Genomic DNA, 115343 nt, shown 5'->3' with positions numbered 1-115343 from the left:
CCGTTGAACCACCGCCTATATCAACTACCAGCTGTTGACCGTCTGCGTGATTAGTATGGGCAACGCCGGAGTAAATAAGACGCGCTTCTTCTACGCCAGAAATAACTTCAATAGGGTAGGGAAGGATGTCTCTTGCTGCGCTAATAAAGTCTCGGGCGTTACGGGCCTTGCGCAGCGTGTGTGTAGCCACAATTCTGACCGAGTCAGGCTCAAAGCCTTTAAGGCTTTCTGCTACCACTTTAAGCATAGCTAGCCCGCGCTCCATTGCCTCATCAGACAAAATATCGTCTTCGTTGAGCCCTTCGGCCAAGCGAACCTTTTGTTTCACTCTATGCAGAATTTGCACAGACCCAGCAACAATACGTGCTACCACTAAGTGGAAACTATTGGAGCCAATATCGAGCGCTGCGACTTTACTGACTTCGCGGGTTTCCACGTCATTAAAAATTGATTCGTGCTGGGTCATGTACTAATTTTCTATCCTACAAAGTGTCTTCTAGCTTCTTCAAATAGTCGTAAATTTCTATTTGCGAGCGAAGTTTTTTACGATTACCCCTCGCAACGTACTTGTTGCTCTGATCCTTGTCAATCACTCGAGCCTTCAGGGTATCTTTAAATTGTAGTTCCATTATATCGACAATGCGCTGTTGAAGACCTTTATCGTAAACCGGGCAGCCTACTTCTATACGGTTATCCATGTTTCGTGTCATCCAGTCAGCAGATGAGATATACACTTTTCTTTCGCCACCGCCTTCAAAAATCATCACGCGAGGATGTTCAAGGAACCTATCAACGATAGAGATGATCTCTATGTTTTCGCTTGTCCCTTTTATTCCAGGATTAAGTGAGCACATACCGCGTACAATACCGCGGATCTTAACGCCGGCCTGGCTTGCGCGATATAAATCATCAATAAGTTCTTTATCAACAAGGTTGTTAATCTTAAAGGTGATTTGGGCTTCTTGGCCCTGATTCAGATGCTGAATCTCTTGGCGAATTAACGATTGAATTTTAGTTCTGGCGTTTAACGGCGATATTTGCAGGTGCTGGAACTTGTAGCGCCTGTAAGGGTATTGAATAAGGTCAAATACCCCCACGCCTTCGTTAGCAAGCTCTTGATTGCGGGTGAATAAGCTGTAGTCAGTATATATCTTTGCCGTTTTTTCATTGAAGTTACCCGTACCGAAATGCGCATAGTTCACCAAACTGCCCCGTTCTTCCCGGGTCACAATACATAGTTTAGAGTGTATTTTCAGGGTGGGCACACCAAGTACTACGCGTATGCCTGCATCGGTCATGCGCTTAGACCATTCGATGTTTGCTTCTTCGTCAAAGCGCGCGCGAAGCTCTACGACTACGGTTACTTTTTTACCGTTGTCTACCGCATCAATTAACGAGTTTATTATGCGCGAATTACTCGCCACCCGATAAATATTAATGCGTATGGTTTTAACGTTAGGGTCGAATGCAGCCTGACGAACGAACTCAGTAAAGTGGAGGAAGCGGTGGTACGGGTAATACAACAGAATGTCCCGTGCAGTGATAGCATCGAATACTGTGTTGTGTTTTGAAAATGCCTTGCTGTCGATAGCAGGAAGCGGTGCATGTTCTAGGTAGTCTCGCCCGACATTTGGGAAACCAATAAAATCTTTAAAGTTGCGATAGTGCCCAGCAGCGTGCATGGTATCAAGCTTGGTAATTTTAAGACGCTTGCGAAGATCTGTCTGCATATCTTCTGGCATATCAGTATCGTAGATAACACGTACCGGCTCAGCAATAAGGCGCTGCTTCATACTTTCTGACATTTTCTCAACGAAACTTTCGTCAATTTCTTCGTTAATCGAGTACTCCGCGTCGCGGGTCATTTTGAATGAGAAAGCTTCAATTTCGTCAAATTTTACAAAACCGCGGAAGATATCTTCAATGCACAGCTGAATCATGTCATCAAGCATTACGATGCTCTTTTTCTTACGGCTCTTTTGCGGTGGGATCAGCATAAAGCGCGACATTTCAGTAGTGGGAACTTGAATAACGGCGAACTTGGGGTTGCGCTCTTTTCTACGTAGCGCCACATACAAATAGACAGAGTTACCGTTTAAGCGGCTTAGCAGATCTGTTTTCTTATCAATGAGGATAGGCGCAATATGGCGCAGTGCTTTGTTGATAAAATAATTGCGAACCCATTGTTTCTGGTAGTCGTCTAAATCATCTTTGCGCAGGATATGAATATTGTAGCGAGCAAGGGTTTTGACAACATCCTTGTGGATTTGGTCAAACTTCTCAGAAAGCTGTACCACTTTTTTTTGTATCTGCGCCATGAGTTCGGTAAGGCGCTCTGCTTCTTCTTCGTTACCATCGTTTTGCGCAATAGTAATAAGGCGTTTAACGTCTGCCGCGCGTACCCGATAAAATTCATCAAGGTTATTAGAGTAAATACCAAGAAAGCGAATGCGTTCTATCGCAGGGTTGTTTTTATCCGCGGCTTCTTGCAATACACGTTCGTTAAACGATAGCCAGCTTAGCTCTTTGGGATAATATAAAACGTCGTTATCCATAATGTCTCAATTCACGTTCATAAAAATGGTCAAAGACTGCCACCAGTCAGTGACACTACTGTGACAACACGTATTCTGGCACCAGTGCCAATCTAATACGTTGCGGTGATTCCGTTACCTTTCAATATGTGGGCTATGATTTTGAGACACTGCGATAGTCCCTCTCGCGCACTCACGCCCCTGTTGTTTATCGTGTTGCGGTAATATCTACGACTAAGTCGTTTGCTAACGACTCTAGCGCATCTTGCAATGCGCCATCGTCGAAGTCTTCCGTTACCGCAATTTCAGCTTTTGCTTTGAAAATAAGGCTGCCCCAGTTAGGTGCGCTTTCACAATGGGAAGCAAAAGTGAGAATATTCAAATTGAACTGATTAAGAACAGACGTTAGTTCCTGCACAATACCTGCTTTGTCATTACCCATAACATCAACGGTTAGCTTAGTTGTGTTGTTGTTCTTATTGCTCGCAACAGCAACAGATTGAACAGACAAGTCTTTAATAGCATCTAGCGAATCTATTAATTCTTGCTTATTTTCATCGGCAACATGTACTTCTACGAATCCGGTGAACATACCCGCCATATGCGCAAAACTCGACCCTTGCCAGTTGCCTTCATGCTTGTAAACACACTTAGCGAGTGCGTCTACCAAACCAGGCTTATCTTTACCCATGATGCTGATAACCAATGATTGCATACGGTGCTCCTTATTGGGCGTATAGAGAAAAACTTTGATCGTCTTCCTGTTGGGTAATACCATAGGCGCAGAGTAGGTTGCGCGAAGGTAATGCTATAAACTTTCACTTGCTATTAGCATAACAAAACTTACACTGCTCACCAGTGCAATTTAGGGTTATTCTTCTTTAAAAAGAAGAATTTCGAAAATAAGAATGACTAAACAGCCCCATGACTTTCGACAGCAACAGCACAAACAAAAAACGCCAGCGCAGAGATAGTTGGTCACGCTATGTAGTGACGGCCTTTGGCGGCCTTGTTTTGTTGACCCTGGTTATTCTTATTACCCATCTCATTAGCCAAGCGCTTCCCTTAGCTTACACACCCAGCTTACACCATCTATTAAGCGTTAAAACACCATCCAACGAAAAGGTTATCAGCGCAGGTGATATCATTAACAGTCAGCCATTGCTGGTTAGAAAGTCAGACTGTCGATTAGGCCTAAAATTTCTCAAAGGCAACGACCTGATAAGTAATCATGATTATATTCGTCCATGTGAGCATAGGTTGTCGGCTCACAGCGTGATGGGGGAGAACTACATTGTCGACGTTTCTCCTAATGCACAAGTACGGGTTTTACCCGTAAGGTCATTTGATATGGCGGGCGATAAAGCAATGGATATCGCCACCAACGTTTCGCAAGCAGCGTTGTCGAAGAGTATTACGTTTGCACTTCCCAAAGATGAGTGGGAGAAACGCAGCAATTGGAGTATGGCACTTTCTTCTAAGTGGGCTGTAGCGTCTATCGCTCAAGGCGACAGCTTTTTCGTTCGTTGGGTAAATCGGCACCGTCCTACGCAGGTGGTGGATAAGCGCTTTCACAATATTGATAGGCTAGTATTGTTACCTGGCAGCGAGAGTGTGTTGCTTCAGGTAGGTGACGCCCTTTACCTGAACAAAGTCAAAGATAAAGGGGCTTCACTATTGCCTGTGGCAGGAAATATTACAGCGTCATTAGATGAGAAGATTGTGTTTCCTCTTGCTAAAGACCGCACTTTCTTCTTGATGAACAACGGAACACAGACGCTTACTCGCTGGGTGCTTAGTAAAAGCGAAAAAGGCCTTACCTTTGAGCAAACTTATCAAATTGCGCTGCCAGGTGGGCAAGTAAAGGCGGTGACAGAACACGCCAGTATGAATTTAGTAGCCGTACTGACTGACAGCGCGCGTATATTGTTAGTAAACCGCGTGTCTGGCGATGTGGTGGCTTCACAACAAATAGAACGCACCGCTGAGAATATTATTTGGTATGGAAATAAGCTTTACAGTTACTCTGACAACAATTTGTCGGTGTGGGAAGGCAAATACCTAAGCGGTATTACTACGTGGGCATCGCTTTTTGAACCTCAGCACTACGAGGGGTATGAAACGGAAGAAACCGTATGGCAAACTACCAGCGCCTCTGACTTTCAAGAGGCAAAATTCAGCTTAACCCCGCTTTTAATAGGCAGTATAAAAGCTTCCCTTTTGGCGCTGCTTATTGCGATACCTGTTGCTATCGGCGCTGCAATTTACACCGCGTTTTTCGCAAAAAGCCGATTGCGCAATATTGTTAAACCCGCCATTGAACTGCTTGAAGCAATCCCCAGTGTACTCATCGGTTTTATAGCGGCCATTTGGCTATCGCCAAAAGCCGAGCAATTTTTGTTTTCCTTTGCCTTTTTTCTTATTGTTATTCCCTTTGTACTTATCGCCGTTGCTTTGGTACAGCGCCCCGTCGCGGAGTATTTACCAAAGAACTTAAGGCATGGCGCAGAGCTATTCTTTGCCGTTGGTGGCGTGTTCCTTTTAGGCTTTATTAGTGTGGAATATGCGCCTTCGCTTATCTTCTCGCTGATGGGGGTTGATGGATTTACGTTGCTAGCGGCAGAATCCGACAGCCCTATTGGAAAAACAACCATAGTAGTCGCGCTAGCGTTAGGAGTAGCCATTTCACCCAGTATCTACTCGTTGGCTGAAGATGCCATCAATGGCGTACCTAACGACTTAAAGCACGCCTCTTTCGCACTGGGGGCGACCCGATTACAAACTTTGCTGCATGTAGTGCTTCACGTTGCCCTACCAGGAATTGTGGCCGCGATAATGTTAGGCTTCGGGCGCGCGTTTGGCGAAACTATGATAGTGCTTATGGTGACGGGAAATACGCCAATCTCCAGCTGGGGGCTGATAGAAGGTTTGCGAGCACTTACTGCTAACTTGGCAATTGAGCTTCCTGAGGCTGATGTGTCGTCAGCGCATTACCAAATTTTATTCTTCACGGCGTGCATTCTGTTTGTGTTTACCTTCATAGTTAACACCATAGCAGAGCTACTGCGACAACGTATAAGAAGTAGGGCGTACTATGGCTAAGCAAGCATCTTTTGGATTAAATCCGGTCCAACGCCAATCGTTAGTCATTAGCTTAACCGCTTTTTTCACTAGTCTATTGCTGATTGCCCTTGTGAGTGTACTTATACTGATTAGTTATCGTGGTACCGCTTACTTTTGGCCAGAACCTATCTACACCGTAAGTGGAAAATATCAAGACGGCACCACTTTTTCAGTGCTTGCGAACATATTTGATGAACCGTCAAATAATGACATTACCCTTAAGTATTCGGATGCTCTAAATCCTTATGGATTTCAAATTCAGTTATCCCGCAGTCAGCTGGATGGTACGCGACTTGCGAAAAAAAGCGCAGAAATTAAGTTGATAGATGGTAGGCGTGTTTTAGCGGTACCTGAATATATTGTCGTACCGTCACAGCCGCCTCAAAGCCTAGATAATATTGATACTGTTATAGAAGAAGTTGCACAGATAAGTTCACAAATTGAAGCGCTCAATACCCAACATCTTGCGCCTATTCACGAAGCGCTGTCTCAGTTTGATAAACGAAACGTGGTGGCCGATGCCCCGGCAAGAGAACGCTTAGTTGCTTCATTTAACGAATACCAAAAACGAGTAGAGGCACTGGAAGATACACGCGCTGGATATACCTTGCTGGTGAGTTTTGCAGACGGTGCGCCGTTTGTTATCCCCATCTCAAGCATTCAGGATGTAGATTTCGTAAGCCGTTTAAGTACGTTCGAAAAATGGCAGGTAGTGTTTTCAGAAATTGGCGTGTTTCTTACCGATTCCCCCAAGCAAGCAAATACTTCTGGCGGCGTATTCCCAGCCTTGTTTGGCACTGTTTTCATGGTCTTTTTAATGACCATAATTGTAACGCCTTTTGGAGTACTAGCGGCTATTTACCTAAGCGAATATGCTCCCAATACCGCGCTAACCACCATTATTCGTGTAAGCGTAAGTAATATGGCTGGGGTACCTTCAATTGTGTACGGTGTATTCGGGCTTGGTTTCTTCGTTTATACCCTGGGCGGCAGTATTGATGAGCTATTGTTTAGTGAAACATTGCCCGCGCCAACGATGGGTAGTCCTGGTGTATTTTGGGCGGCATTGACCATGGCTATTTTAACTTTACCTGTGGTTATTGTTGCTACTGAAGAAGGCTTGCGTCGCGTGCCAGAAGGGTTAAAAGCGGGCAGTTACGCATTAGGCGCAACCAAAATTGAAACCATAGTGCGTACCGTTTTACCTATAGCGTCTCCTGGCATTATGACTGGTGTAATTCTAGCCATTGCAAGGGCGGCAGGAGAAGTTGCACCACTAATGCTTGTTGGGGCGGTTAAGTTTGCGCCAACGTTGCCTATAGATGGTGAGTTTCCTTATCTCCATCTTGATAGACAGTTTATGCATTTGGGCGTGCTTATTTATGACGGAGCGTTTCACAGCCAAACCGATGGAAAAAGTGCAAGTATGATGTTTGCTTCTTGCTTACTTTTACTTGCCGTGGTCTTTGTATTAAACATACTGGCAGTGGTACTTAGAGCGCGGCTGCGCAAACGCTATATCAAAGGATAATACAGGTTTTATAACATGTTGAAGTTGTTTGAACACAATACGCTAAACGTTAATGATATTAGTGAAGCACAAACCGCAGTGGAGGTGAAAAATCTTAACCTATGGTTTGGTAGTAAGCATGTGTTAAATGACATCAGCATGCGTATACCCAAAAACAAAATTACAGCGCTAATTGGTCAAAGTGGTTGCGGTAAATCAACGCTAATCAGTTGTTTTAATCGCCTTAACGACTTATATGACGGGTGTAAGTACAAGGGTGAAATTATAATTGATGGTCGAAATATCAATAGCCGTAAAGTCAACGTATCACGCCTAAGAACAAAGGTGGGTATGGTATTTCAGCGCCCAAATCCATTTCCTATGAGCATCTATGAAAACGTGTGTTACGGGCTTAAGCTTCAAGGTGTAAGGGTTCGCCGACATTTAGACGATGCTGTTGAAGGTGCATTAAAACAAGCTGCACTGTGGGATGAGGTAAAAGATCGCCTGTTTGAATCAGCCCACGTTTTATCTGGCGGACAGCAGCAGCGTTTAGTGATTGCCAGAGCGCTGGCGTTGAAACCCGACATACTGCTGTTAGATGAACCCACGTCAGCGCTTGACCCGCTAACCACGCTTTTTATCGAAGAGTTGATGGAAGCACTAAAGAAGCAGTGCACCATTATTATTGTGACACACAACATGCAACAAGCAGCACGGGTAAGCGACTACACCGCCTTTTTCCACCAAGGGAGGCTGATAGAGTATGCAGACAGTGACACGCTGTTTACCATGCCAGATAAAAAGCAAACCGAAGATTACATTACGGGTCGATATGGTTAATGTAGAAGTGAGTGTCCGTTCAAATACAGAATTTGGTAACGTTACTGTGTTTCATCACAGCCCTACTGATTGCCATGAGGGCAAAGCGGGCTGTCATAACAGTCATACACGAAACACAAGCACTTTAATCAAATACTACTTACCAAGCTTAAGCCGCTAGGAGAAAATGCTATGCGTCAGGTAGCCCTAAATACGCACATCTCTGGTACGTTTAATATTGAGTTAGAAAACTTGCGTAACTCGGTATTGACCATGGGAGGTGAAGTTGAACAGCAGCTGGTGGATACCTTAAAAGCGGTAAAGCACAATCACGCCGCACTGGCTGAAAAAGTGGTGTTAAACGACTTGAAAATTAACTCTATGGAAATTCAAATAGACGAAGAATGCTTGCGTATTATTGCGAAGCGTCATCCAACTGCCAGTGACTTGCGTTTAATCATGACCATTTCAAAAGCCATTACCGACATTGAGCGAATGGGCGATGAAATAGAGCGTATTGCAAAACTGGTGACACGCAATAAGCTGCCAAGCTCTAATACCATTAAGAGTAGCATGTTGCTTATTGGAGAGCGGGTAGCGGCGATGATGCGCGGCACATTCGATGCCTTTGCCCGTCAAGATGAAGCCGCGGCATTAGAAGTGTACGACCAAGACAACCGCATTGACAGTGAGTACAAGCGGTTGTTGTCCTACACCACGTCAGAAATGCAAAAAAGCACAGACGATATGCAGGATTGGCTTGATGTTTTATGGGCCATGCGCTCGTTAGAACGAATTGGTGATAGATGTAAAAACGTGTGCGAATATGTGGTTTATCTTACTCGCGGTACAGATGTAAGGCATACGCCACTGGAAAATATGCAGCAAAAACTGGAAGATTTGACGTAATCCTGTCCAAATGGTCAGTGTTATTTTGCGTATCGATGTATAAAACTGAATGTTTGCGAAATTTATTTGTCATAAAACTGCAATATTTGGTGAATTTATCATCGCATTCAAATAATTCCGTATACTTTTATCGTTTTTCAGTGATTTTCGCTATGGCTTCTATGACGATTACGTTATCATGCGCCGCAGCCAAGAACAGATCGTGCAAAATTTAATCGAACCTTATGATAAAACACAATTTGTCTTTAACTTCTTTCTCTAACCCTTGGGGTGAAGAGATCATGCTACTTACTCAAGTAGCGTCCAGCCTAAATCGCGTTTAGATCGGGAGCGATTATCCGTGGAATTTTTTGAAAGTTATGGCCTAATTCTTATAATCCTTGCCGCCGGCGTTGGTTTCGTCATGGCATGGGGTATCGGAGCGAATGACGTTGCCAACGCAATGGGTACGTCAGTGGGTTCTAAAGCTTTAACCATAAAACAAGCCATTATCATTGCAATGATATTTGAGTTTGCTGGCGCCTACCTAGCAGGTGGCGAAGTAACATCTACCATTCGAAAAGGGATTATCGACTCAACCTTTTTTATAGACATACCTGAATACCTAGTATTAGGCATGATCTCGTCACTACTTGCGGCTGGTATATGGCTAGCGGTAGCGTCATGGTTGGGGTGGCCTGTATCTACAACGCACTCAATTATAGGTGCCATCATCGGCTTTACGGCAACTGGCGTCAGCATGGACGCAGTAGCGTGGGATAAAGTGGGTGGTATCGTAGGTAGTTGGGTAGTAACACCTGCTATATCGGGCATCATTGCTTACCTTATCTTTATGAGCGCCCACAAGCTCATCTTCCAAACCGCTTCTCCGTTTGCCAATGCCAAGCGTTATGTGCCGTTTTATATGGCATTAGCGGGCTTTGTTATGTCCCTTGTCACTATTAAGAAAGGGCTTAAGCACGTCGGCTTAGAACTAAGCGCTATTAACGGTTATTTGTTAGCAATCGGCATAGCAATAGCATTGGGTTTCCTGGGGAAATGGTTCATCGGCCGTATGAAATTCAGTGGTTCTGAAGATGCAGATTTACAAGCAGCAAACGTTGAAAAAGTATTTGCACTGCTTATGGTAGTAACTGCTTGTTGTATGGCATTTGCCCACGGCTCTAACGATGTGGCTAATGCGATTGGTCCTCTTGCGGCTGTAGTTAGCGTTGTTACCAGTGGCGGTGAGATTAACTCAAGTGCCACACTGGCTTGGTGGATTTTACCACTAGGCGGTTTAGGAATTGTTGCAGGTCTTGCTTTATTTGGTCATCGCGTTATTAAAACCATTGGCCAAGGTATTACACATTTAACGCCAAGCCGTGGTTTTGCCGCTGAACTTGCAGCAGCGTGTACGGTAGTTATTGCATCAGGTACTGGTTTGCCTATATCAACCACGCAAACCTTAGTAGGGGCGGTCTTAGGTGTAGGTTTAGCTCGTGGTGTTTCAGCGCTTAATTTAGGTATTGTTAGAAATATCGTTGTGTCTTGGATTGTAACCTTGCCGGCAGGTGCACTGCTTTCAATTATTTTCTTCTTTATATTGAAAGCGGCATTTGGTGTAGTTTAGTAATCTTACCTTATTGTTATATGCAAAAAGGCCGCGCTTCAATGAAGCGCGGCCTTCTTAGTTTAAGTCGATAGTTAATTTACCATATCAATCTCGTGAGATTGGCGATTCAAATCCTCTAGGTTTAACACCTACCACCGCACAGTTTAACTGGTGAATGGTTTCTTCGGCAGTATCACCCATAATGTAGCCAGGTACGCCTAAACGAGATACAGTGCCCATAACGATGACATCGGTATCTAGCGATGTGGTTGTAGCTGCAATTTCCCGACGTGGGTAACCGTGCACTATGTGATTTTTAGGCTGTAGGTATTCCCAGACATTGTCGTCGAGTTCATCAGAAAGTTCAGAAAGTAGCTTGTCTAATTCCTTTTGACGTTCAGCGTGAATTTTCGCCAGATCGGTTTCCATTCTGTCGTTATCGACGGTAATAAATCCATCTCTGGCTATATTTTCCGGTACCGCATCAAACACGTGAACAATATGCAGCTGGGCAAATTCTAATAAGGCTATTTGGCTAGCGTGTCGCAATATATCGCGGTTAAGGTCGCGTCTTATTGAAACCTCGTGGTTCGGGTAATGATAGTTAAGATCTAGTGCGGCTACTACATTTTTGTATTGACTGCGAGGCTTGTGGTTTATCACCCACAAAGGGCAGGGGCATTTGCGAAACAGCTGCATATCCAAACTACCAAACAGTTTATCTAAAAAGCTTTCTTCTGCTCGCTTAATGACTAAGTCGATATTGTTATTCATCACATAGCGTACGATATCAATTAACGGGTGCCCCACCGTTACTGCTGTTGATACTTCGTATTGTTCACTCCAGCTCTCAGCCTGCTGCTTTAACCAAAGCTGAGCCTGAGTTTCCATGGTTTGCTGAGAGTCCACATAAGAGAATGACTCCATGACCATACTTGCATTAGGCGGCAGTGATTCAAGAGAAAGCATAATAGTAAGCGAGGCCTGGTGAGCTTTGGCGATATGCAGTGCTTGGGCAACTGTGTCATCTTGACGATGTGAGTCGCTCAACACACATAAAATGTTTTTATAATGTCCTTTCATACTGCCCTCAATAGTTGTTCGCTTAATTGATTGAATGATACAAGAGCGGGTCTTACTTCGCTGTAAAAATATGTGGTAATTAATGCACTTCTTTAATCCTAACGTTACTTATAGGGGCTTTCCAGTTGGTAATAACAAATTCTTAAAAGCTTCTTATAGAAGAAAGCAGCCACGTTAATATACAAACACGGTCTTAAGTAATAGGTAGTAATGCTAGGTAAGCATAAGTAACAGCCCTAGGCTGTATTTAATCTTTATGTTAGATTAAACCAATATTTTTTAATCCCTTTTTGAATCATTGTGAGATATCCATGAAATGGCCTAATCTTAAGCATCTACATTATTTGGTGACGCTACATCAAGAGCAACATTTTCATCGTGCTGCCCAACGCTGTAATGTGAGCCAGTCTACATTGAGTACGGCCATTCAGAATCTAGAGGAACACTTTGGAAGCCAGCTTCTTGAACGTGAACACAAAACGTTTGTGTTTACTTCTTTGGGGTTGGACATTGTTGAGCGTAGTAAGATGTTACTCCAAGAAGCGGGTGAGCTTGTGGAGTACGCACAAAACGCGGGTAACTGGCAGCGCGGCACGTTAAAGTTAGGCGTTATACCAACCATCGCACCGTTTTTATTTGAAGGTATGTTGGGGGCGTTTTCCACTTTTCTGCCTGAGATCAATCTAGAAATGCAGGAAGACACCACTGAGAAGTTACTACAGCAATTGACCGACGGTAGGTTAGACTTACTGATCCTCGCGCTGCCAATGGACACCCCTGGGTGTAAACAGATGGTTTTGGGGCACGATCCGTTTCACCTTATCGCCCATGAAGATATGGCTGAGCAACTGCCTAACCCTGTTGATATTTCAACCTTGCCCAAAAAGAGTATCTTCTTACTTCAGCAAGAGCATTGTATGACAGGCCACGCCGTAAGCGCGTGTAACCTTCAGCATAGCGACCAGATTAGCAGCGTGGCAGCGAGTAGCCTGTACACCTTAGTGCAATTGGCGAACAGCAAAATGGGCTACACCTTTTTACCAGAACTCGCGATAAATCAATCTATCCTTGAGCACACTGGCCTTAAAAGCTTCCCAGCTGAAGAGCAGGGCTTCAGAGAGATTGGGTTAGTATGGCGTTCAGGCACAACACGTATGCAGCTGTTTCGTCGTATTGGTGAAATCATCTCGCCTCTACTGCCAAAGCCAACGTTGAAATAGTTTTTGCATAACAGCATGCGCGGCTTATTATTTTTATTGCCGCGCGTTTTTTAAGACCTACATTTTAGGTGCGATATGACCTAATTCCGCAGCCCATGTTAGTTCGGATCTTTTGAGGTTATTTGCCGCACTAGCGCCAAAGCTGTGCAGCGCATTGTAAGCACTGTTAGATGGAATTCGGCAATAGTGGCACAGTGCATAGAACAATAGACTACAGCGATGCTGTGAACCGTCGCAGTGTAAATATATCTTAGCCCCCTCAGTCAGCATCTGAGACAATTCATGAAGGTATTGGTGAAGGTGTACATCTTCGGTGGGGGAGTCAGAAGACGGGTGTAAAAAGGGAACCCATAGCCACTCTAACCCGGCCGCTGTTGATCGGTCGCGAATAATCGGCGCCTTCTCTTCACTGGTTTGGACTGTAGCAATGTGAGTCACACCCAGTGATTTAAGTCTTTCAAAATCACTTTCAACCGGTTTTTTACCAAGGCATATATGACCAGCGCGCAGAGAAAACCACGCGATATTCGGTTTTGCTGTTGTGCTGTCTTCTTTTTTCTCAGCTTCTTGCATGGCTGCGTTATCTAAAACCTACTGTTAAACGACGAAATAATAAATAGAAAAGTAATGGCAACTGCATCCGCCGATGACGAATAAGTGCCAAATTGCATGGGTGTACTTTACCTTTTTTGCCACATAAAAGCACACGCCTACGCTGAAACATAGCCCACCTGCTACCAATAACCAGAGTCCAGCGCCTGGCAGGGCGACATACAGCGGGTAAATAAGGCCAAGGGCAATCCAGCCCATTAATAAATAGGTCATTACTGACACTTTTGGAAACCTGTGCTGAGCGATAAGTTTAAACGCGACACCACCTAGCGCTAAGCTCCAAATAATAGCCGTCATAGTAATTCCTAATACGCCACCAATTGAAACCAATAGTAAAGGTGTGTAAGTACCCGCTATCAATAAGTATATTGCACTATGGTCGAATAACTTAAGCCATCCCTTAGCTTGTTGGTGAGATATAGCATGGTAAAGCGTGGAACTTAAAAATACGAGAATGAGGGTAGAGCCGTAAATGGAGGCTGTGACTAACGCTAATGTATTTTCAGCGCGGTACAGCATAAATATTAAACCTACGATGGCTGCTATAAAACCAATGCCGTGAGTAATACTATTCAACCATTCTTCTAAAACGGAGTAAGCTTTGGCAGAAATAGCTTTTGTTTGTTCCTTTACGTCTGTCATTACGTCTCCTGTTTTGTAATCAGTAGAAATATGCACACCTCTTAATTAACTATTGGCATATCTTTGACAATTATAGCGCACACTTGTTCGCTGAATATGAAAATATTAACAGAAAACGCCAATAGTCTGATGACGATAAGATTACAAAAAAACTTATAAATCGGTGTTTTCGAAGCAGCCGCTTAATTTATCCAGAAGGTGCATTAATGTACGACTTTCTTCTGTACTCATACCATTGAATTTACAAAGCATTTGTGCGGGTACTTTTTCTGCTATGGCTTTCTTTTCTTTTCCCATTTTTGTGAGCTGTACGCGCTTAACGCGTTTGTCGAGCTCATCTTTAGTCACGACTAAAAAGCCTTTTTCTTCTAATTTTTTAAGAATGAGAGACATGGCCCCCCCGTCAATCACTGTTTTTTCAAGAAGCTTAGCAATAGTAATGTCATCGGTTTCCCACAGGGCCATTAATGTTACGTATTGAGGGTAGGTAATATCTAACGCTTTAAGAAGGGGTCGGTAAGCGCGAGTGAATGCATTCGACAGCGTATAAAAACGATGACAAAGCTGATTTTCCAACTTTAATAATTCTGACATGACACTTAACCCTTATTGTTACTAATCTCTGAATGCTGTTTATATTTTGCATACAAAGTACTTGATCTGCAACTGGGTTCGGTGCTAATTTATTTTGCATGCAAAATAAATTAACGGTTCATTATAGAGGAGAGCAACTATGCATATGCTTCAACAAGTGGTTTACACCGGAACCGCAACAGCAACCGGCGGTCGCGAAGGTACAGCAAAATCCAGCGATGGTAATTTAAACCTTAAATTGTCTACGCCTAAAGCGCTGGGCGGTGCTGGCGGTGAAGGTACTAACCCTGAGCAAATGTTTGCGGCAGGCTATTCAGCATGCTTCATTGGTGCGTTAAAGCACGTGGCTACATCGCAAGAGATAAAGCTAGCTGATGACATTAGTGTAACGGGCGACGTTTCGATTGGCCCTATCGAGCAAGGTTTTGCTATTGCGGTTAAACTGACAGTTGATTTGGGCGATATAGACAAAGCACAAGCACAAAGCTTAGTCGATACTGCCCATCAGGTATGTCCATATTCAAATGCGACCCGCGGCAACATTGAAGTAAATATTAGCCTTGTCTAATTAATCGGTAACGCGTAAAGAAGCTAGTGCAGATAGCTACGCCCTCATTAAAGGGAGGTAGTGGTCTGCATTTATTCAGCCAACCGCGATTGTTTCTCGACAAACAGTGACGTTTCAATGCACTTCTTCGAATTAGAGTCGCCAGCCATATAACAGATTGATACACTGAGATCGTATCAATCATCCTTTAGGAAGTTATATGAAAAAATACGGATTACTGGCTACGTTCGTATGTGCGCCTGTATTGTTTGCGTGCAGCGACAACAGCAATGTAGACGCAGCCAAGACAGACAATGATCAAGCCGTCAGCGTAGGCTCAGATTTAAACACTGAAGCACTAAAAACTTCGGTAGAAAATCAACACGATGCAGCCATTGCTTCTGGCGTAGACTACCACTCTTTTGCAAACCCCAATGAAGTTAGAGTTACTCATCTGAGCCTAAATCTAACGGCTAACTTTGAGACCAAGCAGCTTATTGGTGACGTAACCCTTGATGTAAAACGCACAAAGCCTGAAAACAATACATTAGTACTAGATACCCGCGCTCTAGAGATAAAAAATGTGACCGTAGACGGGGAAGGTGTTCCCTTTGAAATGGGTGAAACTGACGCTGATTTAGGTACGCCTCTTACAATAACACTGCCTAGCGAGGCAGACTCAGTGTCGGTAGCGTATTCAACCTCGCCTGACGCGTCTGGCGTACAATGGCTAACGCCAGCGCAAACTGCGGGTAAAAAGCACCCGTTCCTATTCACTCAAGCACAAGCGGTTCATGCTCGAAGCTTTATTCCGCTTCAGGATTCTCCGCAAGTACGGGTAACTTATGACGCAACCATTAAAACACCTGAAGACCTGTTGGCGGTGATGAGTGCGTCGAACGACCCTACTACTGCGCGCGATGGAGAATATGAGTTCACTATGCCACAGCCTATTCCTTCATATCTTATCGCGTTGGCCATAGGTGATTTGGAATTTAAAGCGATGGGAGAGCGTACCGGTGTGTATGCTGAACCTGCGCTACTTGAAGGTGCCGCAAAAGAATTCGAAGACACTGAAGCCATGTTAGAAGTAACAGAAAAAACGTATGGTCCTTACCAATGGGATCGTTACGACCTTCTCATTCTACCGCCGTCGTTCCCGTTTGGAGGTATGGAAAACCCACGTTTGTCGTTTATCACGCCAACGGTTATCGCAGGTGATAAAAGCTTGGTGTCGTTAATAGCTCACGAATTGGCCCACAGCTGGTCTGGTAACACAGTGACAAACGCTACATGGCGCGACCTTTGGTTGAACGAAGGCTTCACAACTTATCTCACCTACCGCATTATGGAGATGATCTACGGACATGATCGCTTCAAGAAAGAAGCCGTGCTGGGTTATCAAGATTTAGAGAACGATATTGCAGCCCTAGATGAGAATGATGAGATTCTTGCCATTGACCTTCGTGGCCGTAATCCAGACGATGTTTTCTCCAACATCCCTTACGAAAAAGGCGCACTTTTCCTACGAGAAATCGAACAGAAGATAGGTCGTGAAAACTTTGATGCGTTTTTAATGCAATACTTCAAAGACTTTGCCTTTAAGAGTATTACCACCGACACCTTTATCGCCTACTTAGACGATACCTTGTTAAAGCAGTATCCAGATAAGCTAGATGCAGAGCGAATTCATACATGGATTTTTGAACCCGGCATTCCAAAAGGCGCACCGCAGCCAGAATCTGATGCCTTCACTAAAATAGATGATACACGAAGCGCATGGCTATCAGGCGATGTGAAAGCGACAGATATTGAAACAGCACAATGGACAGTACATGAGTGGCTGTATTTCTTAAACAACATGCCTGAAACATTAAGCAAAGCACAACTTGCTGAGCTTGATTCAGCGTTTTCATTAACCTCGACCAAAAACAACGAAATCGCGCATAGCTGGTTGATGATCGCGGTAGAAAATAACTATCAGCCTGCGTTTGAACGTTTGTATAGTTACCTGGTTTCGATTGGTCGAAATAAACTGGTTAAGCCACTTTATCGCGAGCTATCAAAAACGCCAGAAGGCAAAGCGTTTGCAAAGCGCGCTTTTGAAGAAGCTAAATCGGGCTATCACCCACTTACGGTAAAAGCGAATGAAGGCTACGTGAATTAATCATCAGTCGTTCTGTTAAGTTAGTAACAAGTAAAGCAGCGCATTAGGCGCTGCTTTTTTATTTATACTAAGAGTAATACTTATACATAAAAATTGAACGATTGTTCAAAAAGGCGATCTTAAAGTTAGGGCACGCGTATCAACGTTTACCTAGTGTCGTTTACCTAGTGTAGTTCAAGTGCAGCTGAGCAGCTTATTTGCTAGCCGCACGCTGAAGGATTTGAATTAATCGTTAAGGAGTTTTTATGTATACACAAAAGATGCACCCAGCTACTACTTTTCCTGAAGTAAAGGCAACGCTATCAACTGGCGAAACTATATCGCTAGCTGACAAGGGCGATGGATGTGACTGGAAGATGGTGGTTGTCTATCGTGGCAAACACTGCCCGATTTGTACCAAATACTTAAACAAACTTGAAGATTTTACGGGTCGACTACGCGAGCTTAATATTGATGTTGTTGCGGTAAGCGGCGACAGTAAAGAGCAGCTTGAAGCGCATTTAGATGACTTGTCCATCAACTTTCCTATTGCATACGGATTGTCGCAAAGTGATATGGAAAAGCTAGGTCTGTATATTTCTGAGCCACGTTCAGAAAAAGAAACGGATCATAACTTCGCCGAACCCGCGTTGTTTGTGCTGAACAGTGACAACAAAATTCACATTGCTGAAATCGCGAATGCGCCTTTTGTTCGCCCTGATTTAGAACAGCTTGTATCTGGCCTAGAGTTTATTCGCAATCCAGAGAATAACTATCCTATTCGAGGCACGTTTAAAGGGTAATTATTGGAAATTTTGGCTTCAGAAAAGAAGTTTTAATGTTGTTATAAAGTGCCTCCCTATAGTTGGACTATCCAATCACTGGGGGCACTTCACTTACTGAGCCTATCTAATTTGCATGCGAAAACAGCCCAAAGCTACTTTTGATGTCACTACCAGCATCTTATTTTTATAAGGTTTACTTGTCCTTTACTGCCACTGAAAACGCAATAGGCGCCATCTGCTTTTTAAAGTCATCTAGTGCATCTATTGGCAACTCAACTTCAACAACTACGCTACTACCGTAGTCGCAGTTTGCAATTTTTCCATTCGCTTGCTCCACTAAGTGTCGTACGAACTGCTCATGCTTAAAATCGATGTTCACGCTTAGTGGTTCTAGCTTAATCTCTTGTCGTACTTCAAGAGCGTCAATGGCTTGCTGAGCTGCTGCCGAATAAGCCCTTACCAACCCACCTGCACCTAATTTAATGCCGCCAAAATATCGCGTAACAATAACCATAATATCGCCGATATCTTTATGCTGAAGCACATTTAATATGGGTTTTCCTGCGGTACCGCTAGGTTCGCCGTCATCGGCCATAGCTGCACTAGTGGGCGAGTTCGGGTTCCCAAAGACATAGGCCCAGCAGTGGTGTCTGGCGTCGGGATATTGTTGCTTAACGCTGTCTAAAAGCGCCATTGCACTTTCACGAGAGTTGGCAAAGCCAGCACAAGCGATGAATTTACTTTTTTTAATTTCGTACAGGGTTTCAACCTGTTTAGCGGGAACGGGATAAGTCATCGTTATATTGTAAGCGAAGATAATTTTTTATTTAAGACAAATGGGCTAGGTTATGCACTTTATCGGTAAACAAAGAGACTTATGGCCTTAAAAAACATATGGAAACGAAGTGGTCAAAAATGCTACTAATTAGTTAAATTTGTCGAAAGGTGGCACTAGTGCTCGACAATTAGTCTGCAAATACTTCTTTTGTTAAGGTTAAGGTGTTGAAGATAAAAGATTTTTTAAAGTTGGCGCAATGATTGTAACAGTAATTGTAATTGTGAATGTGGCTAAGACGTATTGCCACTACAAGGTAACTTCGTCCCAATAAGGAAATCATGCTATGAAATCACGTACTACTGCCCTTACCATTATTGCTCTTACATCTCTTTTCACTGGAAGCGCTTTAGCTTCTGTTGAGTTCACTCCTTCTGACGATTCGGTAACGTCTAACCTCTGCGTAACGGCCGCTTCCGGAAATAAATGGAAGTTTCACAATCAAATTAAAGCATCAGCGTTAGATAAAAAATACGTTGCAGAAGAAATGACCTGTAATGGCTTAACGGTTTCGGCCTTTGTCGACCAGTATGGTAAAAATGGCGACAGCATTAAGAAGTATCTGAATATTCAACAGCAGCACATTGCTAATGTTGCGCATACTAACTAGTGCAAAAGTGTCAGGTAAAAAAACGCTCTCAGTGTTTACGGACTTAAAATATTTACCAGAGTAAAACACAATCTCTAATGAAAAAGGGGCCGTTGATAATCAACAGCCCCTTCTTAGTAATTTTCAATGTTTGTTAACGAAGAATACCAGAAACGGTTTCCGATACATTCAACGCACCTTTTTGAATTTCATCAATTATGCTTTGAACTTGCGCAATTTGCTGACTGTTTTGGTCCACGCTATCTTTTACTCCGGCCATCTTCTTCGTGGACTTGTCTGCAAGCTTTCTGTTTTCTGCAACCACGCTTTCTATTTCAACAGTGGAGTCGCTAGTGCGTTGTGCAAGCTGTCTTACTTCATCTGCAACTACGGCGAAACCTCTGCCTTGATCGCCAGCTCGGGCCGCTTCAATCGCAGCGTTTAGGGCTAGTAAGTTAGTTTGCTCAGCAATACCACTAATGGTTGTAACGATGGTTTCAATCTTAAGCGACTGTTCACTAAGCTCGTGCATGAGTAGATTGGTTTCTTCAACTTCTGAAAGAGCTGCGTCGAACGTTTCTACGCTACGCTGTAAGGAAGAGGCGCCATCAGCAGCAATCTGTGAGGTTTCTTCTGCCGTTGACACTGCTAATTCTGCAGCCTGCGCAATGGTATTCTTCTCGTTTACAGCGTCGGTGATATTAGATGCAAATTTGATCACTTTGATAACGCGGCCTGAGGCATCAAAAACAGGGTTGTACGTTGCTTCTAACCACAACGTATTACCGTTAGCATCGACTCGTTCGAATTGACCTGAAGAGAAATTTCCACGCGCAAGATTATCCCAGAAATTGGGATTATCCTGATAAAATTTATCATTACAAAACATGCGGTGGTGTTTGCCCTGAATGTCGGACAAATTGTGTTTTACTGTGGCAGTGAAATTTTCGTTTGCCGTAATAATTGTTCCGTCTGGTTCAAACTCGATAACCGCCATTGATTTGTTTAGCGCATCAGTGACTGCTTTACCTTCAAAATATGCTTTTTCGTGCTCAGTAATATCATGATAAATAGCATGAATTTCCAAACTACCGTTTCTATTCACAGTAACATAGCTTGCTTTAAGCCATTTAGTTTCACCAAGTGCTGACTTTCTAGCGACCGTGTCGCTAAAACTACCGCCATTGATAAGCTGTTGCCAAAACGTTTTGTATTGAGAGTCGGTTTCAATGCCTTCCACTCGCATCGCAGCATGGGAAAACGATGCTACTGTGGAGTTTGGATAATTCAAAATGGAAAGTAATGCTTGAGAGGCATAGATACACTGCCCATCGGTACTGTAGATGGCATAAGCCATATTGTTTTTGAACGCATCCAGCGTACCAAGCAAACCTTGACTCTCGTCCCTAAGAGCCGATATGTCATTATTGTATCGAGAGCTTGATACGAACATAACGTCTCCTGAAGTTATATGCATTGTATTGAATAAGTGTAGTATAGATTATCTTTGTTGAAGAAATATTTCGTTTAGACATTAGGCGGATTTTACGCTTTAGGTATTATCCATTGGGCTTAATTCCGCCAAGAATGGTTGTGTTTTTATTACAGTGAAGTAACTATCCGCATTGAGCAAGAATTAATAAAACTGATAAGACCACCTGATGCCATTAGAACGATTTATTCCTTTTCGTAAACACGATGTTGCTAAACTATGTGAGGGGTTACTCTCTTACGATTCTGCAGGTTTCCGCACTTTCTCTACGTTGTTAGTCAGCCGTATACACTACCAGTATCATGAGCAACTAGAGGCGTTGAAAAATAGCTACAGCCATTTCGATCCAAATAAAGACACACGTGAATTGCAATCTTCGAATGAAAGGGTACGCAAGCAGAACCAAAAAGCCTTTGCCAAGGGTTTTGCCAACCTCTTAAACGCGGCAAATTTTGAGAAAGTCACAGATGATGATTTGGAAGCTGCGCTGAATGAAGAATCCTTGTTCAAAGTGCGTCTCGCGGTAAGCTTCGATGACTTTGAGGATGTTGTGTTCTATCGCCGGGGGGAGTCTATAAAAACGGAAACTGTACGCACCTTTTTCGGGCTACGCAAAAAGCAGGTGTCGTTTACCAACTATGACAAAGTAGCTGTTTATATTACTTTTAAAGATGAGACTTACTTTAAAGATAAGGGCCAAACACCAGTAACCTTCAAACCTGGCTCAACCATAGTAAAGCTTTTTCAAAACGTACCTAAAGCAGACTTAGAAATGCTGTTTCCCAATAGCGAAGTCAAAATGCGCCCGCTCGATAAGTTAATTATAAGTGCATCGGCTGCAATAGGCGGCACCGTCGTCTTGGTGACTAAGTTAGGCGCGTCGCTGCTTCTTATGGCGTCCTTTTTGGCGTTCTGGCTGGGCTTTAAAAACGAAGAAGTGGAATTAACTAAGCAGAGCTTAATCACCTTTGGTATTGGAATGGGCGTATTTGGTAGCTTTATCTTTAAGGAATGGACAAAGTTTAAAAACCGAAAAATTCGATTTATGAAAGCACTGTCCGACAATTTGTACTTTAAAAATTTAGACAATAACGCAGGTGTATTTCATACGTTAATTGATGCCGCAGAGGAAGAAGACTGCAAAGAAGCCTTATTGGCCTATACGTTTTTGCTTAAATGTAGTGAAGTGTCTGTAGAGGGCGGTGCTGCATTCTGCGAGGTGCGTACAGAGCGGGAGATTGCCGCTGGTGGAATGGTATTGACAACCCTTGATAGCGCAATAGAAACCTACTTTTTAGAAGAGCTCAACTGTGCTCTCGATTTCGATGTTTCCGATGCTATAGACAAACTTTTAACTATGGAACTAGTCGAACGAAATGGCGATGTTTACGTTGCTCGGTCGCTTCATGATGCTGTCAAGATACTCGATGATTACTGGGACAACATTTACCAGCCTGTTTAAATTATTCTTGTGCAGACTAAAAGATTGCACGTGCTGGGTTATTCCACCTGCATTCTTTGCGAAGCGAACATTTAGACACGCGTGGCATAAGAGAATTAAGGCCAGTAACCGAGTTATCAAACCATTGTCATAAAACCACAAAATCTCTATAGTTGCTGAACGGTGTGTTGAACTAGATCTTCAGACCGCAGCGCCCAAAGCGTTTCTCTATCTCCAATGCAACAAGCCTGGTTCACTTCTACATGAAAATATTGCATACATCTGACTGGCACTTAGGTCAGAGTTTTTTTACGAAAAGCCGCAAAAACGAACATGCCACCTTCCTCAAATGGCTTCTTCAACAAGTAGAAACGCATCAAATAGATGCGATTATTGTCGCGGGTGATGTGTTTGATACGGGCACGCCGCCTAGCTATGCCAGAGAACTTTACCACGGGTTCATCGGTGAACTACAAGGCATGAGTTGTACACTGGTAGTGTTAGGTGGAAACCACGATTCAGTGTCGGTGTTAAACGAAAGTAAGGCGCTGCTGAAATATTTAAATAGCCACGTTATAGCTAGTACGTATGGCGAAATAAGTGAACAAGTCATCACGCTTAATGATCGCAAGGGGCTACCTAGTGCCGTACTGTGTGCTGTTCCCTTTATTCGCCCACGTGATGTACTAGTCAGTGAGGCAGGGCAAAGCGCCACTGACAAGCGCCAAGCGCTGGGCGATGCGATAAAGCAGCATTACGTGGCGCTTTATAATGAAGCGCTGTCATTGCGCGCCTTAATGGAAGAAAAGAGAATAAAAGAGGGCAGCAAAAATAGCGCTGCCATTCCTATTATTGCTACAGGGCACTTAACTGCTTTAGGCGTGAGTCAGTCAGAAAGTGTGCGTGATATTTACATTGGCACCCTTGAAGGCTTTGACGCTAAAGGGTTTCCGCCCGCCGATTACATTGCGCTGGGGCATATTCATAGGCCACAGAAAGTAGCAAAAGCCGAACATATTCGCTATTCAGGCTCGCCCATACCACTTAGTTTTGATGAGCTGAACACGCAAAAGCAAGTGGTGTTAGTTTCGTTTGAATCTGAAAGCACAACGCCAACTATCTCAACGCTACCGGTACCGCGCTTTCAGGCCATGGAAGTCATAAAAGGTGACTTAAAAGCGATTGAGGCGGCCATTAATGAAAGCGAAGCTATCGCGCTAGCTTCTCAAACAGATGATGCCGTTAGCGAAGTGGATAAAGCCGTTAGCGAGTTGAATAAAACCCTTAGCGCCACGGAAAACGCAATTAGCCCTAAAGACCCAGTGTGGTTATGCATTGAAGTTGAAACAGAAGACTATCTGACTGATCTACAGCAACGTATTCAGGGCTTATTAGAGGGAAAAAACGCTGAAATCTTGCAGTTGAAACGCAAGCGTAAGCGCACGGCAAATAGTTTAACGGAAAAGCAAAACGTTAAGCTTAGCGAACTGTCGGTAAACGATGTATTTGAAGCGCGTTTGGCATTGGAGAGCATAGGAGATAATTCAATAAGTGAACCAGCACAAGAAATCCTTCTAGGTGACGACCAAAGTGCCGGAGAAACTGAAGAAGCAGCTTCAGAGAAAAGCGCTTCACGCATAAACAGGATAAGACAGCTGTTCAATGAAGCGGTAGAGCGGGTTCACACTAATGATGAAGATGTCGACGTGTCAGGTGAAATATCGCTACCACGTGCAGCCCGTAAAACTAGCGCTGGAGCGTCTTCGCAGAATGAAAGTTATTCTACATCAACGGAAATAGGTAAGGCAGAGCTTGAGCAAGGCGATGCTCAACAACACGGTCACAAAGGGAAGGGCGAGTAATACAATGAGAATATTGACCTTACGCCTTAAAAACTTAAACGCCCTAAAAGGGGAGTGGAAGATAGATTTCACCCAGTCGCCGTTTATCGACAATGGCCTGTTTGCCATTACTGGCCCTACAGGGGCGGGTAAAACCACGCTGCTTGATGCCATATGTTTAGCGCTTTATCACCAAACCCCTCGCTTGGGGCCAATTTCAACGTCAAACAACGACATCATGACTCGCGGCACGGCGGAGTGTTTGGCGGAGGTTGAGTTTGATATTAAGGGTAAAGCATATCGTGCGTTTTGGAGTATGCGTCGGGCCAGAGGGAAAGTTGACGGTAATCTGCAAAGTGCCGATGTTGAGCTTGCTGAAGTTGAAAGCGGCAAGGTATTAGCCACTCAGGTTAGGCCGAAAAGTGAAGAGATTGAAAAGCTGACCGGCCTTAATTTTGCCCGTTTCACCAAGTCTATGATGTTGTCGCAAGGCGATTTTGCTGCATTCTTAAATGCTAACGAGGCCGACCGAGCCGAGCTGCTTGAAGAGTTAACCGGCACCGAAATTTACGGGCAGATATCACAGGCGGTACATCAGCAATTTAGTGACGCTAAACAAAAGAAAAAAGAGTTTGAGATAAAGCTAGAAGGCGTAACCTTACTTAGCGACGAGCAAATCACTCAGCTTGAAGATGAACAAGCACAAACCAAGAACCAAGTCGCAGCGTTTAACCAAACACTTACTGAACTGCAAAAGCAACAGCAGTGGCAACATGCGTTTAACGCCAACGAGCTCGCCATTAAAGAAGCCAGTGAAGCGCAGCAGGCCGCGAATAACGCCATCAATGAGGCGAAGCATGAGCTTGATCTTCTAACTCAAAGCGAGCCGGCTGAAAAGCTTCGCTTGCCATTTTTGCAAAGAAAGGCCCTTCAGCAGGATGTAACCCGTTATAAAGAAAGGCTCGACGAGAAAGCTACGCAGCTTCCCGACTTAAAAACGCAAAAGGCACAACTTAGTTCAGAAGTAACCCATGCCGAAAAAGCGCTAGCGCATACAAAGCAACAAAGCAGTGAGCTTGAAAAGCGCATAAACGAGCAGGTGGTGCCGCTTGATAACCAAATAGCGCAGCTCACTACTGAACAGCAAAAAGCAAACGAAAGCGCGGCAAGTTTAAGACAGTCAATAAACGCGTTAACACTGAAGCGCACAGAAATAGAGAACGCTTCGGCAGATAACAAGACCAAGCTTGGTGAACTTGAAACCTACTTGAATGAACATCATTCACTTAGCGGCATTGCAGAATTTATAAGTGGCTGGAGTGAAACGGCGCGCCATATTGAACATGATCAGAAGCAGTTAGAAACACTGACACAAAGTGTAAAGAATGATCGTCAGGCGCTTTCATCCCTAGATGAAGCTATTGCAATAACAAATGAGTCGTTAAACACCTTAACGCAGACATTCGATGACAAAAACGCGCAAGTTGCCGAGTGCGAAAAGGCACTTCACGCCGCGCTATCTGATAAACTAACTGATACTAATAGTGCTAGTGCGACCAGCAAAGCAAGCCTTCAGCAAGAGCGCGATACCAAGCTTCATCATTGGGATAACGTGTTACAGCTAGGGCATATTCAACAGCAATATTTGGCTCTAGAGCAAGACAAAGTATCGCGGAGTGCACAGAAAGAAGACTTAACGAAGCAACTAGCCCAGCAGCAATCTGACCGCCAAGCCTTGGTTGACGCCTACAAGCAAACTCGTAGTAATTTAAAAGACATAGAGGCGCTTATCGCCCTGGATGCTGAAGTGGCGCACCTGCGCGCACAGTTAAAAAGTGGCGAGCCATGCCCTGTTTGTGGGGCTAACGAGCACACCACGTCTAGCGTGGCTATAGATGTGCCTGAAACTATTCAAAAGCGAGATAGCTTAAAGCAGCAGTTAGATGATATTGAGCAGCAAGGGGCGCGGGCAAAAGAAAGCGTTACACACACTGAATACACCCTTACTCAGGTTGATAAGCAGCTAGAACAGGCAAGCGCTCAACGAGATACGCTGCTAGAAAAGTGGCAGCAGCTTTCAAACGTACTTAGCGCTGATATACCGAGCTTTGAAAAGGTCGACATTAATACATCGCAAAGCGTCGCTCAATTTACCGAACAGTTTAAAACCCGTCTTGATGACATTAGTGCCCAATTAACACGTTTAGAAGAGTGCGAGCAAGCTTTAAATGCTGCACTGCAGGCTAAAAATGAGGCGCAACAGTTGCTACAAGCCAAACAGTCAGAGCATGCTGTTTCGCTGCAGCAGCGCGAAACCTTAGGAAAGCAGTTCACCGAACGCAATGTGGAGCTAGAGAACAAAACACAAGGGATTAACAATAGTATTTTAGCGCTCAGCGAGACTATGTCGGCGCACGGTGCCGACATTCACAATCTGTCTATTGATGGAATCACCAAATGGTTAAATGAAAAAGCCAAAGCGCTTAAAACCTATAAACACAATCATCAGCTACACGCCAAACTTAAAAATGAGTTGCAAGAGGTAGGCAGTACCTTGCTTGTGCTTAACCGAGACATCGAAAGCGCTGAGAATCAGCTGAAGGATGTATCTGAAGAGCTTGTGGAGCTAGATAATAGTTTAAAGGCGCTGCGTGATTCACGCTTAAACGTATTTCCTGAAGGCAATATTGCTGAAACAAGGAATAAGGCAGGCGCTGCCCAAGAAAAGGCTGAACGAAGCGTAGATGAATGCAAATCTCGCCTGCAACAAACGGACACTATTTTGTCTCGTTTAGAAGCAGAAATTGCTCAGTTAAACGAACAATTAAACGAAAAAGAACTGGCACTTACAGAAGCAATAGAGCACTTTAACCGTCAGTTGGCGAGCAGCCCATTTGACGATGAGCAGGCGTTTAGCAATGCGCTCTTAGACGAAGATACCCGTCACACCTTGCTTGCACTGCAAAAGCGATTAACGCAGCAAAAACAACAAGCAGACTTAAAGCTAGAAAACGCGCTGGCTACACGGCAATCGCTGAAAGCCCATGCTAACGCAGCGCAGTGGCAGAGCGAGTTAGAAGAGCACGGTGCACAGTGGCTCGATACGAAAATCACCCAGCAAGCCGGGCAGCGTGACACCCTGTTATCTTCCCTAGGGCAAATTGAACAGCAGCTAAGCACTAACAATCAAGCCCGTGAAAAGCAGCAGCAGCTTGTAGAAGAGATGGCTGCATTCGATGCCTATTATGACGATATTACTTACCTGCACTCGTTAATTGGTTCGGCGAGCGGTGACAAATTCAGACGTTTTGCGCAAGGGCTTACGTTGGACAACTTAGTGCAGCTTGCTAATCAGCAGCTTGATAAATTACACGGTCGCTATCAACTCATTCGAAAAGAAAACGAGGGGTTGGGTTTGAGTGTATTAGACACCTGGCAAGGCGACGTAGTGCGAGATACCAAAACCCTGTCTGGCGGAGAAAGTTTCTTAGTGAGCCTAGCGCTGGCTTTAGCTTTATCTGACTTGGTCAGTCACAAAACCAGCATCGATTCGCTGTTTTTAGATGAAGGCTTTGGCACCCTGGATGCAGAAACTTTGGATGTGGCCCTTGATGCCCTAGACAACTTAAATGCCAGTGGAAAAATGATTGGTGTGATAAGCCATATTGAAGCCATGAAAGAGCGTATTCCTACTCAGCTTAAAGTGATTAAACGCAACGGTGTAGGTTTAAGTGCACTAGAAAAGCCTTATGCGGTGGGGTGAACTCACCGCTTAGGAATTAGTAGCTAAAACGTTTGTTTAAAAGTATGTGCTTGGTAAATGCTCGCAAGATCATGGTTTTATGATACTTTATCGTTATCAAAAGTAGATATGGACATCATAAACAGTGAAACGATTTGCAATATTCCCTCTTTTTGCCTCTTTCTGTTCGTTTGGTAGTACCTTTCAGTGTGAAAGTGAGTTTACATGGCTAAAAAGCACATTTGAAAATAACGATGCTGGTTTTCAATATAGCGTCGAGAAAAACGGGCAGGACCTTTATTCCGCCCACAATAATGCCACTCTTACTCGGATACAAAGCGCGAAAAGTGAAGCGCAATGCCACACGGTGCTTAGCGACTGGCTTACATTTTTTCGCAAGGGGCACATTGGTCTTGCGCTAAATACGAATGGTTCAGAGGAAGCGGTACCCGAATCGGTAGTGCATGATTTCGACTTATCGGCATTTAAACAGTATTTGAAAAGCCAACGTGACGAAACCCTTGAAGGGATCTGGCAATTCTCAAGCTATACGGTTGCGCTTAAAAAAGAGGGTAATGTCCATAAGGCTTATATCGTTGAAAGTACCAACCCTTCATGGAAGGCGGGACAAGTAAAGTTCATCCTTAACGACCCTGCAGACAGCAATACTGCAAAAGTGACGTTTTTTATGGGCGATCACTCCGCCCGACAAATCGATACCATGACACTCTTGGGTAACAATGACGTGGTGTTGGGCAATAGCTTTATCGTTATGTCGCGAGAGGAGCCGCGACAAGAATCGTCGCCTGAAATAACACGCTATGTTCGCCTACTAAGTACAAAGGCTCCGCTATTCGAAAAAATTTCAGTGAACACAGTATTAGTTCGCATACCGTCTTTCGACCATGCCTTCAAAAAAGATATCGACGGGGTTATCGCTGAGCACCTGGATACGATTTTAGAAACCGAAAACCTCATTATCGACATCCGAGGAAACGGTGGTGGTAGTGATGCAAGCTATGCTTCTTTGCTACCAATTTTATACACCAACCCTATTCGCACTGTAGGCGTGGAATACTTATCCACCGAGCTTAACAATTCTAGAATGCTCGGCTTTTTGCAAAACCCTCATTTTAGTGACGAAGAAAAGCAATGGGCCAAAGACGGGTACGACATACTTCAGCAACACATTGGTAGCTACATCAATATTGGTGAAGATGTAACAGTAGAGACATTTGATAAAATTGAACCCTTGCCAAAAAGTATAGGCGTACTTGTAGATTCGAGTAATGGCAGTACCGCTGAGCAGTTCTTGCTGGCGGCTAAACAAAGCAAGAAAGTAAAGTTGTTTGGGCAAACCACCGCAGGTGTACTTGATATCTCTAATATGTATCAAACTGATTCGCCGAGCGGTACTTTTACTTTGCATTACAGTCTAACCAAAAGTTTGCGCATCCCCCACATGGCCATTGATGGAGTGGGCATTCAGCCAGACTATTATATTGACGAAGAGATCCCTATTTATGAGTGGACGTCTTATACGCAAAAGATACTTAAAGGCATGTAAACCCTCATAAACGGCCAGCGTGCGGTTATTTGCGTGTAACTAAGACTAAACAGGTTCATTTGTGTAACGTTATCCTTTATGGTGCTTCGTCAAAATAATAATGGACCAACATTTATGGATTCAACATCACGCCCAAGCTTGTTTCAGCGCTACATGAATGGCAGTTTGGTACTGCAAATTATCATCGGTATTGTATGTGGTATTGCGATAGCGAGTTTTTCACCTTCAGCTGCTCAATCAGCAGGGCTGTTGGGGAGCTTATTCGTAAGGGCCCTTAAAGCGATTGCGCCTCTGTTAGTGTTTGTTTTGGTCATGGCGTCCATTGCCAATCACAAGCAAAACGAGCAAACCTTCATCAAACCCGTTTTGGTGCTGTACCTCGTAGGTACGTTACTGGCTGCGCTCACTGCGGTGTTGGCGAGTTTCGCTTTTCCTACAAGCCTGAGTTTAGTAACTTCAGAAGTTAGTCAAGCTGCACCAAAAGGGGTGTCGGAAGTGCTTACCACGTTGCTTTATAACATGGTAGATAACCCGGTGAATGCGCTAGTAAATGGAAACTATATTGGTATTCTTACCTGGGCTGTAGGTCTAGGTTTAGGCCTTCGACACGCTAGCGAGGCAACGAAAGCACTGCTGCAAAATATGGCAGACAGTGTAACAACCGTAGTGAGTTTTGTTATCAGGCTTGCGCCATTTGGTATTTTCGGTTTGGTAGCCAATACCATCGCGACGACAGGTTTCGAAGCCCTGCTCGGCTACTCGCATCTACTAACGGTACTGATAGGCGCAATGCTGTTTATCGCACTAGTAACCAACCCGCTGTTAGTCTTTTTGGCAACGAAAAAGAATCCGTACCCTTTGGTGTTTAAATGCTTAAAAGAAAGCGGCATTACGGCATTTTTCACCCGTAGTTCTGCCGCCAACATTCCGGTAAACATGGCACTGTGCAAACGCTTAAAGCTAGATGAGGACACCTACTCGGTATCCATTCCGTTAGGCGCTACTATAAATATGGCTGGGGCTGCGATTACAATTACCGTGTTGACGCTGGCTGCGGTTAACACCTTAGGTATTTCTGTAGATTTCCCTACTGCTGTATTGTTAAGCGTTATTGCTGCGGTATCAGCATGTGGAAGTTCAGGTGTTGCAGGTGGTTCGTTATTGCTTATACCGCTTGCCTGTAGCCTGTTTAATATACCTAATGAAGTGGCTATGCAGGTGGTAGCGGTGGGCTTTATTGTTGGTGTGTTACAAGATTCTGCAGAAACAGCACTAAATAGCTCCACCGATGTCTTGTTTACCGCCGCTGCATGTGAAAGGGCTGAATTGAAGTAATAAGCTTGTATAAATGAGGGGTATAGTTAAAAAAGAGGGTGAAAGCTCTCTTTTTTTAATTTAAGGATTAAAATTTAATCTATTCATGGGGTTAACTTGTCCGATTACTTTACATGTTATTATTTAGCTTTCAGTTAACTTATTAATAATCAGTTGCTTATATGTTGGTTCAAAAATTGCTAAAGTGATTTTTCTTAAAATAAGTACAAAAAATAAAGTATAAGGAAGTTATAAGCATGAAATGGTTAAGCACTGTTGCAGTTGCCTCACTAACCCTCGCAAGTTTTTCATTTAACACCCAGGCCAATATCATCATAGGTGGAATGGGCGGACTTGAGGGCTACGGCACAGATGAAACTTACACCGAGTGGGCTCCTGAGTTTAATTTGCCCTTCGAGGTGAAACTCGGCGATAACAGCTATGAAATTTTCCGTCCTAGGCAGTACGGTACTATAGCGTTTCTTGAGAGTGCTAGCTTAGCATACAACGGCGATTCTATTGTCCCTTTTACCGCGACTGGCAATTATGACTGTTTTGGTTGCGGTCAAACTTATATTGGTTCGCCCCAAGAAGGTGTAGTTGCTGTAACTTGGAGTGAGATGAGTACTGATGCGTTCTATCAGGAAAGTGAAGATAACCGTTATAATACGTTTCAAGCACTACTTATAGACCGCTCTGATGATACTGGACAAGAAGGTGATTTTGATGTCGAGTTTAGATATCAAAAACTAGAATACAGAGAGGCGGAAGAAGATAGTGAATATACTCCAGCTTCTCAAGCGGGAGTTTCAACTTCCACACAAGGTTTCATTTCACTTCCCGGAAGTGGCGTAGAAGAAATCTTGGAATTAGCTGAAAGTTCTAATGTTGGTGAAACTGGTATTTGGGTATATAACTTCAGAGACGGCGTTGCCTCTTTAGCCTCTGATGATGCAACTAGTGAAGGTACGGGTACGTCAGTAGATCCTTTTATGCCAACCGAGGTTGTAGATGGCGGCTGGGAGTTTGACTTCAGTGTTGAACAGGAAGAACAAGTTTTCATCGACCCTGATGTAGCCATTGGATACGACTATGTAGTCGAATCAGGTCCTAACATTGGTTCTGTATACCTACCTTCAGGTTTCGATGCAGATTACGAACTTTGGTTAATGGGAAATAATGGTTGGGAATTTGAGAGCAACCTTCTTGCTGAAGAAGAGTTCCTTTTCAATTCTGATGGTGTGTCTGAGTTTCGTATTTTGGGTATCGACACATCCAACATGATAAATCCTGAAGATGATATGGCATTCGTAACTGGCTTAACGTTTGTTGATTCGGGGAACGTTGTGATGACCCAAACTCCTATCACAGAATTTGTTGCTGCTCCTACAGCAGTAAGTGAGCCTAGTCATATCCTTCTACTTCTCACTGGGTTAGGGTTTATTAGCTTACGTAAATTACGTAAGAAGTCCGCCTAGTAATTTAGGTTCAAGTAGGTAAATGAATAAGGGTCTAATTAAGAGACCCTTTTTTATATTATAAAAGGTATCAACAAGTGCGACACTCACTCACTAAGCTCATCTTTATTTTATCGTTATTCATAAGTGTTCCATGCAGTTCAGTTTTAGCCGCTGAAGTCTTCGACTCTTGGAGTTATGAATGTAAAGCCAGTAGTTGTTTCATAAGTCAGTTATTGTTGTCGAAAAAGGGACCAAAGGCTGGAGTTGTAGCAGGTATGAGCGTTGCTCTTGCGTCTAAGCAACGCACAATTCTTACTTTACGCTTTACGAATGATGCAGAGAAGAGCGCTGGGGTTGGTTTAAAAATAGATAGTGAAAAAGCAATTCGTACTAAAATATTGGCTTGCGATAGTAAAATTTGCGAAACCAATATAGTGATGGATGAAAAATTGATTTCAGAAATGCTAGAAGGGCAGGTAGCCCAAGTAGCCTTTATGAGTAAAACAACTAATAAGCAAATCACGCTTCCATTCTCTTTGCAGGGTTTTGCATCAGCATTTCTAAAGCTCAACGAGAGAAGATAACTTACCCAGTTTGTAGGCTGTAAATTTATTGCGTCTAAATGCGTGAGGAAAACACAGCATCTACCGCCTCAAAAATTAGCCGTGCAGCCAGCTTTGCTGTACGGCTATCAATATCATAATTGGGGTTCATTTCCGCAACGTCACACAGTCTCCATTGATACCCATAAGTACTTTGGTGCTGTGCTAAAAAGTGCAGTGTGTTAATAACAAGTGTGGGGGAAATCCCCAACGCACTGGGCGCGCTAACGCCAGGTGCTTGTGCTGCTGGAAATGCATCTAAACATACAGTGACGTAAAGCTCATCGATGTCTTTTAGCATCGGAGATAGCAGTTCATCTATTCGCTGCATACACAGTGATTCATCATTTAACGCCACATCGGTTAAGTAGCGCGTGTTAGACGTGTTGGCAAAGTTAAACAACGCTGGTGTATTGGCTGCTTTCGATACGCCCAAACAAGTGTAATGAAACGGTGTGTCGTGTAACTGGCAGTGATCATACACTTGCCTGAACGGCGTACCTGAACTGGTGTTTGGTGAAGGCTTTCTTAAATCAAAATGGGCGTCGAAATTAATGATACCAATGTGGGACGTTTTCGACTTAGCATTGAAAACCCCTTGATAGCTACCCCATGCAATTTCATGTCCCCCTCCCAGCCCAATGACCAATCCATCATTTTCCTCGAGCGCATAACAGATGGCGTCGGCATATTGGGTTTGTGCCTGGGCTAAGTTCTCTTTAGCAGTAACATTCCCTAAATCAGCTAATGATGCGTTTGGCCAGTGCCAGGGCAAGTTTGCCAGTGCCTGACGAATCGCATTTGGACCATCAGAGGCACCTACACGGCCTTTGTTAAATGCCACACCCAAATCACTCTCAAAACCAACAAGGGTAACTGAGTTGGCTAATGAATTATCTTCGCCCACTTCAAGTTCGTTAACTTTTTGATGCCAACGTAGGCCCTCAATGCCATCTTCACTGTCTATTCGGCCTTGCCACTTAAACATGTTTACCTTCCTTAAACACCGCAACGGGGCGGTGGCCATTAATACAATAGGCGAGCTCTGCCGGCGTTTCGATATCCCACAGTGTTAAGTCAGCAAGCTTGCCTGCTTCAATAACACCTCGGTCATGTAGCGCGAGTGCGCTCGCCGCGTGTACCGTGGCGCCGCGAAGTGCTTCTTCTGGGGTTAACTGAAACAACACGCAACTCATATTCATCGCGGTAAGTATAGAGGCTAACGGTGAACTGCCAGGGTTAAAGTCTGTCGCTATCGCCATTGGAACATTGTGGGCCCGAAGTGCATTTACCGGCGGCTTTTGCACTTCACTTAGATAATAAAACGCGCCCGGAAGCAATACGGCAACGGTGCCACTCTGGGCAAGTAAGGGTATGTCGCTGTCAGCTAAGTATTCGATGTGATCTACCGAGAGTGCGCCGTATTTAGCCGCCAAAACAGCACCTTTACTGTCGCTAAGCTGCTCTACATGAGCTTTAATTGGCAGGCCATGCTCTTGTGCACTGGAAAATACTCGTTCTGTTTGTGAAGTAGAAAAGCCGATGGTTTCACAAAATACGTCAACGGCGTCAGCTAAGTTTTGCGAAGCAATGTGAGGAAGTGCTTGGTCGCATATAAAATCGATATACGCGTCAGGGTCCTCAGCAAATTCATTGGGCAGGGCGTGAGCGCCTAAATAAGTGGTTTGAATGCTAACAGGAAGGTGTTGTTCAAGAGATTTAGCCACACGTAACATGCGCGCTTCAGTGTCTAAGTCTAGGCCATACCCTGATTTGACTTCAATGGTAGTAACACCTTCTTCGCACAGTCGTTTTGCGCGTTTTATCGCAGTATAAAGCAGAGTTTGTTCGTCAGCTCGACGTGTTTTTTCTACCGTGCCTTTAATGCCACCACCTCGCTGCGCAATGTCTACATAACTTGCGCCTTGCAATCGCATTTCGAATTCTTCGGCGCGATTGCCGCCATACACTAGATGCGTATGACAATCGATGAAGCCAGGCAATAGCCACGGGTGTTTGGGCGTTGAATTTTCATTTTGGGGAATTAGGGTAGTGGCATCTATTACGCTTTTGGTCTGCTTAAACACTTCGTCTAGTGAGTCATCGCTAGGAAGTAACGCAGCAATTTTGCCATCTTTTATGACAATGGCGTGTGGCGGTAATTCGCCATAAGGCTGCTCACTTTGCTGCATAGATGCAATGCGAATGTTGTAAATAACCGTGTCGTACTGATAACCCATGACGTGCTCCACTTTAAGTCACTTTTTGTTTAACTCTTTATCTAGCTCTTTTAAGAATCTTTACTGAAGCGCCTTGCGAATTTTAAAAACAGCATACTTGTGCATACTTGTATATACAAGTATGCTGTTAGCATATTATTAACAAATTGGTGATGTCCCCACGATATGCAACCTCGATACAGGGTAATTAAAACGGCAATTTTAGATGCTATTGAAAGCGGTGTAATGAAGCCGGGTAGTCAAGTGCCATCAGAAAACCAACTTGCTCAGCAACATGGTGTTAGTCGAATGACTGCACGACGTGCGTTAAGTGAAATGGTAGATGAAGGCATCTTGATGCGTAGTCAGGGGATTGGCACTTTTGTGTCAGATAGCCGCCCTATGAGTTCAATGTTAGAAATCAAAAGTATCCGTGATGAAATTGAGCGGCGGGGGCATAGATACACTAACGAGATATTGGTGCTTGAAACTGCACCTGCCAGTGATGCTATTTCACAGCGTCTCGCCGTTGATGTAGGGGAACCTATATTTCACAGCATTATTGTTCACTGTGAGAACAATTTGCCCGTTCAGTATGAAGAGAGGTGGGTTAATCCAGCTTGGATTAACGACTACTTAGATAAAGACTTTAAAGCGCAAACCGCAAACTTTTATTTGAACCAAGTCGCGCCCCTTTCTCAGGCGGACCATAGCGTAGAAGCTGTAATTGTTGAAAAAGATATTGCACAAGCGTTACTGATAAAACCTAAAGAGCCTTGCCTAAAGATTACACGACGCACATTTTCTCGCGGGGCTGGGAAGGCAACTGGCGCTAGCGCTGTGGTTAGTCACGCTGTGCTGTTCCACCCTGGCAGTAGATACCGACTGGGAGGACACTTGGAGTTTTAAGTGTAGACGCGCCTAAGACGCTAACTCTTGGGGCGCCTTTTAAAAAGATGCTGCTTCTTATAACAACAATATTTCAGTAAAAGAAAAAGATGCCTAGGAGAAGTTTATGAAACGCCTCGACCCTACAAGAGAAATTCGTGCCCCAAGAGGCAGTACGTTAAACGCAAAGAGTTGGCAAACCGAAGCACCGCTTCGCATGCTGATGAATAATCTGGATCCAGAAGTGGCGGAACATCCACAAAACTTGGTAGTTTACGGTGGCATTGGGCGCGCGGCACGTGACTGGGCATCGTACGATAAAATCGTTGAAGTACTTAAGCGCTTAAATACTGACGAAACATTACTTGTTCAATCAGGTAAGCCTGTTGGCGTCTTTCCCACCCATGAAAACGCACCTCGCGTGTTAATTGCTAACTCTAACCTTGTCCCGCACTGGGCTAATTGGGAGCACTTTAATGCTCTGGATAAAGAAGGTTTGATGATGTACGGGCAAATGACGGCAGGGTCGTGGATATATATAGGCTCGCAAGGCATTGTCCAGGGGACGTACGAAACCTTTGTGAGCGTGGCTAAAACCCATTTTGACGGCAGTGCTGAAGGGCGCTGGATTTTAACCGGCGGCTTAGGCGGTATGGGAGGCGCACAGCCACTTGCCGCTACCATGGCTGGCTTTTCAATGGTGGCAGTGGAAGTTGATGAAACCCGCATAGATTTCAGAATCCGCACCGGCTATTTAGATAAAAAAGCCCATTCGTTAAAAGAGGCCATACAACTACTAGAGGAAGCCAAACAAGATGGAAAGCCCGTATCCATTGGCTTGCTTGGCAATGCTGCTGAGGTATTTCCCGATATGCTAGAGAAAGGGATCATTCCTGATGTGGTAACCGATCAAACCAGTGCTCACGACCCGCTTAATGGCTATCTGCCGGTTGGATGGACGCTAGATCAAGCCGAAGCGCAGCGTACAAAAGACGAAGCTTGTGTGATTAAAAAAGCGAAGCAGTCGATGGCATTACAGGTTAAAGCCATGCTGGGTTTTCAACAGGCAGGCGCGGCAACGCTCGATTATGGCAACAACATTAGGCAAATGGCGCTGGAAGAAGGCGTTGAGCATGCTTTTGATTTCCCGGGTTTTGTACCCGCCTACATTCGACCGTTGTTTTGTCAGGGCATAGGGCCCTTTAGATGGGCTGCTTTATCTGGCAACCCAGAAGATATCTATAAAACGGACGCTAAAGTTAAAGCGCTTATACCCGATAATCCGCATCTACATAACTGGCTAGATATGGCCAGAGAACGTATTCAGTTCCAGGGACTACCTGCGCGTATTTGCTGGGTTGGACTAGGTGAAAGACAAAAGCTTGGACTGGCCTTTAACGAAATGGTGCGCAGTGGTGAACTAAGCGCGCCGGTAGTGATTGGTCGAGATCATCTCGACTCTGGTTCGGTCGCTTCCCCAAATAGAGAAACTGAGGCCATGCTAGATGGTTCAGATGCGGTTTCGGACTGGCCGCTATTAAACGCGCTATTAAACACAGCAGGTGGCGCAACTTGGGTAAGTCTTCATCATGGTGGTGGTGTAGGAATGGGATTCAGTCAACATTCGGGCGTAGTTATTGTTTGTGACGGTACTGATGCAGCAGCCGAACGTATAGCTCGGGTACTTCATAACGACCCCGCCACAGGCGTAATGCGTCATGCCGATGCAGGCTACGACATTGCAAAAGATTGTGCGGTCAAGCATAACCTTGACCTTCCTATGGTAAATAAAGTGGCTAATGATCAAGGGGGTGACAATGCAGGTTCAAGTCATGGCTTACACCAAAATAGCTCATACCAAAACCTAGGCGGGGAGGCGTAGTTATGTCTCAGACGTCTTTTTTCACTGAGCAAGGCGGTATTAAAAAGTTAACCCTTGTTCCTGGCACATTGACCCTAGAACAGTTAAGAGAAGTACATCGAAATCACATTCACTTGTCGCTGGTTGAAAGTGCGATACCTGCCGTAAATGCAGCCGAGCAAGTAGTGTTAAACGTTATCGAAGAAAACCGCACCGTGTACGGCATTAATACGGGCTTTGGGCTGTTGGCTAATACGCGAATTGATGTTGATGAATTGGAGCTATTACAGCGCAGTATCGTGCTGTCTCATGCGGCCGGTACCGGTGACTTTATGCAAGAAGACACAGTGCGTTTACTTATGCTGCTAAAAATAAACTCGTTAGCACGGGGCTTTTCGGGCATTCGGTTAAGCGTAATAGAGGCGCTGATTACCTTGTTTAACGCACAGGTTTATCCTGCTATTCCAGAAAAAGGGTCGGTAGGGGCTAGTGGAGATTTAGCGCCTTTAGCACACATGAGTGTAGTTCTTTTAGGAGAAGGGGAAGCCTTCTACAAAAGTGAACGTATAAGTGCAGCCGAAGCATTAGAAATAGCCGGTATGCAACCTATTGCGTTAGCACCCAAAGAGGGCTTAGCACTGTTAAACGGTACACAGGCTTCAACAGCATTTGCGCTTCAGGGTCTGTTTTATACTGAAAACGCGCTTCATAGTGCTATCGGTATAGGTGCGCTCACGGTTGAAGCCGCGTTAGGCTCTCGCGTGCCGTTTGACGCGCGCATTCACGAAGTACGAGGCCATAAAAGCCAGTGTGATGTGGCGGCTGCATATAGAACATTGCTGGATACGTCAGAGATTGGTAATTCGCATCAGCGGTGTGAAAAAGTTCAAGACCCGTATTCACTGCGCTGCCAGCCGCAAGTAATGGGGGCCTGTTTGCAGCAAATGCGCTACGCCCAAGATATTCTAGTGACTGAAGCTAATGGTGTTAGCGATAACCCGTTAGTTTTTGTTGAAAGCTGCGATGGTTCAAATGTTGGTGAAGCGACCGCTGGCGATATTTTATCTGGCGGAAACTTTCATGCAGAAACGGTAGCGATGGCAGCAGACATGTTGGCTATCGCACTGTCTGAAATTGGTGCACTGTCAGAGCGCAGAATGTCGTTAATGATAGATACTCACTTAAGCGGTCTACCGCCATTTCTGGTTGAAAACGGTGGGGTAAACTCAGGGTTTATGATTGCGCAGGTGACCTGTGCGGCACTTGCTAGTGAAAATAAAACCTTGGCGCATCCAGCATCCATCGATTCTTTGCCTACGTCTGCTAACCAAGAAGACCACGTGTCTATGGCTACATTTGCGGCAAGGAGATTAAGAGACATTTTTGACAACGTAGCCGGTATTTTAGCTATTGAGTGGTTGGCATCTTGCCAAGGGTTAGATTTTAGAAGGCCTCTTACGACGAGTGAAAAACTGCAGGAATTGATGCAGCTACTAAGAGAGCAGGTGCCTTTTTACGACAAGGACCGTTATTTCGCGCCAGATATTGAAAAAGCAAAGGAACTTATAAAGCAGCATGCACTTATGGATAAAACTCAGCTAAACCTGTTAGGCTAAAATGATCACACACTCGTTATTTCGAGTAGATAAATAACAGATCAGCAATAGCATAGAGGCGATAAAGGTATGAAAACAAGTGGACGCTGGATGAAGCTCAAAAAACACCGTGCTTTTTTAAATAGGATTTCAATAAAAAGCACCGCTTTCAAAGGTTCTGTGCTTGGGCTACTCACTGCTTCGCTTTTTACATTAGCAGGCTGTAGCGATAGCGAAGTTGGCGACGTGTCGCTTGGGCTCTTTACGACAAAAGATATCAAAATTGATGCGCTTCAGGACCCTGTTGTCACTGGCGTCACCTGTCATATTTCAAGCATTGAAGCGAATTTAGATTTGTCTGATCCATCAGACAGCTCTATTGCGTGTAGACAAACCGGCACAATTACAGCCGAGATGCTAGAGGCTATTGATAAGTCAGATTCCGGTGAAGTGATATTCAAAAAATCTAAAAGCGTGTTTTTTAAAAACATGAAGCTTCGACGAATCTATGATGCAGACTCGAAGACGCTGATTTACCTGTCTTACAGTACTAAAGAAACATCGGGCAGTTACAAACATAGCTTGTCTACCGTCCCACTGTGGGAAACGCTTGCCTTCAAAAAGTCAACGTAAATACTAACGTTTAAATAACGCGAATGCCCTCGAAAATGAGGGCATTTTTAATGGTGTTTATAGTTTTAAGACTAAGCGTGATAGCGTTTATGTATTAGTAAAGAAGCTTAGCTGTAGAACTTTACACATCTGTAGTGAGAAGGTGGCAATCGCCTAGAAAAAGCGCGTGTAAACCAGCATGGCACTTAATGCGGTGTCCTCGTCAGTTAGCGGACTATCGCTAATGCTATCGTCAAAGAACGTAGCGCCAACCTCTAAACGCGTCATACCGCCTAAAAACTGGCGGGTAGAAACAGCAATGCGGACCTCCGTATTAAGCGCGCTATCGCCGTTATATGCGTTTCGAAACGCAGTAGCTTCCTCGGGACGTACACCGTAATAGTAGTCGACATAGTTACTGTCTTGGTAGGTAACGCCGACCGATGGCTCTATCATGAAGTTATCTACTCTAAACTGTTTGCCTATTCGAGCAGACGCTTGGTAGCCGTCGAACTTTCCCAGAATATCCGCATTGGTTGACAATGAATATACCCAGCTGCCCGCACTATAGTTAAGGCCAACGCCAGCCGCGTAACTAAAGTCTCTATCTTCCATACCGGTAAACACGGCGCTGTCATCTTCTTCATAACCCCCAAATACCGGCACGAGTTGGGCATCAAGGGTGAAGCCCTTTTTTCTAAATAACTCGTAACCTATGAATGGCCCGTAAACCCTAAGCTTTTCACCTGTGTAGCCAATAATAGGAATGGGCACAATACGGTTATCAAAGTCGGTATACACGTCTTGGGATGCGGCAACACCAAAACCCCACATCCAGCCTTGAGGCTGTTGTGGTCTTGCTGGCTGTTGTGCAGAAACGGTGGAGCAGAATACGAGCAATGTTGACAAGCTTACTAAGCCTAAACACTTTACTAGAGTCATTAATTTATTTCCTTTTTAATCACAATACAGCCTAAACTTCAGGTTCGATCAATACTATTCGTACTGTTTAGGTAACATGCCTATTAAAAGGTGTAATCTCAAAAAGCTATATCTTTTTCCAACGTAGGTGGTTTCTAGAACAACTAGCTCGCAGTTATAGTCACGGCAGTAATCACCTCTATTATTAGCTTTTTCTTCTGTCAGGAAGCGCAATCACTGAAAGCAGTCTGAAGGTTAATTATTACAGTAATACGCAAAGAAATTTTGAAAATTAAATAGTTCGTGAAAATAAGTGCACGGCAACTATCTATCGATAGGGGAAGCGAGTTTGTAATAGACTATGCACGGTTTTAGTGTAAAACCAGAATAGTCTTAATTCAGTATTAAGCTTATTGGCTTTGAAATAGGGAAGTGTTATGAAGTTTGTAACAAAGTTTATTGTGCTGGTTGCCATATCAATGCTGGCAGCAGGGTGTGTGACGCAAAGAGGTATGGATTCGAGTGAAAGTGTTCCAATCGAAACTAATATCGAAAAACCAAGTTCAGGTAATCAAACAAACAATGATGCGGTAGATCAGAAGGATGATGGTTCAGGGCAAGAAATCAAGGATGAAGCCGAAGAAGTTAATGGGCCGACAGAAGTTCCGAAGCAAAAAATAGGTGTTTTCATCAATGCGAATGAATTTCCATCGCACACCCATGTTGGTACGACTAAGTTTAATAACTTCACGAAAGAGTATGCATACGACTGGCAGATAGCATCTACGCTTTTCACTAAACTTAAAACAGCAATAGAGCAATCAAGCCGCTTTGAAGTGGTTGACGTAGCACCTAAAGTCAAAGGAGCATGGCAACTAGATTTTGTGGTGAAGCAAAATAACAATTGGTCTTTTAATGAAAACCAAAATGCACTTAGAAAGTCGCTGTTAGCTGCCGGTGTTACAAAAATTATTATTGTACAAGAGGCACCTACGGTAGCCATTACAGAATGCGGTACTTATGGTTGTTCAGAACATCAAAGTGAAGGGTTTGGTCTGTTTACTCGGAGCTTCTTGGGAACCGATTATTACATCGCGTCTGCAAGTTTTGATATCAGCATTGAAAGCTTAGACAAGCCCGTAGACATTGCTTCGCAGCCTTTGTTTAAAGAGTTACAAGATGACGCCATGAAGAACGTGCGCATCGAAGAATTTGCCCCACCTGAAGACTTTGATGACGTTACAGAAAAAGAACTAGCGCCTATCAAAGATTCAATCATTAGTTACTTCGATCGTTTAGCTGAAACGGTAGCCAAGTACTTTTCCAATTAATAGATAATAAAAAAAAAAACGGGCACTTAATTAAGTGCCCGTTTTTTTGGTTTACCAGCAAAACCTAAAAGGTGTGTAGGTAATGTTACTTACGCGTTTTCTTTATGGGCCAAAAACTCTTCGTAGTTTCCATCGAAGTGGTTCAGCTGTTTGTCTTTTATCTCGATGATCTGTGTAGCCAGTGATGAAACAAACTCGCGATCGTGACTTACGAAAATCACTGTGCCGTCAAACTTATACAGCGCATTGTTCAGCGCTTCAATCGATTCCATATCCATGTGGTTGGTTGGCTCGTCCATTACCAATACGTTGATGTCTTCAAGCATAAGCTTTCCAAACAATAGACGGTTTTTCTCACCACCAGAACATACCTGCACACGTTTATTGAAATCATCAGAAGTAAACAATAAACGGCCTAACATGCCCTTAATTTGCAAATCGTCGTGTTTCGGGCTGCGCCATTGGCTCATCCACTCAAACATAGTGATATCTTCAGCAAAATATTTGGCATTGTCCTGTGGAATGTAGCCGATTGCGGCATTTTCTGCCCACTTATAGCTACCAGCGCTAGGCTCAATGTCATTCACTAGGCATTTTAAAAGCGTAGTTTTACCTGCGCCATTTTCACCGATGATGGCTAAGCGCTGTCCCGCTTCTAGCAATAAGTTAGCATTGTCGAACAACGGAAGGTCTGGATAGCTATGTCCCAGTTCTTCAAGAGTGATTGCAAGACGGTGAAGTTTCTTGTGCTGCTTAAACACGATGTACGGTTTGCGGCGGCTAGACGCTTTTACTTCAGCCAGTTCAATTTTCTCTAGACGACGTGCACGCGAGGTAGCTTGTTTTGCTTTCGATGCGTTGGCAGAGAATCGCGCTACGAAGCTTTGCAGCTCTTCAATTTCCGCTGATTTTTTAGCATTTTCTGCATGAAGCTGCTCTTGAACTAGCATGGCTGCCTGAATGTAATCGTCGTAGTTACCTGGGTAAACACGTAGTTCACCATAATCGATATCGGCCATATGTGTGCACACAGAGTTTAAGAAGTGTCTGTCGTGCGAAATAATAAGCATAGTCGACTTACGCTTATTAAGTTCCTCTGCAAGCCAACTGATGGTGTAGATATCCAAGTTGTTGGTTGGTTCGTCTAAAAGCAGAATATCAGGCTCGGCAAATAGGGCTTGGGCTAAAAGTACACGTACTTTTTTACCTGGAGCCACTTCTTTCATTAAACCGAAGTGATAGTCTTCATCAATGCCAGCAGATGTTAGAATTTCACCGGCGCGGGATTCGGCTGTATAGCCATCCATTTCGGCAAACTGGGTCTCTAAATCTGCTACGCGCATACCATCTTCTTCGCTCATTTCAGCCTTGCTGTAAATGGCGTCACGCTCTTGTTTAACTTCCCATAATTCACGGTCACCCATGATCACGGTATCGACTACGCTAAACTCTTCAAACGCAAACTGGTCCTGACTTAATATACCTAGTTTCGTACCCGGTGCCATTGAGACGTTACCTGATGATGGGGTAAGTTTACCGCTAAGAATTTTCATAAAGGTAGACTTGCCGCAACCGTTTGCGCCAATTAGGCCATATCGGTTGCCGTTGCCGAACTTTGCGGAAATATTTTCAAATAATGGCTTAGAGCCAAACTGCATTGTGATATTTGCGGTAGTAATCAAAACAGGTATCCAGGGGTAAAACGATGAGAAGAGATAGTAGTGAACACGGTTATCGCTTCACTAATATATAAAAGCGCGCGCACTATAAGGAATTGAGGGCTTTATGTCGAGGGAATTTTGAACAGCTTTTTCGCGGGTATCACAAGAAAAAGTAGGGCGTGGTATTTTTTTACCGCTATATTTCTACATTAGCCTCGAGCAAATTATTCCTATATAACGAAAATATTACATAAAGGTTAGTACAGAGTGATTAGCCAAATAAGAACCTAAGAATGAAAATTTTTGTACTAGTTTTTATATAACTGCCACTTAAAGCACTATTTTATCGAGAAAAAAGTTGAACGTTACCTACCATAAAAAAGAAGTGCTTTAGTTGGTCTTAATCTTGCTCGCTTTACCTACTGAAAATAAACTGCAGAACGCAAATGCGTCTGCCGAAGTTAGTGCGAAGTTTTATTCTACTCATGCTTACCGTTTATTGGGGAGCGCACAACAAGAATAAAACTGTGCATTTTAAAGAGGGAAACATCATGAAGTTTTTAAAAAAAATTGCGATTGGTTGCTTTTCGGCAACAGTTCTAATGTCTGGTAGTGTTCACGCAGAAGCAATTAGCTCAGACTCTGTAATGCAAACTCAAGCCGCTCACTACAATAAGCAGCAGCTTATTGACATGGTCAACCGTTCAGACGTGCAGAGTAAACTAGTGAGCTTAGGTGTAGATAGCAACCAAGCTATTGCCAGAATCAACGGTATGACCGACAGTGAGATTGCGCAACTAAATGATGAAATCAATCAAGCGCCAGCGGGTGGTGTTGTAGGCGCAGTGCTTACTGTACTTGCTATTATCGCAATTTTGGATCTCATTGGTGTAACTGACGTTTACCCGTTTATTCGCCCAGTTAACAGCTAATTGGATGATAAATTCAGTTAAAAAGGCCTGCATGTTAGCAGGCCTTTCGTTTCTATTTTTGCTTTCAGGCTGTCAATCCACCCCTCAAGCTGACAGGCTAAGGCAAGAGGGATTAGCCTCATTGCCCGAATCTCACACTATTGAATCTGTACCGTTTTTTCCCCAAGAGCAGTTTTATTGCGGACCTACAACACTTTCTGAAGTGTTTGGTTACTATGGTAAAAGCACCTCCCCACAAGAAATCGCGCCTAAATTGTTCATTCCCAACAAAGAAGGGAGTCTGCAGCTAGAAATGGTTAGCGCCACACGACAATTTGGTTTCTTGCCATATACTGAGCGAGGAACATTATCGTCCATTATGTCGTTAGTTAAAGAAGACATCCCGGTGATTGTTTTTCAAAATTTATCTATCCAATTAATACCTCAGTGGCACTACGCTGTTGTTATCGGGTTCGATAGTGATAGGGGAACGGTCACTTTACATACGGGCCTTACGCCTAATCACGAAATGTCGCTTGAGCTTTTTGAACGAACCTGGGCAAGGGGAAATTACTGGTATTTAGCTCCGGTTCCACCCAAAGTGACGTCTTCTGAGATGACGCCTTTTACTTATGTAAGTGCAGCCTACGATATGCTTAAAGTAGGAGACAAAGCGCAGTCGCTAGCGTTTTTAAAAACCGCTTCACAGACTTGGCCTTCTTATTGGCTAAGCTACTTTCTGATTGCCAATTATTATCTCGAACACCCTGATATCGAAGGAAGCGACAAACTGGCGATAACCTGGTTTGAAAAAGGGTATGACGTGGGCCAACATCAACAAGTGTATGTGCACAACTATGTTATTGCATTGCGCAAAGGCAATAGACTTGAGTCAGCAAACGAGGTGCTTAAACAAGCACTTGCACGCTTTCCAGGTAACGACACGTTGCTAGCACTAAAAGAGTAGTAGCTTTCAGTGAATCTTAGTGAGAACTTTGCGAATTCAATGCCAACGTTATTTTTTCAGCTATCCTTTAATAGGGTTTAGAAAAACTAACGTTGGATATGTCGAGAAATCTGAGCAACGCATCGATAGTTTATGCGAATGGTATTATAACAACTAAGCTTTATGGCATCTTTAACGAAAGTAGCGCCGAAAGCTATCGAGAAGACCTTTTCAAATTAGTTATGGGGTTAAAGGGGAAGCCTTTTGCCTTACTTGCGGACATTAGCCTTGTAGAGGGCGCAACGCCCGAAGCGTTCGACATAGTTAAGCACATTATTAAACGCCTTCCCGAAATGGGCCTCATTGCAAAAGCCTATGTTTACAAAGGGCCAGTGATCCGCGGAATTATGTATCAACGGATCCCAGAGCTTGCTTCAATGGATTACTTGTTTTTTACAGATGACCAAGAAGCTTATCAATGGTTATCAAAGGAATATCTACAAAAGCTTTCTTCACATTCCTAACAACAATTGGTGTACCTTTTGCGTCTTCTTTCCCGTATTAACATATAGCTAATAAAAAAAGCATCACACTTTTTACGCAGGAGCACCGTCAGCCGTGGATAGCACCCAACTTCTTGAAAATAAGCAGGTACTAGCAATAGCCGGATTAGTCGGTGTTGTTATTGTGCTTTTCATCATTAAACGCCTTATTTTGGTGCGCTTGAAAGCCAAGGCGCGTTCTGAAAGTAGCAGTATGTCTGATATTTATCGCGTGCTAGTTCTATCACTAAATGCCCCGCTCAATTTGCTTATTTGGGTTATTTTCCTGCTGTTAGTGAAAAGTATTGTTTCAGTATTTCAGATAGAAGATGAACGGGCTATTGAGGCGTTAACTATTGTTATTGAAGCAGGTCTTATAATTACCTTATTTCTTTTTTTTGAGCGCTTCGTTACCTATTCCTTGAGCCGTTATCGCGACCAATCAACCATTGTTAAAAACACCAGTGCTATTGCTGGTGGTGCGGTAAGAGCAGTGTTTGCCGTACTCGCCATTTTAATCATATTAAGCACTATGGGAGTATCGATAACGCCCATTGTTGCTTCATTAGGTATTACGTCACTTGCAGTAGCATTAGCACTACAGCCCACGCTAGAAAATTTCTTCTCAGGTATTCAATTAGTGATGGATAAGCCCATTCGCATAGGTGATTTCATTGAGCTGGATTCGGGAGAGCAAGGCTTTGTTGAGAAGATAGGGTGGCGCTCTACGTGGGTAAGAATGCTGCCTAATAACATCGTTATTATGCCAAACAGTAAGCTTTCTAATTCAAAACTGATTAACTACTACTATCCCGAGCGCGAACTTTCGGTTCCAGTAGATGTAGGCGTTCACTATAGCTCTGATTTAGAGCATGTTGAAAAGGTTTGTTTAGAGGTAGCCAATACTATTTTAGAACAGCACGAATACGGGGTTGAAACTTACCAACCCTTTGTGTTGTTTCACACCTTTGACAATTCGAGTATTAACTTAACCGTGATGCTGAGAACCCGTGAATACTTTAACCGCTTCTTTATTAAAAGTGCGTTTATAAAAATGCTTAAAAAGCGGTTTGATGAAGAAGGGATAGTAATACCGTTCCCAATAACTGCACTCAATATGGAGCAAGAAGGTGCGGCTAATGGGTTGTCGTTAGCACAAGAGCATGGAAGGCCGAAAGGCTGAAAAAAAGCGATGGTGTTAACGTAGCACATTGTGAATTGCAGATTCGTACCGAGTTATATCATCAATGAGGGTTAATAACCGCTGAGCATAAAAAAGCCACGTTTAAAAACGTGGCTTTAATGTGTTTACGCCTTCTAACTGCTAGCGTATTAAAAAGTGTAGCGCGCTGATACACCTAGTAGGTCTACATCATCAGCGATGACATAAGTTGCGCCGAATGAAAACTGCGGCGTAAAGAAATAGTCTGCACCAATTTCAAAGGCAGTATCATCTTCTTCAATGTCGATATAGCGAATCGCACCGCGAAGCTCGAACTGCTCTGTAAGCATTGAGCGTACGCCGGCAGTAATGCCATAGCCGTTATCGTCAGCTTCACCAGAAATAACGTTAGAATCTAGGTCAACATCTACATATTCGTAAGTAACTTCACCAAAGAAGTCGGTATTTTGCGTAAGCCCATAACGGTAGCCGATACCCGCAGACACATAGTCTAAATCAATATCAACACCAGATACATCTTCGCTTAGCTGACCATAACGACCTGTTAGGTAGACGTTCTCGTTTAGCGATTTAAAGCCTTGAATTTGAAAACCATTTGGCTCGAAGTCGCCTGCGTCCTCAATATCTGCTTGTACATACCCAGCTTTAACGAAGTCATATGAAGGCGAAGCTGCGAATGCATTTAAAGAAAGCGCGCCAAAGATACTGGCGAGAATAGTACGTTTCATTGTTTCTAATATCCTTTTAACAAAAAAAACTTCCAACCACTTTTGGAAGCTTCAACATTATGGGGATGAGTTTTGAGAAACCAAATAGGTTAGTACAAGAAGTTTTTATTTATTGGATATAGCCAGCGCGGTTTTTAACGTGTGATTGCACTGACATTGCCTGAAGGACGATCAATTAGTGTTTTTTTAATGTGAAGCAAATAGCGATACTGGCAATACTTAGCGCACAGGTTGCTAAACTAAAAGCCTCGGTAGGCTCTAGCGTTAGCAGTGTCACTGCATAAGCGCCTATGGCAGCCCCGGTCAGATGAAAAAACCCAGTGAGTGCTGCTAAAAAACCAGCAGATGTTTCAGAATAGCCCAGCATAATAGTTACGCTACAAGGCATAGCGATACCGATGAAAAAGAACGTGATATAGCAGTAAGCCAAAATACTGACTAACCCACTCTCTATGCTCAAGAAAACGGTCAATGCAAAAAGCATGGAGAGTGCCGCTAAACAGAGACTAGATACCCTGAACTTTTGCAAAGGTGACAAAGACTTCAGCCGAATATTAAATACGCTGCCTACAACGAAAGACAAGGTGGCCAGCAGTGAGTAAACCGAGAACAGGGTCTTGGAAAGCCCAAACTGCTGCATTACCATTGAGGGCGCGATGGTTATGAAGCAAAACACAATGCCATACAAAAGCCCGCTAGCCATGCCTAGCGAGACAAGCTTTACTATTGTGCTCTTTATAAGTACTAACGTATGACTAAAAACATTGTTAGATACCGGCGGTGTAAAATAACTAAGAATGCTAGACACTGAGAATAGCAAAAATAGGGCGAGTAGCCCCATTACCAGCACGAAATAAAAAATAGAGGAAATACCCAAAGATTCGCCGATTATTGTACCTACTAGAGGCGCTATTGCTGGCGCAATAGCAAAGGCAATATTGATGAGTGAAAGTGAAGTATTTAGCTGCTTTTCGCTAAATATTTGACGTGACAGCCCTCGCGATACTGATACGCCAACGCCCCCACCCAAGCCTTGCACCACACGTCCTATAAGAAAAGTAGACTCTTCACTGGCAAGCGCCACAACAAGTGTACCTGCGATAAATACCAAGATTCCGCTGAACAAAAATGTTTGCTTGTTTATGTAATCGCACACTATGCCAGACGCTAGCTGTGAAACTGAGAACGCGACTAAAAATACAGCTACGCTTTGCTCGATTATGCTCACCTGACTGCCATACATAGTCGCTAAGTCAAAAAAGAAGGGGCTATAAATGCTGGTAGAGACTTGGCCAAGAACAGACAAAATAGTGAAGGTAACCGTTAGCGAGTAAAACGTATGGCGCGACATGGTGTGCTTCATTTAATAAGAAAACGGTAAATGGGTGAACTGACAATAGATATAGGCTACAGATGAGGTGTTACAGTTTTAATAATGGGGCTTTTTCAAATTCAAATTTGAGTAGTAGTGTACAACGGAAAGCCTAAGAAAGGGGCGGTGTTATCTGTAGGTGGCACTAAGAAAAATGGTGGCCCCACCCTGACTTGAACAGGGGACCTGCCGATTATGAGTCGGATGCTCTAACCAACTGAGCTATGGGGCCATTTTGAGATGTGCTTTGTAATTCTGTCTGCAAATTGTTTTGCATAACAACCACAAGCGAGCGCAAGTATAAGCAGTTTTATTTACCTTGTCACGCCTAGCTGATGGCTTTATGAATTGTTTGCTTTATTTTTGTTCATTTTGACGCGGTTTTGCTTGTTTTATGAATAGAGTTAGCAAACATTATTCGAAATCCAATACTTCCCACCCCCCTTAATTACTAGAAGAAGCACTAGTAAAAAGCGCTAGAAAAAAGCATTACGGAAAAGTACTGAAAGAAAAGCTAACACTTTCTTTGCCCAATAACGCTTATTTACTCTTTTTGTATGTTAGTCGGCCTTGACTCATAAACGCGAAAAGCAGCACTATTGCGTTCAATAGTCATGCACTCATTTTATCTATTATGTAGTGGGTGAAAGTGCAGCGGTTTCTGGCTGCGGAATATTTGAAGGAATTATTGAAGTAAATGAAAATACCTTTTCGCATGAAAGCTATATATACGTTGCTTTTTACTGCATTGCTTACACAGGTAGGGTGTGATGTTATTAACCTTAAAGGGCGCGAAGCCGGAGAAATACCGTTTAAACTTGTGGGTGTAGATACAGGCGCATGCCCCATGCTCATGAGTATTGGCCAGCAGCGTTGGAATATCGATTATTTCGGATTTTATCTTAGCAAACCTGAAGTGCGCATAGATGGGAAATGGCAACGGGTGAAGTTCAAGCAAACTCAGTGGCAAACGCCGAATGAAGCATTGTTGAAGTTTCACACTAAGTGCAGCAACCCAGACGATGCTAACAGCAAAATAGTGTTAGATGTGTCGGAGGAACTCCTAAAATTAGCAACTAACCTCCGTTTTACTATGGGGTTACCTTTTGATGTTAACCACGCTGATCCCCTTACTCAACAGACGCCTTTAAACGATAAGACGATGTTTTCAAGTCGTCAAAATGGGCACCAGTTTCTAAGGCTAGATGTTTCAAAAAGTGGTAAAGAAACACGTAAATGGTCTTATCATTTGGGAAGCGTAGGATGTGCATCTGAGTCAGCGTCTACGCCACCCGCTAAGTCATGTGCATTCACTAATCGCGTTGAGTTTATCTTGCCAATGACTCAATTAGATACTGACTTAGATTTAGAGGTTTCTGTTTCTAACATAGTGGCACAAGTTGATATAAACGAAGCTGAAAGCTGTGTATTTAAGTCTCCTGAAACTAAGCCCTGTGAGAAGCTTATCCATAATCTCGTTTATAGACCGTGGATAAAATGGCAGTAAAATTGAAATAAACCTACTTAAACACTAAAAATTCGTGATTTATTGCTCACATTTCGTAATTTATGTTTATACTTTGCACACATATATCAACCAAATGCTTATGTGCTGATTATTAACATCGTGATAGACTCAACCTTCACACTCTATGTTAATTATAAAAAGCAGGTAAGCGGTCGCGGAGATGAGAATGACTGAAAAACCCTTCATTACAAGTGGTCGAAACACCATCATTCATAAAATTAGAAAGTTAGATTTATTGGTTATCAATGGTGATGAGCACCCACCAATCATTGTAACTTACAAAGGCATTAAGCAATATGAAGGCAAAGTTCCTGAAAATAAGCGCGATGCGAAAATGATGGATATGGAACTAGTCGATGTCACGACTAGCGATGTTTTCGGTGACGAAAAAACTTTAGTGTTCATTCAAACGCTAAATGGAAAAGAATATAAAATTGATTACTCGAAAATTGGTACGGGTATGTTTATTAAAATTCACCAAGACAGTATTTTCTAAAAGCAGAGCTACCTTTTGCTGGTAATCGAGCTTTTAGCAAGGTGGGGTTAGGCGATCTGACCCCAATTGTCTGGCACTAAAGTATTAAAGCCTTCGATAATTCTGCCTTCCCCTTTCAGCTGCACATAACGTTTTTTGAAAATATTGAACCGACAGATGTCAACTGGGGTTACCTCGGATGAGTTTACACCTGTTACCACACCCGCGGTCTTTAGGCCTTCAGCAATAAGCTCTGAACAAAACCAACTGCTAAAATCCTCGTTATTATAGGTAATACTGCTAAATAGAGGGTGATCATCGAGCGCGTCTACAGCCGAACCGAATAGCTGAAGTATGTCGTAGGGTTTTCCTTCTTGCTCGCACATAAAGTTAAAGAATTTATGTTTGTTTTGCTCGAATATACTACGCGATGCTCTTGATAGGGGCAGCCACCAAATATCACCGTCATACGACGCAACGCGCTCGCTTAGCCGGTTTGTCATAACGCCACGTTTACCTCTAAAAAACGTAGCTTCCGTGACGTGATTGTAATATCTGCTTTTTGCGTCATCGCGCGCTGTGGTGTGTGTAGCTGCAGTGTGTGTAACTTTGGTATGTGTAACTACGGCGACATGGGTTACGGGTGAGTGCGTAGTGAGCTTTGTCCACCTGGAAAATAAGCTGTTACCGCCAAACGCAATGATATCGCCTGGCTGCATGTGCTCTCTTATACGGTGATAGCGCTGCTGCTCTAACATTTCTCTTCCTTGAATTAATGCTATTGGCTTACGACATGCCTACTTTTAATTTTACGTTTTCCAATATTTTAGCGCTTCTTAACGATAGCTAGCAATTTTAAAATTTTTAGGTTGTTTCAAAGTATGTGTTAAGCGCGACTAATAACAGTTTAGATAGATAGTTAAACCTTATCTTTTGTGCGCTTATCGCTACAACTCAGGTAACCGTATTTTAACGCTTCTGTAGCGTAAACATCACAAAACTTAACTAGCTTATGGGTGCGGCGACAAGTAGAGGTCGTCACCGCGTTGCCTAATACTATCAGAGGAAATTGTTATGTTTACGTTACGCCGTGTTACCCAAATCGCTTTACTAGGAACCACACTTTCTTTAACTGCTACTGCTGCAAATGCTGGCTCTTACCCAGCCGAGATAGAAGATAAGCTAATTGCTGTATGTGAAGCCGTAAAGAGCGACAGCCGCTTTAAACTTCATCGCGCGGTAAAAGCAACAGGCTTGAATATAAAACACCTGCACGAAGGTTTGGTTTGTAATGGCCAAGATATGTTGACCTTTGCAGCTACTCATAACGCGTCTAGAAATGCTCTGCATATTGCGCGTCGCGTTAATGCAAGCCCAAGCGTATTGACCGCTAAACGCTAATTTAAGTTTTTGCCCTGGACTTAGGGCTATGTGATGCATAGCCCCTTTTTTTCATCTTTCTCCAGCTATTTCTTTAAACCGCAGCGCTATAGGGCCTAGAAAGTTATAGCACCAACTTAATTGCAAAGGGAGTGCAGATGGTCTCATTAGTATTCTTACAATCTGCATCTAAGCAAGCTTCACTTTGCAAAATCTTGAAGCAACTAAATCTGTTTAGCCATGTATTTGGGGCAGAATCAGTGGGTCACTGTTTAGCCTTGGCTGAAAAGTACCCTCAGTCTATTGGTTTCTATTCAGTTTCAAAGTCGTGCCGTAATCTTGCTTCAAAGTATTGGTTGGCGGTGGGCGACAAGGATGAAGAGGCACTTCTAGCGTTCTCGCACAACGCATCTGGTTTTATTAAACCGCCTTTTGAAGAAGACCAGCTGATACGTGCTATCGGATACGTTAAAAGCAAATTCGACTGTTTTGAGCGTGATTTTCAATTTAACACAATGGTAAAAGGGCTGTGCAAACAGTACGGTGTATCTAAGCCCGCATTAATAGCGACATTACGCCAACAGTTAAGCAAGACTACCAAACCTAATGTGGTTGGTATTAAAACTGAAAATGGATGGTGTTGCTTAAATCCCGCCGATATTAAATGGATAGAAGCGGCAGGGGATTATATGTGTGTACAAACACTGTCTGAATGTTATGTAGTTCGCACAACCCTATGTGAATTACTGAAGCGTCTCGGCGAGCAGCATTTTAAACGCTGCAATCGTTCAGTAGCAGTAAATGGAAAACATGTCGCGCATTTAGAACAAAGGCTAAATCATCAAATAGTGGTAATGCAAGGTGGTGAGATCTTTAAAGTAACCCACAAATACTACTATCAATTTTGGCATACAAAGGGCCAATAAATATCAAGAACGAGCATACGACCATGGTCCCGCTGGTGGTGGAACTCGCTAATCGTTACACTTAGTGCTTAATTTTCAAAACCAAGGATAGAAAGTGCGAAATGTAAGTAACGCGGTAATGGGGGCCATAGTGGTGTTCGCTGCGTATTATGCTGGGGCTTTCGCCGTTACAATCTTGGCGTTACCTATCCCAGGGCCATTGGTTGGGCTTTGTCTGCTGCTGGGTATGCTTTTCACTTTTCCAAAGCTGGAAGTTCCTACAGCTAGGTTTGTTACTTTTCCCTTAAAACATATGTCATTGTTCTTCGTCCCTGCAGTACTAGGTGTGTCTATCTATTGGGATGATATTCGGGCCAACGCGCTGGCAATCGCCATTGCCATTATCCTTACTACCTCATTAAGCTTAGGTTTCACCGCTTGGTTCGCGCAGAAGTTGTTTTGTAGCAAACTAAATAAACCTTCTAGCACTTCACAAAGTGATGGGGAGTTTGAATGAATGAAGCATTAAATCAGGCCTTTAGCTTAAATGGGCTGTGGTGGCTGTGTATCTCTATTATCGGCTACCTAATTGCGCTCTGGATTAATAAAAAATGTAGCGGTCACCCCATTGCGCATCCCATTATCTTTACGGCTGCTTTTGTTTCCGTATTCCTTTATTTGACCAATACGGAAGTGGTGGAGTATCAGCACTCAGCATCATTAATTCATTGGCTTTTAGGGCCTGTAACCGTAGCGCTTGCGTTACCCATTTATCGGCAATGGCAATGTTTAAAGCACTATGGGTGGAGGTTAATAGTCAGTATTGGCTTTGGTGGAATAATTGCGCCTGTTACCGCATGGCTCACGCTTTTTGCGTTAGATGCACCGTCGGCGTTAAAAATGACTATGTTGGCGAAATCAATCACTACGCCTCTGGCAATGGAAGCTAGTGCTCACATCGGTGGAATTCCGGCGCTAGCAGCCGTTTTTGTTATCACTACAGGCATTGTGGGCGCTATTGTAGCAACTTGGGTATTCTCTGTATTTGACGTGTGTGACCGACAGGCACAAGGCATTGCCTTAGGTACTGTTGCGCATGCTATTGGTACTGCGAAATCTATCCAAATGGGGGAGGATGTCGCCGCTATGGCCACGCTTGGGCTTTGTGTTAATGGAATATTCACGGCTTTGATACTACCCCTAATCTTTGGCGTTTTTGTTTGAACCGATAGCCAAAGATTTCCTTCTTATTACCATGTTGTTAGCCGGCATTTAAATGTAAAACACGCTGGCAATATTCCCCAAAAGTGCTATTTCTTAGTGAGGTGTTTCGTATCACCATATACAGGTTGTCGGTTTAAAAATTCAATAGAGTAGCGCCGCTGACTGTACCAGAGGCAAAATCATTGCTTCAGTTCACAGTAGATGTGCCGATACAATTGAAATTACTAGAAAATATCAGCGGTGGCTGGTTGAAAAAGCTAGGTGGTAAAAGAACTTAATGTTTTCAGTACTCGTATGTGACGACTCGTTAGTTGCGCGCAAGCAAGTGGCTAAGTGCCTTCCCCAAGATTGGGACGTAGCCGTGCACTTTGCAAAGAATGGCCAAGATGCTTTGACTGCGCTCGCCGATGGTAAAGGCGATCTTTTACTCTTAGATTTGAATATGCCTGTCCTTGATGGATACGGCACGTTAGAGGCAATTCAACAGCGTGGTCTTAAAACTAAGGTTATTGTGGTGTCTGGTGACATTCAGCCGGAGGCGCACGAAAGAGTGACATCGCTGGGGGCGTTAGACTTTATCCGCAAACCTGTAGACCCTAAGAAGCTTGCTGAGGTTCTTGATAAATATAATATTCTTCACGCCGAGGAAGAAGAGCCAGAAGAGATTACGCCGCTTGACCCTGATATCCGCGATTGCTACCAAGAGATAACTAATATCGCAATGGGCCAAGCAGGCGACCACCTCGCGCGTACCATGAATGTCTTCGTAGAACTTCCCATACCTAATGTAAACCTAATTGAAGTGTCTGAGCTTCATATGATGCTTTCTGACATTGAAAGCCATGAACAAGTTACCGCGGTTTGCCAAGGATTTTTGGGGCCGGGGGTCAGTGGCGAAGCACTGTGTATCTTGAGTGATTCAAGCTTTGATGATGTAGCTAAGATTTTAAACGTTGAAGGTGAAGTAGATGACCAACTTCAGCTAGAACTGCTTATGGATGCGGCAAGTATTCTGATTGGAACTTGCTTAACTGGTTTAGCAAATCAAATGGATATTAACTTTAGCCAAGGCCATCCTATTGTGCTTGGTCAGCACCGTGCCATCACTGAAATTATCAGTATGAACCAAATTAAGTGGAAACGAACATTGGCGATAGAGCTTAGCTATGGACTTGAAGGCTATAACGTTCAATGTGATTTGATTTTGCTGTTCACGGAGGAGTCCATGAAAATGATGAATTCAAAGCTTGCCCACTTGTTAGAGGATTTCTAATGAGCCAGCATTTAGATGAGTTACAAGAATTCCATTGGATGATGGACATGCTGCAAACGGTAGATGTGGGTATCGTTGTACTTGACCGTAATTTCACCGTACAGGTATGGAATGGCTTTATGGAAAGTCATAGTGGACTTTTGCCGAGCGAGGTAAGAGATAAAACGTTATTTTCACTTTTCCCGTCGATTAAACAAGACTGGTTTATGAAAAAAGCTAAGCCCGTCTTCGACTTGAAAACTCGCGCCTTCATGACCTGGGAGCAGCGCCCGTATTTGTTCAAGTTTCCTAACTACCGGCCGATTACAGGTAGTGAGTCATTTATGTATCAAAACATCACGCTATCTCCACTTACCTCCACAACAGGAAAGGTGGATTTTATAAGCATGATGATTTACGACATGACTGATGTGGCGGTAGGTAAAAAGCAGCTCGAGGCTCTACAAGTTACGATGTCCGAAGAGCAAGAAGCGAGATTAGTCGCGAGTAAATTGAAACACACCTTATCTTAACCGCTATTTGTAACGCAGCAGAGGCCAAAAGCCGCTTTGCGATTCCATCTAAATTGAGTTTTTTCACGCACTGCGTCTGGGCTTTCAGCACCAAGTGCGATGGGAGTATGTATGCAATTAATTAAGTCTTCATTTTCAGGCTATTTACCACGTAATGTAGCGCGTGGGCTAGCCATTCTTGGCGGCGCATTTATTTTAGCTGCCTGCGGTGGTGGCGGAGGCGGCGATGGTGACTCAAGCGATGGGGGAGCGGGCAATGGTAATTTAGTTATAAATGCTGGCCCTGATGCCACAGTAACAGAGGGTGTAACCTACTCACTAAGCGCAGAGGTAAGCGGAGGCGATGGAACTTACACTTATAACTGGAGCGCGTCACCGTCGTTAACCATCGCTCATGAAGACACAAGTTCTTCTTCCGCTAGCTTTGAAGCGCCGCTGGTGGATAGTGCTACTGAATATACATTGACCGTATCGGTTAATGATCAGAGCGGTAATACGGCCAGTGATTTTACCGTTATCACGGTTGCGCCTGTGAACATTGCACCTGAAGCCAGTATAGATGTACCTGAGTGGGATGACTTACCGGCGAACACATTCCCAGGTGGTGTTGAAATTGTTTTTGATGGAACTGGAAGCAGTGACGATGATTCGACGTCGTCGGATGGTGAAATAGCTGACTACTCGTGGACCCAAACCAGCGGGACCAATGTTATTACAGGTGTAGAAACCAACCTTTCTACTTTGACTATCGTAACACCCATTGCCAATGATGCGCAGCAGCTTACTTTTCAGTTAGAAGTGACTGACAGCGAAGGCGCAACTGATACTGATACAGTCACTATATCCGTTCAATCAGAAACCGAAACTTTACCGGTTGTCGATGCAGGGTTTTCCCAAGGCGTATTTAGTGGAGAAGTAGTTATTCTAGATGGCGAGGCCAGCACCAGTATTCCCAGTGCCTTACCGCTTACTTATTCTTGGGAGCGTAGCAATAATGTTTCCTCAAGCAGTATCTCTGCAATTGGCTCATCTTCTACAGCCACGGCGAGTAGCGCGGTAGACGATAGCGACGCCCTATCTACATTTGCTATAGCACCTTCGGTATCGTCCTCTACTGTTGTGGCCTTTACCCTTACCGTCACCGATGCCAATGGCAATAGTGTTGAAGACACGATTAACGTAAATATACGTCCGATGCCAACGCCGCTTTTAAACGACACAGGCTTTTTACAGCAAGCTACCAATAACGCATTAACCGAGGCACAGCAAAACGACTTTCCTGGGCAGGACGGGCAGCGAGGCGCTGATATTATTGAGCAAAACGGCTTAATAGAAAAAGCCGGACGTGGTAAAGCTGGCTTTGACTTCACGCGCTTAAATGCTAACGGTGATGAGCAGGATGCTACTGCTGATACATGGTCGTGCGTTCGAGATAATGTAACCGGGCTAGTATGGGAAGTGAAAACCGACGACGGTGCATTTCAAGATAAAAATTATACTTACTCTTGGTATAGCGACGAGGTCAACGGTGGCTTCGAAGGTGATGAGACAGGGGCAAACGCAACTTGTCTGTTAACTAACTGCAATACGTCTGCATATGTTGAAGCGGTAAACGAACAAGGCTTATGTGGTTTTTATGACTGGCGGTTACCCACTCATCATGAACTGTTCTCTTTGATGCACTTGGGCATTGCCGATGATGTTGCCATTGATGAAGATTATTTCCCTAATACAGGTGCAGTCTCAACTGAACCCCTTTGGTATTGGACGTCTGTGCCCAGCGCTGACGGGGTAAATAGCGATGACGCGCAAAATGCATGGGCATTGGATTTTGACTCGGGCGTAGATAACTTTCTTAATAAGTCGTCAGCCGCACGTGTTCGTTTAGTAAGAGCAGGGAGATAGTCATGAGTAAACCAGTTAATACGATCGCTAAAAAAGTGATGAAAAAAACAATGTTGACTTCATTCAACCTGTTCGCTGCATCTGCATTGCTTATGAGTGCATCAGCTTCAGTTCATGCCCAAGAGTGCTTATCAGATGGGTTAGAAACTACACCAGATGATAATTTTGAAGCGGTTACTACTAGCACCTTGCTAGATACCACCACAGATTTAGTGTGGATGCGTTGTTCGGAAGGGCAAACGTGGGATGGCTCTACGTGCAGCGGTGAAGCGGTGAAATACACATGGCAGCAGGCGTTACAATTAGCACAGGAAGCAAGTAACGATGATCTTCTTGGGTGGCGCTTGCCTAACGTTAAAGAGTTGGCAACATTAACTGAGCGCGACTGTGTACGACCCGCCATTAACAGCTCGCTTTTTCCAGCAACACCGCCAGATGACTTTTGGACTTCTACCCCTTCAGCGGACGATCCGGACAGAGCATGGGTTGTTGCGTTCTTTAACGCTAGCCATTCAATCAAAGAAAAAGACAGATTTATATATGTACGTTTGGTGCGCACTTATACCGACGAATAGGTGTAGGTAGAGAAATACATCTTTTCTTATTAGTCTTTCGTCTAGTATCTGATGCTGAGGCTTTTTATCAACAAAGCACGCTCTATAATGCGTGCTTTGTTGTTTTAGGCCTGAACGTTAAAGATGCAGATATTTATCGTTCTCATTCATGACCCGTTTATGTGTTGCGTAAATTGATCATCTCGACATGTTCAACCTGATTTTTAGCACGTTAGACTCATGTTGGCTTTTTATTTTTCGGTAAGCTAGCCACAATGATGGTATGAAAATGATATCGCGCCTTAAGGCTTTTCTCTTCACAATTTGTTTATTCGCCGGACTAAGCTTACCAGCGCAAGCCGAATATACATGCAATATCGATTTCGCTTATGGTATTGCGGTTAATAACGAGCAGCTGCGCGTTATGGATAAAACTCGCACCGTGGTTCAAATTAACGACCAAAACCAGCTTTTCATAGGTGGGCGTTGGCAAACACTAAGTGAACAGGAAAAGCAGTGGCTTAACGAGTATTCTTCAGGTTTACACTATGTTGTCCCTAAAATGATTATTCTGGCTACTGAAGGTGTGGACTTGGCTATTGATACCATTGAGCACGTGTACTTAGGTTTAGTTGGCAGCGACCACGATAGTTATGAACGTTTAAACGCTGCAATGAAGCGAGTTCAAAACCGCGTGAAAGATAAATTCAGGCATGCCAGTAATCACTATTTTATCGGCCCTGGGTCACTGGAAAGCGTTGATGAATTCGTGGATAGTGAAATTGAAGCGCAGCTTGAGGAAGCTATTTCGACCTCTGTAGGCGGAATATTATCTGCAATTAGCGGCATTAATACCGGAAGTGGTGAGGTAAACCAAGAAAAGGTAGCGGAAATTACTCGTCAGTTAAACAATGTAGGTGAGCACCTTGATGTAGGTGACAAAGCCACTACTTTGCGTAAAAAAGCAGAGTGGTTTTGTGAAAAGCTTAAGCGTTTAGACGTTGCAGAAGAAAACCTTCGAGCCAGCGTACCTGCCTTTAAACCTTACAATATTATTACGCGCCACGATGAAAATGAAAACTAGTCGTAGGTAGCCAGGTAACTCTGTCTACAAAAAACTAATAAAAATAGAAAAGCCTGCGTGAGCAGGCTTTTTTCGTTCTGACTGCTTTACAAATCTTAAAATAGAATGAAGCTTAAAAAAGTAGTAGGTTTAAACGAAGCACGACAGTAGCGAGTTGAGATATCTACGCCCTTTTGAGGTTACCTGCCAATGGCTATCTGAAATAGAAAGTAAACCTTGGTAATGAGCATCAGACAGCGCACGCTTCACATCGTCAGTAAGTTCAATGCCTGTAAAGTCACTGAAATCACTGATAGGACAAGGCTCTACTAAGCGAAATCTGTTCATAAAGAACTCGAAAGGCAGATCGTCTGCGTTAACCTGCGTTTGTGTATCTAGATATGGCCGGCTCATTTCCATGTAGCCTCTCGGATGCTTCACTTTAACGGTACGATGAATAGTGCCATTAGTAGCGTCGGTAATCTTTCCGTGGGCACCACAGCCAATGCCTAAGTAGTCGCCAAAGCGCCAGTAATTCAGGTTATGGCGGCATTGATGCCCTGTTTTGGCGTAGCCTGAAATCTCGTACTGGTGATAGCCTGCACGCTCTAAAAGGCTGTGGCCTTTTTCCTGTATTTCCCACAGAATGTCGTCGTCAGGTAGCTCTGGTGGCTTTGAATAGAAAGGCGTGTTTGGCTCGATAGTAAGCTGGTACCACGACAGGTGATAGGGTTCGAGCTCAATACCTTGCTTCAAATCTGCCATGGCATTGTCGACGCTTTGTTCCGGCAATCCGTGCATAAGATCTAAATTAAACGTGGGTAGCCCGGCGCTGTGCGCTTGTTTCACTGCGTTTTCGGCTTGGCTTTCATTATGAATACGGCCTAGCACCTTTAAATGCTTGGGCTGAAAGCTTTGAATGCCCACCGATATTCGGTTTATGCCTGCCTGATAAAAGCCTGCAAACTTACCTGCCTCAACGGTACCTGGGTTGGCTTCCATGGTGATTTCAGCAGTATCGCTTAAATTAACCCGCTGTTTAACGCCGTTTAAGATGTCAGCCATGGCCTCGCTTGAAAACAAACTGGGCGTGCCACCGCCTATAAAAATTGTCTCAATAGGGCGGTCGCCAATGCGTTTGGCATCAATGGCTAAATCGTCCAGCAGGTGCGCCACATATTCTTTCTCGGGTAAATCAGATTTAAGCCCGTGAGAGTTGAAATCGCAGTACGGACACTTTTGAACACACCAAGGGATATGGATATAGAGGCTAAGCGGAGGATTACGCAAAAGTCGCTCTCATATTATCAAGCAAAATCGCTAGGGCGTTGCCGCGATGGCTAATACGGTTCTTTTCAGCTTTTTCCAATTCTGCCGCAGTACAGCCGTGAGTTGGCACGTGAAAAACTGGGTCGTAACCAAAACCGTCGTTACCAGAGCGAGCGGTTAGGATTTCCCCTTGCCATTTACCTTGGCTAACTAATGGTACTGGGTCTTCAGCATGGCGCATAAACACCAAGGTACAAAAGAAGTGCGCTTTACGCTGGGTCTCGCCATCTAGGGCAGCTAACAGCTTGTCGATATTGGTGTCATCAGTTGCATCAGCGCCAGCATAGCGGGCTGAATAAATACCGGGTGCGCCGCCAAGAGCATCAACCACTAAACCTGAGTCGTCGGCAATAGCGGGAAGGCCTGTTACTTGCGCCGCATGACGCGCTTTAATAATGGCATTTTCAACGAATGTTGTACCGGTTTCAGGCACATCAGATACACCTAATTCTTTTTGCGCCACAACGTCTACACCGTAATCTGCAAACAAGGATGCAAACTCACGTACCTTGCCTTGGTTTCCTGTGGCTAAAACAATTTTTTCTGGGAATTTCATTGTGTACTCTTTTGAACTGACGGTGAGTTAAGGCGGTAGGCAGTGGCTGCGGGCGAAATATTGCCTCCACAAACACGCGGTAAACACATCCATGTGCGCTCCGCTGCCGCATCCCTGCGGCAGAGGGATTGTGTCGGCAATGTTCCACCTACATCCTGGCCCACCGCATTAACTCACCTGAATGCTACTTATTGACTATTTTCGCACGCTTTACTTTTTCTTCTTAGGCTTAGCTTTTGCCTTGGTTTTGTCTTTGGCCTTTACTTTTTTCTTTTTCGGGCCAATTTTAGGTGTTTTGTTTTTAGGGCGAAGCTCGTCAATGACGCGAGCTTTAAGCGGTTCGCCCATGTAACGTGCGGTTTTGGCTACCATGTCAAAATCGTGGGCTTCTACCAACGATATTGCAGTACCTTTGGCACCAGCACGACCGGTTCTGCCAATACGGTGTACGTAAACGTCGGCTTTGCGCGGCATGTCGAAGTTAATAACATGGCTTACGTTAGGCACATCGATACCACGAGCTGCAACGTCAGTTGCCAATAAGATTGGTACCTCACCACTTTTAAAGCGGGCCATGGCTGCGTTGCGTTTGTCTTGTGGCATTTCGCCCTGTAGCCAACACACCGAAATCTCTTTAGACGCTAAGAAGTCTTTTAGCATTTGTAAGCGGTCACGAGTTTTTACAAAAACAACAGCAGACGTCGTCGTTTCTTGCTTTAAAATGTTAACTAGCAAAGCTTGCTTGTGGTTCATGTCATCAGCAAGGTGATACCACTGGTGAATTTTGTTCTTTTCTTTGCGCGATGGGTTCGCTTCAACCACTTCAGGGTTGTTAAGAATGTCGTGGGCGAAGGTTTTAACGCCTTTGCCTTCAAGCGTGGCAGAGAACAATAGGTTTTGCTTGCGCCATCGTGCTTCGGCCGCAATCTGGTTCACTACTGTTGAGAAACCCATGTCTAACATGCGATCAGCTTCATCAAGAATTAAACACTCGATATCGCGACAATCTGCGGCTTCTTTTTCGATATGCTCAAGCAAGCGACCAGGTGTAGCCACAAGAATATCGAGATTCTTGCTTAAGGTTTCTTTGTCGGTACCGTAGTTAATACCACCGGTTATCACGCCGCACACAATTTGCGTGTGCTTTGTTATTGCTAGTGCTTGTTCGTAAACCTGTAATGCCAACTCGCGGGTTGGCGTTAAAATCAAAATACGTGTCGCACCAGGCTGTCTGCGTGGGTAATCAAGTAAAAACTGGCACGCAGGTAATAAGAATGCGGCTGTTTTACCTGTACCTGTAGGGGCAGAGGCCAAGATGTCTCGCCCATCCAACGCATGCGGGATCACGAGTTCTTGAATGCTTGTTGGAGTTTCAAACCCCATATCGGCAGCTGCGTGACACAGTGCTTCGTCTAATTCGAGTTCTTCGAAAGTCATAGTATAAAAAACGCTCTAAATGAATGGGGCATATTGTAGCATTGCTACACCAAAACATTGAGAAAAACTGGCGTTAAATTCGTATACCGTAGGTAAATACACATTCTGACGCTAACGGGTTGGCACTGTTGGCGTTAAGTAAATGCAAGTGCGTTAAATCGAGCTTACTCACTTTATCCTCACTTTCAACCCGTGAAATTTCGAAGTAGTAGTTGGCGTACGGTGAATTTGGTTCTTGAAGCTCTAGGTAAGGAAACTGGCGAAACTTCCATTTACCCTTTACATCTTCTGAAGATGTGGGCTTTTGAAGTGTGAGGGTATACGTACCGTCTTTATACAGCGTGAGGCGCTGGCCGTTACCACATCCATTGGCGATATAGCTATGGATAAGGTCTTGGGCAAGAAGGGTTCCACGGGGGCGATTGCCGTCAGGAAACACGAACAGCGCCAAAGAGTTTTTAGTATACCAATGATTGCCTTGAGTGAGCGATTGGACATTGTTTATAGAGTAACCCGCATGCTCTGCGATGCTAGTGGTATTGTCGATTGCTTCTGGTGATTGTAGCATCAAGGAATAGAGCAACGTATTGGTAGACACGGATGTAGGAAAATCAAAGTCGTTTACTTCAACATCTAAGCCTTTATCCGTTAACTGTTCAGATAGTGCTTGAACTTTGGACGGCTCAAGATATTTGCCATAAAGATAAACGGTTGGGGGGCTTGCACATCCACTAACTACAAGGGCAAAAGATAAAGTTATAAGGTACGTTATTATTGTTTTTTTCACTTAAGAATTTCCAAACCAATGTAAGATTTCTTCATTTAATAGGACGAACCGTTTATTCAAAACGAATCGCGCCTTGAAGTAGTTATTTAACAAACGGTGAACAAGCCACAAATATCTAGCGAGTAACTGTTGCACAAATGCACTCAGGGATTACAATTGTAATCCTTTCTCGATAATAGCGACATGCTTCAGCTGTGTAAACGAAAACTTGTAAGCAAAAAGGTGGGCAAAGGCTGTGAGGGACGGCATCAGAATTCGGCATATCAAAGTGGCGTAACCAGTGCGCGGTAATCCCAGCTTTGAAGCACGCCATCAGAGGAGAGGGTAACAACATCAACATCCTCATTCAGTGTAATAGAGAGAATGGTGGTATCGCTTGAGTAGCGTTTAATTTCCCATGAGGCTATCTCTTCGCCAGAGTTGGCATTCCATAGCGTCACCACTGATGTGGGTGATGTTGTTAAGTAGTTTCCTTTCAATCATTGCTTTAGCACAATTATGTATTAACAGTGGCAATAGCGGATAGCTTTGCTTGGTCAAGTGCGTCTTTTATTTCGGGGCCTTTAACGCCCGTGGCAATGATGTCTTGTACATTCACTTGTTTGGCGGCTGCTAATGCTTGTTCGATGCGTTTCTTTTGGTGTTGCCAATTTATACCCTTGTTATGAGCATAAGGCGCAAAAGCGCTAAGCAATAATGTAAAGCGTTCCTCTCTTCGCCATGCATCACAGCCATTGAATAAGGCAAGTAAATCGGCGGGCGAGTTTTGCGTGTTCAAAAGAAAGCCTTTGAATTTGCAGGCAAGGCTGACGATTTCACTAACTTGGTTTTGCACTTTGAGGCGACTGCATAACTGTTTCGCTTCTTCCTCATTAAGGTGAGTAAGCAGCGCTGTAAACCTTAGTATCAGCCTAGCGGTTTCTGAATCAGTGCTTTTGGCGAGGCTTTCGTTTTCAGCCTTTTCTAGCGCTACCGCCGTTTTTAATGTTGCCAAAGCAGTATCTAAGTTCTTTTCAAGCTCAGCAAACCAGTCATTGAGTCCATGGGCTTGGTGTAATACAGTGAAAAAAACATGGGGTGTTTTTTCTAAAAGACTGCGCTTTGTTTCTTGCCATACCCGCTCAGCACTTAGCGTGCTTAACTCGCCACTTTGCGCCATAGACTGCATAAGAGCCATGGTTTCATTGGCGATAGAAAAACCTAAATAAGCATAGCGAGTGGCAAAGCGTGCCACGCGAAATACCCGCAGTGGGTCTTCACTAAAGGCTTCTGATACGTGGCGAAGTAGGCGGTTTTCTAAATCTTTTTTACCCCCATAGGGGTCGATAAGGTTTCCAAGGTTGTCTTGTGCTATTGCATTAACGGTAAGATCTCGGCGCAGTAAGTCTTCTTCCAGAGTTACCGTGCTTGATGCATCGCACACAAAGCCAGTATAGCCTTTTCCTGATTTACGTTCAGTGCGAGCTAGCGCATATTCTTCCAGTGTTTTTGGGTGTAAAAAAACAGGGAAATCTTTGCCTACTTGGGTATAACCCTGGCTAAGCATTTCTTGCGGTGTGGCGCCCACCACTACATAGTCGCGTTCTACAACTTTTCTGTTCAACAGTGCGTCACGTACTGCGCCACCAACGAGATATACTAGCATGCTCTTCCAACGATTTTTTTGTCAGTAATACTTTTTAGATTGGGAATACATCGACTTTTGACACGTAACTAAAATCAACCTTCCCAAGGTTACATTGGCGCAGTATAGCAATGTTACAAATAAAATTCGTAGCCACATCGTTATGCGCTTTCACTTCAAGGTTGCGTCTGGTAGTTTAATCGTCGTTAAAAATTAAAACAGATAGGCGCTCCAGCAACCATGTATTTGAACTACTTCGGGTTAAATGACAATCCTTTTTCGATTGCGCCTAACCCCGATTATTTGTATATGAGTCCAAGGCATAAAGAGGCATTGGCCCATTTGACCTTTGGCCTTAGGGAAAGCGGTGGTTTTGTAATGCTCACAGGAGAAGTGGGCACAGGGAAAACCACAGTTTCAAGAAAATTGTTGCAGCAGCTACCAGACAATACTCAGGTAGCTATGATCTTAAACCCTACCTTATCTGCCCTTGAGCTATTAGCGACGGTTTGCGATGAGCTAGGCTTACCCTATACACCTGAAAAAGCGAGCCTTAAGTATTTCACCGATTTAATTTTGTCTAAACTAGCAGAGAATCACAAGGCAGGGGTCAACACGGTACTTATGGTAGATGAAGCACAACATCTACTTCCTGAAGTATTAGAACAGCTTCGCTTACTGACTAACCTTGAAACGAACCGTGAAAAGCTGTTGAAGGTCGTATTGATTGGTCAACCTGAATTACAGCAGCTGTTAAAGCGTAACGAGTTGCGTCAGCTGGCCCAACGCATTACAGCTAGGTATCACTTACTGCCTTTAACAGCGCCAGAGGTAAGTGCCTATATTGCCCATCGCTTGAGCGTAGCCGAAGGTGATATCAGTATTTTCAGTAAGTCTACCTTACGCGCGGTGCATCAAATTACTGGTGGAATTCCAAGGGTAATTAACTTGCTGTGCGATAGGGCGTTAACCTTATCTTTTACGAAGCAGCATGCGGTCGTACAAAAGCCTATTTTTTTGGCCGCGGCCGAGCAAATTTTGGGTGAAGATGTCGTCAGCCAGCGCGTGCAAAGCCAGCGTAAATGGTATTTAGCATCGGCATTTGTTTTAGCCATTATTTTTGGTTACGGATTAGGGAGCTTGTATGTCTAATATCGTTGCCATTGAAAACCTAACGCCCGGCATGGTGATTGTTCAAATTACCAAGCAAAATGGGCCGGTTAAAATTAGAAAGTCGGGTTTAGTGACAAGCGATGCTATGGTGCAGGGCTTGTCTGAAATGGGTGTGCAAGAGGTCGAAATAGACCCTGAGCAAACGGTGGAAATAGCGCCTGCGACAACGCATCACAGAACGCAAACCCAAGCTTTGCTTCGCGGAGATCACGATACAAGCGCCACATTTGATAAATCCCTTAATGAGCAGTTTAATCGCAGTTTGTTTTTGCCAACGGTAGAAGGATTACCGTCGGCGTGGAAGCTGTACACTAAGCAAGTTGCGCTTTTTGCGGTAGTTATACTTGGCGGCTTATGCATTGGCTTTTCCGCAGCCACAGCCAAGCGCTGGTGGCCTATGTTAACGGCGCCCGCAGCGGCACCTACGGAAGCATCCGCAGCTGCCGCTCCAAAGGAAGACAAAAGCGAAGGCGCTTCGGAGCTAGTCGCTACACAAAAGGGTAGCGAAATACCCGCTATTTCGGAAAATCAAAGTGAACAAACACAACCTACAGTCCAGACAGGCACACAAAGTGGCAGTTCGAATGTTCCCAAAGACGAAGCTAGAGAAATAATAGCTAATACGCCCTCTTCTAGCGAAGTAGACATTGAACCAGATACCGAAGTTGACGCACCTGGAAACAACCAAATCGATGACAAATTAGTGGCTACACAGAATGATAATTCAAGGAAAACTCTGTCTTCGCAAGATTACGAAGGCAAAGTGTTAAACGAATCCGAAGCTCAATCTGACGTATCGGTGTCGCCAGAGCTTATGGCGCGCTTTAACGCTGCTGTTGCAGCACTAGACTCAAAGGCGCAAGATAATAAACCCGCCGAAGAGGAGACCATAGTCACGGTTAAAGACGACCTCCCTCGTGTCGATCAGTTGCCCGTTCGCTTGTTAACGCGCCTTCCTACGATGAATTTTAGTGCACACATGTATGCTTCTCGACCAGCCGATAGGTGGGTCAGAGTAAATGGGCGTCAGATAGGCGAGGGCGACTGGATTGCCGATAGAGTGCAAATTGTGAATATTGAAGCGCAGCGCGTGGTACTTTCCTTTGAAGATGAAATTTTTACCATGGCGGCATTGACTGACTGGTAGCTGCTCCATCGCTCGAAGTAAAAATAATAGTTACACAATAAACGGATGCTATGCATTGAAAAGGCCCTTAATCTAGGGCCTTTATGCAGTGTTTTGCTTTTCCAATAGTGGGCCTAAAATCGGCCTATAAAGGCATTTGATTCACAAATACGTCTTTGAAGAATTTTGGCAGGTTTAAGCTGAACTCTTCTGGGCGAACCCCCGATATAATTTCATCATCATATTGGCTCAAATCAATCCGTTTCACTTCGTTAAAGTGTTGCGAGGTAACGCTGTAGAAAGTCATAACGTGAGGGCTTACTGGATTTTTCGGATTAATTTTACTTACGATCCCTAACTTGCCGCTTTTAAGGCGAACCAATGAACCTACAGGGTGCACACCAATACATTGTATAAACTGCTTCACCAACTCCTGATCTAAGTTCTCTGTCGCCGTAAGGCGTTTAAGTGCTTGTGTAGGAGTAATGCTGTTTTGATGAATGCGGTTAGATGTCATGGCATCGTAAGCATCCACGATAGCGGCAATACGGGCGAACTCTGAAATCTCGTCACCTACCAGCCCTTTAGGATACCCACTACCATCAACGCGTTCGTGATGCTGTACAATGATGCGTAGTGACAGGTCAGAAATATCACCGCATTGTTCGACTAGCTCTGCACCAATCTCTACATGGGTTTTCATTACTTCCCAATCGTTGCTAGAAAATTCACCTGTGTTGTTGCGAATTTCATCTGGTAGCGAAGACATGCCGATGTCCATTAAAAGAGCGCCCAAACTCACTTGCTCAGTTGTGTCTCTGTCATAGCCTAGAAATTCACAGAAAATACCGCTTAGTACACCGCAGTTGATGCTGTGTTCTAAAAGGTATTGGTCTGTATCTTTGATCATGGTAAGGCAGCTGAGCGCGTCCTTATTATCAAATACACTTTCTATGAGACTTTGGGATAGTGACTCCATGGGAGAAAGATCGGTAACTGCACCTTTTTGAAGTGATTTTAGAAAGCTGCTCTGTATGGTAAGCGCACTATTGTATAGTTCACTCGCCTCGTTAATTGAATCGCGGCCCTACTGGCTTAACCGGTGTTTTTATAGCCTTTGGTGTTTCTTCTTTTGATGGCTCAGACGTTTCTGGCGCTTTAAGAGGTTTTGACTTGGCTAGGTCTACTTCTACCGTAAGAATTCCCTTAGCTCTAAGACTATCAATGATGGCTTGAGTTTTTACAATGCCTTTAGAGCGCATTTTAAGTGAACCCGTTTGTTCAAGTACTTGATTGACGTACATCCCAGGCTGCAAATCATCAATGGGTACCTGTTCTAACATTATTTCTCCTGTACGGCACAGTATTGCCATAGCCTTATACTACATTAGAGACAAATAATACGTTATTCCAGTGGAAAAAGTGAGGGGTTTATTAACCTTTAGTATAGTTAAGTCGTGCTGTTTCCATCCATATGCTTTTCATGCAGGCACTCAGAAAGTAGACAAAACGTTAGTTCTTATCATGCAGCAACATTTAGGATATAGCCTTAACCCACCTCGACGCAGCCAAAAGTTTAGATAAATGCTTAGAAGGAAATAATAAAAAAGCGCTACCTTGCGATAGCGCTGTTTTTCAAGTTCGAGACGTTTTATGTTTTACGTCATACGTTATTTAGCGGTTACAACCAAGCTGGCTGCTTGCCTTCAAAAGCTTCAATTGTACTCGCAAGCTCCAGTGTTTGACCGATGGCATCTAAACCCTTAATCAAGTTGTTCTTGTGGTGCTCTGCAATATCAAAGCTGAAGCTAGTGTCGTTAAAACTTACGGTTTGCGCGGGAAGGTCAACAGTAATTTTGGTTGATGGCTCAGCTTTTACTGCCGCGAACAAAGCGTCCATTTGTTCGCTAGATAGCGCAACGGGCACTAGCTGATTGTTAATGCAGTTGCCGTAAAAGATATCAGCAAAGCTGGTGGCAATCACAGTTTGAAAACCAAAATCGGCCAATGCCCATGGCGCGTGTTCACGACTAGAGCCACAGCCAAAATTCTCTCGCGCTAACAAAATGCTCGCACCTTCGTGCTCAGGCTTATTAAGCGCAAAAGCCGGGTTTGGCTCTTTCTCTTCTAAATCCAAATAGCGCCAGTCGTGAAACAAATGTTTACCGTAGCCTGAACGTGTAACACCCGTTAAAAACTGTTTCGGAATTATTTGGTCGGTATCGACATTGGCCTGATCAAGTGGCGCAGCAATGCCTGTGTGTTGTGTAAAACCCTGTTCAGACATAACTTACTCCTGATAATCTCTAACGTCAGCAAAGCGACCGGTAATTGCCGCAGCGGCAGCCATTGCTGGGCTTACTAAATGAGTACGTGCTCCACGACCTTGGCGACCTTCAAAGTTGCGGTTACTGGTAGAGGCACATCTATCGCCTGCTACTAGTTTATCGTCATTCATACCAAGGCACATAGAGCACCCTGGCAAACGCCATTCAAAACCTGCATCAGTAAAGATTTTATCTAAGCCTTCAGCTTCTGCTTGGCGTTTAACATTACCAGACCCTGGTACAACAATAGCTGTTACTGAATCAGCGACTTTTCCGCGCTTGGCGATTTGCGCCGCTGCACGCATGTCTTCAATACGACCGTTGGTACACGAGCCGATAAATACGTGGTTTACAGTAATATCGGCAAGCTTTTCACCAGGTTTTAAACCCATGTATTCGAGTGCTTTTACCGCGCTTTCTTTTTCAATCGGGTCGCTGAAATCTTCAGGGGCTGGTACCGGTGTGTTTACGCCAATGACCTGGCCTGGGTTAGTACCCCAAGTAACCTGAGGAGCAATATCTGCTGCTTCAAGCTCAACCACAGTATCGAAGGTGGCGCCTTCTTCGGTATAAAGGGTTTTCCAATAAGCGACGGCGTCTTCCCAGTCTTGGCCTTTCGGTGCGTATTCGCGACCTTCAAGGTAGGCGAATGTTGTTTCGTCTGGTGCAACAAGGCCAGCTTTTGCGCCAGCTTCAATACTCATGTTGCACACCGTCATGCGCTCTTCCATGCTCAAACCACGGATAGCTTCACCTGCGTATTCAATAACATGGCCAGTAGCCCCAGCGTGACCAATTTTTCCAATAATGGCAAGAATGATGTCTTTTGCGGTAATACCTACAGGAAGCTTTCCATTTACGTTGATAAGCATGCTTTTAGCACGGCTTTGTTTTAGCGTTTGCGTAGCTAGAACGTGCTCTACCTGAGACGTACCAATACCAAAAGCCAGTGCACCGAATGCCCCATGGGTAGCCGTATGTGAATCACCACATACAACCGTCATACCCGGCTGAATTAGCCCTAGTTCAGGCCCCATAACGTGCACAATACCTTGCTTTTGGTGACCCACTGGAAATAGCTGAATGCCGTGATCTTCACAGTTTTTTGCCAAGGTTTGTAGCTGAAGTGCATTGGCTGGTCCACAGGCATCGATAGCCAGAGAGCGGGTTGAGATGCTGTGGTCCATGGTGCCAACCGTGCGATCGGGGCGACGCACTTTGCGGCCTTTTTCGTTAAGGCCAGCAAATGCCTGAGGTGACGTCACTTCATGAATTAAGTGGCGGTCGATATAAATTAAGCTGTCTTCACCGATTTGGTCAATAATGTGGGCTTGCCACACTTTGTCATATAAGGTCTTGGCCATGAGGTTATTTTACTCCTGCGCCATTAATTGTTTTACGATTTCATCGCCAACTTGCGACGTGCTTGCCGCCTGGCTGCGCTTTTCTGCTGGTAGTAACTCGCCTGTAAGTACACCTGCTTCTAGTGTCGCCACCACTGCTTTTTCAATAGCGTCTGCGGCATCGCCCAAGTTCATGCTAAAACGTAGCATCATGGCGGCTGATAAAATTTGAGCGATAGGGTTAGCAATGCCTTGGCCAGCAATATCAGGCGCTGAACCGCCGGCTGGCTCATAAAGGCCGAAGCCTTCTTCGTTCATACTTGCCGATGGCAACAAGCCCATAGAGCCTGTCATCATGGCACATTCATCAGAAACGATATCGCCAAAAAGGTTTGAACATAGCATTACGTCAAACTGTGCCGGGTTCTTCATGATTTGCATAGTGGCATTGTCGATGTAAATATGGTCAAGCTCTACATCTGGATAGTCTTTTGCAACTTCTTCAGCAATTTCACGCCATAAACGGCTGGTAACCAATACATTAGCTTTATCTACTGAGGTAACTTTACCGCGCCGCTTTTGGGCTGCTTCAAATGCCGCAATAGCGATTCGGCGAATCTCGCGTTTGCTATAGCGCATAGTGTCATAGGCGAATTCTTCTTCACCTTCACCTTCACGACCTTTTGGTTGACCAAAGTAGATGCCGCTAGTTAATTCGCGAACTACTAAAACATCTACGCCTGATTTGGCAATGTCTTCTCGAAGAGGAGATAAGCTTTCAAGACCTGGGTAAATGCGAGCAGGGCGCAAGTTGCTGAACAGGTCAAAATGGCTGCGAAGGGTAAGCAGTGCTGCGCGTTCTGGGCGTTGTTCTAGCGGTAAAGTGTCCCACTTAGGGCCGCCGATACTGCCAAACAAAATTGCATCGGCTTGTTCGCAGCCCAGCAAGGTTTTAGAGGGTAGCGCTTCACCTTCAGTATCAATGGCGTAGCCACCTACAGGATACGCAGTACGGTTTAAGCTAACGTTAAATTTCTTTTCAACAGCATCTAAAACCTTATTGGCTTCCTGCATAACTTCTGGGCCGATACCGTCTCCGGCTAATACGGCAATTGAATACTGGCTCATTTATACTCCTGCAACGCGTTCTTGTTGATTTTTTTGCTGATCGATTTGATCGGCTAAATATGTGTTGTTTAATACAAAGATAAGGGCTTTTACGCCGGCCTCTACGATATCTGTAGCGAGGCCAATTCCATGGAAACGGCGACCTTTATATGTGGCTATAACGCTCACTTGTGCCAAGGCATCGGCACCTTCACCTTTTGAATCTAGTTTAAAGTCGACAACTTCTAAATCTTCGTGACCCAGTATAGACATAATGGCCTTATAAGCCGCATCTACAGGTCCGTTTCCTATGCTTGATTGGGTAATTTCCTCTGCGCCTACTTTCATTTTAACGGTGGCGCTCGGAATAATTTCACGTCCAGAATTCGCTTGAAGATAGAGTAGCTGGAAGTGCGCCTGGTCATGCTTTTGCTTATCGAAGAACAACAAAGCTTCAAGATCGTAGTCGTATACTTGACCTTTCTTATCCGCTAGCTTTAAGAAGGCGTCGTATACTGCCTCTAAATCGTAGTCTTCTGCTTTATAGCCAAGTTCAGTTAAGCGGTGCTTAATAACGTGGCGGCCAGAGCGAGACGTTAGGTTTAGATTATTCTTATTAATGCCCACACTTTCCGGCGTCATAATTTCATAGGTATTTTGCGCTTTTAAAACACCATCTTGGTGAATACCAGATGAGTGACTAAACGCATTGGCACCTACAATGGCTTTGTTGGCCTGAACTGGCATATTACAAAGCTGGCTAACTAACTTAGAGGTGCGAGAAATTTCAGTGGAGTTGATATTGGTGTCAATGCCTAACATGCTCTTACGGGTTTGTAAGATCATGGCTATCTCTTCAAGCGATGCATTACCGGCACGCTCTCCAATACCGTTAATCGTACATTCTACCTGTCTTGCACCTTGCTCAACGGCTGCCAACGAATTTGCTACTGCTAAGCCCAAGTCGTTGTGACAGTGAACGGAGATTGTCGCTTTGTCGATGTTGGGTACGCGATTGAACAATTGCTGAATAATGCCGCCGAACTCTGTAGGTGTTGTGTAGCCTACGGTGTCTGGAATGTTAACCGTTGTCGCCCCAGCGTTAATAGCTGCTTCAACCATTCGGCATAAGTAATCGATATGGGTCCGGCCGGCGTCTTCGCACGAAAACTCTACATCGTCAGTGTACTTACGAGCATGTTTCACTGCAGCCACTGCCATATCTACAATTTCATCTTGTGATTTACGAAGCTTAGCGCCAACGTGAATTTCCGACGTTGCGATGAAGGTGTGAATTCGGAACTGCTCAGCAACGCTTAATGCTTGACCACAGGCATCAATATCGCCAGGTAACGCACGAGATAGGCCACAAACGACAGAGTTTTTAACCTCTTTGGCAATCATTTGTACAGAACGAAAGTCGCCCGGCGAAGACACAGGAAAGCCTGCTTCAATAATATCTACGCCTAAGCGTTCGAGCGCCAGCGCGATCTGTAATTTCTCTTTGGCACTTAGGCTTGCAGGTAAGGCCTGCTCACCGTCTCGCAATGTGGTATCAAAGATCTTCACTTGATTTGTCATGACGCTCTCTCAGTTGAATAGTTAAAAAAAAACCCGTGCTTGGCACGGGTTTTAGTGATTTTGAATCGCTGGTCGCAATCTACCCGTGCAGTCTGGCTGCCATAAGGAGTAGAGATAGAAGAAGAAAACGGATACGCATTTGCTGTTGTTTCTTTGCTGACCAAGTTGATAGCGACAATGTACCCATGTGGCATGAAGAGGTCAACCATTGTTTACGATAATGAGTATATTTTTCGCGTATAAAAGCTATCTTTTGATTATTTAGGATGTATATCCTAATAATTGTCGTTTAGAGCAGGGGGTGGGCAGTCTTCAGTGCAATCTTCTACAATTTACGCCATCTGATTAAGGTGGGTTAGGACAGGTATACTAATAAAGTCAATAAGATGGTTTTTTATTCTTGAAATATCATGCAAAAAAACTGAATAATTATTGTTTGTTTCGCGTTGAAGTGAGATTTTTCCAATTGACCTGAGTGGACAAGCGCATCTCTCTTAATGAAAGAGAACGCGGGCTAGTTTTTGATTTGTAGTTCCACATATGACCGCAGCAAGCACTACTTATTATGGCTTTAGTAGGTTTTAACAACGTAAGTGTTGTGCTTGATAGTTGGCACGAAGAGAATACACTTTTTGAAATTTCGTCAATAGGTTGAGTGATAATAGTATCTTGTGTCGCACATTTTTTAGTTAATTGGCCTTCACCTATATCGAACCAACCATGCTTATTCAAATGAATCCTATCTTTGGACTCGCGAAACATATCAATAGAGTCAAGTTCAATCGTAAGTCCTTCAATGCTTTGAACGAGTACAGGAACAACTAAACCATAATCCGTATTCTTCTTGAACCATTGCACACATTTTTCATTATCTTGCGTTAAACCAGGACATTTGCTCGGTTGCTTACAAAACCAGCTTCCGTTATGCGTATCGACTTTAAGCGTAGGGGGCAATTGAAGTTGCGTAACCATATAGCGAGCTACGCTTCGAATATGATAGGGCAGGCCGCCCATTCGACGTTTCAACATTGATGCATTGTTTGTGTTCAAATGAGCAAGTGTTAATAATTCTCTCTCATAGAGCGCAGTACAAATTTCTGTGAACTGCGCATGGCTTCCACCTAACTCACCCGATTCACTGAAAAAGCCTGCTTGAGATCGAGAAGAAGGTTTCTCTGATGTCATTACTTATCTGCACATGTGTTTGATTATTGTTTAACCGTATCAAGAAACGACAATAAGCGCCACATAGCTATTTCAAAAGCCATTGCCGCAATTGAGCCGAGCGATTAACAATTCTAAGTTTTGCACTTACTTTTTAACAATTTGTTGGTGAGAGACCAGTTTACCACAAACCTGTATTACCAATTATGTTGCATAACCTAATGGGCGAGTAAGTACTATTAAACGTTGATAAATTAAACTGTGAATAATGTAAGTCATTGAAATATGGCGTTTATAACCCTGTTTTTGGGTCGTTTAAGCATAGCGATTCATTCTCTATAAATATTGGTAATGCCAAAAATATAAACAAAATTGACCATTTTTTAACATTTTGTGTTGACCAATGTAAAAACTTGTCTTACTTTTGTAACGGTCTTGTAAAGTAGGTGTAAGGCAAGTTTGCAGGGCGGGTAAGTTGCAAATCAATTAAGCGGTAAGGAATGAGTGATTAGACATTCCTCAATCCTTAAGAGGAAAACACACATGGCACACAAATTATCAAAGATTACACTTGCGGTACTTTCGGCTACGACACTAAGCCTGACCGCATCAGTAAATGCGCAAGAAACACAGCAAGAACAAAACGAAGATGTAGAAGTCATTGAAGTATCGGGTATCCGAGCGTCACTCGCTAGCGCAATGAATGAAAAGCGCTTCAAGAATAATCTTGTTGAGGTTATCGAAGCAGAAGATATTGGTAAGTTACCAGACCAGAACTTAGCAGAAGTGCTTGAGAATATCACCGGTATTCAAATTACTCGTGAAGCGGGTGTTGGTACAGGCGTACAAATTCGTGGTACAGATGCTAACCGTACAGAAATTAACGGTGTTTCAACAGTTGGTTCTGGTGCAGGTCGAAGCGGTATTGATTTTGAAGACGTTTCAGCCGCTATTATTGCTGGTTTGGAAGTGACTAAGTCGCCAGACGCAAAAACGATCGAAGGCTCAGTGGGTGGTACGATTAACCTGAAGACAATTCGCCCCTTACAGCTTAATGAACAGCTCGCAGCGTTTCGCGTACAAGGCGAAAACAGTAGCTTAACAACTGACAGCAACTTTCAACCTCGTATTTCGGGCACGTTTGGCGATAACTGGGATACCGACCACGGCACCATTGGTGTTGTTATAAGCGGTAGCTATGCACAACAAGATGTTACCGCGTTTCGCCCTCGTGCTGATAGAGATAACTTAGTTGCATCAGATAGTGGTGTAGCGAGCGCACAGTCTTTCGACTTTTTGCCTATCCAATTCTTTGTTCAAGACTACGATAACTTTGAATACGAAACTAAAAACCTAGTGGGTACTATTGAATGGGCGCCGAATGACAACACTAAGGTTTTCTTTGACGCCATTATTAATGATCAAGAGCGTCTGCAAGAGAGTTCTCGTGTTCAAGCATCGGGTGTAAGTGCGTTAAACGATGTATCTGTCCCAGATGAGTTTGAAACCATTAACTTTGGTTCACTGGGTGGAACTAACTTAGGGTCTATACAAGCTGCTTTACGTGGCGTTATTCCTATTGATTTAGAAAACGATGACGACGATCCAAATCTACGTTTGTCAACAGATACAAACTCTCGCGTAACGAAAAGTGAAATTTTTCGTCTAGGTGGTGAATGGCAGGGCGAAAAGTGGAACGTGTTTGCAGAAGTAGCGTCTTCCTCGTCTGATACTACTACACCAAGCTTCAATACAACGCTTAACTTCATTAACCCAAATGTTCCTCTTGACCCAGGCGGTGCGAACGACAATGCAGTGCCGTTCGAATATGATTTGACGGGTGGAGCTTTAACCTTTGGTATTGCTGATGGTGCTGAATACGCCCCAACCGTAGATCAATTATTAGACCCCTACAACGTAGTACTTCGTGACGTGAATATTGGTCGCGACGTTGTTGAAAATTCTGAAGATGCGTTCAGAGTCGATTTCACTTATTACGTCGACTCACTTATCACATCGGTTGATTTTGGCTATCGTTACAACAAGTCTAGCAGTATGATGCAGGACATTAGCACTAGCGTTGGTCTGCGTTCGATGGAAGATAGTCCGCGTGGTGACCTCTTCTCTAATTTGCTAGTGGCTGGCCCCGACAACTTCAACGAAGCTGATGGTCGAGAGTTATACGTAAAGGACTTTCTTATCATCGATCCTGAGCTAGTCTCTTCTGACCCAGATGCTGTATTATCAACGTTGCAAGGTGCGCTAGAAGCACATGGTTCTACACGGTCACTAAGTCAACCAACAGCAAGTTCGTCAGGTTTCTTTGATATCGAAGAGGATACGCACGCACTTTATGCTCAAGCTAACTTCGAGTATGAAATGTTTAGAGGTAACTTCGGTTTTCGTTACGTTCAAACTGACATAACTTCAACGGGTAACTCAGTGACGGAGGATGACGCTGGTAACGATGTTGTCTCTACAATTGTATCTGAATCTGATTATAACTACTTCCTACCACGTTTTAACTTAGTTGCTGATGTGGCGGATGATGTTGTACTAAGGTTTGGCGCGGGTAAAGATATTCGCCGTCCTAACTTTGATGATCTTTCTACATCGGTAACATTCAGTACTAGCCCTAACCCGAACGTAGCTATCGGTAATCCTAACTTGAAACCTGAAGAAGTTATTTCTTATGACATAGCCGCTGAATGGTACTTCGCTGAGGCGAGCGTGTTGAGTGTGGGCTTTTTCCACAAGACGCGTAAAGAGTTACACGTAGACCAAATCGTAAGTGCATATGAGGACCCTACAACAGGTTACCGCGATCTAACTGACCCATGTGAAGGTGGTGGTATCTTCAACCCTATCGCTGATATTAACGTATTTGGTCCAGACCTAGGTACAGGTGTTTGTGTTGGTACAGAGACGAAAGTGAACGATTCTGCTGAAACAACACAAAAAGGTATCGAAATCGCTGTGCAATATGACCTTTCCAGCTTTGAACAAGAGCTCGGATGGGCATCAGGTTTCGGTGTACTTGCTAACTACACAATGCAAGAGTTCTCTGGTGGTGAGTTGGAAAACTCGGCGACAAGTCGTGCTGACGCCGTCTTCGCTGCGACTACGGGGGTCGAAGATATCGACGTAACCGCAGTGCAAGGTTTACTAAATCTGTCTGAAAATGCTTACAACATTACGCTTTACTACGAGAAGTTTGGTTTGTCTGCTCGTATGCGCTACACATGGCGTGAAGCTTATCGTACAGATGACTTCGGTAGTACATCTAGCTTCCCGTGGGGGTTCCCTGCGGTACAAGCTGACCGTGGTCAGTTAAATGCAAGTGTGACTTACGATGTTAACGAAAACCTTAATATTGGTGTTGAGGCAGTAAACATTACTGAGTCTGAAGTAGAGCAGTACTGTGTTAACGAAGGCTCACTTCTGTGCTTCCAAGGTCTTACTGACCGAAGAATTACTGTAGGTGCAAACTATCGTTTTTAATTTGTAAAACAACTGCCGTGGCACGCGGCAGTATATACACCCTGGATCACAAAGTGTGGTTGTGATGTGTGCATTAGCCCTAACGCCAGTTAGGGCTTTTTTTTGTTTGCCAGCTTCGCTGGGCAAACAAAAAAGGCACCGCGAATTACGCTGGTGCCTTTCAACAAAGCTAGTTAAACCATATTTGGCTTAAGCTTATTGACCTTTGATTTCGGTAAGGCCTTTATAAGTAGCTGCGTCACCTAGTGCTTCTTCAATGCGAAGAAGTTGGTTGTACTTAGCAACACGGTCAGAACGACATAGTGAACCCGTCTTAATTTGGCCCGCCGCTGTACCTACTGCTAGGTCAGCAATGGTCGCATCTTCAGTTTCGCCAGAACGGTGAGAGATAACCGCTGTAAAGCCAGCGTCTTTCGCCATCTTAATTGCGTTAAGGGTTTCAGTTAATGAACCAATTTGGTTAAACTTGATAAGGATTGAGTTACCAATACCGTTATCGATACCACGCTTAAGAATTTTAGTGTTAGTTACAAACAAGTCGTCACCAACTAGCTGTACTTTGTCACCAATTTTCTTGGTTAGGCTTGCCCAGCCGTCCCAGTCGCTTTCGTCCAGGCCGTCTTCAATTGATACAATTGGGTACTGTGCAGAAAGATCAGCAAGATAGTCGCCAAACGCTTCTGAATCGAAGCTCTTGTCTTCGCCAGATAATACGTATTTGCCTTCTTTGTAGAATTCAGACGCCGCACAGTCTAGTGCTAGCGTGATGTCTTCATTCATTTTGTAGCCAGCATTTTCAACGGCTTCAACGATAACAGCAAGCGCTTCAGCGTTTGAGCTAAGGTTAGGGGCAAAACCCCCTTCGTCGCCAACTGCTGTGTTAAGGCCTTTAGCAGAAAGTACTTTCTTAAGAGCGTGGAAGATTTCAGCGCCCATACGTAGTGCTTCTTTGAAGCTCTTCGCGCCAACTGGCTGCACCATGAACTCTTGAATATCTACGTTGTTGTCAGCGTGCTCACCACCGTTGATGATATTCATCATAGGTACTGGCATAGAGTATTGACCAGATGTACCGTTTAGGTCTGCAATGTGCTCATAAAGCGCTACGCCTTTTTCCGCCGCAGCCGCTTTAGCTACAGCAAGAGATACTGCAAGAATTGCGTTTGCACCAATTGTTTCTTTGTTTTCTGTGCCATCAAGGTCAATCATGATGCCGTCGATATCAGCTTGTGCTAGAGCATCTTTACCGATAAGTGCAGGCGCGATGGTATCGTTAACTGCTGCAACTGCCTTTGTTACACCTTTACCTAGGTAACGAGACTTGTCGCCGTCGCGTAGTTCTAGTGCTTCGCGGCTACCAGTAGAGGCACCAGATGGTGCAGCAGCTCGGCCCATTACGCCCGATTCTAAATATACGTCTGCTTCTACAGTAGGGTTACCGCGTGAATCTAAGATTTCGCGTCCGATAATGCGACTAATTTTCGCCATGTTTTTTCCTCAACAATTGAATGGGGCGCAACGGGAGAGAGCGCCCCTTTTATTAGAAATTAGTGATTTTCTTTCTGGTATTTGCCTGCCGCAGCAACGAAACCAGTAAACAGTGGGTGTCCATCCCGAGGAGTTGATGTGAACTCAGGGTGGAATTGGCCCGCAATGAACCATGGATGATCAGGGATTTCCACCACTTCTACAAGTCGCTTGTCAGTGGACAAACCACTTACCTTTAATCCCGCCGCTTCAATTTGGTCGCGCAGGTTGTTATTTACTTCGTAACGGTGACGGTGACGCTCATAAATCTCGGCATTGCCGTACATCTCATGAACTTTTGTACCTTCGATAAGATGGCAAAGCTGGCTACCTAAGCGCATAGTGCCGCCCAAGTCGGACGTTTCGGTACGTACTTCAGTGGTACCCGCAGCGTCTAACCACTCGGTAATAAGACCCACGACAGGATAAGGTGTGTCTGGATTAAATTCAGTACTGTTCGCGTTTTCCATACCTGCCACATTACGTGCATATTCGATAAGCGCGACTTGCATACCTAAACAAATGCCTAAGTAAGGCACCTTGTTTTCACGGGCATAACGGGCTGCTGCGATTTTACCTTCAATACCGCGTTCACCGAAGCCGCCAGGTACTAAGATAGCATCTAACTGCTCTAGGATTTGTGTACCTTTGCTTTCCACATCTTGTGAGTCGATGTGATGAATGTTCACGGTAAGACGGTTTTTAAGACCAGCGTGCTTAAGCGCTTCATTAACCGACTTATAAGCGTCTGGCAATTCAACGTACTTGCCGATCATTCCGATATTTACTTCAGCCGTTGGGTTAGACTCTGCGTAAAGTACTTGTTCCCACTCAGATAGGTCGGCCTCATTGCACTCAAGACCAAAGCGATCTACAACCAGCTGGTCCATACCTTGCGCTTTAAGTGCAGCAGGAATACGGTATATGCTGTCTACGTCTTTAAGTGAAATAACGGCTTTATCGGCTACATTGGTGAACAGCGCGATTTTAGAACGCTCACTAGCCGGTAATGCGCCAACTGAACGGCACACAAGAATGTCTGGCTGAATACCAATAGAACGCAGCTCTTTTACCGAGTGTTGCGTAGGCTTAGTTTTGACTTCGCCTGACGCGGGCATATAAGGCACTAGCGTTAAATGCATGAACATAGCGCGTTCACGGCCCACTTCTGTACCAAGCTGGCGAATTGCTTCCAAGAACGGTTGTGACTCGATGTCACCAACGGTTCCGCCCACTTCAACGATAGCCACATCGTGACCTTCAGCACCTTCAATTACGCGGCGCTTAATTTCGTTTGTGATGTGAGGGATCACCTGAATAGTCGCACCTAAGTAATCACCGCGACGTTCGCGCTTAAGTACTTCTTCATACACACGACCAGTAGTGAAGTTGTTGCGCTTTGTCATGCGGGTGCGAATAAAACGCTCGTAGTGACCAAGATCCAGATCGGTCTCGGCGCCGTCATCAGTAACAAATACTTCACCATGCTGGATAGGGCTCATAGTGCCCGGGTCGACATTGATGTAAGGGTCGAGTTTTAACATGGTTACGGTGAGACCGCGAGCTTCCAGAATTGCGGCCAGCGATGCTGCAGCAATACCTTTACCTAGCGATGAAACTACACCACCTGTGACGAAAATATAATTTGTCATGCGAAACCTAGAACGTTTGGGTTGTATGGTAAATATAGGCTGAGTTTAGAACAAAACCAGCTACACTTTGGACGGGGCGATAGTATACGCAAAATCATGTGGGCAGACAATCAATTTGCCCACATGATGCGCAATTTATACGCGCTTAAGCTTGGTTTAAGACTGGCTTAGGCGCTTAAGTGTGTAAATAAGGTCTAGCGCTTGGCGCGGTGATAGCTCATCGGGCGATAAGTTTTCAAGTGTCTCTACTACTGGATGCGGTTTATCGGGAAATAGCATTTCTGCTTGGCCTTTAGTATTTGACGTGGCTTTTCCTGAGGCGCTGGTTTTACTTAAACCTTTTGACGAGCTCTTTGGTATAGAAGACTCACCGTTGGCTTTCTCTGACCCACTTTCGGTGCTGGTCATAAGATGTGAAGATTCTAATACGGCAAGCTTCTGCTGTGCTGCTTTTATTACCGCTTTAGGAACGCCTGCAAGCTGGGCGACCTGTAAACCGAAGCTTTTGCTCGCCGCACCTTCTGATACCGTATGCATAAAGCGAATGGTATCTTCAAATTCCATCGCGTCTAAGTGCACGTTCACTACGCCACTTTGCGTTTCTGGAAGCTCAGTAAGCTCGAAGTAATGGGTAGCAAAAAGCGTATAAGCGTTTAGCTGCTTTGCCAAGTAACTTGCGCAGGCCCAAGCTAGTGATAATCCATCATAGGTACTGGTGCCGCGACCAATCTCATCCATTAATACCAATGAATTTTCTGTGGCATTATTGAGAATGTTCGCTGTTTCTGTCATCTCAACCATAAAGGTTGAGCGACCTGAGGCTAAATCATCCGATGCGCCAATACGCGTAAAGATGCGATCAAGCTTTCCTATGTGGGCGTTTTCAGCAGGCACAAAGCTACCAATACAGGCTAACAATGCAATGAGCGCGGTTTGGCGCATGTAAGTTGATTTACCGCCCATGTTAGGACCGGTAATGATTAACATGCGGCGCTCGGAATCAAGCTGAAGTGGATTAGCAATGAAGGGGTCTTTCATCACATTTTCAACAACAGGGTGGCGACCAGCTTCATAAGTAAGCGCGCATTCTTGGCTTAAGTTCGGACGATACCAGTCAAGTGATACGGCGCGTTCTGCAAAACAGCACAGCACGTCAAGCTTGGCAAGCGCTGCGGCGGTTTCAATTAAATTATTCAAGTGCGGTGCAAAGTTGTCGAATAAGGCTTCATAAAGCTGCTTTTCAAGAGCAAGCGCAGCGCCTTGGCTGCTTAATACTTTATCTTCGTGCTCTTTAAGTTCGGGCGTTATATAACGTTCAGTATTTTTAAGCGTTTGTCTTCGAATATATTCAGCGGGCGCTAGAGCACTGTTCGCCCGGCTAATTTCAATAAAGAACCCGTGAACTTTGTTATAGCCCACTTTTAGCGTAGAAATGCCCGTGCGCTCGCGCTCACGTTGCTCCATAGCGTCTAAGTAGTCGGTAGCACCTCGTGAAAGTTTACGCAATTCATCAAGTTCGGCGTTGTAGCCCTCGGCAATCACGCCGCCATCCCGTATTACCACTGGCGGGTTATCAATAATGGCATCGTTTAACAGCGCTTGAAGCTCTGGGTAAGTGCCAATGGTTTCGCTGATACTTCTAATTTGCCCTGTATCGAACCGAGCTAAGGCATCTTGTAAATCAGGCAGCGCGTTAAATGCATTTTTCAGGCGAGCAAAGTCACGAGGGCGCGCAGAACGAAGGGCTAAGCGGGCCATAATACGCTCAATATCACCAATGTGTTTTAGCGCTAGTCGAATATCTTCAGGGTCGTCGTTAATGAAAGTTTCAACAGCATCAAGACGGCTGTGCAGTTCATGCTGGTCTGTTAAAGGCGAATGAATAACGCGCTGTAGCATACGGCTACCCATGGCGGTGGTAGTGGTATCCATCACGCTGAACAGGGTATTTTCCTGTCCACCCGATAAATTATGAGTAAGCTCTAAATTTCTGCGGGTGGCGGCATCAAGCTGCACACGGCTATCTTGCTGCTCGGTTTGAATGCGTCGTATATGTGGCAATGCCGTGCGCTGAGTATCTTTGACATACTGTAAAACACATCCCGCTGCGCCTAGGCCTTTTGTTATACCTTTTACTCCAAAGCCGTCTAACGTTTTGGTTTCAAACTGAGCATTTAGCTGTTCGGTGGCAGTATCGATGTCGAATTCCCACTCAGGGCGGCGTCTAAGCCCTTTACGATTTTCAACCAGAGCTAAACTTTCAAACCCTTCAGGGTAAAGGAGTTCTGCCGGGCTAACGCGCTGAATCTCTGCCAATAGGCCTTCATCACTATCACTTTCGAAAATAACGAACCTGCCACTGGTGACATCTAATGTGGCTAAACCATAATGCATACTATGACCGCACACCGCCGCAAGAATATTGTCGCGACGCTCTTCTAGCAGCGCTTCGTCTGTAACCGTACCGGGCGTAACAATGCGCTGCACTGCGCGTTCAACGGGGCCTTTACTGGTGGCAGGATCACCAACCTGTTCACAAATGGCAACCGACTCGCCCATTTTGACTAAGCGCGAGAGGTAGCTCTCCACCGCATGGTAGGGCACTCCCGCCATAGGGATTGGCTCGCCACCAGATTTCCCTCTTGCTGTTAGCGATATATCCAGTAATTCCGCAGCTTTTTTGGCATCGTCGTAAAACAACTCGTAAAAGTCACCCATGCGATAAAACAATAAAATATTCGGATGCTGCGCCTTAATAGTCAGGTACTGGCGCATCATAGGAGTATGTGATTCCAAAAAAAATGCCTCTGCGAATTTGTTGCTGGGTTTAATGCCTGTTAAGGGGAATAAATGATAAACTCACGCCCACTAAGATCAAGCGAAGATCTGATAAAGCACAACAGGTGTAATTAGGTATATCTAAATGAGTACAACATTTTCAACTGATTCGACGGTAAACGCCAGCCCTTTAAAGCTTGATAGCGCATTATCTGCGCAAGTTCAGGCACTAGGAGATGCACTTAGAGCAAAAGATTGGAGTGTATCTAGTGCAGAATCCTGTACAGGTGGGGGGATTGCCTTTGCTTTCACCAGCGTTTCGGGAAGCTCTGACTGGTTTAATCAATCTTGGGTGACCTACTCAAATGATGCGAAGCAGAACATATTAGGCGTTACCGAGCAGACGCTTAAAGAGCATGGTGCAGTGTCGAAGCAAACGGTAAAAGAAATGGCAGAAGGCGTGCGACGCAATAGCGGCGCGCAGCTAGCTGTGACCGTAAGTGGCATCGCCGGGCCTGGCGGTGGCAGCGAAGAAAAGCCAGTAGGCACGGTGTGGTTTGGCTTTTTATGTGTTCAGAAAGATGAACAAGTTAAAAAGGTGTTTAGTGGTGATAGAGACGAAGTGCGAGAGCATGCTATTACCTTTGCCATAACGCACTTAGTTAAAATGTTGAGCAAAATTTAAAAACACTGGTTGAAACTGTATGCTTGTACAGTATAGAATGTGTTCATTATTTGGTAATTTCATACAATATATGGAAACCACCAAGAAAGAATTTAACCGCAAATCCTAGAGGATACATACGTGGACGATAACAAATCAAAAGCTTTAACCGCCGCAGTTGGCCAAATTGAAAAGCAATTTGGTAAAGGCGCTATTATGCGCTTAGGCGACAACCAAGCCATGGATATTGAAGCGATTTCTACTGGCTCACTAACCATTGATATCGCTCTAGGTATAGGTGGTTTACCTTGTGGACGTGTAGTAGAAATTTACGGTCCTGAATCGTCAGGTAAGACAACGCTAACGCTTCAAGTTATTGCTGAAGCGCAGAAGAAGGGTAAAACCTGTGCGTTCGTAGATGCTGAGCATGCTCTAGACCCAGTATACGCTGAAAAGCTCGGTGTAAACATTGACGAACTATTAGTTTCTCAGCCTGATACTGGTGAACAAGCGCTAGAAATTTGCGATATGCTAGTACGGTCAGGTGCGGTAGACGTTGTTATTGTTGACTCGGTAGCAGCACTTACACCTAAAGCGGAAATTGAAGGTGACATGGGTGACTCTCACGTTGGTCTTCAGGCCCGTCTTATGTCGCAAGCGTTGCGTAAGCTTACAGGTAATATCAAGCGCTCAAATACACTATGTATCTTCATTAACCAAATTCGTATGAAAATTGGTGTAATGTTTGGTAACCCAGAAACCACTACTGGTGGTAACGCGCTTAAGTTCTACTCATCTGTACGTTTAGACATTCGCCGTATTGGCGCAGTTAAAGAAGGCGATGAGGTAGTAGGTAACGAAACTCGCGTGAAGGTAGTGAAGAACAAGGTTGCGCCTCCATTTAAGCAAGCCGAGTTTATGATCCGCTACGGTGAAGGTATCAGTAAAGAAGCTGAACTTATCGACCTTGGTGTTAAGCAGAAGCTTGTTGACAAAGCTGGCGCTTGGTACAGCTACAAGGGTGATCGCATTGGTCAAGGTAAAGCAAACGTAATGAAGTACCTTAAAGAACACCCTGAAACAGCCAATGAGATCGAAACAAAGATCCGTCAAGAACTGTTGCTTTCTAAAACCATGCAGGCTGAAGAAGCATTGCCACAGGGCGAAGACGACGTACTTCCTGAATAATATAGGTTTTACAAGCGTGTTTAAAAACCCACCGAAAGGTGGGTTTTTTTATGCCTTTGCTACGCAGGGTATATTAAGAAATATTTACTAACACTTAATATCCGGTTGAAACTTGTACAAAAAATAAAAACAGGGAATGCTGTAATAAAGTACGATAAGCGAAGACTAAAAAGAAAGGTTGGATTATGGTGTATTTCCAAGGTTCAACTTTTCAGAATATAAATAAGGAAAATTTGCGGCTACAGCAAACAATGCCTTAAGCAACGATTAAAATTGAGAATAGCTTACATCAAGAGGGAAAGGGAATGATTGAAATATCAGGTCTCGCTAAACGCTTTACGGTGGAAAACCCGAAAAAGCTTAGCGAACAAGAGAAGAAGGATCCGCGTTTAAAAGGGCGTTATTTTCAGTCAGTAAGGGATGTGTCTTTTACTTGCGAAAAAGGTCAGGTTCTGGGACTTCTAGGGCCTAATGGTGCAGGTAAAACCACTACATTGCGTATGCTTTCAACAGCGCTTAAACCTGACAGCGGTAAAGTGCTTATAGGTGGCGAGGACGTACTTTCTAACCCAAACATTGCGCGAAAAAAGATTGGTTTTCTTTCCAGTTCAACGGGTCTATACGGCCGTTTAAGTGGGCGTGAAAATATTAGCTACTTCGGTGAGCTACACGGCATTTCAAAAAATGTGATTAATGCACGTATTGAAGAGTTAGCTGACTTGCTCGATATGCAAACCTTCCTTGATAGAAGAGCTGAGAATTTCTCATCAGGCATGAAACAAAAAGTGTCGATTGCCCGTGCGGTTATTCACGAGCCAGAGTTGGTTGTTCTCGATGAGCCTACAACTGGCCTTGATATTATGGCGACTAGTACCGTAATGGAATTTATCCAACGTCTTAAGGATAAAGGTACACCGGTAATTTTCTCTACCCACCACCTCGACGAAGTACAAGCTCTTTGTGACAAAGTAACAGTCATTAATCAAGGAGAAACAGTATTTAACGATTCGCTTGCCGCCTTTAGTGCACTTTCTGGTAATGGTGCAGAGGCTGGGCAAATGCATAAGAGCTTCCTAAAAACACTTTCAATGGATTCTGAGGAGATGGGCAATGTGGTTAATCTTTAAAAAGGAGTTCAAAGAGCTATTGCGGGATAAGAAAACCATCATATTTATGATTGGTTTACCACTTTTATTATTCCCTGCCATCTTTGGGGTGGCATTCTTTTTTATGAGTTCAGCGGCGGACAAAGCGGAAAACGCGGTGTTGAAATACGCGATTGTTGGCGAAACCTATGCACCGGAAATTGTACAGTCTTTTAATGATGCCTCTGATAAATTCGAGCCAGTTACGATTGGCGATGAGATTGACTATGCCAAACTCATTAAAGACGAAACGTTAGACTTCGTGTTGGTTATACCAGAGAGTTTTGACAGTGACGTATTAAATTCAGGGCAACACAAGATTCAGCTTTATTTAAACGATGCAGGCCTTAACAAAGTTATGGGGCGTGTTTCCGACATAATTGATGAATATACCGATGCATTTCAGCAAAGTGCGTTTGCACAGCTAAACCTCGATGAAACTCAGCAGGAGGCTTTACTAAAGCCAATCAAAATAGAAAAGCAAAATGTGGCGGATGATCGCGAAGTGTGGGGTGAACGCTTAGGCGGTATGTTGCCCTACTTCATTTTTATTTTGTGTTTACAGGGCGCAATGGCACCAGCAGCAGATTTAGGGGCAGGTGAAAAAGAACGTGGTACTTTAGAAACCCTGCTTATATCGCCAATGGACCGTCACAAGTTGGTATTAGGTAAGTTCTTTACGGTAGCCACCGCAGGCATTGTTACCGCGCTAATAACGGTGTCTTCCATGGCCATATGGGGTCTAGTGCTATCCCAGGGCATGGCTGTTGAATTTGTCGTTGAAATTATGTCAATGATAGGTCTTGTAGACTTCTTGCTAATTTTCTTGATGTTAGTACCTGTAGTGGCAGTTTTTGCGGCAGTATTATTATCGCTATCGATCTACGCTCGCTCTTTTAAAGAAGCGCAAAGCTACATGGGTTCACTAATTATGGTAGTTATTTTCCCTGTAATCATTGCGATGATGCCGGGGGTAGAGCTTAAAGGAGGCTGGGTTTGGGTGCCGCTTACTAACGTTGCCCTTGCCATGAAAGAGCTGTTCAAAGGCACCATGGACTACTTTGCACTATTTGGCATATTCACGTCTACGGCGGTGATTGCGACAGGTCTAATTTTCTTTTGTATCCATTGGTTCAATAAAGAAAAAGTCCTGTTTAGATAAGCTCACAAACATCAATTTAATACCAAAAGAGCTCGCTTAAATCGGGCTCTTTTATTTTAAAGAGGAAAGGTGCACAGTAACGAACTTACCTTTAACAATCACTTATGAAAAAGAAAAGGGCAGTTTGGCGATATAAATGGTTATTTTTTATCCTCACACTTCAAAATCCACTCGTTTGATAATACCTTCCCACCCAGGGGGGATTTTCCCCTGCAATACATATGAGTAAGCAAGAAGTTCAGCAATGACGAAATACAGTGACTCGGGTATGTCTTGCCCTACATCTAACGTGGTAAGAACTTCACTTAAATACGGGTCTTCATGAATAAGTATCCCAGTTTCTTCAGCCATGGCGATTATCGCCTCAGCTAAGTCTCCATAGCCTTTAGATACTACTTTCGGCGCGTTTTTCTTGTCACCGCCATCGTATTTTAGGCCAATAGCGCGTTTTGTCTTTTGAGAATCAGTCATACACCTTCTACCTAAACCCTAGTTTCAAATATCTGGTGAGGGCGTGTGTTTAACGTTTCAGGGATATGGCCTCGCTGGTAACTTGTATTTTCAACCACAAGCCCGAGAGAGGAAAGGCGCTTATGCAGATAGGGTAGCGTATCACCAATACGCCTAAGCACTTCATCGTTCGATGCGTATAAATCTAAAGTAATCGTGCTTTTATCAATCTTTGACTTCGCCAATACTTGCCCGCTATCTCCAATGTCCAGCTTCATCGTGATATTCCAAAGCGAGCGTTGGCCCGCCTTTGCTTGTTTATTGTTTTGCCCACCCTGGTCACGCTTTATTAAGAGCTCGGGCGGACTGTGGTGTTGTGAAAGCGACGGTAAAACGTAATAGAAACTATCTTGTCCTTGAATGCGAGAGTCGACACTTGCTACTTTGCTTTGCTGATGACTGCTAAGCAAGGTTTTAAGTTGAGAAAGCAACTGCTGGCGCCCGTCTAACTGGTTCATGTCTTGGCTAACGCGACTTGGTTGCGTGGTCACTCCCATATTCGATAGCGTTTTTGAAACGATAGAGTCGGGAGCATCTATTTGGGTTTTTAAGCTAGGCTGTTTTTGCATGGCTCGGCCTGCTAACGCCAACTGAACTAACGCAACCATGCCTTGTACGAAGCTTGATGAACTTACAGGCGACGTTAAATTAATCGGAGTAGTTACCAAGGCTTGTGTTGAGATAAGCTGCTGCAAGCGTTGAGATAAACCCTGGTCGTTCATGTCTTGTGAGAGTTTTTTAGGTCCGTTATTAACGTCGTTGGTAGCATTTACGCTCTCTCCCATGAAGCTTTCGCTTGCTTTAACGCCAGCAAGAGGCTTATCGGTGTCTGAAATAATAGGGGGAGCATCTGCGCCCTTACTTTGAATTGCCGTCAACTGCTGAGCAAAACTACTTAGTAAATTATTTGATAACCCTTTTGCTTGTGCGCTTAGAGACTGAGCTAGGGAGGCGAGTGATACAAAGGATGGCTTACTTCCACTATCCCTTCCTTGCATTCCCATCGTTTCTTCTGACCCATTGGTCTTAGATTGTTTAGCCGCTTTTGCCGCCGCCATCAATTGCTCGATAGTAGGCTTGGGAGGCCCGATAAAGTCACCATTAACCGCTCTGGCTTGCGAAGGTTTGGCGTTAAGCGCATCAAGGCCTTTTAGCTGCTGCAATATCTTATCAATATGCTGTACTTCAGGTGTCTTGGTCGCACCGGCATCTTGCAATAACTTTCCGTTCTCAACAATAGTGACAAGTTGGCTTAACGCTTGGTTTGTATTGCCCGTTTGACTGAGTAAGACTCGAGAAAGGGCGGTGATTGCCCTGTGCACATCCGAGCCTTTTAGTGATGTGGGGGCTTCTTTATCAATATGTGCGCCAGTAGATGTAATACTACCAGCACCTCTATCTAATCCTGTTTCTGTCCCTTTTGCGGTTACTGTGGGAAGTTGTGACAGATCGAATTTGTTTACCTGTTCTGCCTTTAAAGAAGGAATAGATATAGAAGGCGCGCTGCTCTGAGGCAAGTTTATTTGGACTAGCGGGCTTTGTTGCGCTGTACGTATCGAAAGCTTGTTATCAATCAAGGTTAGCGCAGATACAGCTTTTAGAGCGTCCGGTTTGGTATCTGAACTTTTTATTACAGCATTAAGGCTTGGAGGGTTATTGGAATTGCGCTCAATTGCCACGCCCCCTTGCCTAATCGCATTCGCAATAACTTGTTGTTGTAAGTTGGTACTTACATTTTTATGTGTAATGGTGGCAAAATTACTGACATTAACTCTCGGTTCATTGCCTGCTTTTGAAAGTTCCTGAGAAATCCGAAGTGTGATACTCCCATTGCTTGCTCTACTTAGCCCTACTACAACCTGCTGGCCAAGCAACTTTTGAAGTGCCGATTTAGCAGCACTATCTAGCTTTTCAGTACTTATCTCACTAAGCGGTACGGCGTTATTTTTCGAAGTATTAACCATGAGCTGCCCGAAGCTCTCGCTTTTTGTTGAAATAGCGAGTTCACCTTTGAGGGTGACAGCGGCATTATTTTCAGCGAGCGTCTTTGCCACAGCTTTGAGCAAATCTGCTTTATCCGGAGCCGTTAATACGACGTTCTGTTGCGACAAACTCGTGGTAAGCAACACAGCACGCTGAGCACCAGGTTTTTCGGCTAGAGTACTTTGAGGTAAAAGAGCGAGCTGCGCGTTGCTAATTGCTTGCTTTGACAGTTTTGCATCTATCTCGGCAGGTAGGGCAACATTAAGTGCTTGTGCAGCTGAAGCTGCGCTACTTGATGAGTTGCTATTTACCGGGGCGCTTATTGCTAATACCCGTTCGGGCAAACGTTCAACTATTACTTTAGCGGCATTATCTAACGCGGCTGCCTGAGACAATGCGGCATTAGTAATAGCGGGAGACGAACTTCCTTTTTGCCCTTGAGCCGCAGCGTTTACACTTCCTGCTTGTGATAAGGATGCAGAACCAGAGCCTGAAGGTGGATTCGAAGCGGCTGCCAATAGAGATGATAATGGTGTTGTCATGATTGTGATATCGGCACGGTGGCGCTTTTCCTTACTATTTTAAGTATAGCAAAGCTATTAAGGGCTGTTTTCCTATTAACGCAGGACTACCAATAGCACAGAGAAAAACGTCCAATTAAAGGCAAGATGCCCAAAGGAAAAATGCCTTTGTCGTTGAAGTAAATCATATTTAATTGGAATTCGCGACTGCGAAAAAGCGTTCATGTGGTAGACTAGCGCCATTTTTTATAACCTCTTCTGAACGTTGGAGTAGCTAGGCAGTGTTAGAGGCGCGCGGGTTAACATGCAGCAAACGAGACAGGACCCTATTTGAAGGGCTTTCACTGGTTGTCGATTCCAATGAGTTGCTGTATTTACGCGGGTCTAACGGTGCAGGGAAAACCAGCTTGCTGCGCATTTTAACAGGGCTGAGTTCGCCCGATGCAGGCGCAGTACTGTACAACGGAGTGGACATTTCAGAGGACAAGGCAGGCTACTACCATGACCTTTTTTATCTCGGTCACAAAAGCGGTACTAACGGCAGCCTTTCTGCCTTAGATAATCTATCGTTCTGGTTAGCTCAGCACAAGGTTTCGGTGCCTGATAACACGCTTTTTGACGTGTTAGAGAAAGTGGGATTGGTTGGACTTGAAGATGTGCCTGTAAGGTACTTATCGGCCGGTCAGCAGCGTCGTGTGGCGCTATCACGACTATGGCTAAAACCAGCAAAGGTGTGGATATTGGATGAACCGTTTACAGCGCTTGATGTAAAAGGGGTTAACTTACTTGAAACGAGTATGAAAGAGCACGTGAGTAACGGCGGTCTTATTATCACTACGTCACATCAATCTTTGTCGAACGCAGCTGGCGAACACCGTGTATTCGATTTGGAGTACCGCTTTTAATGTCACTTTACAAAGGTATTTTTAAGCGCGACATGCACATCGCTTTTAAGCAAAAAGCGGAATTGGTGCAGCCACTCATGTTTTTAACCATGGTAGTGACTTTGTTTCCGTTAGGCGTTAGCCCGTCTCCCGATACCCTACAGCGCATAGGGCCAGGGGTAATTTGGATTGCCGCCATACTGTCCTCTTTAATGGCGATGGAAAGGCTTTTTCGCGATGACTTTCAAGACGGTTCGTTAGAGCAATACATGCTTTCTGGCATGGCGTTACCGGCGGTAAGCGCGGTAAAAGTAACCGTACACTGGTTGGTTAGTTTCGTGCCCTTATTTTTGCTTTCGCCTTTATTAGCGATGTTTTTGAATCTGACAGTGGATATGTATATCGCGCTTGTTTTAACTTTGCTGCTGGGTACGCCGCTACTTTCATTGATTGGTGCGATTGCGGTAGGACTTACCGTTGGATTGCAGAAGGGCGGAGTACTTTTAGCGCTATTACTTATTCCTGTCTTTATTCCTTTACTGATATTTGCCACGTCGGCTGTTGATTCTGCCGCACTGCAATTACCTTATCATGCGCAACTTGCTATTATTGCCGCCATGCTTTTATTGGCTGCGGCATTGGCACCGTTTGCCATCGCGTATTCTTTAAAAGTGAGTCAAAACTAATGTGGAAGTGGTTACACCCCTACGCAAAAACAGAGCGTGCGTACCAGCTTTGTTTAACTTTACAGCCTTGGTTTTGGGTTGGTGCTTTAATATGTTTGAGCATAGGCACTATATGGGGCCTTGCCTTCGCACCCCAAGATTATCAGCAAGGTGATTCGTTTCGTATTATTTACATCCATGTGCCAAGCGCTATTTTGTCTATGGGAACCTATGTTGCTATGGCAATTGCGGCCCTGGTAGGTATGGTTTGGCAGTGGCGTACTGCTTATATGAGTATGATCGCCATGGCGCCCATTGGTGCAGTGATGACTTTTATCGCGTTGTTCACCGGAGCGGCCTGGGGTAAACCCATGTGGGGAGCTTGGTGGGTGTGGGATGCACGCCTGACGTCAGAGCTTATTCTACTGTTCTTGTACATGGGGGTTATCGCCCTTTACGGTGCATTTGAAGACAAACAGCAGGCTGGCAAAGCCGCAGGCGTAATGGCACTTGTTGGCGTTGTAAATATCCCCATTATTCACTACTCGGTAGAGTGGTGGAACACGTTACATCAAGGTGCAACGATCAGTAAGTTTGACAACCCTTCGATTGCGCCTGAAATGTTGTGGCCGCTGTTAATTAACTTACTGGGTTTTGCTTTCTTTATTGGTGCTGTAACCACAGTGCGTTTACGAAATGAAATTGTATTGCGAGAAATGCACAGGCCTTGGGTGCAAGCGTTGGCTATGAAAGCAATGTCAAAGCAGCAAAGCGATACGGCAAGTACATTTGTGAAAGAGGGCAATTAAGATGCAGTTTGAGTCCTTTTCCGATTTTTTAGCTATGGGTGGCTATGCATTTTACGTATGGCTGTCGTTTGGCGTTACTTTTGTGGCAATGGCCATTATCGCCGTACAAAGTTTTATTAAGCATCGCGGCCTTTTAAAGCAGGTGATGGTGGAAAAAGAACGCAAAGCGCGCATTAAAAAAGCGCGACAGCAACAGCAAGACAGCGCCTAGTTTAACGTTAAAAGTTAACTTGGCATTTATTTGCGTTTTTATCGTTTATTAGTTTTTTCGAAGTGAGAGTTGCATGAACCCGAGACGAAAGCAGCGATTGACCGTAGTAGGAATTATCGGTTTTTTAGTAGTAAGTGCAATTGGATTGATGCTTTACGCTCTAAACGACAGTATTGACCTTTTTTATACACCTAGCGAAATTATCGAAGGCAAAAATGGACAGAAACCGCAAGTCGGTCAGCGCCTTCGCATAGGCGGTATGGTGGTACCTGGCAGTGTGAAGCGAGATCAGGAAAGCTTAGCGGTGAGCTTCGACTTAATCGATACCGGTCCAACGGTTACAGTGACTTACACAGGGATCTTGCCTGATTTGTTCCGCGAAGGGCAGGGCATTGTGGCAACGGGGGTACTCACCGGCGAGAAGAATATCAAAGCGCAGGAAGTACTTGCTAAACACGATGAAGAATACATGCCACCTGAGTTGGCAGAAAAAATGAAAGGCATTAAACACGTTAAACCTGAAAATATGCCTTCTTACGAGTCGTCAAACGGCACTGGAGGCAAATAATTTATGGTGCCTGAGATTGGAAATATAGCGCTGACGCTTGCGCTAGTGCTCTCTATTTTATTGGCGGTTTATCCGTTATGGGGTGCTCACCGTCAGCATGAAACGTTAATGGCTACGGCGAAGCCGTTAGCCATTGGCCTGTTTACTTTTACACTTATTGCCTATGTCTGCTTGACCTATGCGTTCGTTACCGATGATTTCAGCGTGGCTTACGTTGCGCAGCATTCAAATAGCCGGCTTCCTATCTATTATAAAATTACCGCAGTGTGGGGCGGTCATGAAGGTTCATTCCTACTGTGGGTATTGATGCTTTCAATCTGGACAGTGGCTGTAGCGATATTCAGCAAGGGTATTCCACTTGCTATGGTCGCTAGAGTACTGTCGGTATTAGGCATGGTAGGCATTGGTTTTTATTTATTTATGCTGCTTACCTCCAACCCTTTTAACAGCATGCTGCCGTTTTTCCCTGTAGACGGGCGAGATCTTAATCCGCTGCTGCAAGATTTTGGTATGATCATTCACCCGCCTATGCTTTATATGGGCTACGTAGGCTTTTCTGTCGCTTTTGCGTTTGCTATCTCGGCGCTTATTTCTGGTCAGTTAGATTCAACCTGGGCGCGTTGGTCAAGGCCATGGGTTATCTCTGCGTGGGCGTTTCTAACCGTAGGCATTGCGCTAGGCAGCTGGTGGGCCTATTACGAACTTGGCTGGGGTGGCTGGTGGTTCTGGGACCCAGTAGAAAATGCCTCGTTTATGCCTTGGTTGGTAGGTACGGCCCTGATGCACTCTCTGGCAGTGACCGAAAAGCGAAAGGCGTTTAAATCATGGACAGTGCTGCTTGCAATTGCCGCATTTAGTTTGAGTTTATTAGGTACCTTTTTAGTACGTTCCGGGGTCATCGTTTCGGTGCACTCTTTTGCAAGCGACCCTACTCGTGGCCTGTTTATACTGGGCATTTTAATTGTACTTAGCGGATTTGGCTTGCTGCTTTATGCCATGCGTGCGGCTTCGCTTAAAAGCCCAGGACGCTACCAAGCTTTTTCTCGTGAAGTGCTGTTAATGGGCAACAATGTTTTTCTGTGTGCAGCAACATTGGTTGTTCTTCTTGGTACGCTACTGCCTCTTGTTCACAAAGAGTTAGGCTTAGGCAGTATCTCCGTAGGCGCGCCGTTCTTTAACCAAATGTTCACCTTGTTGATTGTGCCCTTTGTATTGATGCTAGGGCTTGGTCCGCTAACGCGTTGGAAGCAGCAAAAAGCCAGCGAACTGCAAAAGCAACTCTTGGTTGCAGGTGGAATAGCACTAAGTGCAGGTGTACTAGTGAACTTTGCCTACGACGAACCAACTTACATGGGTATGTTGGGTATGGTGTTGGTGTTTTGGATCCTCGTCACCACAGTGCAAGAAGTGATGCAGCGTTTAACAGCTATGCCTTCACGTAATGCTGATAATGCATCAGTAATAGCTAAACTTCGCAAGCTTACGCCAAGTCACTGGGGCATGGTGTTGGGCCATGTTGGCTTTGCTATTTGTATCATCGGTATTACCCTTGTTTCAAACTACGAAATGGAGCGGGATGTGCGCATGGACATTGGCGATACCGTTTCTCTAGGTGGTTATGATTTTAACTTCAAAGACGTACGTAAAGTACAAGGCCCGAACTTTGACGCGGACAAGGGCGTATTCGACGTTTATAAAAATGGCGAATTAATAGCGCATTTAGAGCCTGAGAAACGTTTGTACATTGTTCAGCGCATGCCGATGACAGAAGCGGCTATTCATTCAAACCTAGCACGAGACTTATTTATTGCTATGGGTGAACCGTTAGACAACGGTGCCTGGGCCATTCGTATTTACATTAAACCGTTTGTTATCTGGCTATGGGCTGGCGCGGTAGTAATGGCGATAGGCGGCATTTTCTCCATTAGCGACAAGCGTTATCGTATGGCTAAGGTGAAAAAGATAAAGCGTGTATTTGGTGGCAATAATGACGCGAACTCATCGATAGGCAATGATCAAGCATCTGTTATTTCAGATACTTCAGTGAAAGGAGACGCGTAATGAAAAAAGCTCCACTTGTTGCCATTCCATTGGTGCTATTTTCTTTGCTGGTTATTTTCTTATTTAAAGGGCTTTTTTCTGACCCTAGAGAGCTAGACTCTCAGGTTCAAGACAAAACATTACCTGCATTCTCACTGCCAGACCTTATGCAGCCAGATATAACCTATACCCCAGAAGATTTAAAAGGAAAGGTGACTATCTTAAATGTATGGGGTGTATGGTGCGTGACTTGTGCTGTCGAAATGCCGTTCCTTACTCAGCTTAAGAATGAGCAAAATGTTCACATTGTGGGGTTGTATTTCGACCAGGATTTAGACCCAGACTTTGGCACAAAAACACTTAGTCGCGTGCAGCAAGAGGTCACCGACATGCTCAGCCGCTATGGCAACCCTTACGCGTACAATATCTTCGATGTTTATCGCGATACCTCTCTTGACCTTGGTGTTACTGGTGCACCAGAGCACTTTGTGATTGATGCTAAAGGCATTATTCGCATGCACCACATAGGCGATATTAATGAGCGCGTGTGGAATTCAAAAGTTGGGCCGCTTTACAATAAATTAGTTGCCGAAGGGGCTGGCAAAGTAAGTGATGATAGGAAAGTGGACGTTGACGCTGTAATGAGTGACGCCCAAAGTGTTCAAGGAGGTGAGTGAGAATGTTAGCTAGAAATGCTACCCGTATACCTTGTGGAGCCTATAAGGTTGATACAGATGTGCACGTTGCTCACAATATGACTATCAACTTTTCCGTTTTCAAAACGCTAGTGACTAGAGTTCTTGCCTTTTTGCTGATACTTGGCGCTTTCTCGGTACACGCCGCTGAAGATAAATTTACCTTCGATACTTCAGCACAACGTGAGAGCTTTTTAAAACTTACCGCTGAACTGCGTTGCCCAATGTGTCAAAACCAAAATATTGCAGATAGCGACGCCATGATTGCCCACGACATGCGCCGAAAAGTATACACCCTACTCAAACAGGGCAAAACGGAGCAGGAAGTCATTGAATTCATGAAGTCGCGCTATGGCGACTTTGTGCATTACCAACCGCCTGTTACGGCTGCGACATTGTGGCTTTGGGCTGGCCCAGTATTGTTTATATTCATTGCCTTGTTGGTTGTAATTCGCCGAAAATCGGTAACGCCACCTGAAGATATGGCCGCTAAGTTAGCCAAAGCGGATGAAATGTTGGAGCGAGAGAAAGAATGAGTTGGTCTGAGTTTTATATTATTGTTTCAGGCTTAATCACGCTTGTTCTTTTAATTGTCGCTTTCCCATGGCTGCGCAATAAAAATCACGCAAAACAAGACAGTTTGAGCAATACGCAAATTGTTAAGCAGCGCCTTGCTGAACTTGACCGCGAGGTGCAAGAAGGGCTTATTAGTGAGCACGACAAGCGCCAGGCGGTTGATGAACTTAAACTGGCACTTGTGGATGAAAGTGCATTTCACCAACACAAAACCGGTAACGCTAAATTGCCACTTGCAATAGGTGGTCTACTTGCAGTTGTATGCGGAACAATTGTGTATTCGCAAGTGAACCAGATGGAGCGTGTGGCTCAGGCAAATGAAGCAATTGAAGCGCTACCCGAGCTAAGTCAACAGCTTGCTAGCGGTAACGCGAATAACCTGACCCAACGAGATATTGCTAGTCTTGCTCTTGCCATACGCCAGCGCTTGAGAGAAGAGCCCGAAGACGATACTGGCTGGATGTATTTCGGCAGATTGATGTTGAGTGTTGGGCAAGAAGTGCAGGCTATTGAAGCTATAGATAAAGCAGTTAGTTTGGCGCCTACTAATTCAGGTAACCGCATTACGCTAGCTCAAGCTTTGATGACCACGGGTGATGTAAATAACTTGGAACGCGCGCAATCTATCTTATTAGGTTTGCTTAATGATAACCCTGAGAATGATAATCTCGCGCTTATGATGGCAGTGGTTTCTGCTCAACTTGGTGATCTTAATAATACTCGTCGTTTTTATCAGCAAGTTGAAGGCAAACTGCCAGCAGATAGCGATATGGCCCAGCGTTTAGTTGCGCGTATAAAAGAGCTAGAGGGAAATACCAGCGAAATGGTAGCGATACAACGCTCTGATGCAGAACCTGTGGATGAGACAGGTGCACAGGGCGATATCAAGGAAGCCGTTACTGGTTTTACTATTACCGTTAATTTGTCTGATGACGCCAAAGCTAGCGCGCCTAAAGAAGGCTTTTTAATTGTGTTTGCTCAAGATGCTAACTCAGCTAATAGAATGCCCGCTGCAGTGGCTAAGCTGCCAATAGAAGACTTTCCGGTTTCTGTAACATTAACTACCGAGAACGCTATGATGCCGCAATTTACACTTGCTGCGCTTTCTGATGTAGTGGTTACCGCAAGGCTATCGAAAGATGGCAATGTGGCGGTAGCTCAAGGGGAATGGCAAGGTAGTGTAAATTCGAGTGTTATTGCCAATGAGATTTCTTCACTAAGCATTATTATTGATAAGGAATTATAAGTATGGATTTGTCTAAATCGCTCGCTACTGGGTTTATTATTGCCGCAAGTATTCTAGGTGGCTGTGCGACTAATGATGCACAGTCTCAAGCGCAGTCTCAGGAAGCTAAGACAAATGCTGCTGTAGTGGATACATCTGACCCACGAGATCCGCTTGAACCGGTTAACCGTGAAATCTGGGATTTCAATTGGGATGTATTGGATGCATATATTTTGCGCCCTATTACAGTTACTTATGTAACCGTAATGCCTCAGCCTGCACGCACTGGCTTAGTCAACATTACGGATAACCTACAAGAGCCGGCAAACTTTTTAAATAATATGTTTCAAGGTAAGGTGGATGATGGACTAGATAGCCTAGCTCGATTCTTAATTAACACCACGGTAGGCTTAGTTGGCACCTTTGATGTCGCATCTAAGATTGGGATTGAGCGTAAACGAGAGCAATTTGGGGAGACCCTTGCTGTGTGGGGCTTAGATACAGGCCCTTTCTTAATGTTGCCATTTTTAGGCCCAAGCGATCCGCGAAGCTTTACTGGTGACTATGTGGACGGTTTTGCGTTTCCAATGTCGTTACTTGAAGGCTCGGTAAACTTAGCGCGTATTGGTATTTCTGTACTTGAAACGAGAGCTCAATTACTCGACCAAGAAGCGCAGTTAGAGCAGTCAGTTGACGATTATGCTTTCGTTAAAAATGCTTATTTTGAGAATCTAGAATTCCGCGTTACTGATGGTAAAAGCGGTGACAAAGCGATAGATGATGAGCAGCTTGATGACTTTGCTGATTTCGAAGCAATGTTGGAAGGCAATGACTTTGATAGCTATGAAGAAACGTCGGAAGAAGCTGTTGATGAGCCTACAGATTCAGAAGATGCGTCATCTGATGACAGTGAGAAAGCGAAGTAACAAGAAAAAGACTCCAAGTCGAAAGACGGCAAATAGAGAAAGAGTAATAAACAAAACGATGTTGGATAAAGTTCGGGGAGAGGGGGTATTTATTGTTATCTAACCTCAACGTCACCTAGCTATATATGCTCTAACAAAAAAGCCATGCTCAACAGCATGGCTTTTTTATTCTTGGTATGTGAACAAGCTTATTGGCAGCGTTCAAATGACAAACTAGTCCTTTGGGTAGCCCATCGGGTTTTGCGATTGCCAGTTCCATGTGTCGGCACACATATCTTCTAAGCCTTTTTCAGCATGCCAGTTAAGTTCTGTGGCTGCTTTAGTAGGGTCGGCGTAACAGGCTGCTACGTCACCGCTTCTACGCGGTGCAATTTTATAAGATACAATTTTACCCGAACCTTTTTCGAAAGCTTTGATCATTTCGATTACTGAATAGCCTTGACCCGTACCTAGGTTGTATTTATCCAGACCCATATTTAGGTTTAAGCGGTCGAGCGCCTTCAAGTGGCCGTTTGCAAGATCGACAACATGGATGTAGTCGCGAACGCCAGTGCCATCAACAGTATCGTAATCATCACCAAATACGCTTAGTTGCTCCAACTTACCGGTGGCTACCTGAGAGATATAAGGCATTAGGTTATTTGGAATGCCGTTAGGATCTTCACCAATTTGACCCGACTCGTGCGCGCCAACTGGGTTGAAGTAGCGAAGCAGCACTATGTTCCAATCGCCGTCTGATACATAAAGATCGCTAAGCATATGTTCAACCATCAGTTTAGACATACCATAAGGGTTAGTTGGTTGCCCTGTAGCCATATCTTCTCGTAGCGGGAGCGATGCTGGGTCGCCGTAAACCGTAGCAGATGAGCTAAATACAATATTCTTCACATTGTGTTTCTGCATGGCTTTACATAGCGTTAGCGTGCCGTACACGTTGTTTTCGTAGTACGAAAGGGGCTTTTGTACAGATTCGCCAACGGCTTTTAAGCCCGCAAAGTGAATAACGGCAAAAATATTATGCTCGCTGAAGATGTCATCTAACACAGCAATGTCGCGAATATCGCCTTGAACAAATGTCACCGACTTACCCGTCAGGGTTTCAACGCGACGCAACGACTCAGCACTTGAGTTGGCTAGGTTGTCGAGTACGACAACGCCGTAGTTTTGTTCAAGTAACTGTAGAACTGTGTGGCTACCTATATAGCCGGCACCACCAGTGACTAGGATGGTCTTCATGCATTCTCCTTGCTAGACGGTTGCGCGATGTATTTAGCGCATATGGAATATTGAATAGGTTTGATAACCAATGGATAAACTAAAAATACCACAAAAGCCCAGAGTAACGAGGTCCAATTTGATGCGGTTTGAAGAATAAGAGCAAACACAGGCACGATAACGAGTAGCTTTAGAACATTCAGTAAGGTCTTTTCTGGAACAGTAAGCCGTTTTGAAGCCTGGTCGAGCAACTTAACGCGCTCTGTTAAAGGAAGACCTTGTAAGGCAGGAATGTCTCTTGTAGAAAAATAAAACTTCATAGGTTTGCTCTAAGCCTTTATTTCGAAACCTTAAATAAAAAACCGCCGGAACGTTACGTCGCGGCGGTTATTGTAGGGTAATTGGTCAACACTTAAAACATGCTAACAATAAATTACGCTTTTTCTTCAATACCTGCTTTTTCCCAGAAACGAGACTTAAAGCTCATTAAGCCAATCACGATAGCAATAGCTATACTAAATAGGGCAATTTGAAGATACAGGTCAGGCATTTGCTCAACCTTCTCTGGATCAAAGTTACCAGAAAGCAGGCCTGCGATGATATTACCGATAGAGTAGGTTAGTACAAACACCCCCATCATTTGCCCTGCAAAACGCTTGGGCGAGAGCTTACTTACAGCGCTTAGTGCCACTGGGCTTAGGCAAAGCTCACCAACCGTATGCAAGAAGTAAGTAGTAACTAGCCACATAGGCGCAACTTTAAGGCCTTGAGCAGCGTATTGTGACGCCATAAACATTACCAAGAAGCCCGATGCCATAATAACGATACCAATAGCACATTTGATGGTGTACGACGGGTCAATCATTCGCTTAGCAAGGTTAATCCAAAGGGCAGCGAAGAAAGGCGACAAAATAATGATAAATAGCGAGTTTGAAAGCTGAAACCATACAGTAGGAATTGCGTCCATTCCGAATAGGGACGTAATTAGAGAACCGCTTTCAAGTACACGGTCGGTATAGTTCTGTGCGAATAGGTTTAACGAAGAGCCTGCTTGCTCAAAGCCAGACCAGAAACAAGCAGATGCAACACATACTAAAAATAGTGCCCACATGCGCTTTTTCTCATTCTCGCTCAGCTGGCCTTTAAAATAAATAAAGCCGAAGTAAGCGAAGAAAATGACGGTGAATGCAACGGCAACTTGTTGAGCAAGGGCGACAGGCTCGATAACAATGGTGCCCATGTGCGCAAGTACAATAACCACTATAGCAATCGCAACCACTGCCCATACGCCCATCCATGCACGTTGCTTAGCCGCGCCTTGATATGGGTTTGCCGGGGCGACAGAATCAGCCGATAGCGAGCGATTGCTGAAGTAATATTGAATTAGGCCAATGGCCATACCAATAGCAGCAGCACCGAATGCATAGTGCCAGCCCCAGTTTTCCTGTAAATAACCAGTCACTAGGTAGGCGATAAGAGAGCCGATATTTATGCCCATGTAATATAGCGCATAACCACTATCGCGTCGGCCGTCATCGTCACCATATTGCTGACCAACCATGGCTGAAATATTGGGCTTAAGTAAGCCTGTGCCCGAAGCAACAAGAATAAGGCCCACGAAAAATAGGTTTTGTAAGTCTATAGCAAGTACTACGTGACCTGCGAAAATGATAATACCGCCGTACCATACGGCGCTTCTGCCACCAATTAGACGGTCAGCTAACCAACCGCCAGGTAAACCTAAAAAGTATACCGCACCTGTGTATAGGCCGTAGATCGCGCCAGCAGTTGCGACGGTTAAGCCCAAACCTTGTGTTTGTAAACTCGCAGTCATAAAAAGAACAAGTAGCGCGCGCATACCGTAGTAACTCATGCGCTCCCACATTTCTGTAAAGAATAGCGTTCTTAGGCCCCCTGGATGGCCGAAAAAGCTAGTATCGTTAGATGGTTTCATAATTATATTTTAATTCCATATTGCTTATGGTTGTTATTGTAGAGCACTTATAGGATAGGCTCTTTGATATTAGTCCGTAAGGCGGATAGCTTCTTATACTAGAGCTTGCTTAAAGACACAAGATTTGGGCGACAAACTTCATTAAAGCAGTGTCAATCGACTAAGCCTTGAACGACTTAGCCAATTGAACTATTAACGTACTTAGATTACCGAAGCGCTATAACTCGCGGATGGTAGCAACGACAATTCTGACAATTCCATATATCAATAATAGCGAAACGCCAAATAAAACGAGGTTGTAAATAACCGTGGGGTAAGCATTATCATCCGGAAGGGTAGGCGACTCTACCGTGACCAAATGTTGTAGCTTTTGGTACGCCTCTACGCGCGCGTTTTCAAGCGTAATCAGCGATGAAGAGTACGCTTGAATGGCGAGTTGAAGCTGAACCTGAAGGTTACTGTATTGCGCCATCAACTCACTTACAGATAGGGCTTCGCTTTCTCCTTCCGCAGTACTAATTCGCTCTTTCTGCTTTTCTACTTCTTTTTGGAGGGCGGCTATCTCACGCTTAATATTAATGACTTCAGGTGCGACGTTAGACATCATGGTAGACATGGTACTTAACTCCGCTTTTTTCTGAGCAAGTGTCGCTTCCAATGAAAAAGCGATTTGCTGAAACGCTGCACCTTCAGCTGTAGGGTCAAGCACGTTGTATTTGGATTGAAAGCCTAAAATTTCCGTCTTTGCTTGCTGAAGTTTTTGCTCAACAATCTCATGTTCACCTTTAGCAAAAGTGAGCTTCGATTTCGCCAAGTTATTATTGATGTTATTAATAAACTCTTCCGCTTTATCAACAATAGCTTGGTTGATTATTTTCGCGTACTCTGCGTCAAAGGCGCGTGTGCGCAGACTAATGACAGAAGATGCTGAATCAACGCTTACTTCAATATGATCTAAGTAAAACTGATAAAAGTCTTCTTGCTTATGAGAAGAGGGAAGGCCGCTAAACATATCGGCTTTGTCTGACATGTAATGCTCTCGAAGGCCTATCGTTTCATCGAGAAACTTAATCATATCTGCAGATTGAATATAGGCTTCCACTAATTGACTTTCTGTACCGCCTGACGCGCCAGATACGCCGGCTGCCATCAGTAGAGAAGACGGGTCGAAGCTACTGCCTCCATCGCTTGATTTAACAATAAGCTGGCTTTTACTTTCGTATTGTGGCGCCGCCCACAAAACAAGATAGGCGGCGTAAAGTACCCATGGAAGTACAAGCAACAGCATTTTGTGTTTACTTAGAAGGGCATTGAGCTGTGTGAGAGATTTTTCCACTGTGATTTGAACCTATTTAAGTGATTTCTTATTGTCTGCATCCTGCGTATAAACGTCGATGCCTTCTTCGAGATCGTGATAATAAGTGAGCTTTCCATCGTCAATGATGACGGCAGATGTACAGAATTCGCGGATTTGGTCAAGTTCATGGCTAACCATGATAACACCAGCCTGCTCGCTTTTTTCCTTGAGTGATAAACGTGCTTTTTTTCTGAAAAGCGGATCGCCCACAGATGTCGCTTCATCGATAAGATAAATATCGAAATTAATATTCATGCAGCATGCAAACACCAATTTTGCGCGCATACCTGACGAGTAGGTCTTTACGGGCAAATCGAAGCGTTTTCCTAACTCAGCGAACTCTTGAACTTTTTCTTCGTACTCAGGAAGCGATTTGACGTTGTTAATTCGTCCTACAAAGCGCGTGTTTTCACGCCCCGTCATTTGTGGGTGCACACCTGTTTGCAGAGCTACCGGCCACGACATAGCTTTATTAGTTAAAACCCGGCCTTTGTCCGGGTATTCACTTTTGGCTAGCATGCGGAAAAGGGTTGACTTACCCGCACCATTCTTACCTAGAATTGCGACGTTATTCTCGGTTGGAAAATCAAAATTTAGATTTTTAAAAATATATTGAGGCCCCATTTTACTGGGATAGCTCTTTGTTAAGTTTTCTATTCTGATCATCGAGATAGCACCCTCTTCCACGTGATGTGGTACATCGAAAGGCTTAGAAACAAGAAGGCGATGGTAATTTCTATAACAAAACTTAACGACACTCCTTTGGTCCCATAGGACTCGAAGCATGCATAGCGTGCGAGCTCATTGAAATGTACAAGCGGGTTCCACGTCAAATACGGCCAATACTCTTCGGGCAAGTCTTGCAAGCTAAAAAATACGCACGAAATAAACATTAACGGACGAGTTAGCATTGATTTAATTTTATCAACTTCTGGTACGAATGCGGCAGCAATAGCAAAGATCATCCCAATGGATATAGAGAATACCCATAAAAGTAAAAATAAAGATATCAGCAGCAATGGGTCGTTTACCGTAAAGGTCTCACCCATCAGGTATAGCGCAAGGCATAGCAATGCGACAACCACTACTTTTACAGAAAACTCGAGGAAGCCGGCTGTGAGTATTGCTGAAATAGGTTGAACCTGTCTGAAAGCATAGAGCGGCTTATTTCTTCGTACAGACGTTGAAACTGACTGTAAGCATGTAGTCAAAGACTGCAAGCCGACCATACCAATCATCATAAACAGAAAGAGAGGGATAGAGTGGATATCATCGCCACTGATCAGTCCGCGCAGGTATGACAGCGCGAAAATAAATGCAAAGGGCTCTAAAAATGCCCATCCCAAACCAAATTTATCATTAAATTTACTTTGAAGCTCACGCAGGAAAAGCGCGAATATAACGCCTCTCCATGCGTAGAGCTGGTCTTTAAAGGTTACCATGCTTAATTAGTAGCTACGTTAGCTGCAATAGCAATTTGATAAACAATTTGGGTAATGTCTTTAACTGCTTGCAGTACCTTTGTGTCAATTGCAGGCAGAACGATAATCTGATCCCCTGGCTCAAGCTTGCTTTCGTCGCTTGAAAGGAATGAGTCGTTCACGCTTGAAAAAGTAACGTTACCGTTTTTGCGAACAATAAGTATACGCTCGTCTTCAGCGCGTTCAGTAAAGCCGCCAGCCCAAGCTACGTAATCTTCAGTAGTTGCATCTGGGTTAAACACCACGGACTGAGGTAGCAATACTTCTCCCCCAACATGTATCAAATCTGTGACTTCAGGGATAACTATGGTGTCATTAGGCTCTAATAGAATGTTTGCTATATCGCCATTTTCGGACACAACCACACGGCCTTGAGGTTCCACTTGGCGTGCACGGGCAATAAAGTCTGCGACAAGCTGTGCTTCTTGTGCACGAATAGCGCCTTCACCTGTTGAGCTTATTGGTGCGGTATACATACTTCTTTCCAGGCGCTGTAAACCCTCTTCAATAATTTCCTTTTGCTTTATCGCTACACTTTCTCTCAGTAGGTAAATATTTTGCGTGTCAGAAAGTGTGGTATCAGCTTCAATATGATCTAGCACGTCGAGCAAGCGCGCGCCCTTATCAACCATAATTTGTGATGCGCCAGCGAAGGCGCCAGCAACGTTGATGCGATATATTTGAGGTTCGTGATCCGCAATATACTCAACCGTATCGCCTGCGCTTAGTTCCAAAGAGGCAAACTCTTTTAAATCTAAGTAACGTGCAAACTGTTTATTATTGCGAACCCCTGTCACTGAGGCATGAGATGCAAATTCACCGGGACGAGCAAAATAATTAACCACGCCACCGTTAAGCTCTTCGTTTAAAAATTCGAAGGTAAAGCTATTCCGCGCTCCGGTTTCAACCACAATAGTGTTGCCAATTGGGTGCACTAAAATAGTGTCACCGTCTTTGAACGATACTTCTGGAAGCTTTCCGCTTCTAAAAAATGCATACAAGTCTGCAGTTGCTACTACCTTGCCATTGCGAACCACATCTATTTGTCTAAAACTGCCACGTTGGAAATCGACGCCGCCCGCGCGTTTTAGATAATAGAGTACGCTATCTGACGCAAGGCCTGCGTACTGCCCCGGGCGCAATACTGGCCCTGATACAAATATAGACACAGGTGTAGAAGTGAGTAGGTTTACGTAAACATTCACATCATTGGTATACACCTGCCTGATTTTTGCCGTAACCGTTTGGTTTACACTGCCCGCAGGTGTATTTGCAACGCGGATAGGACCAATATTGGGGATGAAAATGTTACCTTGGTTGTCTACGGTAACTACACTGGAGAAATTAACCGCGCCCCATAACCAGATATTTATTTTATCACCCGGTGCAACTAGGTAATTGTCGTTTAAACCTGAACTGCGTTCCGATTCAAAGCCACCAATAAATAGGTTCGCAGCGAATGGCGGGTTTTCCATAGGGGCTTGGGCGGGGAAAACCGTATCAATAGTAGGTTCTCCCGGCAAATTTACACCGTTTCTTGGCTGAGTTGAAAATTGCCCCATAGAACTTGCTGAGCCTGTTGCACCAGGTAGAGTTCGCTGTGATGAGATACTTAGAGGAGAAACTGATTGTGTAGTCCCTCCGCTTTGCGATTGTTGAGCCCTTTCTCTTAACTGTTGAAGCTGCTCGACGCTTTGTGCGAAAACAGGTTGCAAAAGCATGCAGCCAACTACGGCTGAACACACTGTTACTGAAAGTGTTTTGATTGTGTTTTTTATACCCATAAACTTCATTAACTTATTCACCTTGCGCCGTTGCCGAAACTACGAGAGGAGAAACGACTTTCCATTGCCCATCCCGCTGGCAAGTCGTTACTTTACGCTGCGCACTGGCGTGAACAGATTCACTATCTTGTAAAGTAAAGCGGATACACTTATTGCCAGTGGCTGAAATGTAGTGCTTAGTGGCTGAGTAATCATAGCCATCAAAGCGTATTGAAAAAGATGCTTTCTTATCAAAATAAATATTGGCTTCTGGAATATTTATTGCAAGCTCCTTTTCTGGCGCTAGGGAATATGCAAGAGAAGAATGCACTAAGGGTATGTCCGCTTCGGTAACTGTAGGTGAGTTAGTACACCCTGCTGCGCTCGCGATTAGTGCGAGTGGCAAAATTAAACGTTGGAATTGTTTGAACATTAGCTTTCATATCCATATAGCAATTTCGCGCTAGGATAACATAAGTTTTAAAAAAAGCATGTTTGCTATCGCAGTGGCGCCATGGCTTGTGACTTCAAAGTGACTGTATTCTTCTTGGAAAGTTCCCAACAAGTAGAAGATTTCATATTGAAGGAAATAATTACGCTTATTGTACGTCTGCATCTTGTATTTGAAAGTAACTGAAATGTCACGAAGTGGCTTCATGTGGCAATTAGCGTAATAGTTGTGCGTAGTCATCGCAGTTGAAACTGTAGCGATTATGAAATGTTTTGAAACGATAATTTTTCGATTGGGGTGGTTACTTAAACAAATGTTTTATATCATATGGCAGTTTTCGACCCGCATAGTTATAACGATAAACCCTCACCGCGCTGGAAGAAATGGAAGTTGTATAAATATGGAATCAATATTGAGCTTTTTAAATAAATTTACAAGTGCATTGGTCAGGCTGGAAAATATGAGTGTTTCAGTAACCGGTGACGAGAGGTTGTGTGTTTTATGCTAGCGTACTTGCAGTTCGTCCCGCTTTTTACTGCATTTTTCGTAGCCCTAATTCTTTTAGTGGTGATGACGCCCTTAGCGCATCAGTTTGGCTTAGTTGACCAGCCTACTGCACGTAAACGCCACGCAGGTATCGTCCCTTTAACGGGAGGGGTAGCAATATTCATGGCTGTGCTTGTCGCAAGCGTTGCCACAGATGTATGGATGAAAAATAACCCGCTATTCTTTACCGCATCTGCTTTTGTAGTGTTACTTGGTATGCTGGACGACCGCTTTGATTTGAGTGCCAAAGGGCGTCTTATGTGTCAATTTGGCGTAGCCGCCATTATGGCATGGAGCGCGCAAAATTATATTACGTCGTTAGGTAATATCTTCGGTACCGGAGAGGTGCTGCTTGACCTTGGTGGCTATTTCTTCACGATCATTTGTGTTGTTGGTGTTATCAATGCATTTAACATGATAGATGGTATTGATGGTCTTGCTGGTGGTATGAGCTTGGTTATATTGCTTACCGTGGCCGGCTTTTTAATCTTTACCGGTAATGGCGCCTCTATTATGGAGCCGCTTATTATTGTAGCTGCTATTGTGCCTTTCCTGGCGTTTAATCTTAGTTGGAAAGGATTTAAAGGAAACAAGATATTTATGGGCGATGCAGGCAGTATGTTTGTCGGCCTCACCATTGTATGGCTGCTTGTTGACCACACCCAAGGTGACACTGCTGCGTTTAGGCCTATAACGGCGGTGTGGCTTGTCGGGCTTCCTTTGATGGATATGGCTGCAATCATGTATCGCCGTGCGCGCAAGGGGCAATCAATGTTGAAGCCAGACCGACAGCATCTTCACAACATTTTTATGCGTGCAGGGTTAAGTAGTAGACAGTCGTTGGTAGCTATATTGTGTCTAGGCGCGTGCTATTGCCTTATCGGTATTCTGGGCGAAGTTTATCAAGCACCTGAAGCGGTTATGTTCTATGGCTTTATTGGGCTTCTAGTTGTTTATAGTCTTGTGATTCAGCATATATGGAGCGTACTTCGCTTTATTAAGCGAATAAGGTCGTAGATTCGGTAAAACCCATAGCAGGTTGCATGAAATCTCTGTAACATACCTTCGAAAAAGAAGCGCGCATACGCGCTTTTATTTTCTCTGTTACTTTTTTTGCTGGTAAGAAATTCTTGATAAATCAATTCTCTGTCATTCATAACGAAAATAAAGAAACGCATGTTGAATCGATTGTCGCAATGGCCGTTTATGAGGCCGATAATGCGAGATGGTTGCGAGAGGCTATAAACAGTATAACTGGCCAAACCTATACCGATTTTCTCTTCATCGTTGTGATTGACGGCCCGGTGCCAGAGCCTATTACTAAAGCACTTAAAGATGCCGCAAAATGCGACGATAGAATCATTTTAGCGCGAAATAGCCACAACGTTGGGCTCGCAAGTAGTATGAACTCAGCTATCGATTTTGGTTTGCAGTTTAAGCCCTCTTATTTTGTGAGAATGGACGCAGATGATATATCTGAAGAGCACCGCCTTTTGCGCCAAATCACTTACCTAAATCGGCATAGCAATATTTCCGTACTCGGTTCAGCGCTTACCGAAATAAACGAAAGCGGAAAGAAGGTGGGGGCCAGAGTAATGCCTGCTTCGCACAAGCAAATAACCCGAATACTGCCCAGACGTTGCTCGCTTAATCACCCTACAGTGGTAATCCGTTACAACGTGTTTCACGATGGTCACAGATACAATGGCGACTTACTTAACACGCAAGATTATTTCTTCTGGATTTCGCTAGCGTCACAAGGTTATATCTTCAGAAATCTGAAGGACCGGTTATTAAAGTTTAGAAGAGTGAATAACTTCTATAAGCGTCGTGGACTAAGTAAATCTCTCAATGAATTTAAAGCGCGCATTTTTGCAATCACCAAATTAAAACAGTTTTCTCCCTATAACTTTATTTATGCTTGCGGTGTCTTGTCGTTGCGCTTAATGCCAGGAAAAGTGGTTAAATTAGCATACAAGCTCGACAGGCATTTGTTAGAAAGGTTTGGTAAGCATTGAAAACAGGGATTGTCGTAATACTCTATAACCCCGATTTTGGGCACCTTTCTAGTATTATTAGTGCGTTTTCAGCGCCTGAATGGGATTTAGTATTAGTTGATAATTCTGCCAATGTTGATGAGCGTTTCAATACATCTAGCTGCACTTACATTCATTGCGAAACCAACGTGGGAATTGCGAAAGCTCAAAACATAGGCTTAGAAAAGCTCTTTGATAAAGGTGTTGAGTACGCCTTCCTGCTCGACCAAGATAGTCAGTTTACACCTACCATTGCTATTGAGTTACTACGCCAGTTTACTACCTTGGAGAAAGAAAACCCTATCGCCGCTATTGGCCCCTCTATTTACTGTCAATTTTCTGATTGTGTTGATCAGGGTGTGCTTCAAAAAGGTAAAAAGGTCTCTGATAGCTTGAAAGAAGTGAAACAAATTATTGCCTCAGGCATGCTTATCTCTCGCTGTGCTTTTGAGAGAGTGGGCGGAAAAGAAGAGTCACTTTTCATTGATGGTGTTGATCATGAATGGTGCTGGCGAGCTCGAGCTAAGGGTATGGCCATTTATCAGTCGTTAAGTGCTTGTATGCCTCATCGGCAAGGCGATGATAGGGTGAAAGTATGTGGTGTTATGTTTAAACAAGGTGCTCCCATTAGACTCTATTATCAGTTTCGCAATGTGCTTATTCTTGCTAGACGTAGCTACGTTCCGCTTTATTGGAAGCTCCGTCATGTTTGTGCAATACCCGTAAGGTATCTTGTGAATCGATTTTGCTTTGGGCAGGGAAAAGCGAGAGGTAAGTATATGCGTCACGGGTTAAAAGATGGTTTTATGCGCCACGGCGGCCCTATTCACTCAAAGAAGAGTGCTAAATAAGCGTCGCTGATCAGCTACTTTTAACTAAATGGTTCGTAAGTGAAGTGAAAAATATACTCACTTCGCTTTCACTATATTGGTGCATTAGATATTATTTATCCCAAGTTTTGTGCATTAATGAATAAAAAGTAACCGTAATGCCCATTTGTAAGACATAAATGCTCTAAAAAGGTAATTGGAACATCGATTGCATTACTCTTTTGTATAATAGCGATTATAGATAAGCTTAAGAAATAAATGACGGCAAGGCGCCGACTTGAGCGAGTAACTAGGATTTTAAAAAAGGATATTAACTTATGAGTCAGGTTAAAAAAGCGGTAATTCCTGTAGCAGGTCTTGGGACGAGAATGCTTCCGGCAACGAAAGCTATCCCTAAAGAGATGTTGCCTGTGGTTGATAAGCCACTAATTCAATACGTTGTTAGCGAATGTGTTGCGGCTGGTGTAAAGGAAATTATTCTAGTAACTCACGCTAGTAAAAATAGCATTGAGAACCACTTTGATACTTCATTTGAACTTGAAGCAACGCTTGAAAAACGTGTTAAGCGTCAACTTTTAGAAGAAGTGCAGTCAATTTGTCCGAAAGACGTAACTATCATGCACATTCGTCAAGGCGTAGCTAACGGATTAGGCCACGCTGTATTGTGCGCTCGCCCATTAATTGGTGATGCCCCATTTGCTGTTGTTCTTCCTGATGTGATTATTGACGATGTGGCAAGTGATCCTAAAAAGGATAACCTTGCTGATATGGTAGCTAAATTTAACACCAGCCGTGTAAGCCAAGTTATGGTTGAGCAGGTACCAGAAGAAGATATTTCTAAGTTTGGTATTGCTGATCTTGATGGAGCGGCTATCACTCCGGGTGACTCAGCGAAAATTCACGCAATGGTTGAAAAGCCACCTCGTGACGAAGCGCCTTCAGACCTAGCTGTAGTTGGTAGATATGTGCTTTCAGAAAAGATTTGGGATTTGCTAGAGTTCACACCACCAGGTGCGGGCGGTGAAGTTCAACTTACCGATGCTATTGATGCACTGATGAAGCTTGAACAAGTAGATGCTTACTACATGAAAGGTAAGAGCCACGATTGCGGAAGTAAGTTAGGCTACATGAAAGCTAATGTGGAATATGCATTACGCCATCCTTCTTTAGGTGATGAGTTTAAAGAGTACTTAGCGTCTGTAGTGAAATAGACGTATTACTCAGCTAACTATCTCTAGTAGCTGTTTGCTCTACTTACTATTTAGAAAAAATGCGCCTAATAGGCGCATTTTTTTATTTTTAGTTTTTATCTAGCTGGAAAACTAGCGATGCTAATTTTGAAGGCGAGACGCTAAGTTACCTATCGTCTATTTAACAAGAACATAGTTTTCTATCTTGCTTAGCATTTTTTCGCCAATACCTTTTACTTGGGTTAGTTGCGCGACTTCAAGAAACGGTCCCACTTCTTCACGGTACTTAATAATCGCTTTTGCTTTGGATTGACCAACACCTGGTAGTGAAACTAACTGCTCCACAGTCGCTGAGTTTAAGTCGATACGTTGTTGGAGGTTTGTCAATTCGCTACTTTGTGTGTGTTTACTGCTTTCAACTTCAGCATTAACCACAGGAGCTTGTATAGCTAGTGCTGATAGTACGAGTAAGCCAGAGATTAATTTTTTCATCATCTTTCCTTGTATGTGTTGCTAAATACGCGACCTGTTTTTCTGGTATTACGTTTTAGCTAAATGGGATTAAAGTTATGTACCCACAGTGCTCTGACGCTTTCTAGTCTTAATACTATCGAATCTAACTTGACCATAAAGATTACAGCCTATTCGATGTAACGATTAGTAATAAAGCGCGAAGCACCTCTGCATGTACAAGCAAGATAATAGAGGCGGGGTGAAAAAGCGGTAGTCCAGTTTTAGTACAGTTTTTATTCAAAAAGTGGAGAGTAATGTATAAAAAAACGGGCTAGAGAGCCCGTTTTAAAATAATAACAGTACTACAGCACGAGACGCTTATAGACGATCAAGAAGCGCTTGGGTAAATTCTGTCGTACCAGCTTCACCGCCTAGGTCGCGTGTGGTGCGGTCGCCAGACTCAATAACGTCTTTCAACGCTGTGCGAATTTTCTCTGCCTTATCACCCATGTTTAGGTATTCAAGCATTTGCGCTGCAGCTAAAACGACAGACGTTGGGTTCGCAAGGTTTTTGCCCGCGATATCTGGAGCACTACCGTGTACGGCTTCAAAGATTGCGCAATCTTCACCGATGTTTGCCCCCGGTGCCATGCCAAGGCCGCCTACAAGGCCCGCACATAGGTCAGATAG

General features: G+C 44.2%; 102 protein-coding genes and 1 tRNA gene (2 of these 103 running past the window's edge). 58 read left to right on the top strand and 45 right to left on the bottom strand.

Going from position 1 to position 115343, the window contains the following annotated elements:
• The 3 genes from ppx to D1814_RS03750 all read right to left on the bottom strand — a co-directional run.
• Positions 1-466, bottom strand: partial view of an exopolyphosphatase gene (gene ppx, locus D1814_RS03760; RefSeq protein WP_118490174.1) — the beginning only. Its footprint begins 1097 nt before the window's first position; the window shows 466 of its 1563 coding nt (coding positions 1-466); it begins with the start codon at positions 464-466; its stop codon lies off the left edge, out of view.
• A 16-nt stretch (positions 467-482) separates the two neighbouring features.
• A complete protein-coding gene (ppk1, locus tag D1814_RS03755; protein ID WP_118490173.1) occupies positions 483-2555 on the bottom strand; it encodes a polyphosphate kinase 1 in 2073 nt (690 codons plus the stop codon).
• A gap of 187 nt (positions 2556-2742) precedes the next feature.
• A complete protein-coding gene (locus D1814_RS03750) occupies positions 2743-3249 on the bottom strand; it encodes a glycine cleavage system protein R (RefSeq protein ID WP_118490172.1) in 507 nt (168 codons plus the stop codon).
• 209 nt (positions 3250-3458) lie between these two features.
• Between D1814_RS03750 and D1814_RS03745 the strand changes: the two genes are divergently transcribed.
• From D1814_RS03745 to D1814_RS03725, 5 genes are all read left to right on the top strand, one after another.
• Positions 3459-5636, top strand: a complete 2178-nt coding sequence (locus D1814_RS03745; protein WP_118490171.1) for an ABC transporter permease subunit — start codon at positions 3459-3461, stop codon at positions 5634-5636.
• Positions 5629-7188, top strand: a complete 1560-nt coding sequence (pstA, locus tag D1814_RS03740; RefSeq protein WP_118490170.1) for a phosphate ABC transporter permease PstA — start codon at positions 5629-5631, stop codon at positions 7186-7188. The genes D1814_RS03745 and pstA overlap by 8 nt, the downstream gene beginning before the upstream one ends.
• A 15-nt stretch (positions 7189-7203) precedes the next feature.
• Complete coding sequence (gene pstB, locus D1814_RS03735; protein ID WP_118490169.1) at positions 7204-8010, top strand: phosphate ABC transporter ATP-binding protein PstB; 807 nt, start codon at positions 7204-7206, stop codon at positions 8008-8010.
• Between the two features lie 171 nt (positions 8011-8181).
• A complete protein-coding gene (gene phoU / locus D1814_RS03730; protein ID WP_118490168.1) occupies positions 8182-8898 on the top strand; it encodes a phosphate signaling complex protein PhoU in 717 nt (238 codons plus the stop codon).
• Positions 8899-9238: 340 nt separating this feature from the next.
• The gene (locus D1814_RS03725) at positions 9239-10510 is read left to right on the top strand and encodes an inorganic phosphate transporter (protein WP_118490167.1); all 1272 of its coding nucleotides are present in this window, start codon (positions 9239-9241) and stop codon (positions 10508-10510) included.
• An 87-nt stretch (positions 10511-10597) separates the two neighbouring features.
• Here D1814_RS03725 and D1814_RS03720 read toward each other — a convergent pair whose 3' ends face one another.
• Positions 10598-11575 carry a universal stress protein gene (locus tag D1814_RS03720; RefSeq protein ID WP_118490166.1) on the bottom strand — a complete coding sequence of 326 codons (978 nt, stop codon included), beginning with the start codon at positions 11573-11575 and terminating at the stop codon, positions 10598-10600.
• Positions 11576-11886: 311 nt separating this feature from the next.
• On the opposite strand from D1814_RS03720, the gene D1814_RS03715 reads away from it, so the two are divergent.
• Positions 11887-12795, top strand: a complete 909-nt coding sequence (locus tag D1814_RS03715; RefSeq protein ID WP_118490165.1) for a hydrogen peroxide-inducible genes activator — start codon at positions 11887-11889, stop codon at positions 12793-12795.
• A gap of 57 nt (positions 12796-12852) precedes the next feature.
• On the opposite strand, the gene D1814_RS03710 is transcribed toward D1814_RS03715, so the two are convergent.
• The 3 genes from D1814_RS03710 to D1814_RS03700 all read right to left on the bottom strand — a co-directional run bounded on the left by D1814_RS03710 (position 12853) and on the right by D1814_RS03700 (position 14643).
• On the bottom strand, positions 12853-13368 hold the full coding sequence (locus D1814_RS03710) for a hypothetical protein (RefSeq protein WP_118490164.1): 516 nt from the start codon (positions 13366-13368) through the stop codon (positions 12853-12855).
• Positions 13369-13392: 24 nt separating this feature from the next.
• A complete protein-coding gene (gene trhA / locus D1814_RS03705; protein WP_118490163.1) occupies positions 13393-14049 on the bottom strand; it encodes a PAQR family membrane homeostasis protein TrhA in 657 nt (218 codons plus the stop codon).
• A 153-nt stretch (positions 14050-14202) separates the two neighbouring features.
• Entirely contained in the window at positions 14203-14643 is a 441-nt protein-coding gene (locus tag D1814_RS03700; RefSeq protein WP_118490162.1) for a MarR family winged helix-turn-helix transcriptional regulator, read from the bottom strand.
• Between the two features lie 139 nt (positions 14644-14782).
• Between D1814_RS03700 and D1814_RS03695 the strand changes: the two genes are divergently transcribed.
• The 3 genes from D1814_RS03695 (at position 14783) to D1814_RS03685 (ending at position 18139) form a co-directional block, all read left to right on the top strand.
• Positions 14783-15211 carry an organic hydroperoxide resistance protein gene (locus D1814_RS03695; RefSeq protein WP_118490161.1) on the top strand — a complete coding sequence of 143 codons (429 nt, stop codon included), beginning with the start codon at positions 14783-14785 and terminating at the stop codon, positions 15209-15211.
• Positions 15212-15410: 199 nt separating this feature from the next.
• Positions 15411-17357 carry a M1 family metallopeptidase gene (locus D1814_RS03690; RefSeq protein ID WP_118490160.1) on the top strand — a complete coding sequence of 649 codons (1947 nt, stop codon included), beginning with the start codon at positions 15411-15413 and terminating at the stop codon, positions 17355-17357.
• Positions 17358-17602: 245 nt separating this feature from the next.
• Positions 17603-18139 (top strand): peroxiredoxin-like family protein, encoded by a 537-nt coding sequence (locus tag D1814_RS03685; protein ID WP_118490159.1) that lies wholly within the window; start codon positions 17603-17605, stop codon positions 18137-18139.
• A 175-nt stretch (positions 18140-18314) separates the two neighbouring features.
• On the opposite strand, the gene D1814_RS03680 is transcribed toward D1814_RS03685, so the two are convergent.
• Entirely contained in the window at positions 18315-18917 is a 603-nt protein-coding gene (locus D1814_RS03680; protein ID WP_118490158.1) for a YigZ family protein, read from the bottom strand.
• Between the two features lie 325 nt (positions 18918-19242).
• Between D1814_RS03680 and D1814_RS03675 the strand changes: the two genes are divergently transcribed.
• Positions 19243-19566: a DUF3718 domain-containing protein gene (locus D1814_RS03675; protein ID WP_118490157.1), complete on the top strand. Its 324-nt coding sequence runs from the start codon at positions 19243-19245 to the stop codon at positions 19564-19566.
• A gap of 133 nt (positions 19567-19699) precedes the next feature.
• Here the strand turns inward: D1814_RS03675 and D1814_RS03670 are convergent, their stop codons facing one another.
• Positions 19700-20998: a methyl-accepting chemotaxis protein gene (locus tag D1814_RS03670; protein WP_118490156.1), complete on the bottom strand. Its 1299-nt coding sequence runs from the start codon at positions 20996-20998 to the stop codon at positions 19700-19702.
• A 208-nt stretch (positions 20999-21206) separates the two neighbouring features.
• Here D1814_RS03670 and D1814_RS03665 point away from each other — a divergent pair, with 208 nt between their 5' ends.
• The 7 genes from D1814_RS03665 to D1814_RS03635 all read left to right on the top strand — a co-directional run bounded on the left by D1814_RS03665 (position 21207) and on the right by D1814_RS03635 (position 32986).
• Positions 21207-22499, top strand: a complete 1293-nt coding sequence (locus tag D1814_RS03665) for a TMEM143 family protein (RefSeq protein WP_118490155.1) — start codon at positions 21207-21209, stop codon at positions 22497-22499.
• Positions 22500-22741: 242 nt separating this feature from the next.
• Positions 22742-24340 carry an exonuclease subunit SbcD gene (gene sbcD, locus D1814_RS03660; RefSeq protein WP_232368972.1) on the top strand — a complete coding sequence of 533 codons (1599 nt, stop codon included), beginning with the start codon at positions 22742-22744 and terminating at the stop codon, positions 24338-24340.
• Positions 24341-24344: 4 nt separating this feature from the next.
• A complete protein-coding gene (locus tag D1814_RS03655; RefSeq protein ID WP_118490154.1) occupies positions 24345-28082 on the top strand; it encodes an AAA family ATPase in 3738 nt (1245 codons plus the stop codon).
• A 124-nt stretch (positions 28083-28206) separates the two neighbouring features.
• Positions 28207-29628 carry a S41 family peptidase gene (locus tag D1814_RS03650; protein WP_118490153.1) on the top strand — a complete coding sequence of 474 codons (1422 nt, stop codon included), beginning with the start codon at positions 28207-28209 and terminating at the stop codon, positions 29626-29628.
• A gap of 114 nt (positions 29629-29742) precedes the next feature.
• Entirely contained in the window at positions 29743-30963 is a 1221-nt protein-coding gene (gene sstT / locus D1814_RS03645; RefSeq protein WP_118490152.1) for a serine/threonine transporter SstT, read from the top strand.
• A 236-nt stretch (positions 30964-31199) separates the two neighbouring features.
• Entirely contained in the window at positions 31200-32420 is a 1221-nt protein-coding gene (locus tag D1814_RS03640) for a nidogen-like domain-containing protein (protein WP_118495292.1), read from the top strand.
• A gap of 218 nt (positions 32421-32638) precedes the next feature.
• On the top strand, positions 32639-32986 hold the full coding sequence (locus tag D1814_RS03635; protein ID WP_220667658.1) for an invasion associated locus B family protein: 348 nt from the start codon (positions 32639-32641) through the stop codon (positions 32984-32986).
• Positions 32987-33020: 34 nt separating this feature from the next.
• Here the strand turns inward: D1814_RS03635 and hutG are convergent, their stop codons facing one another.
• Positions 33021-33992 carry a formimidoylglutamase gene (gene hutG / locus D1814_RS03630; protein WP_118490150.1) on the bottom strand — a complete coding sequence of 324 codons (972 nt, stop codon included), beginning with the start codon at positions 33990-33992 and terminating at the stop codon, positions 33021-33023.
• A complete protein-coding gene (gene hutI, locus D1814_RS03625; protein WP_162889816.1) occupies positions 33985-35244 on the bottom strand; it encodes an imidazolonepropionase in 1260 nt (419 codons plus the stop codon). The genes hutG and hutI overlap by 8 nt, the downstream gene beginning before the upstream one ends.
• Positions 35245-35409: 165 nt before the next feature.
• Here hutI and hutC point away from each other — a divergent pair, with 165 nt between their 5' ends.
• The 4 genes from hutC to D1814_RS03605 all read left to right on the top strand — a co-directional run bounded on the left by hutC (position 35410) and on the right by D1814_RS03605 (position 40200).
• Positions 35410-36132, top strand: a complete 723-nt coding sequence (gene hutC / locus D1814_RS03620) for a histidine utilization repressor (protein WP_118490148.1) — start codon at positions 35410-35412, stop codon at positions 36130-36132.
• Positions 36133-36238: 106 nt separating this feature from the next.
• Entirely contained in the window at positions 36239-37993 is a 1755-nt protein-coding gene (gene hutU, locus D1814_RS03615; RefSeq protein ID WP_118490147.1) for a urocanate hydratase, read from the top strand.
• A 2-nt stretch (positions 37994-37995) separates the two neighbouring features.
• Entirely contained in the window at positions 37996-39588 is a 1593-nt protein-coding gene (hutH, locus tag D1814_RS03610; RefSeq protein ID WP_118490146.1) for a histidine ammonia-lyase, read from the top strand.
• A gap of 90 nt (positions 39589-39678) precedes the next feature.
• The gene (locus D1814_RS03605; RefSeq protein ID WP_232369012.1) at positions 39679-40200 is read left to right on the top strand and encodes a CreA family protein; all 522 of its coding nucleotides are present in this window, start codon (positions 39679-39681) and stop codon (positions 40198-40200) included.
• Positions 40201-40353: 153 nt separating this feature from the next.
• On the opposite strand, the gene D1814_RS03600 is transcribed toward D1814_RS03605, so the two are convergent.
• A complete protein-coding gene (locus tag D1814_RS03600) occupies positions 40354-41121 on the bottom strand; it encodes a MipA/OmpV family protein (protein ID WP_118490145.1) in 768 nt (255 codons plus the stop codon).
• Between the two features lie 416 nt (positions 41122-41537).
• On the opposite strand from D1814_RS03600, the gene D1814_RS03595 reads away from it, so the two are divergent.
• Positions 41538-42431 (top strand): hypothetical protein, encoded by an 894-nt coding sequence (locus D1814_RS03595; protein WP_118490144.1) that lies wholly within the window; start codon positions 41538-41540, stop codon positions 42429-42431.
• A gap of 89 nt (positions 42432-42520) precedes the next feature.
• On the opposite strand, the gene D1814_RS03590 is transcribed toward D1814_RS03595, so the two are convergent.
• A complete protein-coding gene (locus D1814_RS03590; RefSeq protein WP_118490143.1) occupies positions 42521-44113 on the bottom strand; it encodes an ABC-F family ATPase in 1593 nt (530 codons plus the stop codon).
• Positions 44114-44643: 530 nt separating this feature from the next.
• Here D1814_RS03590 and D1814_RS03585 point away from each other — a divergent pair.
• From D1814_RS03585 to D1814_RS03570, 4 genes are all read left to right on the top strand, one after another.
• Positions 44644-45024, top strand: coding sequence for a PA2779 family protein (locus D1814_RS03585; protein WP_118490142.1), 381 nt, complete (start codon positions 44644-44646; stop codon positions 45022-45024).
• A gap of 31 nt (positions 45025-45055) precedes the next feature.
• Positions 45056-45970 (top strand): PA2778 family cysteine peptidase, encoded by a 915-nt coding sequence (locus tag D1814_RS03580; RefSeq protein ID WP_232368971.1) that lies wholly within the window; start codon positions 45056-45058, stop codon positions 45968-45970.
• Positions 45971-46068: 98 nt separating this feature from the next.
• Positions 46069-46473 (top strand): hypothetical protein, encoded by a 405-nt coding sequence (locus D1814_RS03575; protein WP_118490140.1) that lies wholly within the window; start codon positions 46069-46071, stop codon positions 46471-46473.
• A gap of 94 nt (positions 46474-46567) precedes the next feature.
• Positions 46568-47674 carry a mechanosensitive ion channel family protein gene (locus tag D1814_RS03570; RefSeq protein ID WP_118490139.1) on the top strand — a complete coding sequence of 369 codons (1107 nt, stop codon included), beginning with the start codon at positions 46568-46570 and terminating at the stop codon, positions 47672-47674.
• Positions 47675-47823: 149 nt separating this feature from the next.
• On the opposite strand, the gene D1814_RS03565 is transcribed toward D1814_RS03570, so the two are convergent.
• From D1814_RS03565 to D1814_RS03555, 3 genes are all read right to left on the bottom strand, one after another.
• Complete coding sequence (locus D1814_RS03565; protein WP_118490138.1) at positions 47824-48402, bottom strand: porin family protein; 579 nt, start codon at positions 48400-48402, stop codon at positions 47824-47826.
• A 175-nt stretch (positions 48403-48577) separates the two neighbouring features.
• Positions 48578-49753: an MFS transporter gene (locus D1814_RS03560; RefSeq protein ID WP_232368970.1), complete on the bottom strand. Its 1176-nt coding sequence runs from the start codon at positions 49751-49753 to the stop codon at positions 48578-48580.
• A 176-nt stretch (positions 49754-49929) separates the two neighbouring features.
• Positions 49930-50006, bottom strand: a tRNA-Ile gene (locus D1814_RS03555).
• A 465-nt stretch (positions 50007-50471) separates the two neighbouring features.
• Between D1814_RS03555 and D1814_RS03550 the strand changes: the two genes are divergently transcribed.
• Together D1814_RS03550 and D1814_RS03545 are read left to right on the top strand one after the other, a co-directional pair.
• The gene (locus D1814_RS03550) at positions 50472-51281 is read left to right on the top strand and encodes an MbnP family protein (RefSeq protein WP_118490136.1); all 810 of its coding nucleotides are present in this window, start codon (positions 50472-50474) and stop codon (positions 51279-51281) included.
• 187 nt (positions 51282-51468) lie between these two features.
• Positions 51469-51798: a hypothetical protein gene (locus tag D1814_RS03545; RefSeq protein WP_118490135.1), complete on the top strand. Its 330-nt coding sequence runs from the start codon at positions 51469-51471 to the stop codon at positions 51796-51798.
• 47 nt (positions 51799-51845) lie between these two features.
• Here D1814_RS03545 and D1814_RS03540 read toward each other — a convergent pair whose 3' ends face one another.
• On the bottom strand, positions 51846-52535 hold the full coding sequence (locus D1814_RS03540; RefSeq protein WP_118490134.1) for a hypothetical protein: 690 nt from the start codon (positions 52533-52535) through the stop codon (positions 51846-51848).
• Between the two features lie 316 nt (positions 52536-52851).
• Between D1814_RS03540 and D1814_RS03535 the strand changes: the two genes are divergently transcribed.
• The 9 genes from D1814_RS03535 to D1814_RS03495 all read left to right on the top strand — a co-directional run bounded on the left by D1814_RS03535 (position 52852) and on the right by D1814_RS03495 (position 60614).
• Complete coding sequence (locus D1814_RS03535) at positions 52852-53178, top strand: DUF3718 domain-containing protein (RefSeq protein WP_118490133.1); 327 nt, start codon at positions 52852-52854, stop codon at positions 53176-53178.
• Between the two features lie 137 nt (positions 53179-53315).
• Entirely contained in the window at positions 53316-54083 is a 768-nt protein-coding gene (locus D1814_RS03530) for a LytR/AlgR family response regulator transcription factor (protein WP_118490132.1), read from the top strand.
• Positions 54084-54177: 94 nt separating this feature from the next.
• A complete protein-coding gene (locus tag D1814_RS03525; RefSeq protein ID WP_118490131.1) occupies positions 54178-54579 on the top strand; it encodes a CidA/LrgA family protein in 402 nt (133 codons plus the stop codon).
• The gene (locus D1814_RS03520; protein ID WP_118490130.1) at positions 54576-55286 is read left to right on the top strand and encodes an LrgB family protein; all 711 of its coding nucleotides are present in this window, start codon (positions 54576-54578) and stop codon (positions 55284-55286) included. Before D1814_RS03525 ends, D1814_RS03520 begins: the two co-directional genes overlap by 4 nt.
• A gap of 277 nt (positions 55287-55563) precedes the next feature.
• Positions 55564-56559 carry a response regulator gene (locus D1814_RS03515; protein ID WP_118490129.1) on the top strand — a complete coding sequence of 332 codons (996 nt, stop codon included), beginning with the start codon at positions 55564-55566 and terminating at the stop codon, positions 56557-56559.
• The gene (locus D1814_RS03510) at positions 56559-57071 is read left to right on the top strand and encodes a PAS domain-containing protein (protein WP_118490128.1); all 513 of its coding nucleotides are present in this window, start codon (positions 56559-56561) and stop codon (positions 57069-57071) included. Before D1814_RS03515 ends, D1814_RS03510 begins: the two co-directional genes overlap by 1 nt.
• Positions 57072-57182: 111 nt before the next feature.
• Complete coding sequence (locus tag D1814_RS03505; RefSeq protein ID WP_118490127.1) at positions 57183-58976, top strand: Lcl C-terminal domain-containing protein; 1794 nt, start codon at positions 57183-57185, stop codon at positions 58974-58976.
• Positions 58977-58978: 2 nt separating this feature from the next.
• Positions 58979-59551 (top strand): Lcl C-terminal domain-containing protein, encoded by a 573-nt coding sequence (locus D1814_RS03500; protein WP_118490126.1) that lies wholly within the window; start codon positions 58979-58981, stop codon positions 59549-59551.
• A 268-nt stretch (positions 59552-59819) separates the two neighbouring features.
• Entirely contained in the window at positions 59820-60614 is a 795-nt protein-coding gene (locus D1814_RS03495) for a YggN family protein (protein ID WP_118490125.1), read from the top strand.
• 129 nt (positions 60615-60743) lie between these two features.
• Here D1814_RS03495 and hemW read toward each other — a convergent pair whose 3' ends face one another.
• The 6 genes from hemW to D1814_RS03465 form a co-directional block, all read right to left on the bottom strand.
• The gene (hemW, locus tag D1814_RS03490; protein WP_118490124.1) at positions 60744-61883 is read right to left on the bottom strand and encodes a radical SAM family heme chaperone HemW; all 1140 of its coding nucleotides are present in this window, start codon (positions 61881-61883) and stop codon (positions 60744-60746) included.
• Positions 61876-62478: an XTP/dITP diphosphatase gene (locus D1814_RS03485; RefSeq protein WP_118490123.1), complete on the bottom strand. Its 603-nt coding sequence runs from the start codon at positions 62476-62478 to the stop codon at positions 61876-61878. Before D1814_RS03485 ends, hemW begins: the two co-directional genes overlap by 8 nt.
• 210 nt (positions 62479-62688) lie before the next feature.
• A complete protein-coding gene (gene srmB / locus D1814_RS03480; protein WP_118490122.1) occupies positions 62689-63915 on the bottom strand; it encodes an ATP-dependent RNA helicase SrmB in 1227 nt (408 codons plus the stop codon).
• Between the two features lie 73 nt (positions 63916-63988).
• On the bottom strand, positions 63989-64702 hold the full coding sequence (locus D1814_RS03475; RefSeq protein WP_118490121.1) for a hypothetical protein: 714 nt from the start codon (positions 64700-64702) through the stop codon (positions 63989-63991).
• Between the two features lie 263 nt (positions 64703-64965).
• Complete coding sequence (locus D1814_RS03470) at positions 64966-65181, bottom strand: hypothetical protein (protein WP_232368969.1); 216 nt, start codon at positions 65179-65181, stop codon at positions 64966-64968.
• A gap of 17 nt (positions 65182-65198) precedes the next feature.
• A complete protein-coding gene (locus tag D1814_RS03465) occupies positions 65199-66347 on the bottom strand; it encodes a CCA tRNA nucleotidyltransferase (protein ID WP_118490120.1) in 1149 nt (382 codons plus the stop codon).
• Positions 66348-66566: 219 nt separating this feature from the next.
• On the opposite strand from D1814_RS03465, the gene D1814_RS03460 reads away from it, so the two are divergent.
• Complete coding sequence (locus D1814_RS03460) at positions 66567-67478, top strand: ExeA family protein (protein ID WP_118490119.1); 912 nt, start codon at positions 66567-66569, stop codon at positions 67476-67478.
• Positions 67471-68646 (top strand): general secretion pathway protein GspB, encoded by a 1176-nt coding sequence (locus tag D1814_RS03455; protein WP_118490118.1) that lies wholly within the window; start codon positions 67471-67473, stop codon positions 68644-68646. Before D1814_RS03460 ends, D1814_RS03455 begins: the two co-directional genes overlap by 8 nt.
• A gap of 124 nt (positions 68647-68770) precedes the next feature.
• Here D1814_RS03455 and D1814_RS19525 read toward each other — a convergent pair whose 3' ends face one another.
• The 7 genes from D1814_RS19525 to D1814_RS03425 form a co-directional block, all read right to left on the bottom strand.
• The gene (locus D1814_RS19525) at positions 68771-69535 is read right to left on the bottom strand and encodes an HD-GYP domain-containing protein (RefSeq protein WP_232368968.1); all 765 of its coding nucleotides are present in this window, start codon (positions 69533-69535) and stop codon (positions 68771-68773) included.
• A gap of 160 nt (positions 69536-69695) precedes the next feature.
• Positions 69696-69968 carry a DUF3391 domain-containing protein gene (locus D1814_RS19520; protein WP_232368967.1) on the bottom strand — a complete coding sequence of 91 codons (273 nt, stop codon included), beginning with the start codon at positions 69966-69968 and terminating at the stop codon, positions 69696-69698.
• Between the two features lie 338 nt (positions 69969-70306).
• On the bottom strand, positions 70307-70912 hold the full coding sequence (leuD, locus tag D1814_RS03445; RefSeq protein WP_118490117.1) for a 3-isopropylmalate dehydratase small subunit: 606 nt from the start codon (positions 70910-70912) through the stop codon (positions 70307-70309).
• 3 nt (positions 70913-70915) lie between these two features.
• Positions 70916-72316, bottom strand: a complete 1401-nt coding sequence (gene leuC / locus D1814_RS03440) for a 3-isopropylmalate dehydratase large subunit (protein WP_118490116.1) — start codon at positions 72314-72316, stop codon at positions 70916-70918.
• Positions 72317-72325: 9 nt separating this feature from the next.
• Positions 72326-73423, bottom strand: coding sequence for a 3-isopropylmalate dehydrogenase (leuB, locus tag D1814_RS03435; RefSeq protein ID WP_118490115.1), 1098 nt, complete (start codon positions 73421-73423; stop codon positions 72326-72328).
• Positions 73424-74983 (bottom strand): 2-isopropylmalate synthase, encoded by a 1560-nt coding sequence (gene leuA, locus D1814_RS03430; RefSeq protein WP_118490114.1) that lies wholly within the window; start codon positions 74981-74983, stop codon positions 73424-73426.
• 429 nt (positions 74984-75412) lie between these two features.
• On the bottom strand, positions 75413-76168 hold the full coding sequence (locus D1814_RS03425; protein ID WP_118490113.1) for a hypothetical protein: 756 nt from the start codon (positions 76166-76168) through the stop codon (positions 75413-75415).
• A 522-nt stretch (positions 76169-76690) separates the two neighbouring features.
• Here D1814_RS03425 and D1814_RS03420 point away from each other — a divergent pair.
• Positions 76691-79648 (top strand): TonB-dependent receptor, encoded by a 2958-nt coding sequence (locus D1814_RS03420; protein WP_118490112.1) that lies wholly within the window; start codon positions 76691-76693, stop codon positions 79646-79648.
• Positions 79649-79843: 195 nt separating this feature from the next.
• Here the strand turns inward: D1814_RS03420 and eno are convergent, their stop codons facing one another.
• From eno to mutS, 3 genes are all read right to left on the bottom strand, one after another.
• Positions 79844-81136: a phosphopyruvate hydratase gene (gene eno / locus D1814_RS03415; protein WP_118490111.1), complete on the bottom strand. Its 1293-nt coding sequence runs from the start codon at positions 81134-81136 to the stop codon at positions 79844-79846.
• A gap of 59 nt (positions 81137-81195) precedes the next feature.
• Positions 81196-82827: a CTP synthase gene (locus tag D1814_RS03410; protein WP_118490110.1), complete on the bottom strand. Its 1632-nt coding sequence runs from the start codon at positions 82825-82827 to the stop codon at positions 81196-81198.
• A gap of 156 nt (positions 82828-82983) precedes the next feature.
• Positions 82984-85605 (bottom strand): DNA mismatch repair protein MutS, encoded by a 2622-nt coding sequence (gene mutS, locus D1814_RS03405; RefSeq protein WP_118490109.1) that lies wholly within the window; start codon positions 85603-85605, stop codon positions 82984-82986.
• A 145-nt stretch (positions 85606-85750) separates the two neighbouring features.
• On the opposite strand from mutS, the gene D1814_RS03400 reads away from it, so the two are divergent.
• The 4 genes from D1814_RS03400 to D1814_RS03385 all read left to right on the top strand — a co-directional run bounded on the left by D1814_RS03400 (position 85751) and on the right by D1814_RS03385 (position 89764).
• Positions 85751-86290 (top strand): CinA family protein, encoded by a 540-nt coding sequence (locus tag D1814_RS03400; RefSeq protein ID WP_118490108.1) that lies wholly within the window; start codon positions 85751-85753, stop codon positions 86288-86290.
• Positions 86291-86410: 120 nt separating this feature from the next.
• Complete coding sequence (recA, locus tag D1814_RS03395) at positions 86411-87457, top strand: recombinase RecA (RefSeq protein ID WP_118490107.1); 1047 nt, start codon at positions 86411-86413, stop codon at positions 87455-87457.
• 305 nt (positions 87458-87762) lie between these two features.
• Entirely contained in the window at positions 87763-88584 is an 822-nt protein-coding gene (locus tag D1814_RS03390) for an ATP-binding cassette domain-containing protein (RefSeq protein WP_118490106.1), read from the top strand.
• The gene (locus D1814_RS03385; RefSeq protein WP_118490105.1) at positions 88568-89764 is read left to right on the top strand and encodes an ABC transporter permease; all 1197 of its coding nucleotides are present in this window, start codon (positions 88568-88570) and stop codon (positions 89762-89764) included. The genes D1814_RS03390 and D1814_RS03385 overlap by 17 nt, the downstream gene beginning before the upstream one ends.
• Positions 89765-89917: 153 nt before the next feature.
• Here D1814_RS03385 and D1814_RS03380 read toward each other — a convergent pair whose 3' ends face one another.
• Together D1814_RS03380 and D1814_RS03375 are read right to left on the bottom strand one after the other, a co-directional pair.
• A complete protein-coding gene (locus D1814_RS03380; RefSeq protein ID WP_118490104.1) occupies positions 89918-90235 on the bottom strand; it encodes an EscU/YscU/HrcU family type III secretion system export apparatus switch protein in 318 nt (105 codons plus the stop codon).
• Positions 90236-90246: 11 nt separating this feature from the next.
• Positions 90247-92799, bottom strand: a complete 2553-nt coding sequence (locus tag D1814_RS03375) for a flagellar hook-length control protein FliK (protein ID WP_118490103.1) — start codon at positions 92797-92799, stop codon at positions 90247-90249.
• Positions 92800-93059: 260 nt separating this feature from the next.
• Here D1814_RS03375 and ccmA point away from each other — a divergent pair, with 260 nt between their 5' ends.
• The 10 genes from ccmA (at position 93060) to D1814_RS03325 (ending at position 101377) form a co-directional block, all read left to right on the top strand.
• Positions 93060-93683 (top strand): cytochrome c biogenesis heme-transporting ATPase CcmA, encoded by a 624-nt coding sequence (ccmA, locus tag D1814_RS03370; RefSeq protein ID WP_118490102.1) that lies wholly within the window; start codon positions 93060-93062, stop codon positions 93681-93683.
• The gene (ccmB, locus tag D1814_RS03365) at positions 93683-94348 is read left to right on the top strand and encodes a heme exporter protein CcmB (protein WP_025254248.1); all 666 of its coding nucleotides are present in this window, start codon (positions 93683-93685) and stop codon (positions 94346-94348) included. Before ccmA ends, ccmB begins: the two co-directional genes overlap by 1 nt.
• Positions 94348-95136 carry a heme ABC transporter permease gene (locus D1814_RS03360; RefSeq protein WP_118490101.1) on the top strand — a complete coding sequence of 263 codons (789 nt, stop codon included), beginning with the start codon at positions 94348-94350 and terminating at the stop codon, positions 95134-95136. The genes ccmB and D1814_RS03360 overlap by 1 nt, the downstream gene beginning before the upstream one ends.
• A gap of 1 nt (position 95137) precedes the next feature.
• Positions 95138-95347, top strand: a complete 210-nt coding sequence (gene ccmD, locus D1814_RS03355; RefSeq protein WP_118490100.1) for a heme exporter protein CcmD — start codon at positions 95138-95140, stop codon at positions 95345-95347.
• A 73-nt stretch (positions 95348-95420) separates the two neighbouring features.
• Entirely contained in the window at positions 95421-95915 is a 495-nt protein-coding gene (ccmE, locus tag D1814_RS03350; protein WP_118490099.1) for a cytochrome c maturation protein CcmE, read from the top strand.
• A gap of 3 nt (positions 95916-95918) precedes the next feature.
• Positions 95919-97976, top strand: coding sequence for a heme lyase CcmF/NrfE family subunit (locus D1814_RS03345; protein WP_118490098.1), 2058 nt, complete (start codon positions 95919-95921; stop codon positions 97974-97976).
• Positions 97976-98632 carry a redoxin family protein gene (locus tag D1814_RS03340; protein WP_118490097.1) on the top strand — a complete coding sequence of 219 codons (657 nt, stop codon included), beginning with the start codon at positions 97976-97978 and terminating at the stop codon, positions 98630-98632. Before D1814_RS03345 ends, D1814_RS03340 begins: the two co-directional genes overlap by 1 nt.
• Before the next feature lie 77 nt (positions 98633-98709).
• The gene (locus D1814_RS03335) at positions 98710-99186 is read left to right on the top strand and encodes a cytochrome c-type biogenesis protein (RefSeq protein WP_232369011.1); all 477 of its coding nucleotides are present in this window, start codon (positions 98710-98712) and stop codon (positions 99184-99186) included.
• Positions 99183-100472 carry a c-type cytochrome biogenesis protein CcmI gene (ccmI, locus tag D1814_RS03330; RefSeq protein ID WP_118490096.1) on the top strand — a complete coding sequence of 430 codons (1290 nt, stop codon included), beginning with the start codon at positions 99183-99185 and terminating at the stop codon, positions 100470-100472. Before D1814_RS03335 ends, ccmI begins: the two co-directional genes overlap by 4 nt.
• 2 nt (positions 100473-100474) lie before the next feature.
• Positions 100475-101377: an MlaA family lipoprotein gene (locus tag D1814_RS03325; protein ID WP_118490095.1), complete on the top strand. Its 903-nt coding sequence runs from the start codon at positions 100475-100477 to the stop codon at positions 101375-101377.
• Positions 101378-101590: 213 nt separating this feature from the next.
• Here D1814_RS03325 and galE read toward each other — a convergent pair whose 3' ends face one another.
• The 8 genes from galE to D1814_RS03285 form a co-directional block, all read right to left on the bottom strand.
• Positions 101591-102613, bottom strand: a complete 1023-nt coding sequence (gene galE, locus D1814_RS03320; RefSeq protein WP_118490094.1) for a UDP-glucose 4-epimerase GalE — start codon at positions 102611-102613, stop codon at positions 101591-101593.
• Positions 102610-102912, bottom strand: coding sequence for a DUF6170 family protein (locus D1814_RS03315; RefSeq protein WP_118490093.1), 303 nt, complete (start codon positions 102910-102912; stop codon positions 102610-102612). The genes galE and D1814_RS03315 overlap by 4 nt, the downstream gene beginning before the upstream one ends.
• Before the next feature lie 113 nt (positions 102913-103025).
• A complete protein-coding gene (locus tag D1814_RS03310) occupies positions 103026-104546 on the bottom strand; it encodes a peptide MFS transporter (RefSeq protein WP_118490092.1) in 1521 nt (506 codons plus the stop codon).
• Positions 104547-104763: 217 nt separating this feature from the next.
• Positions 104764-105882 (bottom strand): capsule biosynthesis protein, encoded by a 1119-nt coding sequence (locus tag D1814_RS03305; RefSeq protein ID WP_118490091.1) that lies wholly within the window; start codon positions 105880-105882, stop codon positions 104764-104766.
• Positions 105883-105894: 12 nt separating this feature from the next.
• Positions 105895-106569 (bottom strand): ABC transporter ATP-binding protein, encoded by a 675-nt coding sequence (locus D1814_RS03300; RefSeq protein ID WP_118490090.1) that lies wholly within the window; start codon positions 106567-106569, stop codon positions 105895-105897.
• Positions 106566-107345, bottom strand: coding sequence for an ABC transporter permease (locus D1814_RS03295; protein ID WP_118490089.1), 780 nt, complete (start codon positions 107343-107345; stop codon positions 106566-106568). The genes D1814_RS03300 and D1814_RS03295 overlap by 4 nt, the downstream gene beginning before the upstream one ends.
• 2 nt (positions 107346-107347) lie before the next feature.
• The gene (locus D1814_RS03290; protein WP_118490088.1) at positions 107348-109177 is read right to left on the bottom strand and encodes a polysaccharide biosynthesis/export family protein; all 1830 of its coding nucleotides are present in this window, start codon (positions 109175-109177) and stop codon (positions 107348-107350) included.
• A 4-nt stretch (positions 109178-109181) separates the two neighbouring features.
• Positions 109182-109580 carry a hypothetical protein gene (locus D1814_RS03285; RefSeq protein ID WP_118490087.1) on the bottom strand — a complete coding sequence of 133 codons (399 nt, stop codon included), beginning with the start codon at positions 109578-109580 and terminating at the stop codon, positions 109182-109184.
• A gap of 519 nt (positions 109581-110099) precedes the next feature.
• On the opposite strand from D1814_RS03285, the gene wecA reads away from it, so the two are divergent.
• From wecA to galU, 4 genes are all read left to right on the top strand, one after another.
• Positions 110100-111161: a UDP-N-acetylglucosamine--undecaprenyl-phosphate N-acetylglucosaminephosphotransferase gene (gene wecA / locus D1814_RS03280; protein ID WP_118490086.1), complete on the top strand. Its 1062-nt coding sequence runs from the start codon at positions 110100-110102 to the stop codon at positions 111159-111161.
• Between the two features lie 113 nt (positions 111162-111274).
• Complete coding sequence (locus tag D1814_RS03275) at positions 111275-112162, top strand: glycosyltransferase (protein WP_118490085.1); 888 nt, start codon at positions 111275-111277, stop codon at positions 112160-112162.
• Entirely contained in the window at positions 112159-113031 is an 873-nt protein-coding gene (locus D1814_RS03270; protein ID WP_118490084.1) for a glycosyltransferase family 2 protein, read from the top strand. The genes D1814_RS03275 and D1814_RS03270 overlap by 4 nt, the downstream gene beginning before the upstream one ends.
• A gap of 296 nt (positions 113032-113327) precedes the next feature.
• Positions 113328-114221: a UTP--glucose-1-phosphate uridylyltransferase GalU gene (galU, locus tag D1814_RS03265; protein ID WP_118490083.1), complete on the top strand. Its 894-nt coding sequence runs from the start codon at positions 113328-113330 to the stop codon at positions 114219-114221.
• 156 nt (positions 114222-114377) lie between these two features.
• Here the strand turns inward: galU and D1814_RS03260 are convergent, their stop codons facing one another.
• Together D1814_RS03260 and D1814_RS03255 are read right to left on the bottom strand one after the other, a co-directional pair.
• Positions 114378-114692 (bottom strand): ComEA family DNA-binding protein, encoded by a 315-nt coding sequence (locus tag D1814_RS03260; protein ID WP_118490082.1) that lies wholly within the window; start codon positions 114690-114692, stop codon positions 114378-114380.
• A gap of 339 nt (positions 114693-115031) precedes the next feature.
• Positions 115032-115343, bottom strand: the 3' portion of a protein-coding gene (locus D1814_RS03255; RefSeq protein ID WP_118490081.1) for an isocitrate dehydrogenase. Its footprint extends 696 nt past the window's final position; the window shows 312 of its 1008 coding nt (coding positions 697-1008); its start codon lies off the right edge, out of view; it ends in the stop codon at positions 115032-115034.

This window comes from Alteromonas sp. BL110, assembly GCF_003443615.1.
Taxonomy (GTDB): domain Bacteria; phylum Pseudomonadota; class Gammaproteobacteria; order Enterobacterales; family Alteromonadaceae; genus Alteromonas.
This window is presented reverse-complemented; position numbering and strand designations above follow the sequence as displayed.

Coding starts and splice junctions, on each gene's coding strand:
- ppk1 (WP_118490173.1), bottom strand. CDS start 2,555: ATGGATAACGACGTTTTATATTATCCCAAAGAGCTAAGCTGGCTATCG.
- D1814_RS03750 (WP_118490172.1), bottom strand. CDS start 3,249: ATGCAATCATTGGTTATCAGCATCATGGGTAAAGATAAGCCTGGTTTG.
- D1814_RS03745 (WP_118490171.1), top strand. CDS start 3,459: ATGACTTTCGACAGCAACAGCACAAACAAAAAACGCCAGCGCAGAGAT.
- pstA (WP_118490170.1), top strand. CDS start 5,629: ATGGCTAAGCAAGCATCTTTTGGATTAAATCCGGTCCAACGCCAATCG.
- pstB (WP_118490169.1), top strand. CDS start 7,204: ATGTTGAAGTTGTTTGAACACAATACGCTAAACGTTAATGATATTAGT.
- phoU (WP_118490168.1), top strand. CDS start 8,182: ATGCGTCAGGTAGCCCTAAATACGCACATCTCTGGTACGTTTAATATT.
- D1814_RS03720 (WP_118490166.1), bottom strand. CDS start 11,575: ATGAAAGGACATTATAAAAACATTTTATGTGTGTTGAGCGACTCACAT.
- D1814_RS03715 (WP_118490165.1), top strand. CDS start 11,887: ATGAAATGGCCTAATCTTAAGCATCTACATTATTTGGTGACGCTACAT.
- D1814_RS03710 (WP_118490164.1), bottom strand. CDS start 13,368: ATGCAAGAAGCTGAGAAAAAAGAAGACAGCACAACAGCAAAACCGAAT.
- trhA (WP_118490163.1), bottom strand. CDS start 14,049: ATGACAGACGTAAAGGAACAAACAAAAGCTATTTCTGCCAAAGCTTAC.
- D1814_RS03700 (WP_118490162.1), bottom strand. CDS start 14,643: ATGTCAGAATTATTAAAGTTGGAAAATCAGCTTTGTCATCGTTTTTAT.
- D1814_RS03695 (WP_118490161.1), top strand. CDS start 14,783: ATGCATATGCTTCAACAAGTGGTTTACACCGGAACCGCAACAGCAACC.
- D1814_RS03690 (WP_118490160.1), top strand. CDS start 15,411: ATGAAAAAATACGGATTACTGGCTACGTTCGTATGTGCGCCTGTATTG.
- D1814_RS03685 (WP_118490159.1), top strand. CDS start 17,603: ATGTATACACAAAAGATGCACCCAGCTACTACTTTTCCTGAAGTAAAG.
- D1814_RS03680 (WP_118490158.1), bottom strand. CDS start 18,917: ATGACTTATCCCGTTCCCGCTAAACAGGTTGAAACCCTGTACGAAATT.
- D1814_RS03675 (WP_118490157.1), top strand. CDS start 19,243: ATGAAATCACGTACTACTGCCCTTACCATTATTGCTCTTACATCTCTT.
- D1814_RS03670 (WP_118490156.1), bottom strand. CDS start 20,998: ATGTTCGTATCAAGCTCTCGATACAATAATGACATATCGGCTCTTAGG.
- D1814_RS03665 (WP_118490155.1), top strand. CDS start 21,207: ATGCCATTAGAACGATTTATTCCTTTTCGTAAACACGATGTTGCTAAA.
- sbcD (WP_232368972.1), top strand. CDS start 22,742: ATGAAAATATTGCATACATCTGACTGGCACTTAGGTCAGAGTTTTTTT.
- D1814_RS03655 (WP_118490154.1), top strand. CDS start 24,345: ATGAGAATATTGACCTTACGCCTTAAAAACTTAAACGCCCTAAAAGGG.
- sstT (WP_118490152.1), top strand. CDS start 29,743: ATGGATTCAACATCACGCCCAAGCTTGTTTCAGCGCTACATGAATGGC.
- D1814_RS03640 (WP_118495292.1), top strand. CDS start 31,200: ATGAAATGGTTAAGCACTGTTGCAGTTGCCTCACTAACCCTCGCAAGT.
- hutG (WP_118490150.1), bottom strand. CDS start 33,992: ATGTTTAAGTGGCAAGGCCGAATAGACAGTGAAGATGGCATTGAGGGC.
- hutI (WP_162889816.1), bottom strand. CDS start 35,244: ATGGGTTATCAGTACGACACGGTTATTTACAACATTCGCATTGCATCT.
- hutC (WP_118490148.1), top strand. CDS start 35,410: ATGCAACCTCGATACAGGGTAATTAAAACGGCAATTTTAGATGCTATT.
- hutU (WP_118490147.1), top strand. CDS start 36,239: ATGAAACGCCTCGACCCTACAAGAGAAATTCGTGCCCCAAGAGGCAGT.
- hutH (WP_118490146.1), top strand. CDS start 37,996: ATGTCTCAGACGTCTTTTTTCACTGAGCAAGGCGGTATTAAAAAGTTA.
- D1814_RS03605 (WP_232369012.1), top strand. CDS start 39,679: ATGAAGCTCAAAAAACACCGTGCTTTTTTAAATAGGATTTCAATAAAA.
- D1814_RS03600 (WP_118490145.1), bottom strand. CDS start 41,121: ATGACTCTAGTAAAGTGTTTAGGCTTAGTAAGCTTGTCAACATTGCTC.
- D1814_RS03595 (WP_118490144.1), top strand. CDS start 41,538: ATGAAGTTTGTAACAAAGTTTATTGTGCTGGTTGCCATATCAATGCTG.
- D1814_RS03585 (WP_118490142.1), top strand. CDS start 44,644: ATGAAGTTTTTAAAAAAAATTGCGATTGGTTGCTTTTCGGCAACAGTT.
- D1814_RS03580 (WP_232368971.1), top strand. CDS start 45,056: ATGTTAGCAGGCCTTTCGTTTCTATTTTTGCTTTCAGGCTGTCAATCC.
- D1814_RS03575 (WP_118490140.1), top strand. CDS start 46,069: ATGTCGAGAAATCTGAGCAACGCATCGATAGTTTATGCGAATGGTATT.
- D1814_RS03565 (WP_118490138.1), bottom strand. CDS start 48,402: ATGAAACGTACTATTCTCGCCAGTATCTTTGGCGCGCTTTCTTTAAAT.
- D1814_RS03560 (WP_232368970.1), bottom strand. CDS start 49,753: ATGTCGCGCCATACGTTTTACTCGCTAACGGTTACCTTCACTATTTTG.
- D1814_RS03550 (WP_118490136.1), top strand. CDS start 50,472: ATGAAAATACCTTTTCGCATGAAAGCTATATATACGTTGCTTTTTACT.
- D1814_RS03545 (WP_118490135.1), top strand. CDS start 51,469: ATGACTGAAAAACCCTTCATTACAAGTGGTCGAAACACCATCATTCAT.
- D1814_RS03540 (WP_118490134.1), bottom strand. CDS start 52,535: ATGTTAGAGCAGCAGCGCTATCACCGTATAAGAGAGCACATGCAGCCA.
- D1814_RS03535 (WP_118490133.1), top strand. CDS start 52,852: ATGTTTACGTTACGCCGTGTTACCCAAATCGCTTTACTAGGAACCACA.
- D1814_RS03530 (WP_118490132.1), top strand. CDS start 53,316: ATGGTCTCATTAGTATTCTTACAATCTGCATCTAAGCAAGCTTCACTT.
- D1814_RS03520 (WP_118490130.1), top strand. CDS start 54,576: ATGAATGAAGCATTAAATCAGGCCTTTAGCTTAAATGGGCTGTGGTGG.
- D1814_RS03515 (WP_118490129.1), top strand. CDS start 55,564: ATGTTTTCAGTACTCGTATGTGACGACTCGTTAGTTGCGCGCAAGCAA.
- D1814_RS03510 (WP_118490128.1), top strand. CDS start 56,559: ATGAGCCAGCATTTAGATGAGTTACAAGAATTCCATTGGATGATGGAC.
- D1814_RS03505 (WP_118490127.1), top strand. CDS start 57,183: ATGCAATTAATTAAGTCTTCATTTTCAGGCTATTTACCACGTAATGTA.
- D1814_RS03500 (WP_118490126.1), top strand. CDS start 58,979: ATGAGTAAACCAGTTAATACGATCGCTAAAAAAGTGATGAAAAAAACA.
- D1814_RS03495 (WP_118490125.1), top strand. CDS start 59,820: ATGATATCGCGCCTTAAGGCTTTTCTCTTCACAATTTGTTTATTCGCC.
- D1814_RS03485 (WP_118490123.1), bottom strand. CDS start 62,478: ATGAAATTCCCAGAAAAAATTGTTTTAGCCACAGGAAACCAAGGCAAG.
- srmB (WP_118490122.1), bottom strand. CDS start 63,915: ATGACTTTCGAAGAACTCGAATTAGACGAAGCACTGTGTCACGCAGCT.
- D1814_RS03465 (WP_118490120.1), bottom strand. CDS start 66,347: ATGCTAGTATATCTCGTTGGTGGCGCAGTACGTGACGCACTGTTGAAC.
- D1814_RS03460 (WP_118490119.1), top strand. CDS start 66,567: ATGTATTTGAACTACTTCGGGTTAAATGACAATCCTTTTTCGATTGCG.
- D1814_RS03455 (WP_118490118.1), top strand. CDS start 67,471: ATGTCTAATATCGTTGCCATTGAAAACCTAACGCCCGGCATGGTGATT.
- D1814_RS19525 (WP_232368968.1), bottom strand. CDS start 69,535: ATGATCAAAGATACAGACCAATACCTTTTAGAACACAGCATCAACTGC.
- D1814_RS19520 (WP_232368967.1), bottom strand. CDS start 69,968: ATGTTAGAACAGGTACCCATTGATGATTTGCAGCCTGGGATGTACGTC.
- leuD (WP_118490117.1), bottom strand. CDS start 70,912: ATGTCTGAACAGGGTTTTACACAACACACAGGCATTGCTGCGCCACTT.
- leuC (WP_118490116.1), bottom strand. CDS start 72,316: ATGGCCAAGACCTTATATGACAAAGTGTGGCAAGCCCACATTATTGAC.
- leuB (WP_118490115.1), bottom strand. CDS start 73,423: ATGAGCCAGTATTCAATTGCCGTATTAGCCGGAGACGGTATCGGCCCA.
- leuA (WP_118490114.1), bottom strand. CDS start 74,983: ATGACAAATCAAGTGAAGATCTTTGATACCACATTGCGAGACGGTGAG.
- D1814_RS03425 (WP_118490113.1), bottom strand. CDS start 76,168: ATGACATCAGAGAAACCTTCTTCTCGATCTCAAGCAGGCTTTTTCAGT.
- D1814_RS03420 (WP_118490112.1), top strand. CDS start 76,691: ATGGCACACAAATTATCAAAGATTACACTTGCGGTACTTTCGGCTACG.
- eno (WP_118490111.1), bottom strand. CDS start 81,136: ATGGCGAAAATTAGTCGCATTATCGGACGCGAAATCTTAGATTCACGC.
- D1814_RS03410 (WP_118490110.1), bottom strand. CDS start 82,827: ATGACAAATTATATTTTCGTCACAGGTGGTGTAGTTTCATCGCTAGGT.
- mutS (WP_118490109.1), bottom strand. CDS start 85,605: ATGATGCGCCAGTACCTGACTATTAAGGCGCAGCATCCGAATATTTTA.
- D1814_RS03400 (WP_118490108.1), top strand. CDS start 85,751: ATGAGTACAACATTTTCAACTGATTCGACGGTAAACGCCAGCCCTTTA.
- D1814_RS03390 (WP_118490106.1), top strand. CDS start 87,763: ATGATTGAAATATCAGGTCTCGCTAAACGCTTTACGGTGGAAAACCCG.
- D1814_RS03385 (WP_118490105.1), top strand. CDS start 88,568: ATGTGGTTAATCTTTAAAAAGGAGTTCAAAGAGCTATTGCGGGATAAG.
- D1814_RS03380 (WP_118490104.1), bottom strand. CDS start 90,235: ATGACTGATTCTCAAAAGACAAAACGCGCTATTGGCCTAAAATACGAT.
- D1814_RS03375 (WP_118490103.1), bottom strand. CDS start 92,799: ATGACAACACCATTATCATCTCTATTGGCAGCCGCTTCGAATCCACCT.
- ccmB (WP_025254248.1), top strand. CDS start 93,683: ATGTCACTTTACAAAGGTATTTTTAAGCGCGACATGCACATCGCTTTT.
- D1814_RS03360 (WP_118490101.1), top strand. CDS start 94,348: ATGTGGAAGTGGTTACACCCCTACGCAAAAACAGAGCGTGCGTACCAG.
- ccmD (WP_118490100.1), top strand. CDS start 95,138: ATGCAGTTTGAGTCCTTTTCCGATTTTTTAGCTATGGGTGGCTATGCA.
- ccmE (WP_118490099.1), top strand. CDS start 95,421: ATGAACCCGAGACGAAAGCAGCGATTGACCGTAGTAGGAATTATCGGT.
- D1814_RS03345 (WP_118490098.1), top strand. CDS start 95,919: ATGGTGCCTGAGATTGGAAATATAGCGCTGACGCTTGCGCTAGTGCTC.
- D1814_RS03340 (WP_118490097.1), top strand. CDS start 97,976: ATGAAAAAAGCTCCACTTGTTGCCATTCCATTGGTGCTATTTTCTTTG.
- D1814_RS03335 (WP_232369011.1), top strand. CDS start 98,710: ATGACTATCAACTTTTCCGTTTTCAAAACGCTAGTGACTAGAGTTCTT.
- ccmI (WP_118490096.1), top strand. CDS start 99,183: ATGAGTTGGTCTGAGTTTTATATTATTGTTTCAGGCTTAATCACGCTT.
- D1814_RS03325 (WP_118490095.1), top strand. CDS start 100,475: ATGGATTTGTCTAAATCGCTCGCTACTGGGTTTATTATTGCCGCAAGT.
- galE (WP_118490094.1), bottom strand. CDS start 102,613: ATGAAGACCATCCTAGTCACTGGTGGTGCCGGCTATATAGGTAGCCAC.
- D1814_RS03315 (WP_118490093.1), bottom strand. CDS start 102,912: ATGAAGTTTTATTTTTCTACAAGAGACATTCCTGCCTTACAAGGTCTT.
- D1814_RS03310 (WP_118490092.1), bottom strand. CDS start 104,546: ATGAAACCATCTAACGATACTAGCTTTTTCGGCCATCCAGGGGGCCTA.
- D1814_RS03300 (WP_118490090.1), bottom strand. CDS start 106,569: ATGATCAGAATAGAAAACTTAACAAAGAGCTATCCCAGTAAAATGGGG.
- D1814_RS03295 (WP_118490089.1), bottom strand. CDS start 107,345: ATGGTAACCTTTAAAGACCAGCTCTACGCATGGAGAGGCGTTATATTC.
- D1814_RS03290 (WP_118490088.1), bottom strand. CDS start 109,177: ATGAAGTTTATGGGTATAAAAAACACAATCAAAACACTTTCAGTAACA.
- D1814_RS03285 (WP_118490087.1), bottom strand. CDS start 109,580: ATGTTCAAACAATTCCAACGTTTAATTTTGCCACTCGCACTAATCGCG.
- wecA (WP_118490086.1), top strand. CDS start 110,100: ATGCTAGCGTACTTGCAGTTCGTCCCGCTTTTTACTGCATTTTTCGTA.
- galU (WP_118490083.1), top strand. CDS start 113,328: ATGAGTCAGGTTAAAAAAGCGGTAATTCCTGTAGCAGGTCTTGGGACG.
- D1814_RS03260 (WP_118490082.1), bottom strand. CDS start 114,692: ATGAAAAAATTAATCTCTGGCTTACTCGTACTATCAGCACTAGCTATA.